The 111,967-nt window shown below is 72.0% G+C and carries 103 protein-coding genes, 1 tRNA gene, 5 pseudogenes and 1 riboswitch (1 of these 110 running past the window's edge); of the genes and pseudogenes, 59 read left to right on the top strand and 50 right to left on the bottom strand.

Annotated features, from left to right (window positions below; genetic code table 11):
- The 5 genes in view from ACFZDC_RS20385 to ACFZDC_RS20365 are tightly spaced (each overlapping or abutting the next) and all read right to left on the bottom strand, a layout consistent with a single transcriptional unit that may run on beyond the window.
- Positions 1-963: the 5' portion of an FAD-dependent monooxygenase gene (locus ACFZDC_RS20385; RefSeq protein WP_391325627.1), read on the bottom strand. It extends 450 nt beyond the left edge of the window; 963 of the gene's 1,413 nt are visible here — the first part of the coding sequence; the start codon lies at positions 961-963; the stop codon falls past the left edge of the window.
- Complete coding sequence (locus ACFZDC_RS20380; RefSeq protein ID WP_391325666.1) at positions 956-2,455, bottom strand: MAB_1171c family putative transporter; 1,500 nt, start codon at positions 2,453-2,455, stop codon at positions 956-958. Before ACFZDC_RS20380 ends, ACFZDC_RS20385 begins: the two co-directional genes overlap by 8 nt.
- Entirely contained in the window at positions 2,455-3,054 is a 600-nt protein-coding gene (locus ACFZDC_RS20375) for a hypothetical protein (protein WP_391325625.1), read from the bottom strand. Before ACFZDC_RS20375 ends, ACFZDC_RS20380 begins: the two co-directional genes overlap by 1 nt.
- Positions 3,051-3,200 (bottom strand): hypothetical protein, encoded by a 150-nt coding sequence (locus tag ACFZDC_RS20370; RefSeq protein ID WP_391325623.1) that lies wholly within the window; start codon positions 3,198-3,200, stop codon positions 3,051-3,053. Before ACFZDC_RS20370 ends, ACFZDC_RS20375 begins: the two co-directional genes overlap by 4 nt.
- Complete coding sequence (locus ACFZDC_RS20365) at positions 3,193-3,822, bottom strand: XRE family transcriptional regulator (RefSeq protein ID WP_391325622.1); 630 nt, start codon at positions 3,820-3,822, stop codon at positions 3,193-3,195. The genes ACFZDC_RS20370 and ACFZDC_RS20365 overlap by 8 nt, the downstream gene beginning before the upstream one ends.
- 249 nt (positions 3,823-4,071) lie before the next feature.
- Here ACFZDC_RS20365 and ACFZDC_RS20360 point away from each other — a divergent pair, with 249 nt between their 5' ends.
- The 7 genes from ACFZDC_RS20360 (at position 4,072) to ACFZDC_RS20330 (ending at position 11,977) form a co-directional block, all read left to right on the top strand.
- On the top strand, positions 4,072-5,115 hold the full coding sequence (locus ACFZDC_RS20360) for a hypothetical protein (RefSeq protein WP_391325620.1): 1,044 nt from the start codon (positions 4,072-4,074) through the stop codon (positions 5,113-5,115).
- Positions 5,116-5,327: 212 nt separating this feature from the next.
- Positions 5,328-5,456, top strand: a riboswitch (cobalamin riboswitch).
- 113 nt (positions 5,457-5,569) lie between these two features.
- On the top strand, positions 5,570-6,808 hold the full coding sequence (locus tag ACFZDC_RS20355; RefSeq protein ID WP_391325618.1) for a prenyltransferase/squalene oxidase repeat-containing protein: 1,239 nt from the start codon (positions 5,570-5,572) through the stop codon (positions 6,806-6,808).
- Positions 6,805-7,458 (top strand): SCO2322 family protein, encoded by a 654-nt coding sequence (locus ACFZDC_RS20350; protein ID WP_391325616.1) that lies wholly within the window; start codon positions 6,805-6,807, stop codon positions 7,456-7,458. Before ACFZDC_RS20355 ends, ACFZDC_RS20350 begins: the two co-directional genes overlap by 4 nt.
- Positions 7,451-8,578, top strand: coding sequence for a CbiQ family ECF transporter T component (locus ACFZDC_RS20345; RefSeq protein ID WP_391325614.1), 1,128 nt, complete (start codon positions 7,451-7,453; stop codon positions 8,576-8,578). Before ACFZDC_RS20350 ends, ACFZDC_RS20345 begins: the two co-directional genes overlap by 8 nt.
- Entirely contained in the window at positions 8,575-10,257 is a 1,683-nt protein-coding gene (locus ACFZDC_RS20340) for an ATP-binding cassette domain-containing protein (protein ID WP_391325612.1), read from the top strand. The genes ACFZDC_RS20345 and ACFZDC_RS20340 overlap by 4 nt, the downstream gene beginning before the upstream one ends.
- Complete coding sequence (locus ACFZDC_RS20335) at positions 10,254-11,228, top strand: ECF transporter S component (protein WP_391325610.1); 975 nt, start codon at positions 10,254-10,256, stop codon at positions 11,226-11,228. The genes ACFZDC_RS20340 and ACFZDC_RS20335 overlap by 4 nt, the downstream gene beginning before the upstream one ends.
- 335 nt (positions 11,229-11,563) lie before the next feature.
- Entirely contained in the window at positions 11,564-11,977 is a 414-nt protein-coding gene (locus tag ACFZDC_RS20330; RefSeq protein ID WP_391325608.1) for a transglycosylase SLT domain-containing protein, read from the top strand.
- A gap of 506 nt (positions 11,978-12,483) precedes the next feature.
- On the opposite strand, the gene ACFZDC_RS20325 is transcribed toward ACFZDC_RS20330, so the two are convergent.
- On the bottom strand, positions 12,484-13,719 hold the full coding sequence (locus ACFZDC_RS20325) for a cytochrome P450 (protein WP_391325606.1): 1,236 nt from the start codon (positions 13,717-13,719) through the stop codon (positions 12,484-12,486).
- A 270-nt stretch (positions 13,720-13,989) separates the two neighbouring features.
- Between ACFZDC_RS20325 and ACFZDC_RS20320 the strand changes: the two genes are divergently transcribed.
- Entirely contained in the window at positions 13,990-15,159 is a 1,170-nt protein-coding gene (locus ACFZDC_RS20320) for a steroid 3-ketoacyl-CoA thiolase (RefSeq protein ID WP_391325604.1), read from the top strand.
- Positions 15,160-15,407: 248 nt separating this feature from the next.
- Here the strand turns inward: ACFZDC_RS20320 and ACFZDC_RS20315 are convergent.
- Positions 15,408-16,208, bottom strand: a pseudogene (locus ACFZDC_RS20315) (glycosyltransferase family 87 protein); the annotation flags it as partial.
- Positions 16,209-16,639: 431 nt separating this feature from the next.
- On the opposite strand from ACFZDC_RS20315, the gene proP reads away from it, so the two are divergent.
- Together proP and ACFZDC_RS20305 are read left to right on the top strand one after the other, a co-directional pair.
- A complete protein-coding gene (gene proP, locus ACFZDC_RS20310) occupies positions 16,640-17,983 on the top strand; it encodes a glycine betaine/L-proline transporter ProP (protein ID WP_391325664.1) in 1,344 nt (447 codons plus the stop codon).
- Positions 17,984-18,378: 395 nt separating this feature from the next.
- The gene (locus ACFZDC_RS20305) at positions 18,379-19,050 is read left to right on the top strand and encodes a class I SAM-dependent methyltransferase (protein WP_391325602.1); all 672 of its coding nucleotides are present in this window, start codon (positions 18,379-18,381) and stop codon (positions 19,048-19,050) included.
- Between the two features lie 17 nt (positions 19,051-19,067).
- Here the strand turns inward: ACFZDC_RS20305 and ACFZDC_RS20300 are convergent, their stop codons facing one another.
- Positions 19,068-19,460 carry a hypothetical protein gene (locus ACFZDC_RS20300; RefSeq protein WP_391325601.1) on the bottom strand — a complete coding sequence of 131 codons (393 nt, stop codon included), beginning with the start codon at positions 19,458-19,460 and terminating at the stop codon, positions 19,068-19,070.
- 116 nt (positions 19,461-19,576) lie between these two features.
- Here ACFZDC_RS20300 and ACFZDC_RS20295 point away from each other — a divergent pair, with 116 nt between their 5' ends.
- Complete coding sequence (locus ACFZDC_RS20295; RefSeq protein WP_391325599.1) at positions 19,577-20,008, top strand: DnaJ family domain-containing protein; 432 nt, start codon at positions 19,577-19,579, stop codon at positions 20,006-20,008.
- 107 nt (positions 20,009-20,115) lie between these two features.
- Here the strand turns inward: ACFZDC_RS20295 and ACFZDC_RS20290 are convergent, their stop codons facing one another.
- The 3 genes from ACFZDC_RS20290 to ACFZDC_RS20280 all read right to left on the bottom strand — a co-directional run bounded on the left by ACFZDC_RS20290 (position 20,116) and on the right by ACFZDC_RS20280 (position 22,733).
- Complete coding sequence (locus ACFZDC_RS20290; protein ID WP_391325597.1) at positions 20,116-21,054, bottom strand: hypothetical protein; 939 nt, start codon at positions 21,052-21,054, stop codon at positions 20,116-20,118.
- Positions 21,055-21,057: 3 nt separating this feature from the next.
- Positions 21,058-21,735 carry a hypothetical protein gene (locus ACFZDC_RS20285; RefSeq protein WP_391325595.1) on the bottom strand — a complete coding sequence of 226 codons (678 nt, stop codon included), beginning with the start codon at positions 21,733-21,735 and terminating at the stop codon, positions 21,058-21,060.
- Positions 21,736-21,839: 104 nt separating this feature from the next.
- Entirely contained in the window at positions 21,840-22,733 is an 894-nt protein-coding gene (locus tag ACFZDC_RS20280; RefSeq protein WP_391325593.1) for an HTH domain-containing protein, read from the bottom strand.
- Positions 22,734-22,917: 184 nt separating this feature from the next.
- Here ACFZDC_RS20280 and ACFZDC_RS20275 point away from each other — a divergent pair, with 184 nt between their 5' ends.
- Positions 22,918-23,436, top strand: a complete 519-nt coding sequence (locus ACFZDC_RS20275; protein ID WP_391325591.1) for a GNAT family N-acetyltransferase — start codon at positions 22,918-22,920, stop codon at positions 23,434-23,436.
- Here ACFZDC_RS20275 and ACFZDC_RS20270 read toward each other — a convergent pair.
- Positions 23,420-25,456 (bottom strand): DHA2 family efflux MFS transporter permease subunit, encoded by a 2,037-nt coding sequence (locus tag ACFZDC_RS20270; RefSeq protein ID WP_391325589.1) that lies wholly within the window; start codon positions 25,454-25,456, stop codon positions 23,420-23,422. The genes ACFZDC_RS20275 and ACFZDC_RS20270 overlap by 17 nt on opposite strands.
- A 163-nt stretch (positions 25,457-25,619) precedes the next feature.
- Here ACFZDC_RS20270 and ACFZDC_RS20265 point away from each other — a divergent pair, with 163 nt between their 5' ends.
- On the top strand, positions 25,620-26,555 hold the full coding sequence (locus ACFZDC_RS20265; RefSeq protein ID WP_391325587.1) for a peptidoglycan-binding protein: 936 nt from the start codon (positions 25,620-25,622) through the stop codon (positions 26,553-26,555).
- Positions 26,556-26,766: 211 nt separating this feature from the next.
- Here the strand turns inward: ACFZDC_RS20265 and ACFZDC_RS20260 are convergent, their stop codons facing one another.
- Positions 26,767-27,423, bottom strand: a complete 657-nt coding sequence (locus ACFZDC_RS20260; protein ID WP_391325585.1) for an HAD-IA family hydrolase — start codon at positions 27,421-27,423, stop codon at positions 26,767-26,769.
- A 169-nt stretch (positions 27,424-27,592) separates the two neighbouring features.
- Complete coding sequence (locus ACFZDC_RS20255) at positions 27,593-28,180, bottom strand: TMEM165/GDT1 family protein (RefSeq protein ID WP_391325582.1); 588 nt, start codon at positions 28,178-28,180, stop codon at positions 27,593-27,595.
- A gap of 375 nt (positions 28,181-28,555) precedes the next feature.
- Between ACFZDC_RS20255 and ACFZDC_RS20250 the strand changes: the two genes are divergently transcribed.
- The gene (locus ACFZDC_RS20250; protein WP_391325580.1) at positions 28,556-29,209 is read left to right on the top strand and encodes a DUF1524 domain-containing protein; all 654 of its coding nucleotides are present in this window, start codon (positions 28,556-28,558) and stop codon (positions 29,207-29,209) included.
- A 72-nt stretch (positions 29,210-29,281) separates the two neighbouring features.
- On the opposite strand, the gene ACFZDC_RS20245 is transcribed toward ACFZDC_RS20250, so the two are convergent.
- The 5 genes from ACFZDC_RS20245 to ACFZDC_RS20225 all read right to left on the bottom strand — a co-directional run bounded on the left by ACFZDC_RS20245 (position 29,282) and on the right by ACFZDC_RS20225 (position 32,920).
- On the bottom strand, positions 29,282-29,893 hold the full coding sequence (locus tag ACFZDC_RS20245; RefSeq protein WP_391325578.1) for a VTT domain-containing protein: 612 nt from the start codon (positions 29,891-29,893) through the stop codon (positions 29,282-29,284).
- A 168-nt stretch (positions 29,894-30,061) separates the two neighbouring features.
- Complete coding sequence (locus tag ACFZDC_RS20240; RefSeq protein WP_391325576.1) at positions 30,062-30,517, bottom strand: DoxX family membrane protein; 456 nt, start codon at positions 30,515-30,517, stop codon at positions 30,062-30,064.
- Positions 30,518-31,049: 532 nt separating this feature from the next.
- On the bottom strand, positions 31,050-31,643 hold the full coding sequence (locus ACFZDC_RS20235) for a GNAT family N-acetyltransferase (protein ID WP_391325575.1): 594 nt from the start codon (positions 31,641-31,643) through the stop codon (positions 31,050-31,052).
- On the bottom strand, positions 31,640-32,584 hold the full coding sequence (locus tag ACFZDC_RS20230; RefSeq protein ID WP_391325573.1) for a MerR family transcriptional regulator: 945 nt from the start codon (positions 32,582-32,584) through the stop codon (positions 31,640-31,642). The genes ACFZDC_RS20235 and ACFZDC_RS20230 overlap by 4 nt, the downstream gene beginning before the upstream one ends.
- 105 nt (positions 32,585-32,689) lie before the next feature.
- Positions 32,690-32,920, bottom strand: a complete 231-nt coding sequence (locus ACFZDC_RS20225; RefSeq protein WP_391325571.1) for a DUF2277 family protein — start codon at positions 32,918-32,920, stop codon at positions 32,690-32,692.
- 92 nt (positions 32,921-33,012) lie between these two features.
- Here ACFZDC_RS20225 and ACFZDC_RS20220 point away from each other — a divergent pair, with 92 nt between their 5' ends.
- The gene (locus tag ACFZDC_RS20220; RefSeq protein WP_391325569.1) at positions 33,013-33,912 is read left to right on the top strand and encodes a 2-dehydropantoate 2-reductase; all 900 of its coding nucleotides are present in this window, start codon (positions 33,013-33,015) and stop codon (positions 33,910-33,912) included.
- 13 nt (positions 33,913-33,925) lie between these two features.
- Here the strand turns inward: ACFZDC_RS20220 and ACFZDC_RS20215 are convergent, their stop codons facing one another.
- Positions 33,926-34,297, bottom strand: a complete 372-nt coding sequence (locus ACFZDC_RS20215; protein ID WP_391325567.1) for a hypothetical protein — start codon at positions 34,295-34,297, stop codon at positions 33,926-33,928.
- Between the two features lie 88 nt (positions 34,298-34,385).
- On the opposite strand from ACFZDC_RS20215, the gene ACFZDC_RS20210 reads away from it, so the two are divergent.
- On the top strand, positions 34,386-34,838 hold the full coding sequence (locus ACFZDC_RS20210; RefSeq protein WP_391325565.1) for a MarR family transcriptional regulator: 453 nt from the start codon (positions 34,386-34,388) through the stop codon (positions 34,836-34,838).
- Between the two features lie 143 nt (positions 34,839-34,981).
- On the opposite strand, the gene ACFZDC_RS20205 is transcribed toward ACFZDC_RS20210, so the two are convergent.
- Complete coding sequence (locus tag ACFZDC_RS20205; protein ID WP_391325563.1) at positions 34,982-35,224, bottom strand: hypothetical protein; 243 nt, start codon at positions 35,222-35,224, stop codon at positions 34,982-34,984.
- Between the two features lie 127 nt (positions 35,225-35,351).
- Positions 35,352-35,423: transfer RNA gene (locus ACFZDC_RS20200), tRNA-Val, on the bottom strand.
- Between the two features lie 192 nt (positions 35,424-35,615).
- Between ACFZDC_RS20200 and ACFZDC_RS20195 the strand changes: the two genes are divergently transcribed.
- The 4 genes from ACFZDC_RS20195 (at position 35,616) to ACFZDC_RS20180 (ending at position 38,821) form a co-directional block, all read left to right on the top strand.
- The gene (locus ACFZDC_RS20195; protein WP_391325561.1) at positions 35,616-36,386 is read left to right on the top strand and encodes a hypothetical protein; all 771 of its coding nucleotides are present in this window, start codon (positions 35,616-35,618) and stop codon (positions 36,384-36,386) included.
- A gap of 74 nt (positions 36,387-36,460) precedes the next feature.
- The gene (locus tag ACFZDC_RS20190; RefSeq protein WP_391325559.1) at positions 36,461-37,858 is read left to right on the top strand and encodes a hypothetical protein; all 1,398 of its coding nucleotides are present in this window, start codon (positions 36,461-36,463) and stop codon (positions 37,856-37,858) included.
- A 97-nt stretch (positions 37,859-37,955) separates the two neighbouring features.
- Positions 37,956-38,558 carry a DUF4383 domain-containing protein gene (locus ACFZDC_RS20185; protein ID WP_391325558.1) on the top strand — a complete coding sequence of 201 codons (603 nt, stop codon included), beginning with the start codon at positions 37,956-37,958 and terminating at the stop codon, positions 38,556-38,558.
- Between the two features lie 35 nt (positions 38,559-38,593).
- Positions 38,594-38,821, top strand: coding sequence for an FmdB family zinc ribbon protein (locus ACFZDC_RS20180; protein WP_391325556.1), 228 nt, complete (start codon positions 38,594-38,596; stop codon positions 38,819-38,821).
- Between the two features lie 283 nt (positions 38,822-39,104).
- Here ACFZDC_RS20180 and ACFZDC_RS20175 read toward each other — a convergent pair whose 3' ends face one another.
- Genes ACFZDC_RS20175 through ACFZDC_RS20165 form a run of 3 tightly spaced genes read right to left on the bottom strand, consistent with a single transcriptional unit; the run spans position 39,105 to position 43,593 of the window.
- Entirely contained in the window at positions 39,105-39,935 is an 831-nt protein-coding gene (locus ACFZDC_RS20175) for an HAD family hydrolase (RefSeq protein WP_391325554.1), read from the bottom strand.
- Entirely contained in the window at positions 39,935-42,382 is a 2,448-nt protein-coding gene (locus ACFZDC_RS20170; RefSeq protein WP_391325552.1) for a phosphoribosyltransferase domain-containing protein, read from the bottom strand. Before ACFZDC_RS20170 ends, ACFZDC_RS20175 begins: the two co-directional genes overlap by 1 nt.
- 44 nt (positions 42,383-42,426) lie before the next feature.
- Positions 42,427-43,593, bottom strand: a complete 1,167-nt coding sequence (locus ACFZDC_RS20165; RefSeq protein ID WP_391325550.1) for an HpcH/HpaI aldolase/citrate lyase family protein — start codon at positions 43,591-43,593, stop codon at positions 42,427-42,429.
- Between the two features lie 174 nt (positions 43,594-43,767).
- Here ACFZDC_RS20165 and ACFZDC_RS20160 point away from each other — a divergent pair, with 174 nt between their 5' ends.
- A complete protein-coding gene (locus ACFZDC_RS20160; protein WP_391325548.1) occupies positions 43,768-44,568 on the top strand; it encodes a TerD family protein in 801 nt (266 codons plus the stop codon).
- 3 nt (positions 44,569-44,571) lie between these two features.
- Here ACFZDC_RS20160 and ACFZDC_RS20155 read toward each other — a convergent pair whose 3' ends face one another.
- The 6 genes from ACFZDC_RS20155 to ACFZDC_RS20130 all read right to left on the bottom strand — a co-directional run bounded on the left by ACFZDC_RS20155 (position 44,572) and on the right by ACFZDC_RS20130 (position 49,217).
- A complete protein-coding gene (locus ACFZDC_RS20155; RefSeq protein ID WP_391325546.1) occupies positions 44,572-45,309 on the bottom strand; it encodes a Tellurium resistance in 738 nt (245 codons plus the stop codon).
- Positions 45,310-45,457: 148 nt separating this feature from the next.
- On the bottom strand, positions 45,458-46,597 hold the full coding sequence (locus ACFZDC_RS20150) for a DUF475 domain-containing protein (RefSeq protein ID WP_391325544.1): 1,140 nt from the start codon (positions 46,595-46,597) through the stop codon (positions 45,458-45,460).
- A 181-nt stretch (positions 46,598-46,778) separates the two neighbouring features.
- Positions 46,779-47,357 carry a TerD family protein gene (locus ACFZDC_RS20145; RefSeq protein ID WP_391325542.1) on the bottom strand — a complete coding sequence of 193 codons (579 nt, stop codon included), beginning with the start codon at positions 47,355-47,357 and terminating at the stop codon, positions 46,779-46,781.
- Between the two features lie 99 nt (positions 47,358-47,456).
- Positions 47,457-48,032, bottom strand: coding sequence for a TerD family protein (locus tag ACFZDC_RS20140; RefSeq protein ID WP_391325540.1), 576 nt, complete (start codon positions 48,030-48,032; stop codon positions 47,457-47,459).
- 139 nt (positions 48,033-48,171) lie between these two features.
- Positions 48,172-48,630 (bottom strand): redoxin domain-containing protein, encoded by a 459-nt coding sequence (locus ACFZDC_RS20135; protein WP_391325662.1) that lies wholly within the window; start codon positions 48,628-48,630, stop codon positions 48,172-48,174.
- A 146-nt stretch (positions 48,631-48,776) separates the two neighbouring features.
- On the bottom strand, positions 48,777-49,217 hold the full coding sequence (locus tag ACFZDC_RS20130; RefSeq protein ID WP_391325539.1) for a DUF3052 family protein: 441 nt from the start codon (positions 49,215-49,217) through the stop codon (positions 48,777-48,779).
- A 416-nt stretch (positions 49,218-49,633) separates the two neighbouring features.
- On the opposite strand from ACFZDC_RS20130, the gene aceE reads away from it, so the two are divergent.
- The gene (aceE, locus tag ACFZDC_RS20125) at positions 49,634-52,381 is read left to right on the top strand and encodes a pyruvate dehydrogenase (acetyl-transferring), homodimeric type (RefSeq protein WP_391325537.1); all 2,748 of its coding nucleotides are present in this window, start codon (positions 49,634-49,636) and stop codon (positions 52,379-52,381) included.
- Between the two features lie 70 nt (positions 52,382-52,451).
- Positions 52,452-53,195 (top strand): ion channel, encoded by a 744-nt coding sequence (locus tag ACFZDC_RS20120; RefSeq protein ID WP_391325535.1) that lies wholly within the window; start codon positions 52,452-52,454, stop codon positions 53,193-53,195.
- Positions 53,196-53,267: 72 nt separating this feature from the next.
- On the opposite strand, the gene ACFZDC_RS20115 is transcribed toward ACFZDC_RS20120, so the two are convergent.
- On the bottom strand, positions 53,268-53,573 hold the full coding sequence (locus ACFZDC_RS20115) for a small hydrophobic protein (protein WP_391325660.1): 306 nt from the start codon (positions 53,571-53,573) through the stop codon (positions 53,268-53,270).
- Positions 53,574-53,809: 236 nt separating this feature from the next.
- Positions 53,810-55,429: a DHA2 family efflux MFS transporter permease subunit gene (locus tag ACFZDC_RS20110; protein ID WP_391325533.1), complete on the bottom strand. Its 1,620-nt coding sequence runs from the start codon at positions 55,427-55,429 to the stop codon at positions 53,810-53,812.
- A 66-nt stretch (positions 55,430-55,495) separates the two neighbouring features.
- Between ACFZDC_RS20110 and ACFZDC_RS20105 the strand changes: the two genes are divergently transcribed.
- From ACFZDC_RS20105 to ACFZDC_RS20095, 3 genes are all read left to right on the top strand, one after another.
- Entirely contained in the window at positions 55,496-56,122 is a 627-nt protein-coding gene (locus ACFZDC_RS20105; RefSeq protein ID WP_391325531.1) for a TetR family transcriptional regulator, read from the top strand.
- 92 nt (positions 56,123-56,214) lie between these two features.
- Complete coding sequence (locus tag ACFZDC_RS20100; RefSeq protein WP_391325529.1) at positions 56,215-57,432, top strand: alpha/beta hydrolase; 1,218 nt, start codon at positions 56,215-56,217, stop codon at positions 57,430-57,432.
- A gap of 66 nt (positions 57,433-57,498) precedes the next feature.
- On the top strand, positions 57,499-58,350 hold the full coding sequence (locus ACFZDC_RS20095) for a DUF4429 domain-containing protein (protein ID WP_391325527.1): 852 nt from the start codon (positions 57,499-57,501) through the stop codon (positions 58,348-58,350).
- Positions 58,351-58,354: 4 nt separating this feature from the next.
- Here the strand turns inward: ACFZDC_RS20095 and ACFZDC_RS20090 are convergent, their stop codons facing one another.
- Positions 58,355-58,810, bottom strand: coding sequence for a MerR family transcriptional regulator (locus ACFZDC_RS20090; protein WP_391325525.1), 456 nt, complete (start codon positions 58,808-58,810; stop codon positions 58,355-58,357).
- A gap of 140 nt (positions 58,811-58,950) precedes the next feature.
- Between ACFZDC_RS20090 and ACFZDC_RS20085 the strand changes: the two are divergent.
- Both ACFZDC_RS20085 and ACFZDC_RS20080 read left to right on the top strand, forming a co-directional pair.
- Positions 58,951-59,384: pseudogene (locus tag ACFZDC_RS20085) on the top strand (GNAT family N-acetyltransferase).
- A gap of 21 nt (positions 59,385-59,405) precedes the next feature.
- Complete coding sequence (locus ACFZDC_RS20080; RefSeq protein ID WP_391325523.1) at positions 59,406-60,227, top strand: serine hydrolase; 822 nt, start codon at positions 59,406-59,408, stop codon at positions 60,225-60,227.
- 19 nt (positions 60,228-60,246) lie between these two features.
- On the opposite strand, the gene ACFZDC_RS20075 is transcribed toward ACFZDC_RS20080, so the two are convergent.
- The gene (locus tag ACFZDC_RS20075; RefSeq protein WP_391325658.1) at positions 60,247-60,900 is read right to left on the bottom strand and encodes a pirin family protein; all 654 of its coding nucleotides are present in this window, start codon (positions 60,898-60,900) and stop codon (positions 60,247-60,249) included.
- A gap of 145 nt (positions 60,901-61,045) precedes the next feature.
- On the opposite strand from ACFZDC_RS20075, the gene ACFZDC_RS20070 reads away from it, so the two are divergent.
- From ACFZDC_RS20070 to fabF, 5 genes are all read left to right on the top strand, one after another.
- Positions 61,046-62,251: a helix-turn-helix domain-containing protein gene (locus ACFZDC_RS20070; RefSeq protein ID WP_391325521.1), complete on the top strand. Its 1,206-nt coding sequence runs from the start codon at positions 61,046-61,048 to the stop codon at positions 62,249-62,251.
- A gap of 89 nt (positions 62,252-62,340) precedes the next feature.
- Entirely contained in the window at positions 62,341-63,291 is a 951-nt protein-coding gene (locus ACFZDC_RS20065) for an acyltransferase domain-containing protein (RefSeq protein ID WP_391325519.1), read from the top strand.
- Between the two features lie 10 nt (positions 63,292-63,301).
- A complete protein-coding gene (locus tag ACFZDC_RS20060; protein WP_391325517.1) occupies positions 63,302-64,333 on the top strand; it encodes a beta-ketoacyl-ACP synthase 3 in 1,032 nt (343 codons plus the stop codon).
- A gap of 80 nt (positions 64,334-64,413) precedes the next feature.
- Positions 64,414-64,662, top strand: a complete 249-nt coding sequence (locus ACFZDC_RS20055) for an acyl carrier protein (protein WP_018545314.1) — start codon at positions 64,414-64,416, stop codon at positions 64,660-64,662.
- A gap of 86 nt (positions 64,663-64,748) precedes the next feature.
- A complete protein-coding gene (gene fabF / locus ACFZDC_RS20050; protein ID WP_391325515.1) occupies positions 64,749-66,011 on the top strand; it encodes a beta-ketoacyl-ACP synthase II in 1,263 nt (420 codons plus the stop codon).
- A gap of 56 nt (positions 66,012-66,067) precedes the next feature.
- On the opposite strand, the gene ACFZDC_RS20045 is transcribed toward fabF, so the two are convergent.
- Positions 66,068-66,562 (bottom strand): DUF3145 family protein, encoded by a 495-nt coding sequence (locus ACFZDC_RS20045; RefSeq protein ID WP_391325513.1) that lies wholly within the window; start codon positions 66,560-66,562, stop codon positions 66,068-66,070.
- Between the two features lie 256 nt (positions 66,563-66,818).
- Between ACFZDC_RS20045 and ACFZDC_RS20040 the strand changes: the two genes are divergently transcribed.
- Together ACFZDC_RS20040 and ACFZDC_RS20035 are read left to right on the top strand one after the other, a co-directional pair.
- Entirely contained in the window at positions 66,819-67,721 is a 903-nt protein-coding gene (locus tag ACFZDC_RS20040; RefSeq protein WP_391325511.1) for an SGNH/GDSL hydrolase family protein, read from the top strand.
- A 15-nt stretch (positions 67,722-67,736) separates the two neighbouring features.
- Positions 67,737-68,708 carry a galactose-1-epimerase gene (locus ACFZDC_RS20035; RefSeq protein ID WP_391325510.1) on the top strand — a complete coding sequence of 324 codons (972 nt, stop codon included), beginning with the start codon at positions 67,737-67,739 and terminating at the stop codon, positions 68,706-68,708.
- Between the two features lie 69 nt (positions 68,709-68,777).
- Here the strand turns inward: ACFZDC_RS20035 and ACFZDC_RS20030 are convergent, their stop codons facing one another.
- Positions 68,778-71,216, bottom strand: a complete 2,439-nt coding sequence (locus ACFZDC_RS20030; RefSeq protein WP_391325508.1) for a glycoside hydrolase family 3 C-terminal domain-containing protein — start codon at positions 71,214-71,216, stop codon at positions 68,778-68,780.
- A gap of 105 nt (positions 71,217-71,321) precedes the next feature.
- Between ACFZDC_RS20030 and ACFZDC_RS20025 the strand changes: the two genes are divergently transcribed.
- Complete coding sequence (locus ACFZDC_RS20025) at positions 71,322-71,903, top strand: TetR family transcriptional regulator (RefSeq protein WP_391325506.1); 582 nt, start codon at positions 71,322-71,324, stop codon at positions 71,901-71,903.
- Positions 71,904-71,973: 70 nt separating this feature from the next.
- Here the strand turns inward: ACFZDC_RS20025 and ACFZDC_RS20020 are convergent, their stop codons facing one another.
- Positions 71,974-72,222, bottom strand: coding sequence for a DUF2568 domain-containing protein (locus tag ACFZDC_RS20020; RefSeq protein ID WP_391325504.1), 249 nt, complete (start codon positions 72,220-72,222; stop codon positions 71,974-71,976).
- Between the two features lie 81 nt (positions 72,223-72,303).
- Here ACFZDC_RS20020 and ACFZDC_RS20015 point away from each other — a divergent pair, with 81 nt between their 5' ends.
- Complete coding sequence (locus ACFZDC_RS20015) at positions 72,304-73,590, top strand: pyroglutamyl peptidase (RefSeq protein WP_391325503.1); 1,287 nt, start codon at positions 72,304-72,306, stop codon at positions 73,588-73,590.
- On the opposite strand, the gene ACFZDC_RS20010 is transcribed toward ACFZDC_RS20015, so the two are convergent.
- Together ACFZDC_RS20010 and ACFZDC_RS20005 are read right to left on the bottom strand one after the other, a co-directional pair.
- The gene (locus ACFZDC_RS20010) at positions 73,580-74,371 is read right to left on the bottom strand and encodes an EI24 domain-containing protein (protein ID WP_391325501.1); all 792 of its coding nucleotides are present in this window, start codon (positions 74,369-74,371) and stop codon (positions 73,580-73,582) included. The genes ACFZDC_RS20015 and ACFZDC_RS20010 overlap by 11 nt on opposite strands.
- Before the next feature lie 23 nt (positions 74,372-74,394).
- The gene (locus ACFZDC_RS20005; RefSeq protein WP_391325499.1) at positions 74,395-74,829 is read right to left on the bottom strand and encodes a MarR family transcriptional regulator; all 435 of its coding nucleotides are present in this window, start codon (positions 74,827-74,829) and stop codon (positions 74,395-74,397) included.
- 87 nt (positions 74,830-74,916) lie between these two features.
- Between ACFZDC_RS20005 and ACFZDC_RS20000 the strand changes: the two genes are divergently transcribed.
- Together ACFZDC_RS20000 and ACFZDC_RS19995 are read left to right on the top strand one after the other, a co-directional pair.
- Positions 74,917-75,915: a zinc-binding dehydrogenase gene (locus ACFZDC_RS20000; protein WP_391325497.1), complete on the top strand. Its 999-nt coding sequence runs from the start codon at positions 74,917-74,919 to the stop codon at positions 75,913-75,915.
- 97 nt (positions 75,916-76,012) lie between these two features.
- Positions 76,013-76,433: pseudogene (locus tag ACFZDC_RS19995) on the top strand (organic hydroperoxide resistance protein).
- Positions 76,434-76,527: 94 nt separating this feature from the next.
- Here the strand turns inward: ACFZDC_RS19995 and ACFZDC_RS19990 are convergent.
- Both ACFZDC_RS19990 and ACFZDC_RS19985 read right to left on the bottom strand, forming a co-directional pair.
- Entirely contained in the window at positions 76,528-77,685 is a 1,158-nt protein-coding gene (locus ACFZDC_RS19990) for a serine hydrolase (protein ID WP_391325495.1), read from the bottom strand.
- Between the two features lie 167 nt (positions 77,686-77,852).
- The gene (locus ACFZDC_RS19985; RefSeq protein WP_391325494.1) at positions 77,853-78,899 is read right to left on the bottom strand and encodes a hypothetical protein; all 1,047 of its coding nucleotides are present in this window, start codon (positions 78,897-78,899) and stop codon (positions 77,853-77,855) included.
- 201 nt (positions 78,900-79,100) lie between these two features.
- On the opposite strand from ACFZDC_RS19985, the gene ACFZDC_RS19980 reads away from it, so the two are divergent.
- From ACFZDC_RS19980 to ACFZDC_RS19945, 8 genes are all read left to right on the top strand, one after another.
- Positions 79,101-80,258, top strand: coding sequence for an enolase C-terminal domain-like protein (locus tag ACFZDC_RS19980; RefSeq protein WP_391325492.1), 1,158 nt, complete (start codon positions 79,101-79,103; stop codon positions 80,256-80,258).
- The gene (locus ACFZDC_RS19975) at positions 80,255-81,268 is read left to right on the top strand and encodes an alcohol dehydrogenase catalytic domain-containing protein (RefSeq protein WP_391325491.1); all 1,014 of its coding nucleotides are present in this window, start codon (positions 80,255-80,257) and stop codon (positions 81,266-81,268) included. Before ACFZDC_RS19980 ends, ACFZDC_RS19975 begins: the two co-directional genes overlap by 4 nt.
- Positions 81,269-81,408: 140 nt before the next feature.
- On the top strand, positions 81,409-82,377 hold the full coding sequence (locus ACFZDC_RS19970; protein ID WP_391325489.1) for a hypothetical protein: 969 nt from the start codon (positions 81,409-81,411) through the stop codon (positions 82,375-82,377).
- 61 nt (positions 82,378-82,438) lie between these two features.
- A complete protein-coding gene (chvE, locus tag ACFZDC_RS19965) occupies positions 82,439-83,548 on the top strand; it encodes a multiple monosaccharide ABC transporter substrate-binding protein (RefSeq protein ID WP_391325487.1) in 1,110 nt (369 codons plus the stop codon).
- Positions 83,549-83,591: 43 nt separating this feature from the next.
- Positions 83,592-85,142 carry a multiple monosaccharide ABC transporter ATP-binding protein gene (gene mmsA, locus ACFZDC_RS19960; protein WP_391325485.1) on the top strand — a complete coding sequence of 517 codons (1,551 nt, stop codon included), beginning with the start codon at positions 83,592-83,594 and terminating at the stop codon, positions 85,140-85,142.
- A complete protein-coding gene (mmsB, locus tag ACFZDC_RS19955) occupies positions 85,139-86,383 on the top strand; it encodes a multiple monosaccharide ABC transporter permease (protein WP_391325483.1) in 1,245 nt (414 codons plus the stop codon). Before mmsA ends, mmsB begins: the two co-directional genes overlap by 4 nt.
- Before the next feature lie 55 nt (positions 86,384-86,438).
- Entirely contained in the window at positions 86,439-87,593 is a 1,155-nt protein-coding gene (locus ACFZDC_RS19950) for a galactose-1-epimerase (RefSeq protein WP_391325482.1), read from the top strand.
- 103 nt (positions 87,594-87,696) lie between these two features.
- Positions 87,697-89,379 carry an aminotransferase class I/II-fold pyridoxal phosphate-dependent enzyme gene (locus ACFZDC_RS19945; RefSeq protein ID WP_391325480.1) on the top strand — a complete coding sequence of 561 codons (1,683 nt, stop codon included), beginning with the start codon at positions 87,697-87,699 and terminating at the stop codon, positions 89,377-89,379.
- Positions 89,380-89,990: 611 nt separating this feature from the next.
- Here the strand turns inward: ACFZDC_RS19945 and ACFZDC_RS19940 are convergent.
- The gene (locus ACFZDC_RS19940; RefSeq protein WP_391325478.1) at positions 89,991-91,076 is read right to left on the bottom strand and encodes a DUF2855 family protein; all 1,086 of its coding nucleotides are present in this window, start codon (positions 91,074-91,076) and stop codon (positions 89,991-89,993) included.
- 127 nt (positions 91,077-91,203) lie between these two features.
- Here ACFZDC_RS19940 and ACFZDC_RS19935 point away from each other — a divergent pair, with 127 nt between their 5' ends.
- The gene (locus tag ACFZDC_RS19935; protein ID WP_391325476.1) at positions 91,204-91,785 is read left to right on the top strand and encodes a TetR family transcriptional regulator; all 582 of its coding nucleotides are present in this window, start codon (positions 91,204-91,206) and stop codon (positions 91,783-91,785) included.
- A gap of 62 nt (positions 91,786-91,847) precedes the next feature.
- A pseudogene (locus tag ACFZDC_RS19930) lies at positions 91,848-92,186 on the top strand (acyl-CoA dehydrogenase family protein).
- 139 nt (positions 92,187-92,325) lie between these two features.
- On the opposite strand, the gene ACFZDC_RS19925 reads toward ACFZDC_RS19930, so the two are convergent.
- Together ACFZDC_RS19925 and ACFZDC_RS19920 are read right to left on the bottom strand one after the other, a co-directional pair.
- Positions 92,326-92,976, bottom strand: a complete 651-nt coding sequence (locus tag ACFZDC_RS19925; protein ID WP_391325474.1) for a DUF4360 domain-containing protein — start codon at positions 92,974-92,976, stop codon at positions 92,326-92,328.
- A 164-nt stretch (positions 92,977-93,140) separates the two neighbouring features.
- A complete protein-coding gene (locus tag ACFZDC_RS19920) occupies positions 93,141-93,599 on the bottom strand; it encodes an Rrf2 family transcriptional regulator (protein ID WP_391325472.1) in 459 nt (152 codons plus the stop codon).
- A gap of 75 nt (positions 93,600-93,674) precedes the next feature.
- Here ACFZDC_RS19920 and ACFZDC_RS19915 point away from each other — a divergent pair, with 75 nt between their 5' ends.
- Positions 93,675-96,644 carry a beta-galactosidase gene (locus ACFZDC_RS19915; RefSeq protein ID WP_391325470.1) on the top strand — a complete coding sequence of 990 codons (2,970 nt, stop codon included), beginning with the start codon at positions 93,675-93,677 and terminating at the stop codon, positions 96,642-96,644.
- A gap of 9 nt (positions 96,645-96,653) precedes the next feature.
- On the opposite strand, the pseudogene ACFZDC_RS19910 reads toward ACFZDC_RS19915, so the two are convergent.
- Positions 96,654-97,051: pseudogene (locus tag ACFZDC_RS19910) on the bottom strand (alpha-L-arabinofuranosidase C-terminal domain-containing protein); the annotation flags it as partial.
- Positions 97,052-97,247: 196 nt separating this feature from the next.
- On the opposite strand from ACFZDC_RS19910, the gene ACFZDC_RS19905 reads away from it, so the two are divergent.
- Genes ACFZDC_RS19905 through ACFZDC_RS19895 form a run of 3 tightly spaced genes read left to right on the top strand, consistent with a single transcriptional unit; the run spans position 97,248 to position 100,466 of the window.
- Positions 97,248-97,853, top strand: coding sequence for a toxin-antitoxin system, toxin component family protein (locus ACFZDC_RS19905; protein WP_391325468.1), 606 nt, complete (start codon positions 97,248-97,250; stop codon positions 97,851-97,853).
- Positions 97,850-99,079, top strand: coding sequence for an MAB_1171c family putative transporter (locus tag ACFZDC_RS19900; RefSeq protein WP_391325466.1), 1,230 nt, complete (start codon positions 97,850-97,852; stop codon positions 99,077-99,079). Before ACFZDC_RS19905 ends, ACFZDC_RS19900 begins: the two co-directional genes overlap by 4 nt.
- Positions 99,072-100,466: an FAD-dependent monooxygenase gene (locus ACFZDC_RS19895; RefSeq protein WP_391325464.1), complete on the top strand. Its 1,395-nt coding sequence runs from the start codon at positions 99,072-99,074 to the stop codon at positions 100,464-100,466. Before ACFZDC_RS19900 ends, ACFZDC_RS19895 begins: the two co-directional genes overlap by 8 nt.
- Before the next feature lie 155 nt (positions 100,467-100,621).
- Here ACFZDC_RS19895 and ACFZDC_RS19890 read toward each other — a convergent pair whose 3' ends face one another.
- Positions 100,622-101,467: an SMP-30/gluconolactonase/LRE family protein gene (locus ACFZDC_RS19890; protein WP_391325462.1), complete on the bottom strand. Its 846-nt coding sequence runs from the start codon at positions 101,465-101,467 to the stop codon at positions 100,622-100,624.
- Positions 101,464-102,237, bottom strand: coding sequence for an IclR family transcriptional regulator C-terminal domain-containing protein (locus tag ACFZDC_RS19885; RefSeq protein WP_391325460.1), 774 nt, complete (start codon positions 102,235-102,237; stop codon positions 101,464-101,466). The genes ACFZDC_RS19890 and ACFZDC_RS19885 overlap by 4 nt, the downstream gene beginning before the upstream one ends.
- Before the next feature lie 129 nt (positions 102,238-102,366).
- Here ACFZDC_RS19885 and ACFZDC_RS19880 point away from each other — a divergent pair, with 129 nt between their 5' ends.
- Entirely contained in the window at positions 102,367-102,924 is a 558-nt protein-coding gene (locus tag ACFZDC_RS19880; protein ID WP_391325458.1) for a hypothetical protein, read from the top strand.
- A gap of 170 nt (positions 102,925-103,094) precedes the next feature.
- Here ACFZDC_RS19880 and ACFZDC_RS19875 read toward each other — a convergent pair whose 3' ends face one another.
- Entirely contained in the window at positions 103,095-104,024 is a 930-nt protein-coding gene (locus ACFZDC_RS19875; RefSeq protein ID WP_391325456.1) for a RimK family alpha-L-glutamate ligase, read from the bottom strand.
- Between the two features lie 81 nt (positions 104,025-104,105).
- Here ACFZDC_RS19875 and ACFZDC_RS19870 point away from each other — a divergent pair, with 81 nt between their 5' ends.
- The 3 genes from ACFZDC_RS19870 to ACFZDC_RS19860 are packed head-to-tail and all read left to right on the top strand — an operon-like array spanning position 104,106 to position 107,157.
- Positions 104,106-104,324: a hypothetical protein gene (locus tag ACFZDC_RS19870; RefSeq protein WP_391325454.1), complete on the top strand. Its 219-nt coding sequence runs from the start codon at positions 104,106-104,108 to the stop codon at positions 104,322-104,324.
- A gap of 39 nt (positions 104,325-104,363) precedes the next feature.
- Positions 104,364-105,812 carry an AMP-binding protein gene (locus ACFZDC_RS19865; RefSeq protein ID WP_391325452.1) on the top strand — a complete coding sequence of 483 codons (1,449 nt, stop codon included), beginning with the start codon at positions 104,364-104,366 and terminating at the stop codon, positions 105,810-105,812.
- Positions 105,805-107,157 carry a carboxyl transferase domain-containing protein gene (locus tag ACFZDC_RS19860; RefSeq protein ID WP_391325450.1) on the top strand — a complete coding sequence of 451 codons (1,353 nt, stop codon included), beginning with the start codon at positions 105,805-105,807 and terminating at the stop codon, positions 107,155-107,157. Before ACFZDC_RS19865 ends, ACFZDC_RS19860 begins: the two co-directional genes overlap by 8 nt.
- 1 nt (position 107,158) lies before the next feature.
- On the opposite strand, the gene ACFZDC_RS19855 is transcribed toward ACFZDC_RS19860, so the two are convergent.
- Positions 107,159-110,776 carry a S8 family serine peptidase gene (locus tag ACFZDC_RS19855; RefSeq protein ID WP_391325448.1) on the bottom strand — a complete coding sequence of 1,206 codons (3,618 nt, stop codon included), beginning with the start codon at positions 110,774-110,776 and terminating at the stop codon, positions 107,159-107,161.
- Positions 110,777-111,002: 226 nt separating this feature from the next.
- Between ACFZDC_RS19855 and ACFZDC_RS19850 the strand changes: the two genes are divergently transcribed.
- Complete coding sequence (locus tag ACFZDC_RS19850) at positions 111,003-111,347, top strand: CU044_2847 family protein (RefSeq protein ID WP_391325446.1); 345 nt, start codon at positions 111,003-111,005, stop codon at positions 111,345-111,347.
- A complete protein-coding gene (locus ACFZDC_RS19845) occupies positions 111,344-111,478 on the top strand; it encodes a hypothetical protein (RefSeq protein ID WP_391325444.1) in 135 nt (44 codons plus the stop codon). The genes ACFZDC_RS19850 and ACFZDC_RS19845 overlap by 4 nt, the downstream gene beginning before the upstream one ends.
- Positions 111,479-111,967: the final 489 nt, after the last annotated feature.

The raw sequence follows: 111,967 nt of genomic DNA, 5'->3' as shown, positions 1-111,967 counted from the left end.
GACCGCGAAGCCGTCCGGCCAGGTCTCGGCGCTCTCGTAGTAGCGGCGGCGGTTGGCCGTGCTGCGGGTGGTGACCGGGTCGGTGAGCGGTTTGGCCGTGACGATGAGACGGCCAATGATCGGGTCCTTGAGGCCGGTGAGCGCGAAGTGCTCGAACTCCTGCGGGTCGGCGGTGGGTTGGCCGCCCCTGGTGCCGGACAGCGTGACCAGCCAGCGGTCGTCCTCGATCGGTACGACGACTCCGCCCCGGCCGGGCGCGTCGCGCGGGTCCGCCTGGACGTTCACGACCGGGTAGCGCAGGGCGGTCGTACCGTCGGGAGCGGCGTAGACACGGCTGGCGTAGGCGACGCCCGCGTCGACGACGCGTTCCTCGACAGGGGCGTGGCCCAGCTCCTGCAGCCACTTGTGCGCCTGGGAGGCGCGGCCGCTCGCGTCGATCACCAAGTCGGCGTACAGGGTGCTTGGTCGGCCGCCGGACGTGGAGGGCACCCGGATCCCCGTCACCCGCCCCTTGTCTCCGGCGAGGCCCGCCACCCTGGTGCCGTCGAGCAGCGTGATGCGGCGCCGGCCGAGGACGTCGGCCCGGATCACCGCGTCCAGCAGATCCCGGCTGCACACGATCATGTGGTGCCGTGAGTCGGTGAACCGCCGGAACCACGGTCCGGAGGGCGCCTTGCTCACCAGGTCCGTCATCACGTCGATGAGCCCGGCGCCGTTGCCGACCAACTCCCCGGTGATGCCCGGCAACAGTTCCTCCAGTGCGGCCACCCCGCCGGACCACAGCAGGTGGGCGTGGCGGGCCTGGGGCAGCCCCTTGCGCGGCTCGGGGCCCTCCGGCAGCCGGTCGGCCTCCACGATCGTGACCTCGTGGAAGCGGCTGGCGAGCACGGAGGCGGCGAGCATGCCGGCCGTACTGCCGCCGATGACGATCGCGGTACGGCGGGCGGTGGGTATGTCAGGCATGTGAGGTGAGACCTTCTGTGGCGACCGCCTCCCGGCGGAACGTTTCGACAACCGACGAGTGAAACCGCAGGGCATGCGCGATGCACTCCAGCTCACTGTCGGGGACATCGGTGGGGCGCCCGGCCCGAACGAAGGGGGCGGGCTCGGCCGGACGAAGCTGAACAGGGGCGGGCGAGGCCGAACTGGAGGAGACGGGCTCGGCAGGGCTGAAAGACACGGATACGGCCGGCCTGGAGGAGGCAGGGCCGCCAGGCCTGGACGGGGTGGGCTCGGCAGGCCTGGACGGGGTGGGCCCGCCAGGGCTGGACGGGGTGGGCCCGCCAGGGCTGAAAGACACGGGTACGGCCAGTCTGGAGGAGGCAGCACCCTCAGGCATGGAAGGCCCGTCGGCGGGGCTGGGGTCGAGGCGCGCTTCTCCCCCCGGTGTCCGCTCGTCTCCGGCCTCCGGCGAGCGCAGTGCGTCCGCTGCGACCAGGATGTCCACCGCACCCGCGATGCCGCGGGCGGCGGACTCGGGGTAGCCGGCCGCTGTCGCCGCCTGCCGCGTTCGCTCGCGGCGGGATGCGCTGCGGTGCGGGGCCAGTTTGAGCAGGCCGTCGTTGATGGTGGCCCGGCGCAGTTCCAGGCGGAGGGCGGCCCCGCTGACCCGGCCGGTCGCCGGGGCGGCCGGGGCGGTGACGGTCAGCATGGCCTGCCACAGGGGCTTGAGGCGCCGGTGGGTGCGGACCAGGCGCCGGCGCTCCTCGGCGACCGGGCCCGCCTGCCCGGCGATGAAGCCCACGGCGACCAGTCCCGCCTCGGCGATGGCGAACGGCGGGGCGACGTACGTAGACAGCCAGTCCCAGTCACGTCCGCTCCAGCGCGCACCGATCGCGGCGAGCTTGGCGATGTCGAAGATGAGCCCGAGCGCGTACGCGACCTGGAGGAAGACCACGGCCCGGCGCAGCCAGGTGTCCTCGACCTCCTTGAACCAGGCCCACAGGATGCCCGCCGCGACCAGCGCGGAGACCATGTGCGCGACGAGGTACAGCAGCGCGAACTCGCGCATCCAGGGCGTGTTGGCGTAATAGGTGTCGAGGTCCCGCAGCCGCTCCACATGGTGGTCGCCGAGCAGGAAGGTCGTCCACAGGCCGAGGATGATGGCGGCGTAGACCATCCAGACCGTACGGGTGCGCCGGCGGCGGACCGCCGATGGGGCTTCGCGCCAGGTGATGATCAGCCACAGGCAGGCCCCGCAGTAGGCGGTGAGCAGCGAATACACCCACAGCCCGGCGAAGTTGGGGACGCCGGCGATCTCGTTGATGCGGTGCAGACTGGCCGGCGGCAGCGAGGCGAAGACGACGGCGCCGATCCCGAGCAGCAGGGCGGTGGCCCGGAGGATCGGGTCCTGCCAGGCCCGCCGCAGCAGCGGCAGCTTGATCACGAAGGCCACCGCGAGCAGCGCGGCCGGAACGGCGTAGGCGGTGAACGAACCCGCCAGGTCCCAGCGCATCACGGCCCGCCGATGTTGCCCAGCGAGGACGACAGCCGGCCGGTGAGGGTGTCCTGGGTGGTACGCCCGGCCGCCGCGCCCGGGCCGACGACCCTGGAGAACTTCGCCGCCAGCCGCAGCCCGCACTCCTCGGCCTCCCACTCCGCCTCGGCCGCCGCGGCAGCGGGCGACCGGGTGGCCATGGCGACCACCTGGTCCCAGGGGATGTCCTCCTCGGCCTGGGACAGCAGCCGGCGCGCCGCCGCGGGCATGCCGGCCGGGTAGTGCACGTCCAGCGTCTGGTAGTGGATGTGGCCGATCTCGTGCCCCGCGATGACGAACTGGTGCTCGTCCGGCGCCCGCTCCTCGACCACGACGATGTACTCCTCGTCCATGGCGAAGGTGACCCCGGAGACGTCCAGGCCGGGTGGGAAGGCGACGAACTTCAGGCGGATCGGGCGGTCCAGCTGCGGGCTGAGCGTGGCGCAGACCGCGTGCAGGAACGCCTTCGGCCCGGTGGGCGGGGTCAGCGTCCGGGCGGTGTCGCGGACGAGCCGGTCGAGGAACCGCTTCGGCGAACTTGTCGTTCTGCGGGACTTCGGCGATCTGTCGGGGCTCATGCGTCGTCCTTGCGGTCGTCGTCCTTGCGGTCGTCGTCCTTGCGGTCGAGTTCGGCGGGCGTTGGGCGACCATAGGACCAGGAAGGCCGGAAGGGCATGTTCCCGCAAGGAAAACGATCGTTTACGGCCAGCACCGGCTCAGGCACGCCCGGCACCCCTCAAGGCGGCGGTCCCCTTCGCCTCCCCCGAACTCCCCGCCCGCTCCGAAGTGATGATCATCTCCGCCAGGTCGGCGAGCGTGGCCAGCTGACGGGGGTTCATCTGCGGGGCGCGCGCGGCCAGCCTGACCAGCCCGCTCTCCCGCAGCCGCAGCAGCGGGTCCGCCTCCGCCTCCAGGCTCTGCACCACCGGCTGCAGCGCCTCGTGCAGCGCCTCCTGTTCGTCGGCGGTGAAGAAGCCCGCCGACAGGCCGAAGAACCTGCGCAGCCGGTCGGTGTGTTCGAGGCCCGGCATACCGCTCTTGCGCCACTCGCTCAACCACTGCCGGCTGGTTCCGGCGATCCTGGCCAGTTCGTCAAGCGAGTACCGCTTGCCGTCGGGCCGCCGCCGGGTCTCCCGGATGAAGTCCAGCCGCTGCCGTACCCGTTGGGCGAGACAGGCCTCCGGTGCCCGGCCGCCCGAGAGCAGTTCGACGACCACGCCGACGGGGATGCCGGTGCGGTGGGAGAGCCCGGCCACGTCCAGGACCTCCGACAGCCGGCCGGGCCGGCCGGTCAGCTCTCCGAGCCGGTCCAGCACGTCGGCCAGCGGGGCGTAGGCGTCACTCACCGAGGTCCCCCCTGGGCACGTCGTCCGTTCCGTGGCTGAGCTGACGCGAGGCTACCGGGTCACCCGTGCGCCGACCAGACATGACAACGCCGACTGCGGAAATAGGCAGCAATCGTTGACAGTTGAGGGTGTGTCGGGTGAGGATCAGGGCACGGAGAGCAAGATCGACCCGCCTCGGGTGCTGCCTATGGGGGAGCAGCATCCGGGGCGTTCCTCTGTCCGCCTTCTCCCCACGAAGGTGAGGCTCCGATGCCGCAGTCCGTTCTTCTCCTCGGAACCGGCCGCCGTGCCGCGTACGACGAGTACCCGCTGGCGCGGATCGCGGCGGCCCACCCGGTGGTGCTGGTCGGCACCGCCCCGCCCGCCTGGGCGCGCCCCTACCTGGCCGGTCATCTGGTGGCCGACCCCGGTCGGGAGGCGGCCGCCGTGGCGGTCGCGCGCTACGCGGCACGACACCGGGTCCGCGGGGTACTGACCTGGGCCGGCGAGCACCTGACCGGCGTCGCACGGCTCGCCGCACGGCTGGCGTTACCCGGCATCCCGTACGAGACGGCCGCGGCCTGCACCGACCCGGCCGCGTTGTCGGCACTCCTCGCCCGCCACAAGATCCTCCCGGCCGGCCGGGAGGACACGGAGGGGCCGCTGGTCTCCGCCGAGGCCGTCGTCCTGGACGACGAGGTCCGCATCGCCGCGCTCACCCGTACGACGCCGGGCCCGCCGCCCGCCCGGCAGCCGCTGCGGCACTCCGTGCACGCCCACGACGGGTTGCTGCACAACCCGTTCCTGCGGCACACGGTGGAGCGGACCGTGCGCGCGCTCGGCCTCGCCCACACCGTCGTCCACATCGGCCTGCGGCTCACCGCCCGTGGCCCGCTCGTCACGGACGTCGTCCCGCACCTGCCCGGCGACCTGATCCCGCTGCTGGTCGAACGGGCCACCGGCGTCGACCTCGTGCGAGCCGCCGCCGCCCTGGCCACCGGCGGGCTCCCGGACGTGACTCCGACCCGGCAGCGGGCGGCCGCGATCCAGTTCGCCTATCCGGCTGCGACGGGCCGGCTGACCCACCTGCATCTGGACCCGGCGGCCACGTACGAGCCGTGCGCCGAGCGCATGGTCCTCACCCGGCGGCCCGGCGACCCGGTCACGGCGGCCGGCCACGCAGGGCCGGCCGACCGGCTCGCGCACTGGGTGGCGGAGGGCGAGGACCCGGCAGAGTGCGAGCACGCCCTGCGCGGGATGGCCCACTACTTGAGCGCGGCCGTCGTCCCGACGTCTTGGCCGCACGCGGCCTAGGCATGCTGAGCACAAGCGCCTTTGCGATACCGCCCCGCACCAGCGGGGGCGTTGCCCCACCGCCCTTAAAAACTCCTCCGGTTGTCCACGGCCCGGCGGGGCCGGCACCACGTGGTCGGGACGCGGATCGAGGTGCGGCGCACGCGCCGCCGTGGGCGTGACCCCGGTCACCGCCCCCGTGTGCCCACAGCCACCCCTCGGCCCGCTGACGGCGGCCGGTAAAGTGGCGGGGTCGTCATCACACCTGTACGGGGGGAAGCCGGTGCAATTCCGGCGCTGACCCGCAACCGTGAACCGTCCCGCGGACGGTGAGCCGGACCGCTCCGGACGGGACGTTGACCGGCTCGCGTGCGCGGCGGCCCGTCGCGCACGGCACCGTCGAGGTTTACGGAGCCGAGCCGCCCGGGGTGGTCCCGTGCGCTGCCGGTTCCCGCAGGAGAGGCAGTCGCCGACCATGAACGTCCGCCGCAGTGCCGCGGCTCTCGCCGCCATAGGCGTGCTGGCCGCAGCCGCGCCCGCCACGGCCGCCGGCCCGTCCCCGTCCCCGTCCCCGAAGGTGACCCTTCCGTCCGGCCTGTTCGGCAAGGCGGACCCGACGTACGACGGTGTCTGGCGCCAGTCGCTGGCGCTGCTCGCGCAGCGGACGCTCGGCTACCGTCCCGCCGCGTCGGCCGTCAACTGGCTGGCGGGGCAGCAGTGCGACAACGGAGGTTTCGCCGCGTTCCGGGCCGACACCGCCAAGCCCTGTGCGGGCAAGGGCGGCGCCCAGCCCGACACCAACAGCACGGCCGCCGCCGTCCAGGCCCTGCAGGCGCTCGGCGGGCACGGCGGTGAGGTCCGCAGGGCCCTGGTCTGGCTGACGACGGTCCAGAACAAGGACGGCGGCTGGGGCTACTCGCCGGGCGGCCCGAGCGACACCAACTCCACCAGCGTCGTCATCGGCGCCTTCGCCTCGGTCGGCCAGGACCCGGCCCGGGTGCACACCGGGAGCAAGACCCCGTACGACCTGCTGGCCAAGTGGTCCCTGCCCTGCGACGACGACGGGGCTGGAGCCCTCCCCTACCAGCCGGACAAGAAGGGCAAGCTGTTCGCCAACGCGGACGCGACGGCGGCCGCGGTGCTCGGCGCGCTCGGCAAGGGTTTCGTGACCAGGGCCGGGAAGGCTCCCGAGCAGGGCTCCAGCTGCACGAACTCCGACAAGCAGCTCACCCCGGCAGAGGTGGCGAACAACGCCTCGTCCTACCTGGCCAACGCCCTGACCCCCGCCGGATACCTGAAGTCGACCCTGCCCGGCGCCGAGGACCAGCCCGACTACGGCAACACCGCGGACACGGTCGTCGCACTCGCCGCGGACGGCTGGACCGCACAGGCGAAGAAGCCGTACGGCTGGCTGGAGAAGAACGCGGCCAAGTGGGCGCGGGAGAGCGGCCCGGCCGCCTGTGCCCAGCTGATCCTCGCCGCGCACGCGGTGGGCGCCGAGCCGCGGGACTTCGGCGGTACGGACCTGGTGCGGGCGCTCAACGCGACCGGCCCGGCCCCGAAGTCGGCCGCCCGCGCCGAGGAACCCGGCAACCATGACGAGCACGACTCGGGCACCCGCGTCTGGTGGATCGTCGGCGTCGGCATCGTCGCCGGCATCGGCATCGGCATCGGCTTCCTGCTCAGCGGCCGCCGTAAGCAGCGGCAGCCGTGACCGCCGTCCGCCGTGCCGTGGCCCTGCCGGTCGCCGCGCTCGTCCTCGTGGCCGGTGCCGCCCAGGCGCACGCCGCCGGTTACCGCTACTGGTCGTTCTGGGAACGGGACGGCGGCCACTGGACGTACGCCACCGAAGGGCCGTCGACGGCCCGCCCGGACGACGGGGCCGTCCAGGGCTTCCGTTTCGCGGTGAGCGTGGACTCCGCGGACGCGAGCCGGCCGCGCGGCGCGGCGGACTTCGCCGGGATCTGCGCGGGGACACCCGCGAAGCCGGGCGTGAAACGCGTGGCACTCGTCCTCGACTTCGGCACGGCCGCTGACGCCCCGTCCGGTGAGACCCCGCCCGCCCGCCGCACGGCCTGCGCCCGCGTCTCCCCGGACGCGACGACGGCCGAGGCGCTGGCCGCCGTCGCCAAGCCCCTGCGCTACGACACCAATGCCCTGCTGTGCGCGATCGCCGGGTATCCCGGGAAGGGGTGCGGGGAGCAGGTGTCGAGCCAGCAGAGCGGGGGCACGGCAGCGAAGGAGAAGCAGGCCGGGAAGGAGTCGGACGGCGGCCCTGCCCTGGGGCTGCCGATCGGAGTGGGAGTGGTCGCCCTGCTGGCGGGAGCGGCGGTGTGGCAGGCCCGGCGGCGCGGGAATGCGTAGCGGGCGCGGGCGGGCGCAGTCCACCCCCGCCCGGCACCAGCGGCACGCCCCCCTCCATCCCGGCGCCTGGTGGCTCTGGTCCCTGGGGCTGGGCACGGCGGCGACCCGCACCACCAACCCCCTCCTGCTCGCCCTCCTCATGGCCGCGGCGGGCTATGTGGTGGCCACCCACCGCTCGCCGTCCCCCTGGGCGCGCTCCTACACCGCCTTCGCGAAACTCGCCGCCGCCGTGCTCCTCATCCGTCTCGCCTTCACGGTCGCCCTCGGCTCCCCGGTCCCCGGCACCCACGTCCTGCTCACCCTCCCCGAAGTCCCGCTTCCCGACTGGGTGCAGGGCATCCGCCTCGGCGGCGCGGTCACCGCGGAGGCCCTGCTCTTCGCCGGCTACAACGGTCTCAAGCTCGCCGCACTCCTCATCTGCGTCGGCGCCGCCAACGCCCTGGCCAGTCCGGCCCGCCTGCTCAAGTCCCTGCCCGGTGCCCTGTACGAGACGGGCGTGGCCGTGGTCGTCGCGCTCACCTTCGCACCGCACCTCGTCGCCGACGTCCAGCGTCTGCGCGCCGCCCGCCGGCTGCGCGGCCGCCCGGACCGGGGTGTACGGGGCCTGCTGCAGGTCGGACTGCCCGTCCTGGAGGGTGCGCTGGAGCGCTCGGTCGCCCTCGCCGCCGCGATGGACGCCCGCGGCTACGGCCGTACCGCCGACGTGCCGGCCCCCGTGCGCCGTACGACGACCGCGCTCACCCTCGGCGGACTGCTCGGCGTGTGCGCGGGAACGTACGGACTGCTCACCGCCGAGGGCGGCACCTACGGGCTGCCGGTGCTGCTCGCCGGGGTCGCCGCCGCGCTCGCGGGCCTGCGGCTGGGCGGCCGCCGCTCCCCGCGCACCCGGTACCGCCCGGAGCCGTGGGGGGTGTCCGCGTGGCTGGTCGCGGGCTCGGGTGCCGCGGTCGCCGCGTTGCTCACGCTCGCCTCCGTGAGCGATCCGGACGCGCTGCACCCCGGGGTCGTACCCCTGGTCGCGCCCACCCTGCCCCTGTGGCCGGCCGCGGCCCTCCTGCCGGCCCTGCTGCCCGCCTTCGTCGTACCCAGGAAATCCCCGAACCCCGAGGAGCCGTCGTGATCCGCTTCGAGGAGGTCGGCGTCGTCTACGAGGGCGCGGCCGAACCGGCTGTGCAGGGCGTGGACTTCGAGGTGCCCGAGGGTGAACTGGCGCTGCTGGTGGGTCCTTCCGGGGTGGGCAAGTCGACCGTGCTGGGCGCGGTCAGCGGGCTGGTCCCGCACTTCACCGGCGGCACCCTGCGCGGCCGGGTCACGGTGGCCGGCCGGGACACCCGTACTCACAAGCCGCGCGAACTCGCCGACGTGGTCGGCACGGTGGGCCAGGATCCGCTCGCCCACTTCGTGACGGACACGGTGGAGGAGGAACTCGCGTACGGCATGGAATCGTTGGGGCTCGCCCCGGAGGTGATGCGGCGCCGGGTGGAGGAGACCCTGGACCTGCTGGGCCTGGCCGATCTGCGCGACCGTCCGATCGCCACGCTCTCCGGCGGACAGCGGCAGCGGGTCGCGATCGGGTCGGTCCTCACCCCGCACCCTGAGGTGCTGGTGCTGGACGAGCCGACCTCGGCACTCGACCCGGCCGCGGCGGAGGAGGTCCTGGCCGTCCTGCAGCGCCTGGTCCACGACCTCGGTACGACGGTCCTGCTGGCCGAGCACCGCCTGGAGCGCGTGATCCAGTACGCCGACCGGGTCGTCCTGCTGCCGGCCCCCGGCGCGGCCCCGCTCCACGGCGACCCGGCCGAGCTGATGGCCGTCTCCCCGGTGTACCCGCCGGTGGTGGACCTGGGCCGCCTGGCCGGCTGGAGCCCGCTGCCGCTGACGGTCCGGGACGCCCGCCGGCGCGCCGGTGAGCTGCGGGAACGGCTGACCGTGGGCGCCCCGCCGCCAGGCCCGGCCCCCGCCCCCGCTCCTGCTGTGCACCGCGCCCCCGTACCGTCCCCGCGCCGCCGCCCGTTCAGGCGGTCTGCCCCCGACCCCGCCGCTCCCGCGCAGGTCGCCGAAGTCCGCTCCCTGGCCGTCCGGCGGGGCCGGATCACCGCCCTGCGGCACGTGGAGTTGACCGTGGCGCCCGGCGAGACGGTCGCGCTGATGGGCCGTAACGGCGCCGGGAAGTCCACGCTGCTCGGCTCCCTGGTCGGGCTGGTGGAGCCCACCGCTGGCACGGTCCGCGTCTGCGGTGCCGTACCGCACCGCACCGCGCCCCGCGACCTCGTGCGCCGGGTGGGTCTCGTGCCCCAGGAGCCGCGCGACCTGCTGTACGCGGACACGGTGGCCGCCGAGTGCACGGCCGCCGACCGGGACGCGGGTGTCGAGCCCGGCACCTGCCGGGCCCTGGTGTCCGAGTTGCTGCCGGACATCACGGACGCCACCCACCCGCGTGACCTCTCGGAGGGGCAGCGGCTGGCGCTCGCCCTGGCGGTCGTCCTGACCGCCCGTCCGCCCCTGCTCCTGCTCGACGAGCCGACGCGCGGTCTGGACTACGCGGCCAAGGCCCGCCTGGTCACGGTGCTGCGCGCGCTGGCCGCTGAGGGGCACGCGATCGTGCTGGCCACGCATGACGTGGAGCTGGCGGCCGAGATCGCGCACCGGGTGGTGCTGCTCGCCGACGGCGAGGTGATCGCGGACGGCCCGACGGCGGAGATCGTGGTCTCGTCCCCGTCCTTCGCCCCGCAGGTCACCAAGATCCTTGCCCCGCAGCGCTGGCTGACGGTGGCCGAGGTCCGAAAGGCCCTGGCATGACGACTCCGCCCGCCCCACACCGGGACCGCACCGGCCTCGCCGGCCCCACCGACCCTGCCGGGGCCGGCCGTCCCGGCCCCCCTCGCGCAGCCGGGCCCTCCGTCCCCGCGGGCCGCCCCCGTCACCCCGCCCCCGCTGCCCGCCCCGCCCCCGCTGCCCGCCCCGTCCGCGCCGTCCGCCTCGGCCCGCGCTCCCTGGCCGCCCTCGGCCTGGTCAGCGCGGTCGGCGTGGTCGCCTTCGGCTGGCCCTTCCTCGCCCCGCCCACCTCGCGGCTCAGCGCGCACGCCGAGGACGCGCCGTGGCTGTTCGCGGGCCTGCTGGTGCTGCTGGTCGCGGTCGTGGCGGCGACGATCTCCGAGTCCGGTCTCGGTCCGAAGGCCGTCGCCATGCTGGGCGTGCTGGCCGCGACCGGGGCGGCGCTGCGCCCGATCGGCGCGGGCACCGCCGGGATCGAGCCGATGTTCTTCCTCATGGTGCTCAGCGGGCGGGTGCTCGGTCCCGGCTTCGGCTTCGTGCTCGGCTCGGTGACGATGTTCGCGTCCGCGCTGCTCACGGGCGGGGTCGGCCCGTGGATGCCGTTCCAGATGCTGGCGATGGGCTGGTTCACCCTGGGCGCCGGGCTCCTGCCGGGCCGCTCCCGCCTGCGCGGCCGGGGGGAACTCCTGCTCCTGGCCGTCTACGGCTTCCTCGCGGCCTTCGCCTACGGCACGGTCATGAATCTGGCCGGCTGGCCCTTCATGGGCGCCCTGACCTCGAACATCGCCTTCGACCCGCACGCGACGGTCCCGGCCAACCTGGTCCGGTTCGCCGCCTACTGCCTGGCCACCTCCATGGGCTGGGACCTGGGCCGGGCCGTCTGCACGGTCGTCCTGACCCTCGTTCTCGGCCCGGCGCTGCTGCGCGCGCTCCGCCGGGCCACCCGACGGGCCGCTTTCGAGACCGCGGTCACATTCGACGCACCCGCTGGGTGAGCACTTGTATCCAGCCTGTCAGACCGCCGGTGAACCACCCCACATGACGCACGTCACCTACGACCGAGGGCCGTAGGTGTATATGTCCGATACATCATCTCATGCACCCCTTCTGACCTGCACAGTGAGAGCCACGCCACACGAACGATATTTACCGTCAATCCGGCCACAACTAGTAAAAGGGGTCATTGCGGACGCGTTTCGAGCCTGTTTCTCTGGACGACGTCGCCAGGCGCTACGAGCCCGAACGGGTCCGGGCGCCGACGTATGCGGCCACCACATGACGTGGGGCTCGGATACGGGCGATCCCCTGTTCCCGACGTAAGAGGTTCTCCGTGTCCGTCTCCTTCATCCGCCGCATCGCCTCCCCGAAGAAGGCCCTCACCGCCGCCGCCCTGGCTGCCGCCACCGCCGGCATGGCACTGACCGCGGCGCCCGCCCAGGCCGCCACCACCTCGGCCTCCTCCGCTCAGGCGATCGCGCACAAGATGATCCCGGACGCCGCGCAGTACAACGCTTTCAGCAAGATCGTCGAGCATGAGAGTGGCTGGAACCCCTCCGCCACCAACAGCTCCTCCGGCGCCTACGGCCTGGTCCAGGCCCTGCCCGGTGCGAAGATGGCCTCGGCCGGTTCCGACTGGAAGACCAACCCGGCCACCCAGATCAAGTGGGGTCTGGACTACATGAACTCCCGCTACGGCAGCCCGGCCAAGGCCTGGAGCTTCTGGCAGGCCAACGGCTGGTACTGAGCCACCCGGTTCCACCCCCTGCCCCACCTCCAGGCCCCACCCAGGGCCTGCCCCGGGCCGCCCCGCTGCCGAACCAGCGCGCGATGCCGGCCAGGGCCGCCCGGTACGACCCTCGGTGGTCGACGGGCCCCCATACAACAGCCGCACCCTCGCCCCCGCCGGGCGAGGGTGCGCGCGCATGTCCGGCCGTTGCCGAGGGGCACGTCGGTGTCGTCGTCCCCGCCGTACCGCCCCCCGGCACGGGCGTCTGCGGCGGTGGCCTTCGCCCGGCCGGACACGAGCCGCTCCCCCGCCGCACGGCCCCGGTGATCGCGATGTCCGGGGTGGGAGCGATACGGCAACGGCCGCGGGGCGCGACCCGATCGCGCCGTCCTCGTCACGGCGCGGGAGCGGGCGGCGCGGCACGGGGCCTCGGGGGAGGCAGGAACCGGGCATAGGGACGGGGTGTTCCTGCCTCCCTCGGGGTGGGCCGGCGGTGCCGGGAGCCGTCGGCCCCGATCGGTGGATCAGGCCGTGGTGACCTGAAGTTCCTTGACGCCGTTGATCCAGGCCGAGCGCAGCCGGCGGGGGGTGTCGGCCAGGCGGAGGGACGGCATGGCGTCCGCCAGGGCGTTGAAGATCAGGTCGATTTCCAGCACCGCGAGGGACTTGCCGAGGCAGTAGTGGGGGCCTCCGCCGCCGAAGCCGAGGTGCGGGTTGGGATCGCGGGTGATGTCGAAGTCGTCGGGTGCGCCGAAGACCTCCGGGTCGTGGTTGGCGGAGGCGTAGAAGAGGCCCACCCGGTCGCCCTTCCTGATCCGCACCCCGCCGAGTTCCGTGTCCTGGACCGCCGTGCGCTGGAAGGAGTTGACCGGGGTGGCCCAGCGGACTATCTCCTCGGCCGTGGTCGCCGGGCGCTCGCGCTTGAAGAGGTCCCACTGGTCGGGGTGGGTGAGGAAGGCGTGCATGCCGTGGGTGATGGCGTTGCGGGTCGTCTCGTTGCCCGCCACCGCCAGCATCAGCACGAAGAAGCCGAACTCGTCGGAGTTCAGGTTGCCCTCGTCCTCCGCCGCCACCAGCGTCGTCACGATGTCGTGGGCCGGGCACTGCTTGCGCTCGGCGGCCATGTTCATCGCGTAGGCGAGGATCTCGGTGGCCGACTGCGCGCCGACCTCCTCGGTGATCGCGTACTCGGGGTCGTCGTAGGCGATCATCTTGTTGGACCAGTCGAAGATCTTGGAACGGTCCTCCTGCGGCACGCCGATCAGCTCGGCGATGGCCTGCAGGGGAAGCTCGCAGGCGACCTCGGTGACGAAGTCGAAGGGGCCGGAGCGGGCGCGGGCGACCGCGACGATCGCCTCGGCGCGGGAGCGCAGGCGGTCCTCCAGGGCCCGGATGGAGCGGGGCGTGAAGCCGCGCTGCACGATCTGGCGGACCCGGGTGTGTTCGGGCGGGTCCATGTTCAGCAGGATCAGCCGCTGGGCGTCGATCGCGTCGCGTTCGATGTGCTCATTGAAGCGGATGATCGCGGTGTTGAGGTACGAGGAGAAGATCTCCGGGTGCGTGGAGACGTACTTGACGTCCGCGTGCCGGGTCACGGCCCAGTAGCCGTCGTCGGCGAAGCCCGCCAGGCCGCGCGGCTGCGGGATCCAGCGGACCGGCTCGGTGCGGCGCAGCTCGGCGAACTCCGGGAGGGGCACGCGGTGGTGCAGCAGGTCGGGGTCGGTGAAGTCGAACCCGTCGGGCAGCGCTGGGCAGTGCATCGGCGGCTCCCGTCGTTCGTTCTGACGGCCCATCAGGCGTACGGCTGCCGTGAAGGTAGTAACGGGTTCTAGAAGTCGCAAGACATGCGGCGGCCCCAATTGCGTGTGCAGTTCGTGCAGATCACGACTTCGGGGGCTGCACGACTCTTGCGGCAGTGGACACGATGTCAGCAGACTTCACCCAGAAATAGTACGCGTTCTAGTTCTGCGTGGCGGGCGGGCCGGGTCGCCCCCGCGCCGCGCGGGCGACCGAGGAGAGGACGCACCCCCATGGCCGCGGAACCCGTGATCGTCGAAGCCGTACGCACCCCGATCGGCAAGCGCGGCGGCGCGCTCGCCCATCTGCACCCCGCCTATCTGCTGGGCGAGACCTACCGTGAACTCCTCGGCCGCACCGGCATCCCCGCCGACGCGGTCGAGCAGATCGTCGGCGGCACGGTGACCCATGCCGGCGAGCAGTCCATGAACCCCGCGCGCACGGCCTGGCTGACCATGGGGCTGCCGTACGAGACGGCGGCGACGACCGTCGACTGCCAGTGCGGCTCCTCCCAGCAGGCCTCGCACATGGTGGCCAACATGGTCGCAGCGGGCGTGATCGACGTCGGGATCAGCTGCGGGGTCGAGGCGATGTCCCGGGTGCCGTTGGGCTCGGGCTCGAAGCACGGCCCCGGCAAGCCCTTCCCGGACGAGTGGAACATCGACCTCCCCAACCAGTTCGAGGCGGCCGAGCGGATCGCCCGGCACCGCGGCCTGACCCGCGAGAACGTGGACGCGCTGGGCCTGCGCTCGCAGGAGCGGGCGGCGCACGCCTGGGCTGAGGAGCGCTTCAAGCGGGAGACCTTCGCCGTGCAGGTGCCCACCACCGAGGAGGAGCAGCACGCCGGGCAGGGCATGTGGCGCCTCGTGGACAGGGACGAGGGGCTGCGCGACACGTCGATGGAGGCGCTGGCGGGGCTGAAGCCGGTGATGCCGACCGCCGTCCACACGGCCGGGAACTCCTCGCAGATCTCCGACGGCGCGGCGGCGATCATGTGGGCGTCGAAGCGGATGGCTCGCGCGCTGAAGCTGAGGCCGCGGGCGCGGATCGTCGCCCAGGCCCTCGTCGGCGCCGACCCCCACTTCCACCTCGACGGGCCGATCGACGCGACCAGGGCCGTACTCGGCAAGGCAGGCATGTCCCTGAAGGACATCGACCTCGTCGAGATCAACGAGGCTTTCGCTTCCGTGGTGTTGAGCTGGGCTCAGGTCTTCGAGCAGGACCTGGAGAAGGTCAACGTGAACGGCGGTGCGATCGCCCTGGGCCACCCGGTCGGGGCGACGGGGGCGCGTCTGATCACCACCGCCCTGCATGAACTGGAGCGCGCCGACCAGGAGTTCGCGCTGATCACGATGTGCGCGGGTGGCGGGCTGGCCACCGGGACGATTATTCAGCGGCTGTAGACGTCAGGTACGGGAAGGCGGCGAACGCGGCGGGGCCGACCGTGAGGACGGGCCCGCCGGGTTCGTGCGGCCGCGTTGTCCACGACCGCGGCCGCCTGGGGCAGGGAAGGCGAGTGGACCCGCCTCACCCTGCCGGTGCCAGGCGACTACCGGCTCAGCCCGTCACATCGGCTGCCTTGGCGCAGTCACTGCTGACCTGCCCTGACCGGATTCCCCCGGGCCCGCTCCGTACCGTCCACCCCGAGCGCCGGCCGGGTGGCCCAGGCGGAGAGCAGGGTGCCGTGCAGGGACTGGTTGGCGAGGGCGTCGGCCTTGCCGCCGAGGCCGACGCCGGCCATGTGGTGCATCCAGTAGGTGTACGAGTCGTGCGGCATCGCGGCCCGGGCGAGCGCGGGGCAGGCGGCGGAGGTGGCGGCCGTGGTGAGGGCGGCCCGGCGGCGGCCGGTGCACCACAGCAGCGGGGCGAACAGCAGGACGGTCGCTGGAGGGCGGCGGCCAGACCTATGGACAGGCCGCTCTCGCGTTGCCCGCGCGCGATGAAGCAGCCGAGCAGCACCAGCAGGACCGGGATGATGCTGGTCTGGCCGAGCCACAGGGTGGTGCGGACCGGCAGCGACAGCATGAGCAGGCTGATCGCGACCGGCGCGGCCGGCAGGGAGGTGCGGCGGCTGACCGGCCGGGGCAGCGCCCGGGCGGCGACCAGGCCGAGGGCGACGACCAGCAGCAGGGTGCCGAAGGCCCAGCCCCAGCCGAGGGCCTGCTCGGCGGATCTGGTGAGCGGCTTGAGGACCAGGCCGGCGAAGGGGGTGCCGGTGACCCTCGTGGAGTCGTACAGCGAGCCGTTGACGTGCAGGACGCCGTGGGTGCCGACCCAGGTCTCCGGGTCGGTGGGGCGTTCGCCGCTCGGGGGTGAGGACGGCGGCCACCTGCCGTACGGCGAGTATCGCCGCCACCGCGCACAGACCGAGCCGGGTCGCGCGCAGACGCGCTCCCGCCGCGGCTGATCCGAAGGCATCCGCTGGTCGCCCGCCGTGCTCCACGTTCGACACGCCTCGTCGGCCTCCCGCCCCGTTCGTCCCGGGCGTCATGCCCTGCGGGTTCTCTCCGCGAGCCCCGAGCCCTATGAGGCTCGCGGAGGGAACGCGGAGAGGGCGCAGGCGACCCCCGCTCTACCTGACATCCATGCCCTATTTATCCATTTGGCGATAGTTCGACAAGGGTGCGGTTGCCTCCCGGGGGCGCGAGAAGGGTCACAGTGAAGGGCTGGAATACCCGCTCGGAAGTGGGCAGACGTACCTGCGTACGCACCATTTAGCTGCACTATGCATCGACGTGTATACAGGACGCAATCCGCCGAAGTCGCCCTATCGTCGCTTTTGAGCCCGTCGTACGTCACCCCTGCCGTCCGGGCCGCGCCCCTGTCCCCATCGAAAGGTAGGCGAGCCCCGTTTTGGCGACCGCCGCAGCCGTCTCCTCGTCCCTGAAGATCCCCAGGGCCCACAGCGCCTCCGACGTCACCGTCACCGACCCCGCCCTCGTCAAACGCGCCGTGAAGGCGGCCGCGCTGGGCAACGCGATGGAGTGGTTCGACTTCGGTGTCTACAGCTACATCGCGGTCACCCTGGGCAAGGTCTTCTTCCCCTCCGGCAACCCGACCGCACAGCTGCTCTCCACGTTCGGTGCCTTCGCCGCGGCCTTCCTGGTCCGCCCGCTCGGCGGCATGGTCTTCGGTCCGCTGGGCGACCGCGTGGGCCGCCAGAAGGTCCTCGCCGTCACCATGATCATGATGGCGGTGGGCACCTTCGCGATCGGCCTGATCCCGTCGTACGCGACGATCGGTGTCGGAGCGCCGCTGCTCCTGCTGGCCGCCCGGCTGGTGCAGGGCTTCTCCACCGGCGGCGAGTACGCGGGCGCCTCGACGTTCATCGCCGAGTACGCGCCGGACAAGAAGCGCGGCTTCTTCGGCAGCTGGCTGGAGTTCGGCACGCTGGCCGGGTACATCGGCGGCGCGGGCCTCGTCACCCTGATGACGGCGCTGCTCTCCTCGGACGACCTGGTCTCCTGGGGCTGGCGCATCCCGTTCCTGATCGCGGGCCCGATGGGCATCATCGGCCTCTACCTGCGGATGCGCCTGGAGGAGACCCCGGTGTTCGCCGCGGAGGTGGAGAAGGCGGAGGCTGCCCGGCCGAAGGTGCCGCTGCGCGCGATGGTCGCGGGCCAGTGGAAGGCACTGCTGCTGTGCATGGGCCTGGTGCTGGTCTTCAACGTCACCGACTACATGCTGCTGTCGTACATGCCGAGCTACCTCACCAGTGAGCTGAAGTACGACGAGACGCACGGGCTGCTGGTCGTGCTCGGTGTGATGGCGCTGATGATGATCGTCCAGCCGTTCGCCGGCGCCCTGACCGACCGCGTCGGCCGCCGTCCGGTGATCGCCGCGGGCTGTGCGGGCTTCCTGTTCCTGTCCGTCCCGGCGCTGCTGCTGATCCGCCAGGGCAGTCTGGTGGCCGTGGCGCTCGGCATGGGTGCGCTGGGTCTGCTGCTGGTCTGCTTCACGGCGGCCATGCCGGCCGCGCTGCCCGCGCTCTTCCCGACCCGGGTCCGCTACGGCTCCCTGTCGATCGGCTTCAACGTGTCGGTGTCCCTGTTCGGCGGTACGACGCCGCTGGTGGTGACGGCGCTGATCGGGGCGACCGGGAACATGATGATGCCCGCCTACTACATGATGGCCGCGGCGGTCGTGGGCGGGTTCGCGGTGTGGCGGATGGCCGAGTCCGCCGGGCGGCCGCTGCCGGGTTCCGCCCCGGCAGTGGAGCAGCGGTAGGTCGCCGTAGGGCTGCGGACCGTCCCGGGGCGCGGGCGCGCGGAGCCGGTCCCGCCCGCGATACGGCCCACGGCCCGTGGGAGCGCGCGGCGCCCGCGTGAACAGATCACCCACCGGCCGCCGCCGGCGGGGCGCACGGCGGCCGACACACCGGTCCGGCAGATGATCCACGGACCGGCCGCGCGAGCCGGCCGGGACACCCGCCTGGCCGCTGAGCGCCCGTGGGCGGTCTGCCGCGGGTGGTCACGGCCCTCGCGCCGGCCGCCGTACGACGCTCCCGCAGACCGGTGCCGCCCCCGCGCCCGTTCGGTCCCCGTCGCCGATCCCCCCGTCCGCGCCCCTCAACTGAGACCATGCATGTGGAAGTGCAGACACTCGGGAAAGGCAGCAGGCGCATGAGCGGGTCGCAGCTCTGGGACGACGTCGACTTCTACTTCAGCAGCCATCTGGCACCGGACGACGATGCGCTCCAAGCGGCCCTGCGCGACAGCGAGGCCGCCGGGCTGCCGCACATCAGCGTCACGGCCGCCCAGGGCAAGTTCCTCCAGTTGCTCGCCCAGGTCCAGGGCGCCCGCACCATCCTGGAGATCGGCACGCTCGGCGGTTACAGCACGATCTGGCTGGGCCGCGCCCTGCCCGCCGACGGCAGGCTGATCTCGCTCGAGTACAGCGCCAGGCACGCCGACGTGGCCACCCGCAACATCGCCCGCGCGGGCCTGGACCGGATCGTGGAGGTGCGGGTCGGTCCTGCCCTGGAGTCGCTGCCCAAGCTCGCCGACGAGAACCCGCCCCCCTTCGACCTGGTCTTCATCGACGCCGACAAGGCCAACAACCGGCACTACGTGGAGTGGGCGCTCAGGCTCTCCCGCGCGGGCAGCCTCATCGTCGTGGACAACGTGGTGCGCGGCGGCCGGATCGTCGACACCGACAGCATGGAACCCGACGTCGTCGGCACCCGCGCCGCCATCGAACTGATCGCCTCCCACCCGAGGCTCACCGGCACCGCGGTCCAGACGGTGGGCAGCAAGGGGTACGACGGCTTCGCGCTGGCGCGGGTGCTGGGCTGAGCCCTCCCGGGCCGGGCTCATACCTCGTGGTAGAAGCCCACGTTGACGCTGCGCGGCCCCGTGCGGTCCTGGACGACGATCTCGCCGGAGCCGCCGCGCGGCAGCGCCACGGTCCCGCCGTAGGCCACGGTCTGCGCGTACTCCCCGACGATCAGCCGCACTTCGGCGGACGGCTCGGCCTGCGATCCACGCAGCCAGGACACCTGCCAGCCGCCGTCGGGACCGCACAGGAACTCCAGGTGGACCCGGGAGACGAACAGCCAGTCCTCGGGCGTGACCAGTCGGCACACGGCTCCGTCCCGGCCCACCCGCAGCACGGCGCCCGGTTCGCTGGGCGCGTCGGCCATCGTCATGCCGGCCGTGGCGCCCGCGTCGGCCCCGGAGACGGTGGCCATGGTCAGTTCGAGCACGTGCGTTCCCCCTGAAGAAGCTGGGACGTCGGAAACGTCCTTGTGCGGCGGCCGTTTGCCGCACCGCCGCCGCATGATAAAACGCCCGGCCGGGCCGCGTCCGGCACAATGGGCTCATGACCGAGCGAAAGCCACCGGGTGTGCCGTTCGAGTCCTGGGTCGACAAGCAGATCCGCGACGCACAGAGGCGCGGGGAGTTCGACCGGCTGCCGGGCGCGGGTGAGCCGCTGCCCCCCGGTCTCGACTCCACGTACGACGAACTGTGGTGGGTCAAGCGGAAGATGGCCCGCGAGGGGCTGGCCGTGCTGCCTCCCGCGCTGGCCCTGCGCAAGGAGGCCGAGGACGCGCTCGCGGCGGCCTACGCCGCGCCCTCGGAGCGGATCGTCCGGAAGATCATCACCGACGTCAACGCGAAGATCCGCGACATGATGTTCAAGCCGCCGCCCGGCCCGCCCCTGGGCAAGAAGCCGTACGACGTCGAGGAGGTCGTACGGGAGTGGGGCAGGCTGCGGGCGGCGGCGAAGGACGCGCGGGTCTCGGACGTGTAGGGCCTGTCCGGCGGATCATGCCGGAATCGCGGGGCACGGCACGCCCATCCGTACTCCACGACACCGTTGCCCGGAGCCTGCCCGACCTGCCGGACGGACCCCGGCCCTCACAGGTGCAGCAGCCGCCCGGCCAGCTCCCGGTAGTCCCGCAGGGCCAGCCGCAGCTGCTCGGTGTCGGTCTCGCGGCCGGGGCCGCCCCCCTCGGTGTCCTGCCACGACATGCGCAGAGTGCGACGGCGGCGTGTCACGGCCTCGCTGAACCGCGCGGCGATCTCCTCCAGCTCGCGGTCGGCCTCCTCGACCGCGGCCCGCGGCTCGTCCACGAATCCGGCGGCGGTCTTGCGCAGCAGCGCCTCCCACCGCTCCGCCTCCTCGTGCGGCAGCAGCGGGGACCCCGTGCCCTCCGCACCGCGGCCCGCACCGCCGGGCGCGGCCGGCCAGGTGTCCGTACCCCGGCCCTCCGTCGTGGCCGCCTCCCGTCCGGTGAGCTCACCCGGGGAGGGGGCCCCGAGCCCGTTGTCGGGCATCCGACCGCCCGCCGCCACGTCCTCCCGTCCGGGCCCGGCGGTCGCCGCGGATCCTTCCCCTCGCGCACCCGTGGAGCCGCCCCCGCCGGGCATGTCCGACCCGGCGGACCGTGCGCCCTGCGTCTCCTCCCCCGCCGAACCGGCGCGACCCGTTCCGGTGGCCTGCTCGACCCGTGGATCCGCGGTCAGGCCTTCCGTGCCGGGGGCGGCTGTCCCCGCACGGGGCTCCGCGGCCCCTGCGGGTGAGCGGTCGTCCGCCGTCAGGCCCTCCCGGCCGGGTCCCGTGGTGCCGGGAAGCCGGCCCGCCCGGTCGTCGGGCCGGCGGGTGTCGCGCGGGTCCGCTGCGGAAAGCGGCTCGCCCGCTCCCGGCTCACCGGACAGCCGCTCGCCCGGCACCGGCTCACCGGGGAGCCGCTCGCCGGGCCGCCGCTCGTCCTCCGGCTTCCGTGTGGCGCCGGAGATGTCACCTCCGGCCGGGTACCCCTCGGGGCCCGGTCCGGTTTCCCTGCCCTGGGCCATGGCTCAGCTCTCCTTCGGGTGGCTCTTGGTGAAGGACCACGCGTGGGAACGGGCCGGGGTGCCGCCGGAGCGGTCGCCGCTGCCGACCGTGGCGTCGGCGCGGTGCCGGCCGGCCGTCCTGCCGGTGTCGATCAGGTCGTCGAAGAGGGCGCGCGCCTCCACCAGGGCCGTCCGCAGCTCCTCGGTGCCGGCGCCGGCCTCGCTCGCCCCGCTGCTCGCCCCGGCCCGGGCCACCCGGTGCACCTGCCGGTAGCCCTCGACGTGGTCGGCGTGGTGCACGGACAGCGCGGCGAGCTGCTCCTCGTAGCGTCCGCCGTCCGGGTAGCCGCGGGCGCCGGCGACTTCCGCGAGCAGCCGGTCGGCCTCGGCCACCGCCTCCTCGGGCGCGTCCACGAACCGCTCCTGTACGGCCGTCCAGCGGACCGCGTACCGCTCCCGCTCGTCGGGCTGCAGCGGGCGTTCCCGCAGCGCGCCGTGGCGTTCGACGCGCTCGGTGAGCTCCCGTTCGGCGGCCTTGGTGTCCCCGTCGTGCCGCGCCACGGTCCGCTCGTACTCGGGCCCGAAGCGCCGCTTCAGATCCGGCCCGCCGTGCCGGCCGCGGGCGCGCAGGATCAGGGTGGCCGCGACGAGGACCACGACCGCCGCGATCACGATCAAAGCGATGATCATGCCTGTGGACATGGTTGCCTTCCGGATCGGACCGGCCCCGCTGGCCGGTTCTCCCTTCGGGTGACCCGGAAGGCGGCCCACAAACGGCCCGTCAGTCGGCCAAGCGCGCAGCCCGGTCACCGGCCAGACGGTCGCGATGCGCCCGTCCACGCCTGGAGCAGGTCGATGCCGCTGCTCCGGACCCCGTCCGGCCGCGTCACGTACCAGCAGGAGGCGACCCGGCCCGGTCCGCCGTCCACCGGCGGGGTCCCCTCGACGGCGTACCGCAGCCCGGGCTTCCCGGTGCGGAAGGCCGGGTGGAGGAAAGGATGTGAACGGACACCAGCCTGCGCCCCGTGCGCGACACGCCCCTGTCGGCGATTGCCGGCACGTTCCGGGCTCGCCGAGGGCCCCAGGTCCCAGCCGAGGGTGTCGAGCGCCGCCAGGTCGAGGGCCCGGTCCGGGGCCCGCTCGTCGAGGGCCTCCACCGCGCGGATGCGGTAGGGGCTCGGGCCGCGCGGGGCGTTCCGCAGCCGGCACCAGGCGGTCAGGTACCGGTACTCCTCGCCGCGAGGAAGCCCATCGGTTCGATGTCCCGGGTGGTGACGGCGCCGGCCGCGTCGGCGTACCGCAGGCGCAGCGAGCGCCCCGGCGGCAGCGCCTCCCGCGGCACGGGCGGGCACCACCGGCCCGGCACTGCGCGCGGGCTTCGCGGCCGGTACCAGCAGGTGCACGCGCCGGCTCGGCTCCGCCGCCGCCCGCCGCTCCCGCCCGGGCAGCACGGCCGGCACCTCGTGCAGCGCGCTGCGCGCGCCGGCCGCGAACGGTGTCCCGGTGAGGGCGTGCAGCCCGACGGCCAGGGCGGTCGCCTCGGCCGGGGTAACGGTCAGCGGCGGCAGGGTGCGCTCCCGGTCGAGGACGTACCCGCCGCTGCGGCCCGGCTCGCAGTGGATCGGCACCCCGGACCGCTGCAGCGCCAGGAGGTCCCGCTCGATCGTGCGGACGCTGACCTCGAAGCGACGGGCCGGCACGCGGGCGGTGCGCGGGCGGGGAGCGGCGCGGCGCGCAACTCCTCGACCGGCGTGTGGAGTCGGTCGGTTCGGTGCACGACGGACAGTCTCCGGACATCGCCCGACCCGGGGTGTCGGTTCCGCGGGGGGAGGTCACGCGTATTCCCTTGCCAAGGGTCCGCGACGGCGTCCGAGAATGGCCGGCATGACGTGGACGATCGCTCCGGAGCCGTACGACTCGCCGGCCGCCGCCGCGCTGTGGCGGGCGTACTACACGGAGGTCAGCGACCGCTGGTACCTGCTGCACGAGGGGCACCGCACCGAGCCGGACGAGCTGGAGCGCGCGATCGCCGCCCGGACGGGTGCCGAACTCGCTCCGCCTGCCGGTCAGTTGCTGATCGCCCGGTACGGCGGTGAGCCGGCCGGGTCGGCGGGGGTGCGGCTGCTCGACGCGGACACGGCCGAACTCACCCGGGTGTTCGTGTCCGAGGGGATGCGCGGCCGGGGCGGGGCCGCGCTCCTGGTCGCCGCCGCCGAGGAGGCCGCCCGCGCCCTGGGTGCCGGGCGGCTGGTCCTCGACACCCGCAGCGATCTCGTGGAGGCCCGCGCCCTGTACGCCCGCCTCGGCTACACGGAGACCGCACCCCACAACGACGACCGGTACGCCGAACACTGGTTCCGCAAGGACCTGTTGGGTGCCGGGACCGTCAAGCGGGCCCGGTGACCGCCGCCTCGTGCGGTCGCTCGCGCTCCGAGCCGCACAGCTCGCCGGTGAGGTCCTTCACCAACTGGGTCAGGTCGATCGACCGGCCCGGTTGCCACCAGTCGCCGAGCAGCTCGGCCAGGGACTCCTCGCGGGCCTTGGCGAGCCGTTCGGCGGCCGCGCGCCCGGACTCGGTGAGCGTCAGCTCCAGACCCGCGCGTGCCACCAGGTGCCGCTCCTCGATCTGGCGTTCGGCGGCGAGGACGACCCGCATGGGGAGGTCGGTGCGCTCGGCGAGCACGCCCGGTTCCACCGAGCCGTACCTACGGATGCGCAGCAGCATCCAGCTTGCGGCCGGCAGCAGGTCGTACCCGGCCCGCTCGGTGATGCCGCGGTAGATCTCCCGGCGGCCCTCGCGGGTGCCGAGCACGGACAGCGCGCGGCACACCTCGTCGTAGGAGGAGCGTTCGACCGGGTTGGGCGGGATGGTCTCGGAAGCGTCCGGCGCGGTGACCGATCCGCGCAGCCGGTCCTCCTTCAGGAACCACGCCAGGACGAAGCCGAGGAGGGCGACCGGGGCGGCGTACAGGAACACGTCGGTGATGGCGGACGCGAAGGCGTGCAGGGCCGCCGGGCGCACCGAGGGCGGCAGGGCGGCGATGCCGCGCGGGTCGGCCTTGAGCGTGTCGGCCGTGGCGCCGGGCGGCAGGCGCACCCCGCGCAGGGCGTCGGCGAGCTTGTCGCCGAGGCGGCTCGCGAAGACGGTGCCGAAGATGGCGACGCCGAAGGACGCGCCGATGGAGCGGAAGAAGGTCGCGCCCGAGGTGGCGACGCCCAGGTCCGCGTACGACACCGCGTTCTGCACGATGAGCACGAGGACCTGCATGACCAGGCCGAGGCCCAGGCCGAAGACGAAGAAGTAGACGCTCATCACGGCGGTCGGGCTGTTCTCGTCGAGCCGGTGCAGCAGAAGCAGGCCGATGGCGGTGACGGCGGTGCCCGCGAGCGGGAAGACCTTCCAGCGGCCGGTGCGGCTGACGATCTGTCCGGAGGTGGTCGAGGAGAGCAGCAGGCCGATCACCATCGGCAGCATGTGCACGCCGGACATGGTCGGGGAGACACCGTGCACGACCTGCAGGAAGGTCGGCAGATAGGTCATCGCGCCGAACATGGCGAAGCCGACGATGAAGCTGATGACGGCGGAGAGCGTGAAGGTGCGGATGCGGAAGAGCGCGAGCGGGAGGACGGGTTCGGCGGCCCGGCGCTCGACAGCGACGAAGGCGGCGGCGAGGACGACACCCAGCACGGCGAGCCCGATGATCTGCGGCGAGCCCCAGTTCCACGTCGTACCGCCGAGCGAGGCGACCAGCACCAGGCAGGTGGCGACCGCGGCGATGAGGAAGGTGCCGAGGTAGTCGATGACGTGGTGGGCGACCCGGCGCGGGATCTGCAGGGCGGTGGCGATCACGGCGAGGGCGACGACGCCGACGGGCAGGTTGACGTAGAACACCCAGCGCCAGCTCAGGTGCTCGGTGAGCAGCCCGCCCAGCAGCGGCCCCAGCACACTGGCGGCACCGAACACGGCACCGAACAGGCCCTGGTAGCGACCGCGTTCGCGGGGCGGCACGATGTCGCCGACGATCGCCATCGACAGCACCAGCAGCCCGCCGCCGCCCAGCCCCTGCAGCGCCCGGTAGCCGATCAGCTGGGGCATGTTCTGCGCCATGCCGCACAGCGCGGAGCCGATGAGGAAGACGACGATGGCGGTCTGGAACAGCTTCTTGCGCCCGTACTGGTCGCCGAGCTTGCCCCACAGCGGGGTCGCGGCGGTCGAGGCCAGCAGATAGGCGGTGACCACCCAGGACAGGTGCTCCAGACCGCCCAGGTCGCTGACGATGGTGGGCAGCGCGGTCGACACGATGGTCTGGTCGAGCGCGGCGAGCAGCAGCCCGAGCAGCAGGGCGCCGATCGAGACGAGCACGTTGCCGGAGACGTGCTCGGCCCGCGCGTCCTTGGCCGGGTCGTACGTGTCCAGGGCCATGGAGACCTCCCGGGGCTCGGCTGCACACCTCCCATCGTGGGCGGTGTGACCGTTTATGGCCTGTTGAGTTCCCCGCATGGCCGGTTTGCCGCGTGTTCCGGCACGACCGATGTGGAGGACGCCTGCATAAACTCGGGAGATCCCGAGGGGAGGGGACGAACGCGTGACGGAATCGACGGGCCACACCTGCCCGGAATGCGGGGCGCCGAGGGGGGCGGACAACACCCCGTCCTGCGACTGCGCGCGGCGGGCTTCCGAGGCCCTGCGCGAGGCGCGTACGGCCGAGGCGGCAGCGGCGGAGGACTTCGACCCGCTGCGCATACGGCCCTACGTCGAGGTCGCCGACGCCTCCGAGGACGATGCCGGGGCCCGGACCCGCCCGGTACCGGCCGTCGAGGCCACCCTGCCGATGCGCCCGGTGGCCGGGCCCCACAGCACGGATCTGCGGCTCATCGAGCAGGAGCCGCCGCCCGAGCCCGGCACGGGGGCCGGCGGGGGCCCGGCGGAGGAACCCCGGCACCGTTCCCGCCGTACGGTCCTGCTGTCCGCCGCGGGCGCGGGGGTGGCGGTCGCGGCGGCGGCCGGTTTCGCGAGCGGGCTGTTCTCGTACCACACGCCGTCGCGGGACCGCGCGGCCCAGGAGGTGCGGGAGAGCGTCCCCGAGGTGACGGCGCGGGGCACCTCGTCGGCGCCCGCGCCGCCCGCCCCGACCCGCACGGCCTCGCCGTCCCTCTCCCCGTCGGCCGATCCGAGTCCGTCCCCCAGCACCTCGTCCTCCTCCCCTGTCCCCACGGCATCCCGCAGCGCATCCCGCCCGGCCTCGCCGGCCCCTTCGGCGACGGCCATCGGCACCCCGAACGCGTCGCCCACCGCGGCCCCCGTGCTCCGGCTCGGCAACCAGGGCCCGGAGGTCACGGAACTCCAGCTCCGCCTGAAGCAGTTGAACCTGTACGGCGACCAGGTGACCGGCGTCTTCACCCCTCCCGTGGAGGACGCCGTGCGGAACTACCAGGGGGCCCGGGGAATCCGGGGCGACGATCTCGGCGTGTACGGCCCGGCGACCCGGGCGAGCCTGGAGTCGGAGACGTCGAAGCCTTGAGCCCGTGCATCCGGCCCGGCGCTTTCCGCACGTTCGGCGTTTGCAGCGCGTCCGGCGCTTCCATCGTGTCCGGCGTTTGCAGCGTGTCCGGCGCTTTCATTCGCGGCCGGCGCTTCCAGCGCGTAGGGCGTTTTGAGCATCGCGGCGGGGCCAGCCGGCCGAGGCCTCGGCCGCACCCGGCACGGACCCGACCCGCCACCTGAACCCCGGCTCACCCCAGGTGCAGCCGGATCACCCCGTCCCCCACGGCCTCGACCCGCACCTGCGTGAGATCCCGCACCACGGCATCCGGCCGGTGGAACCCGGCCCGCGGCCCCACCCCGACGACCCTCGCCCCGGCGGCCCGGCCGGCCGCGACACCGGCGCCGGAGTCCTCGAAGACGACGCAGTCCGCCGGTTCGACGCCCAGTTCGGCGGCGCCCTTCAGGAACCCCTCCGGGTCGGGCTTGCTCGCGCCGACCGACTCGGCCGTGATGCGCACCTCGGGCAGCGGCAGTCGGGCGGCGGCCATGCGCGCGGTGGACAGGGCGACGTCGGCGGAGGTGACCAGGGCGTGCGGCAGGCCGTCCAGGGAGGCGAGGAAGGCGGCCGCGCCGGGGACCTCGACCACGCCGTCCAGGTCGGCGGTCTCCTCCGCGAGCAGGCGGGCGTTGTCGGCGAGGTTCTGCTCCATGGGCCGGTCGGGCAGCAGCACCGCCATCGAGGCGTGGCCCTGCCTGCCGTGGACGACCTTCATCACCTCGTCGCCGTCCAGCCCGTGCCGCTCGGCCCAGCGCCGCCAGATGCGCTCGACCACGGCGTCCGAGTTGACGAGGGTGCCGTCCATGTCGAGCAGGAGGGCACGGGCGGTGAGGACGGTGGCCGGCATCGGCAGCTCCAGGGACGAAGAAGGGGACAAGGCGGCCCCGCCCGCCGGTCAGGGAAAACGGGCGGGAGCCACTTTGTTTCCCCACGGTACAAAACTGGGACCCGATCCCGCCACCGCCTGCGCCTGCGCCTGCGCTGCGCCTCCGCCTAAGGCTTCACCGCCGTTCGGCTCAGCCCGCCACGGCTTCGTACAGGCTCCACACACCGAGCGCGAGCATCAGCAGGGCCGCGATCTGCGTGATCAGCCGCAGCGGAACCCGCTTCATCAGGGCCTTTCCGCCGACGATGCCGAGCCCGGCCACCACCCACAGGCCGAGGACCGCGCCGACCCCCACGGAGATCGGGTCGTCGTACCGGGCGGCGAGGTTGGCCGTCATGATCTGGGTGAGGTCACCGAACTCGGCGACGAGGATGAGCATGAAGCCGGTCCCCGCGACCTTCCAGAAGGACTGGTCGGCGGGCTTGCGGATCTCCGCGTCGTCATCGGCCCCGCCCTTCTGCAGCAGCAGCACCGCCGCGCCGCCGAGGAAGAGGACGCCTGTGAGCGCGTGCACGAGCTGCTGGGGCAGCAGGGTCAGCACGCTGCCGGCCGCGACGGCGAGCACGACGTGCAGCAGGAAGGCGGCGGCGACGCCCGCGAAGACGTACGAGGCCCGGTAGCGGGTGCCGAGGACGAGGCCGGCGAGCGCGGTCTTGTCCGGCAGTTCGGCGAGGAAGATGACGCCGAAGACGAGCGCCGTCACGGTGATGCTGATCAAGATTCCTCAATCGGTCGGGGCTGCCCCACCGAGAGTGCTGAACCTCACATGAGACACCTCGGCACGGCAGCGCACTCGGCGCCCGCGCCGTGAGGCGCGGGCGTGCACTGCTTGCCGAAGGTCTCGCTGGGCGGTCCGCACGGGATCCGCCTCCGGGCGCCGGCTCAGGCTGGCTGAGCAGTATGTCGACGGTCCGGCGAAGAGCTACTCCCCTTCTGCGCCGCCCATGGTACGCGAGGGAAAGTTCGCTCGTGAACCTTGTCGTGTCATGCACATGACACTAACTTCTTACCCGGCGCTCACCCCCCGGCAATACGGCGCCGCGAGCATTCCCTCGCTCGCGCTCCAACGCCCCCACCCCACAAGGGAGTTCGCATGACTCGCCCCGCAAAGTTCTACGCGCGTCGACGGCTGAGCATACTCGCAGCCCTCACCGGCCTGATAGCCTCCGCCGCCCTGTTCAACTCCCCGAGCGCCTCCGCCGCCCTCCCCACGCCGGTCAGCGCCGCCACCGCCCGCAGCTATCTCTCCCAGCTCACCGTGGCCACCGAGAACCGCACCGGCTACAACCGCGACCTGTTCCCGACGTGGATCACCATCTCGGGCACCTGCAACACCCGCGAGTACATCCTCAAGCGCGACGGCACGAACGTCGTCACCGACTCCGCCTGCGCGGCCAAGAGCGGCAGTTGGTACTCCCCCTACGACGGCGCCACCTGGACCGCCGCCTCCGACCTCGACATCGACCACCTCGTGCCGCTCGCCGAGGCCTGGGACTCCGGCGCGAGCAAGTGGACCACCGCCCAGCGCCAGGCCTTCGCCAACGACGTCACCCGCCCCCAGCTCCTCGCGGTCACGGACAACGTCAATCAGGCCAAGGGCGACCAGGACCCGGCCACCTGGATCCCGTCCCGCTCCGCGTACGTCTGCACCTACGTCCGCGCCTGGGTCCAGGTGAAGTACTACTACGACCTCTCGGTCGACTCCGCGGAGAAGACCGCGCTGACGAACGACCTGGCGAGCTGCTGATCACCGAGCCCCGTCGCCCTCCTCGACCGCGGTGTGCGCACGGTCGGGGAGGGCGGACCCGTATGCGGACGGCTACGCCGGCCGGCGCCGCACCAGGAGCCCGGCCGCGGCCCCGGCCCCGAACAGAGCCGCCACCGACACCCCCGCGGCCAGCCAGGTGGCGCCCAACCATCGGGCGCCGAAATAGCCGAGGGCCACGCTGTAGGCGGCCCAGGACAGACCGGCCAGCGCGGACCAGGGGAGGAAGTCGCGGACGCGGCGGTGGGCGGCGCCCGCGCAGAACGAGACGACCGAGCGGCCGGCGGGCGCGAAACGGGCCAGGACGACCAGGGCGCCGCCGCCCCGGGACAGGGCCTCGCCGAGACGTTCCTGCGCGGCGGTCAGGCGGCGGGAACGGGCTATCGCGCGGTCCAGGCGCTCACCGCCCCGCCAGGCCAGCCGGTAGGCGACCAGATCGCCGAGGACCGAGGCGGTCGCGGCGGAGAGGGTCAGGGCGAGGATGTCCGGCACGTCGTGCGGCACCTGTCCCGCCGCCGCGCCCGATCCCGCCGCCGCCGCGGTGGCCGCCGTGATGACGAGTACGCCGCTCGGCAGCACCGGCACGAACACGTCGAGCAGCACCGACAGGGCCACCATGGCGTAGATCCATGGGCCGGCGGCCAGTGACCCCAGGCTCTCCCGCACTGCGACTCCCCCGTTGCTCCCCCGATGACAGCCATACAGCGTACGCGGGTGCTGTGACAGGAGGTCCTTGGGGGCACATGTGATCGAAACGGGGTTTTCACTTTCGCGCCCGCACGCGTGACGGCACCGCTGCCCGTGAGGGGAGAGGCGCCGTCGTGCGCGGGTCCGTCAGGCGCTCATCGGAGCCTGATCGGCGGCCGGCTGCCGCGTCGCGGGCGTACGCCGGGTGAGGAGCCGGTCGAGGCCGAAGGCGCCGGACCCGGTGAAGACCAGCAGGAAGAACGACCAGCAGAACAGGACGGGCAGCTCGCCGCCGTTCTGGAGGGGCCACAGGGCGGCCTGCTGGTGGACGTCGAAGTACGCGTACGCCATCGAGCCCGAGGCGATCAGGGCGGCACCGCGGGTACCGAGGCCGAGCAGGACGAGGCCGCCGGCGACCAGCTGGATCACGGCCGCGTACCAGCCGGGCCAGGTACCGGACGGGATCGTGCCGCCGTTGGTGCCCATGGCGCCGCCGAGAACGCCGAAGAGCGAGGCGGCACCGTGCACGGCGAACAGCAGGCCGACGACGATGCGGAAGAGCCCGAGCACGTACGGCTGAGCCGAGGTGAGGCGTGCGGTCATGACGATGGTTCTCCTCTTCGGTGCGGCCGGGCCGTCCGTCCGGCGCGGCCGGACAGAACACGCCCGGCCGATCGTGGGGGTGGGGTACCGAACGAGGAACCCAGGTTAGGTGAACCTAATCAATGCTTGCAAGTTCAACATTTGGCCATCGTTCCGCTTCCGCTCGCGGTTCCGCATCGGCCGCAGCCGCACGTGGGACCGCCCGCGCCGCCACGTCGGCGCCCGAAAACGTGACCGAATCCACTCCCCGAGGGGCGCCCCCTGCGGTCACCCGGTGCACACCCTCCGTCGGCACGCCGACCACCAACCTGTTTGCGTGCAGCACGGCTTGACGGTCGATCAGACAGTGGGGCCGAGGTGTCACGCCCAGCTCTCCGCCTTCGTGACCGCCCACGGTGCGGCCGGCAGCCGCCGCTCCTCGGCAGTCCCGCGAGCAGCGGGTCCGCCGTACCCCGCAGATCGGATTCCGGAAGGCGCGCCTCCATGGGGCGCCTGGCGGCAGACCGCCCACAGGAAAGGAGGGTCCGCACGGTCAGGGGCGGTACTCCCGCACATGCACATGCCCGTCGAGGGGGTGAGCGGGCGGCGCCGCGGGCAGCAACCCGGTCAGCTCGTACCCGCACTTCTGCGCGACACGGCACGACGCCGGATTGTCCACCTGGTGGAGCAACTCGAGCCGGGCCAACCCCTCGCCACCGAAGGCCGCGAACGCCCAGTCGGTCAGCGCCCGCAGCGCCCTCGGTGCCACGCCCCGGCCGCGCGCAGGGGCGGCGGTCCAGTAGCCGACCTCGGCCAAGGAGGCGCCGGGAGCCGCGGCCACCTTCAAAACCGCGTGCCCCAGCAACCGCGACGGCGCGGCGCCGGACTCCACGACGGCGAAGCCGAACCGGCGCCCGGTCTCCCACCCGCGCCGCTGCTCCTGGATCCACCGCACCGCGCCCGCCTCGTCCTCCACGACCGAACGCGTCCAGCGGCGCAGAGCGTCGTCCCGGTACGCCCCGATCAGCGCTGCGGCGTCCCCGGGCTCCCACGGCCGCAGGAGCAGAGCGGGTTCCGAGGCGGTGGCGGCCGCTTCCAGCCGGGTCGTGGGCACACGGTCCGTGCGGTCGCTCGGCGAACCGGTCATGAGGCCGCCCCCGCGCCCAGCGCCCGGACGGCCCAGTCGATCGCGGGCGCCAGGGGTTCCGGGTCGGGCCAGCCGCTGATCCGGGCGAGGAGACGGCCGTACCGGTCCCAGCGGGGATCGGCCGCGGCGGTCAGCCGGTCCGACAGCCAGTCGCGCAGCCCGGCGTCGTCGGCATGGCCGACGGCGCGCGCGCAGGCCGCGGTGAGCCGCGCGACGACGAGCCCGGCCTGCGGCGACTCCGGATCGACCGCTGAGGACACGGCCGCCGCCACGAGGTCGCGGGTGACGGCGACGACGTCCGGGCGCGGCGGTGCCGGGGCGGCGCCGTCGGGCGGTCCGGCCACATGGTCCTCGACCAGCCGCCGCATCCCGGCACGGAAGTCCGGGTCCAGGGACAGTTCCGCCAACTCCACCCACGCCGTGACCTGTTCCTCCGTGGGCCGGTCGGACAGCTCGGGGGTCAGGGAGCGCCGAACGGCGGCGGCAGGGCCCGTACGGTCCGGCCGGCCGTCGAAGACGGAGCCGAGAAAGTCGTCGATGAGCCGCTGCCGTTCCACTTCGGACAGCGTGGCGAGCTGGTGCATGCGTTCCATCTCCTCGAAGGTGGCCCCGCTCCCGGCAGCCGCGAGCAGCACCGCGCGTCGCAGCCGCAGGATGCCGATCTGCGCGTCCAGGGCGGCGGCATGCTCCGCGGCGACCCGGCCGAGCGGGAGGTCCCGGTCCAGGACACGGCGGACCGTGTCGAGGCCGAGGCCCAGGTCGCGCAGGGTCCGTACGAGGGCGAGGCGGGCGACGGCGTCGGGGCCGTAGCGGCGGTGACCGGCGGGGGTGCGGTCGGCCGGCGACACCAGACCGCGATCGGAGTAGAACCGGATCGTCTTGATCGTCAGCCCGGTACGCCGGGCCAGTTCACCGATCGAGTACAGAGTGCCGCCGTCCATCCCCCCACCTTCGCGTCTCCCCCTGCGGGAGACTCAAGCCCCCCGGGCGCCCCACGGGCAGCCGTGGCCGACGACTCGGGCATCGCATCGCCCCCGACAACGCCCCTACCCGGCCTCCCGCACGGACTGCCCCCGCACCTCCAGCCCCCCGAGCAGCTCCGCCGTGGCCTCCGCCACGGCCTCCACGGCCCGATCGAACACCTCGCGGTTGTGGGCGGCGGGCGCCCTGAACCCCGAGACCTTCCGCACGTATTGCAGCGCGGCGGCCCGGATGTCGTCCTCGGTGGCCTCACCGGGCAGAACGGGCGGACGCAACGTCTTGATACTCCGGCACATGCCCCCAGTCTCACGCACCCCGCGCCGCCCTGCGAGGATCACGCCGAAGGCGGCCACCGAACCCCGGGGCCGACCGACGAGAGGAACACCTCATGACGACGAAGCGCACCGTGGCCGTCCTCGGCCCCGGCGGCACCGGCGGCCTCCTCGCCGCCCTGCTGTCCCGCGCCGGGCACCGGGTCGTCTGTCTGGCCCGGGAAGCCACGGCCGACACCCTGCGCAACACCGGAATCCAGGTCCGCAGCCGCCAGTTCGGCGACTTCACCGCACCCGTCGAAGCGGACACCGAGCTGCGCGAACCGGTGGACGCCTGCCTGGTCACCGTCAAGCACACCACCCTGGACACCGCCCTCACCCGTGTCCCGCCCGCCGTCCTCGGCGACGCCCTCGTCGTACCGCTCCTGAACGGCGTCGAGCACCCCGCGGCCCTGCGCGCCCGCTGCCGTCCCGACCGCGTGGCCCCCGGCGTGATCCGAGTGGAGTCGACCCGCGTGACCCCCGGCGTGATCGAACACGGCAGCCCGTTCGTGGAGATCGACCTGGCGGGGGACGGCGTACCCCGCTCCCGCCTAGACTCCCTCGCCGCCGTGCTCACCGCCGCCGGCGCGACCAGCCGCGTCCTCGAGGACGAGGTGGCGGCCCTGTGGGCGAAAATGACCTTCCTCGCGCCCTTCGCCCTGCTCACCACCCGCTACGGCCTCCCCCTCGGCGAAGCCCGCACCCGCCACCGCGAGGAACTGGAGTCCCTGGTCGCCGAGACCACCGCGGTGAGCCGCGCCTGCGGCGCCCCCGCCGACCCGGCCCAGGCCCTGTCCCGGTTCGACGCCTTCCCGCCCTCCGCCAAGTCCTCCATGCAACGCGACGCCGAGGCGGGGCGCCCGCTCGAACTCGACGCCATCGGCGGAGCGTTGCTGCGTGCGGCGGACCGCCACAGCGTACCGGTGCCGGTGACGACCCGCCTGGTGACGGAGCTGCGCGCGGCCGGCCGCTGAAGTCCCCGTCGGCTCAGTGGCTCAGCAGCCACTGGGCCGACAGCAGATGCACCGCGGCGAGCCCGCCCGTGGTGATCAGCATGCCCGTGTTGCGGCGGGCGGCGCCGATCGCGGCGTCGCCCAGCTGCACCAGGCCGCCGACGACCAGCACCGGCCCGAGCGAGCCCCAGGATCCGGCGGCGAGCAGCACCAGCATGACGACGCTGAGCGGGACGGCCCGGACGGCGTAGGCACGGGCGAAGAACACCACGCCCGAGTTGAGGGACTCACCCTCCGCGAGGGCCATGGCCGGCCGTGCCATCCCCACGACGCCGGAAACCCCCGATACGAGGGCGACGAGCGCGTTGAGCAGGCTGATCACCAGATGCGCGGTCGATACGGACATGTCCCCCAGCCTTCCCGAGCAACTCTATTAAGTCATCACAAGAATCATTCTCACTGTGAATGATTAGTCGGAAGCTATCATCCCGGGCATGAGTGACGTCAAGGGCTCCGCAGGACTGCCGGACACCCTGGTGTTCCGGCTCGGCACGCTGGGTGCGGTGGTCGGCGACCGCTTCGCCGAGCGCATAGAGCGCCACGACCTCAAGCCCAAGCACGTGGGGCTGCTCACGGCCCTCGGCCAGGGCTCGTTCGCCTCGCAGCAGGACCTGGCAGGCCGCCTCGGCGTGGCGCCCAGCCTGGTGGTCGCCCTCGCCGACCACCTGGAGACCCTCGGCGCGGTGCGGCGGGTGCGCGACCCACAGGACCGCCGTCGCCAGGTACTCACCCTGACCGATCACGGCCAGGAACTCCTGGCCGCCTGCACGACCGAGGCCCGGGCCCTGGACGCCGAACTGACCGCCCACCTCGGCCAGTCCGAGCGCGAGGCACTGCACGCGGCGCTGGGCAGCCTGGCCGCGCGAGTGGGCCTGCCGGCCGGCTGACGTCAGGCTCCCGGCCCTGAACACCCGTTCGCCTGAACCTCGCAACCGAACTCGCCACCCAAAATCGAACAGGCGTAGCATTGCCGCGTGGCTACGACCTATGAATTCCCCAGTGACCTCCTCGCCGGTCAGGAGGAGCTGCATCAGGTCCGGGCCGAGCTGTCGGCCCTGCTCAAGCGCCTGCCCTGGTCGGTCGAGCCGATGGACGGCTTCAGCGACGACACCGGCTGGCGCAAGGTGGAGCGGCCCGCGTCCCCCGGCTGGACGGCGGACGAGCAGGCCGAGGTGGAGAAGCTGCGGCGCCGGGAGCACGAGTTGGCGGTCTTCGTCAGCTGCCACCGCTTCTGGGCCGAGGTCGCGGCGGCGGAGCGGGTCGAGGCCCGCACGAAGCTGAAACACGCCCACGAGGAAGCGGCTGGGAACGCCGAGACCACACAGAACGCAGGGAACGCAGAGAACGGGAAGTGCCACGAAAAGCCCCCGGCCGCACTCGGCCGGGGGCTTCCTCCCGTGTGGGCGCGGACGGTTTCGAACCGCCGACATCCTGCTTGTAAGGCAGGCGCTCTACCCCTGAGCTACGCACCCGTTTCCCGGACACCACACCCAGGACGAGTCGACAGCCTACATTGCCGGTGGCGGTGCACCGCAAACCCGAACAGCCGGACCCCGGTCCATGCGGGGGTTATCCCTACCTCCGGTCCGGGAGCAGGCCGGATCACCGTCCCTTCGTAGATCCATTACGGTCGTCGCAGACCGATCCCAGGGGGAGTTTTTCGCATGATCCGTACCGTTCCCGTTCGCTCGGCCGCCGTCGGGTTGCTGGTCGGTGTCCTCGTCGGCGGTGCCAGTGGCTGTGGGGCCTCCGCCGGTGACGACGAGCGCCCGGACCACCGGTCCTTCACGCTGCACGGCCGTACCCTCACCGTCGACTCCGACGACTCGGCGCTGGAGATCGTCGCCGTGAAGGGGAAGAGGACGGGGACGGTCGAGGTCACCCGGTGGTTCCAGGGTTCGGTGACCGTGGGCAGCGGACCGAAGGTGAACTGGTCCTTCAAGGACGACCGGCTGGTGCTGCGGGTGCACTGCTCCGGGCTCATCGCCGACTGTTCGGCCCGGCACCGCGTCGAGGTGCCGCGCGGGGTGGGGGTCGAGGTCGTCGACGGGAACGGGAGCGTGCGGGCGCACGGTTTCGCGGATCCGCTCGGCATCCGCACCAGCAACGGTGCCGTGCGCGTCACCGACTGCACGGGACCGCTGGACCTGCGGGCCGACGACGGCTCGGTGCGCGCGGCCGTCTCCTCGCGCCGGGTGCGGGCCGGCGTCAGCAACGGCTCGGTGGACGTCGAACTCGGCGGCGTGCCCGACCTCGTGGACGTCGGCAGCGACAACGGCCCGGTCACCCTCGCGCTGCCCCGCGCCGCCTACCGCGTGAAGGCCGGGTCGGACAACGGGCCGGTGTCGGTGTCCGTGCCCCGGGACGACAGGAGCCCGCACACCGTGTCCGCCCACTCCTCGAACGGAAAGGTCACGGTCCGCACGGCGAACTGACCGGCCCGTGTGTTCGTCCTCAACAGGTGGGAGAATGACACCACCCACGGCGAACCACAGCACGGGAGAGGGATGTGACGGCCACACCGGGCACGCCATCGACGCGGTCGTACCCGCCGTCGACCGTAGGGGCCCGGGGCGGGTCCACGGCTCTGCGTGACACCCTCACCCTGATGGGACTGCCCGTGCTGGCCGTGCTCGCGCTGCCCGCCGCGTTCGCCGGCGGCGGGACCCGGCGCTGGTTCGGTGGGCGGTCGGAGGGCCAGCGGGCCGAGGCGCAGGCCGCGAAGGACGCCGCGGCGGCCGCGTTCTACGAACTCGACACCGCCCAGCGGGACCTCCGGATCTCGGTCGAGACCATCACGGCCGTGGACGACTCCCCCGCCGCGCGGCGGGCGGTGGCCGACTTCCAGGCGCTGGGCGCGCGGATCGACGAGGTCAGTCAGCGGTACATCCAGGCCGTGGACGCCCATGATCTGGACCGGGATGATCTGGAGGCCGCGACGGCCGCCCGGGCGCGCACCGAACTGACCGCGGCCAAGGACGAACTGCTCGGGGTCAAGCAGGAGCTGGACCGTTTCGGCAGTTCGCTGGGGCCGCTGCTCGGCAAGGCCGAGACCCAACTCGCCCGGGTCGCCCCGGCCGTGGAGCGGGCCCGGCAGGCGCTGCTGGGCGCGAGCAACGCGCTGGACGCCGTACGGCACAGGCGCCTGGCGGCCGATGATCTCGCGGCCCGGCTCGCGGCGCTCTCGCCCGAGCTGACCAGGCTGAACCAGGGGGCGGGTCAGCACGGGGTGACGCAGACGCTGGAGCGGGCCGAGCGGGTGCAGCGGGAGGCCGCGGCGATCCGGGCGGAGGCGGAGCGACTGCCGGAGAAGGCGGCCGAGATCGATCACCGGCTGGTGAGTCTGCGGACCCGTGCGCAGGCGCTGACCACCCGGGCGGGGCAGGTCGATCCGGTGCTGAGCGAGCTGCGGCGCAGGTTCGCGGCCGCGTGCTGGCAGGATCTGCAGCAGGTGCCCGCGCAGGCCGCGGAGAACGTACGGCAGGCCGAGCTGAAGCTGCGCGAGGCCCAGGCGGCGCGGGACGCCCAGCGCTGGCCGGACGCCACCTCGCTGCTGTCGACCGTACGGGCGCTGCTGAACACGACGGACGAGGCGGTGTCGGCGGCCGGTGACCGGCTGACCCGGCTCAACGCGGTGCAGAAGGATCCGCAGCAGGAGATCGAGCGTACGCGGTTCGCGATTCGGGACGCCCAGCGGCTGGCGATGACCGGCCGTGCGACCCCGGATCCGCGGCACGCGCGGCCGCTGGACGACGCGGTGGCGCGGCTGGAGCGGGCGGTCGGCACGCTGGAGGGCCGGCACCCGGACTACTGGCACTTCCTGACCGAGACGGAGGCCGTGCGGCAGACGGCGGCCCGGGTGGTGACGCAGATCCGGGAAGAGCGCGGGGGCGCCCCGGGGCACTGAGCCGACCGCCGCTGAGCGTGTGTGTTGGCACTCCGGGCCGGGCGGGCGGATATTGAAGGGGACGGATGGCCTCCGCTAGCGCCCGAGGGAGGCGGATATGGCCACAGCGCACACGCGGACAGAACAGCCCACCCGGCGGCGAATCCGGTTCGACGAACACCTGCCCGTCGACCACCGCCTGAACATGGTCTACCGGATCGGTGCGGGCCTGATCGGCCTGTTCCTGGTCATCTTCGGCATCTTCGGTGTGATCGACCACATCGGGTTCTTCGACACCGGCGGCGACACCGTGGTGGGCCTCAACACCAACGGCACGCTGAGCGTGCTGTCGATCTGCGTGGGGCTGCTGCTCTTCGTGGGCATGGTGATCGGCGGCAACTTCGCGTCCACGCTGAACATGGTGCTGGGCGTGCTGTTCATCCTGAACGGCTTCCTGATGCTCGGCCTGTTGGACACCCCCAACAACTTCCTCGCGTTCAAGATCCAGAACGTGCTGTTCAGCTTTGTCGTCGGAATCGCGCTGATGACCTTCGGCATGTACGGCCGGGTCGGCTCGTCCCTGCCGTACGACAACCCGTACTGGCGGGCCCGGCACCCCGAGGTGGGCGGGCAGGAGAAGCGTGAGCCCGAGGTCGGGATGCCACCGGCCAACCGGGCGCTGAGGAGCACGGAGGAAACGGACCGGCCCGACAGGGAGTGAGCGCGTCCGGTGGGGCCGCCGGTTAACCTGTGCGCATGCCTCGCTACGAGTACCGCTGCCGTACCTGCGGCGACACCTTTGAACTGAGCCGTCCCATGGCGGAGTCCGCCGCCCCGGCCTCATGCCCCGCGGGACATGAGGACACGGTCAAGCTGCTGTCCACGGTGGCCGTGGGCGGCAGCTCGTCCGCCGCACCGGCTCCGGCGCCCCGCGCGGGCGGGGCCGGCGGCGGGGGTTGCTGCGGCGGGGGCTGCTGCGGCTGATCAACGGGTGTGGGCCTACGGCCGTTGGTTACGGCCGTTGGTTTACGGCCGTTGGTTTACGGCCCTAGGCCTTCGGTCGTTGGTCAACACCCGTGGGCCTACGGTCGGCAGTTGCCCACGGGTGTTGACCGACGCCCGTTGGCCCCCGATCGGCAGTGTGCCCTCGGCCGTTTACCCACGGCCGTTTGCCCGCGCTGTTGGCTCACGGGTGTGGACCGCACGCGTGGCGCCAGGTATTGGCCCCCGCGTGATGGCCCACGGACGTTGGCCCCCATGTGTTGGCCTACGGGTGTCGGCCCCCCGAGGCGGACCCGCGTGTCGCCTTCAGGAACTCGCGCACGATCCGCTCTCCGGCCAGCACACCCCGCTCCGGCAGCGCGCTGATCGCCGGTGCGGTCCACTCGCTGTCGGCCAGTTCGCCGTGTCCGGGCCGCCAGCCCCGGTCGGCGGCGAGCAGCAGGTCGGCGTCGAGCAGGGAGTCTCCGGCCGCCAGCGTCAGCTCCGCGCCGGTGCGCCGGGCGACCTCGCGCACGGCGGCGCTCTTGGTGAGCGGCTTGGGGACGGCGTAGATCTTGCGGCCCTGGAGCGAGACGGTCCACCCCCGGATCTCCGCCCATACGGCCAGTTCCTTCACCCAGTCCTCGGACAGCAGCTCGCGTTCGACGACCAGGTAGGCGAAGAGGTCCTCGGCGACCCGGTGCTTACGCACCCAGACGGGGTCTGCGGTCCGCATCAGGTGCTCGCGGATCTCCTCCAGCGGCGCGCACTCATCGGCAAGCCGTGCCAGCACCCCGGCGTGCCAGTCCTCGTCCGTGACGCCGTCGACCAGCAGATGGCCGCCGTTGGCACAGATCGCGTACGCGGGCGGCGGGCCGGGCAGGTTGATGCGCTGGTACTGCTTGCGGGTGCGGGTCGTGGTGGGCACGAAGACGGCGGTGTCGCCGAGGTCGGTCAGCAGCTGGGCCGCGGTCTCGGTCATGTAGGACAGGGGCTTGCTCTCGTGCACCTCGACGCACAGCAGCCGGGGCGCCCGCGCGTCCGGCATGGTCAGCGCGAGGGCCGCCGAGGAGTAGATCAGCGTTCGGTCGAGGTCGCTGGCCACCAGTACCGGCATCAGACGTTCACCGCCTTGCCGTCGGCGCCCGTGGCGCCCCGCGTGTACTTGGGGTGGATCAGCCCGACGCAGGTGTAGGGCAGTTCGCCGACCTCCTCGACCGGCACCCCTCGCTGTTCGGCGAGCAGCCGTACGTGGTCGAGGTCGGCGCCCGCGCCGGCCTTGGCGAGGATCTTCCAGGGCACCCGGCGCAGCAGCACGCGGGTGGTCTCGCCGACGCCCGGCTTGACGAGGTTCACGTCGTGGATGCCGTACTCCTCGCTGATCCGCTCGACGGCCCGCCAGCCCGCCCAGGTGGGGCTGCGGTCCTCGGCCATCAGCTCCTTGACCGCCGCGTCGACGGTGTCGGCGACGTCGGGGAAGCGGGCGGAGACGGCGTCGACGAAGGCCACGGAGACGTCGGCGCCGGCGAGTTCGCGGTAGAACTTCGCGCCGTGGAAGTCGTGCGGGCCGACCAGGTCCGCGCGCAGGACCGTGCGTGAAATCAGCCCGGACACGGTGGAGTTGAGGCAGGCGGACGGGATGAGGAAGTCCTCGCGGGTGCCGTAGGTGCGTACGCAGGAGCCCGGGTCGGCGAGGACGGCGATCTCCGGGTCGAAGCCGGTGATGCCCTCTGTCTCCTCGAACTCCTCGATGGCCTGGGCGAGTTCGCGGCTGATGGCGCCCTTGCCGGTCCATCCGTCGACGAAGACGACGTCCCGGGGGTCGTGGTGGGCGGCGAGCCAGCGCAGCGCGTTGGCGTCGATGCCGCGGCCGCGGACGATCGACACGGCGTAGTGCGGGAGGTCGAGGCCGTGCCGGAACCGGGCCCAGCGGCGCATGAGCACGCCGACGGGGGTGCCCGCGCGGGCCAGGGAGACCAGCACGGGGCGGGGCGACCGCTCGGCGACGACGGTGTCGGTCACGACGCCGACCGCCTGCGCGAGCCGGGCGGCCGAGGCGTCCAGGGCCGCGTGGAACAGCTCCTGGTACTGCTCGCTGGGCTGGTACTCCACCGGGAGCGACTCGGCGTAGTGGGCTCCGCCGCTCTGGATGGCCTCCTCGCGTTCCTCGGTCGGCGCCTCCAGGGCCACGTCCGAGAGGTCCTGCAGCAGCCAGCCGACCTCCTCGGGCGGATACGAGGAGAAGGCGGGGCCGCGGAGGGGCTCGGGCAGCATGACCGGCCTTTCGGGAGAGGAGAGGGGCTCGGGTACGTACGACGGGACGACCGCGAGCAGGACGTGCGGGGTGTGGGCCGCGAGGCGGGCCAGCAGGCCGTCGGGGGCGTGCAGTGCGGGGGTGTCGGCGGCCGAGTCGACGACGGCGACGACGGCGTCGAAACCGGCGCCCGCGACGTTGTAGGCGTAGCGCTCGCCGGGACCGTCGGCCGGGTCGTCGTGGGCGGGAAAGACCAGGCGGGTGCGTATCGCGTAGCCGGGGTCGTCGACCGCGAGGACGGGCGAGCGGGTGGTGGTGGAGAAGCGCACCTCGGCGGGGACCATCTGTTCCAGTTCGCGGGCGATGCGCAGCGGGGCGTACATCAGCTCCTCGAAGCCGAGCACCAGCACCCGCCGGGCGGCGGTGGGCAGCGCCTCGGCGACCCGGGCGGCCATGGCGGGCAGCGCGGTCTCCAGGTGGGCGCGGTGGGCGGGCGTGAAGCCGTGCCGGCCGCCGTCGGGCAGCCCGTGGGGCCAGTGCAGGTCGATCCGGGCGATGCGGCCGTACGGCGGCTCGGGCGCGTCCGGCACGGTCTCGTGCCGCGCGACCAGTTGCCGCCCCTTCTCCAGCACCTCCTCCGGCAGCCGTACGGTCCCGGAGGCGGCCGCGACGAGGTCCACCCGGGCGCCGATCTCGGTGGCGAACCGCTCCAGGCGGGCGGTGTCCTCGGCGGAGCGCATGTCGACCAGGGCGACCACCACGTACCGGCCCCGCGGATAGCGTTCGTGCAGGTCACGAATGGTGTTGAGGATGGTGTTGCCGGTGGAGAACTCGTCATCGACGAGGACCAGCGGGCCGTCGCCGGCCAGCAGGGCGGAGTCCCCGGGGAGCAGCAGGTGGGAGGTGGCGTGGGAGTGGGACTCCTCGAAGCCGCCCGCTGGGGCGACCCCGGCCACCGGGCGACGCGTGGAGTGCAGGTACGGGGCGAGGCCCAGGCCGTCGGCGACCGAGTGGCCGAGGCCGGTGGCGGTCTCCGCGTAGCCGAGGACGACCGCCGAGGCCGCCTGCGTCTCGCCGAGCAGCTCGTGGACCCGGCGGCCCAGGCGGAATCCGTGGCCGTAGACCACGGACGGCGACTGCGGTACGTGCTTGCCGAGCACGTGGGAGACGAGCAGGTGGGCCCGCTTGGGGTTGCGGCGCAGCGCGAGCCCCAACAGGGCCCGCAGCCCGTCGTCTCCCTCGAGTCCGACACCGAGTCGCTCGGCGACCCAGCTGCCGGACCAGACCCCGTCGTTCACTGCGTTCTTCATGCGTTCCTTGGGTTTGCGAAAGGTCGACCGGATGATCCGGCGCGTCAGCCGGGTATTCCGGCGGCGAGCAGCTCCACGAAGCCGACGTCCTCGTTGGCCACGCCGAAGACCTCGGCGCGCAGCAGGGTCCGCTCGGCCCAGGCGCGGTGCGGCTTCACTTCATTCATCTTGTTCGTGTAGGCCGACCGGAGTACACCTCCGCCGCCGCGTTCCGGCCGGAGGATGTCCTGGGCGTCGCTGAACTCCTCGTGGCTGACCACGGACAGCGCGTGCACCGGCAGGACGTGGGAGGGGTGGATGCAGGTCTTGCCGAGCAGGCCGTTGGCCTGGTCCAGGGAGATCTCCCGCAGCAGCCCGTCCATCGCGTGCTCGATGAGCTTCTCGCGCAGCTCGACGGCCTGCATCTCCAGGAAGGGGCTCTGCCGCAGCTGTGGCTTGAACATGCGCTCGGGCACCCGGAAGTACTCCCAGACCGGCCCGGTCACGGTGAACCCGGTGCCGTCGGCCCGGCCGAGCATGTTGACCACGTCGGCGATCACGGAGGCGACGATCTGGACGTCGTAGGCGGTCATGTCGGGGGCCCGGCGCAGCCCGTAGGAGGAGCAGAAGTCGGTGACGCCGAGGCGCAGGGCCAGCACCCGGTCGCGGAACTTGTCGACCGCGCGGGCGATGCCCTCCAGGGTGTCCACGCGGGACTCGCGGTACAGCAGCTCGGGCGACTCCAGGACCGGCATGGCGAACAGCCGGCGGCCGCTTGCGGCCTCGGCGGTGGTGAGGGCCTCCAGGAACGGGATGCCGCGCTTCTCGGTGAACTTGGGCATGACGAACCCGGACAGCAGCCGTACGGAGGCGCCGAGGCGGCGTACGAGGTCGGGGATCTGCTCGGGGACGCGCACCCGGATGAACAGCAGGGGCGGCTCCACCCCCTCGCCGGAGTCGAGGTCGGCGAACTGCCGGACGAGGTTCTCCTCGCCCGCCGCGACGTCCGCGTCGTCGATGGAGTCCTCCAGACACAGCACCATCGAGACCACGCCGTTGCCGGCCTGCTTGACGACGTCGTCGGCGAGCCGCGGCCGGGTTGCCGGGCTGTACAGCGTGGCGCCCAGGGCCGCGGAGAGCAGCGGGGCCGGGGAGTCGGCGCTGAACGCGCACGGCTCCTGGTGGAAGAGGCGCTGTCGCACCTCGGGGGCGATGTGCCCGAAATGACGCATAGGACTCCTCAGTGGCAATCCGAGCCTGTGGATTCGGTAAAGGGTGGCCGGTAATAGTACGTAGGGATCCGTGTCACGGGTTCCCCCCGGGCATGAATTTCCGGTAACTCGCCCGTGTCCGCAGCACCACCCCCCGCATTGTCGTGGCCAGGACCGAGAAGGCAGGATGACGGCATGACGCACGCGATGCTGAAGGGGTCGAACATCCCGGTCGAGGCCACCACGGTGCGCGCCGTGCTGCGCTGGACGCCCGGCCAGGGAGTTCCGGACGTGGACGCCTCGGCGCTGCTGCTGGGTTCCGACGGCCGTGTGCGCTCCGACGAGGACTTCGTCTTCTACAACCAGCCCCGGCACCCCTCGGGCACGGTGTGGCGGCTGGGGAAGAAGCGGATCACCGAGGGGCTCACCGACACGATCCAGTCGGACCTCTCGGGTGTCGAGCCCGGCGTCGGCCGCATCCTGCTGGTGGCCTCCGCGGACGGCGTCCCCTTCGACCGTGTCCCGGCCCTGTGCGTCCTGCTGTACGACGCCTCCGTCGCCGACGGCGAGCCGCTGGCCCACTTCGAGATCAAGCCGGAGACCGGCGCGGAGACCGCCCTGATCTGCGGTGAGCTGTACCGGCGCGGGGAGGGCTGGAAGTTCCGCGCCCTGGGCGAGGGCTACTCGAACGGCCTGAAGGGCCTCGCCACGGACTTCGGTATCTCGGTGGACGAGTCGGAGGCGGAGGAGGAGCTGGGTCAGGCCCCGCCGGAGACCACCTCCCAGCCTCTCCCGCCCGAGCAGCCGACGGCGGTCCCGCCCCAGTCGGCGTACGGCTACCCGCAGCCGACGTCACCGCAGCAGCCCGCGTACGGCTACCCGGAGCCGGCGGGCCGGCCCGCCTACGGTTATCCGCAGCCCCAGCCGGCCCTGACGGCTCCCCTGGACCCGAACTTCCGGCTGCCGCCGCAGGGTCCGCAGTTCATCGGCCGGTAGGGGTCACCGCTCCGCCTTGGACTTGTAACCGCGCCCCCAGGTCAGTCCCCACCCGTACAACCGGTCCAGCTCGCCCTGGAACCCGTACACGAACTTGACCTCACGCCGGACGACCAGCTCCCCCTTGACGTTCTCGATCATCACGACCGCACAGGACCGGGCCTGGGGATGCCGCTCGTCCAGGCCTATCTCGATGCGGGGGCCGTTGCTGGGGTAGAGAGTCACGATCGCGTGCGTGCGGTCGAAGGCGGGTGTCTGGTCGTAGATGTACACGAAGACCAGCAGCCTCCTGATGGCCTCCCGGTGATCCAGGTTGATGTACATCGTCTCGCCCGACCCCGACCCGAACCGGTCGTCGCCACTGAGCTTGATGTACGGCGGTGCGTTGACGTCGCCGAGGTAGCCGCCGAGCGGCTGGACGACCCCCTTCGTGCCGTCGGTCAGCTCGTACAGGCAGCCCAGGTCGAGGTCGACGTTGACCATGCTCTGCCCGTGGCCGAGCACCTCCGGCGGCCTGAGCGCCTTGAAAGGGTGCCGAAAGAGGCTGGTGCGCTGGTTGCCGTCGAAGTCGGAGGTCCGCATCCGCCAGGCCAGGTTGATGCGCAGATGACCGGTGGCCGCGTCCTGCTTGGTGAGGGACACCTGCTGGTGCCGCCTGGTCAGTTCGATCGCGTTGGTCGCCGCGCTGCCGGAGTCGAAGTCGGCGGCCCGTCCGCCTCGCAGCCCGTCGAAGAAGCCCATTCCCGCCCCCGAGTACTCGTCTGTGAACGCCGTTGGGGCGGCCGACCACGTCGGCCGCCCCGAACAGAGCGTTCCTCACCGGACGGGGCGCCACACCCCGTCACGTCCCTGATTCGGCCCGTAGCGGGCTCGAAGGGGATGCCGGAGGTCAGACCCCCGACGAGATCTCGGCCTTCTCGCCCGCGCCCGCCTCGGCCGCCGCGAGAGCGCGGTTGCGGCGGACGGAGGACCAGAAGGACCAGGCGATCAGGACGACGCCGACGAGACCGGTGACGACCTCGTTGATCTCGTACTGGATGGTGACCATGAGGATCACGGCCAGGGCGCCGATCGCGTAATGGGCGCCGTGCTCCAGGTAGACGTAGTCGTCCAGGGTGCCCTGGCGGACCAGGTACACCGTCAGCGAACGGACGTACATCGCGCCGATGCCGAGACCCAGGGCCATCAGAACGATGTCGTTGGTGATGGCGAAGGCGCCGATCACGCCGTCGAAGGAGAAGGACGCGTCCAGGACCTCCAGGTAGAGGAACATGAAGAACGCGGCCTGGCCGGCCAGGACCACCGGCGAGCGCTTCTTTCCGGTGCGGGCGGCCTCTTCCTCCTCCTCGTGCTCGCGCTCCTCCTCTTCCTCCAGCTTGTCCTCGAAGTAGCCGGAGAGACCGCCGACGATCATGTAGGTGATGAGGCCGGCGATGCCGGCGATCAGCACCGTCTGCGCCTTGTCGGCGTGGGCGCCGCCGTGCTGGTGGGCGTGCGTGGCGAAGGTGAAGGAGGTGATGAGCAGAACGATCAGGGAGATGCAGACCGACAGCATGTCGACCTTGCCGAGCTTGGCCAGGGGCCGCTCGATCCAGCGCAGCCACTGGATGTCCCGGTCCTCGAAGATGAAGTCGAGGAAGATCATCAGCAGGAACATTCCGCCGAACGCGGCGATCGCCGGGTGGGCGTCGGTGACCAGTTCCTGGTAGCGGTCCTTGTTGTTGAGTGCGAGGTCGACGGCCTCGATCATGCCCATCTTGGCGCTGATCGCCACGATGACGACGGGGAAGACCAGCCGCATGCCGAAGACGGCGATGAGCACGCCGACCGTGAGGAAGATCTTCTGCCAGAAGGCGTTCATCTTCTTCAGGATTCCGGCGTTGACCACCGCGTTGTCGAACGACAGCGAGATCTCGAGGACGGAGAGGATCGCCACGATGCCGAGGGCCTCCCACCCCCCGTAGAAGACCGCAGCGACCAGACCGACCGCGGTGACCGCGAACGACCAGCCGAAGGTTTTCAAAAGCACTGGCTACCCCATCGTGTTGTGGGGGCACCTCCCAGACCTAGTCTGGGGGAGGGCCTCCCCCGCTCCGTACTCGGCTTTGCTAAATGTTGACCACGAGTCTAGAGGGGGTCCCTGTCGGGAGCAGCGGCGAGGGGGCCTCTATCGCGATGCCGCAGGTCCCGGCCTCACGCCGGCTGCGGACTCAGGAGACGGCGACTCCGAAATCCAGGGCGATGCCCCGCAGCCCCGACGCGTACCCCTGTCCCACGGCACGGAACTTCCACTCGCCCTGGTACCGGTACAGCTCGCCGAAGATCATGGCGGTTTCGGTGCTGGCGTCCTCGCTGAGGTCGTAGCGGGCCAGTTCCTGGCCGTCGGCCTGGTTGACCACGCGGATGAAGGCGTTGGAGACCTGGCCGAAGGTCTGGCCGCGCTCGTCCGCCAGGTGGATCGAGACGGGGAAGACGACCTTCTCGCACTGGAGCGGGACCTTGGCCAGGTCGACCAGGATCGACTCGTCGTCACCCTCGCCCTCACCGGTGAGGTTGTCACCGGTGTGCTCGACCGAGCCGTCGGGGCTCTTGAGCTGGTTGTAGAACACGAACCACTCGTCGCCCAGCACCCGGTTGCCGGCGTCGCACAGCAGGGCGCTGGCGTCCAGGTCGAAGGGGGCGCCAGTGGTGGAGCGCGCGTCCCAGCCGAGCCCGATCATGACGTTGGTGAGGTTCGGTGCGGCCTTGGAGAGGGAGACGTTGCCTCCCTTGGCGAGCGTGACGCCCATGATGCTGGTCCTCCCCTGATGGTGCTTCCCTGGTTGTCCTGCACGTCCGGCGCCGACCGTAAACGGTGCGGCGCCGGACGGATGCGGGGGCCTCGGGCGTCAGACGTTGACGCCGAAGTCCTGCGCGATGCCTCGCAGGCCCGAGGCGTAGCCCTGGCCGATGGCGCGGAACTTCCACTCCGGGCCGTGCCGGTACAGCTCGCCGAAGACCATCGCGGTCTCGGTGGAGGCGTCCTCGCTCAGGTCGTAGCGGGCGATCTCCTGCTGGTTGGCCTGGTTGACGACGCGGATGAACGCGTTGCGGACCTGGCCGAAGGACTGCTGGCGGTTCTCGGCGTCGTAGATCGACACCGGGAAGACGATCTTCTCGACGTCGGCCGGGACGCCTGCCAGGTTGACGTTGATCTGCTCGTCGTCGCCCTCGCCCTCACCGGTGATGTTGTCACCGGTGTGCTCGACGGAGCCGTCGGGGCTCTTGAGGTTGTTGAAGAAGACGAAGTGCTGGTCGCTGGCGACCTTGCCGGAGTTGTTCAGCAGCAGCGCGCTGGCGTCGAGGTCGAAGTCGGTGCCGGTCGTGGTGCGCACGTCCCACCCCAGACCGACGATGACCGCGGTCAGGCCCGGGGCCTCCTTCGTCAGCGATACGTTGCCGCCCTTGCTGAGGCTGACTCCCACGGGTCCTCCATGTGGTGTCCAGGGGCGGGAGCCCCGTCGTGCTTCGGATATGGGATCAACGTGCCGATCCTAGTGACGGGTTCCCGCCCCCCGCAGACCCTGGACTCGAAGAATCACAGGTGTCGGATCACCGGTCGGCTCACAGGGTGTCGAGCGCCTTCATGTAGTCGTTCAGGTCACGTGCGTCCGGCAGGCCGTTGACCACGGTCCACCGCACGACGCCCTCCTTGTCGATGACGAAGGTGCCCCGGACGGCGCATCCCTTGTCCTCGTCGAAGACGCCGTACGCGCGCGAGACGTTGCCGTGCGGCCAGAAGTCGGAGAGCAGCGGGTACTCCAGGCCCTCCTGCTCCGCGAAGACGCGCAGGGTGTGGATGGAGTCGTTGGAGACGGCGAGCAGCTGGGTGTCGCGGTCGGAGAACTTCGGCAGGTTGTCGCGCAGCTCGCACAGCTCGCCGGTGCACACGCCGGTGAAGGCGAAGGGGTAGAAGAGCAGCACCACGTTCTTCTCGCCGCGGAAGTCGGCGAGGTTCACCGTGCGGCCGTGGTTGTCCTTGAGCTCGAAGTCGGGCGCCTTGTCGCCGACCTGGATCGCCATCGTCATGCATCCCTTCGGTGGACTGTTCGGGTGAGAGCAACAGCAACGCTCGATACCACCCTACGCAGCGATCACCGCGGGTTCGGCGCGGGCTTTCGGACGGGCCGGTCGGTCCCGGCCCGTCCGACGCCCCGAGGACGAGGCGGTTACCTCTTGCCGGACTTGGCGGCCTTCGGCGTCGCCAGACGCGAGCCACTCCAGTCCTTGCCGACACTCACGCTCTTGGACGCGGTCAGACCGGCGGTCGTCGCGGCTTCCGAGATGTCGCTCGGCTCCACGTACCCCGCACGGCCGGTCTTCGGCGTGAGGAGCAGGATGGCGCCGCCCTCTTCGATGTACGTGGTGGCATCCACCAGCGCATCCGTGAGGTCGCCGTCGTCGTCACGGAACCACAGCACAACGGCGTCGGCCACGTCGTCGTAGTCCTCATCCATGAGGTCGGCCTCGATGACTGCCTCAATGGCCTCGCGGAGCTCCTGATCGACGTCGTCGTCGTAGCCGATCTCCTGGACCACCTGCCCGGGCTGGAACCCCAGCCTGGCGGCAGGGTTCGTCCGCTCCTCCGCGTGGTCCGCGGTCGCGCTCACGGGTTGCCTCCTGATCATTTCTTGATGAATATCTCAGCCACGCGCGTGCGCGAAGCATTGGCCGTAGTCCACACGGGCGGGACGGATCGCGCAAGTACCCGGCCGTCCAGACCGCCGAAACGGTGACGATCCCGACCGTGTCGCCGCAACTCCTCGCACCGTACCCCGATTCACCATGCCCCACATCACACCGATGTGCCCGCTTTGTGTGGTTCGGAATCATCCGGCGATACGACCCTCGAACAACTTTGCCGAGCCCGTCACCCCCCGGGCGTATCGTTGCGTTTTGACCGGCCCGGCGCCCCGGTTACCCCACGGTAGAGATGACGTACGCCTTCCCGAGGTACACGATGGGGAACGGTGTAAGCACAGAAAAAGCGAACAAAAAAGCGGCCCTCTGACACGTAAGGAACAGCGTGGCTTCCGGATCCGATCGCAACCCGATCATCATTGGCGGCCTTCCGAGTCAGGTTCCTGACTTCGATCCCGAAGAGACCCAGGAGTGGCTCGACTCCCTCGACGCCGCCGTGGACGAGCGCGGCCGGGAGCGGGCCCGCTATCTCATGCTGCGCCTGATCGAGCGGGCCCGCGAGAAGCGCGTGGCCGTGCCCGAGATGCGCAGCACGGACTACGTCAACACGATCCCCACCCGGGCCGAGCCGTTCTTCCCCGGCAACGAGGAGATCGAGCGCAGGATCCTCAACGCGACCCGCTGGAACGCGGCCGTGATGGTCTCCCGCGCGCAGCGCCCCGGTATCGGCGTCGGCGGCCACATCGCGACCTTCGCCTCCTCCGCCTCCCTGTACGACGTGGGCTTCAACCACTTCTTCCGCGGCAAGGACGAGGGCGACGGCGGCGACCAGGTCTTCTTCCAGGGCCACGCCTCCCCCGGCATCTACGCGCGCGCGTACCTGCTCGACCGGCTCACCGAGGACCAGCTGGACGGCTTCCGCCAGGAGAAGTCGAAGTACCCGAACGGCCTCTCCAGCTACCCGCACCCGCGCTCCATGCCGGACTTCTGGGAGTTCCCCACCGTCTCCATGGGCCTCGGCCCGCTCGGCGCGATCTACCAGGCGCGGATGAACCGCTACATGGAGGCGCGCGGCATCGCGGACACCTCCAAGTCGCACGTGTGGGCGTTCCTCGGTGACGGCGAGATGGACGAGCCCGAATCGCTCGGCCAGCTGTCCATCGCGGCGCGCGAGGGCCTGGACAACCTGACCTTCGTCGTCAACTGCAACCTGCAGCGCCTGGACGGCCCGGTGCGCGGCAACGGCAAGATCATCCAAGAGCTGGAGTCGGTCTTCCGGGGCGCCGGCTGGAACGTGATCAAGCTGATCTGGGACCGCAGCTGGGACCCGCTGCTCGCCCAGGACCGCGACGGCGTCCTGGTCAACAGGATGAACACGACCCCGGACGGGCAGTTCCAGACGTACGCCACCGAGTCCGGGGCCTACATCCGCGAGCACTTCTTCGGCGACGACCTGCGGCTGCGCGCGATGGTCGAGAACATGACCGACGACCAGATCCTGCACCTGGGCCGTGGCGGTCACGACCACCGCAAGATCTACGCGGCGTTCAAGGCGGCCAAGGAGCACAAGGGCCAGCCGACGGTCATCCTGGCGAAGACCGTCAAGGGCTGGACGCTGGGCCCGAACTTCGAGGGCCGCAACGCCACGCACCAGATGAAGAAGCTGACGGTAGACGACCTCAAGCGCTTCCGCGACCGGCTGCACCTGCCGATCTCCGACAAGGAGCTGGAGTCCGGCGCGCCGCCGTACTACCACCCGGGCCGGGACACGGAGGAGATCCAGTACATGCACGACATGCGCAAGGCGTGCGGCGGGTACGTCCCGACGCGTGTCGTGCGCTCCGAGCCGCTCGCACTGCCGGACGACAAGACGTACGCGACAGTGAAGAAGGGCTCGGGCCAGCAGTCCATCGCCACGACGATGGCGTTCGTCCGGCTCCTCAAGGACCTCATGCGGGACAAGGAGATCGGCAAGCGGTTCGTGCTGATCGCGCCGGACGAGTACCGCACGTTCGGCATGGACTCCTTCTTCCCGAGCGCGAAGATCTACAACCCGCTCGGCCAGCAGTACGAGGCGGTCGACCGCGACCTGCTGCTCGCGTACAAGGAGTCGCCGACCGGCCAGATGCTGCACGACGGCATCTCGGAGGCGGGCTGCACCGCCTCGCTGATCGCGGCCGGCTCCGCCTACGCCACGCACGGCGAGCCGCTGATCCCGGTGTACGTCTTCTACTCGATGTTCGGTTTCCAGCGCACCGGCGACCAGTTCTGGCAGATGGCCGACCAGCTGGCGCGCGGGTTCGTGCTGGGTGCGACCGCCGGTCGCACGACCCTGACCGGTGAAGGTCTGCAGCACGCGGACGGCCATTCGCAGCTGCTCGCCTCGACGAACCCGGCGTGCGTCGCGTACGACCCGGCCTACGCCTACGAGATCGCGCACATCGTCCAGGACGGCCTGCGCCGGATGTACGGCGGCGACGCCGATCACCCGCACGGCGAGGACGTCTTCTACTACCTCACCGTCTACAACGAGCCCATCCAGCACCCGGCCGAGCCGGCGAACGTGGACGTCGAGGGCATTCTCAAGGGCATCCACAGGCTCAGCGAGGGCACGGGCGGTGCCGTCCCGGCCCAGATCATGGCGTCCGGAGTCGCGGTGCCGTGGGCCCTGGAGGCGCAGAGGATCCTCGCCGAGGAGTGGAACGTCAAGGCCGACGTGTGGTCGGCGACGTCCTGGAACGAGCTGCGCCGCGAGGCCGTGGCCGTGGAGGAGCACAACCTGCTGCACCCGGAGGAGGAGCAGCGGGTGCCGTACGTGACGCAGAAGCTGAGCGGGTCCGAGGGTCCGTTCGTGGCCGTGTCCGACTGGATGCGGTCGGTTCCGGACCAGATCGCGCGGTGGGTGCCCGGGACGTACCAGTCGCTCGGCGCGGACGGCTTCGGCTTCGCCGACACCCGGGGCGCGGCCCGTCGCTTCTTCCACATCGACGCCCAGTCGATCGTGGTGGCGGTGCTGACCGAGCTGGCCAGGGAGGGCAAGGTCGACCGGTCCGTGCTGAAGCAGGCCATCGACCGGTACGAGCTGCTGGACGTCTCGGCGGCGGATCCGGGGGCCGCGGGCGGCGACGCGTAGCGGCTGCCGGGCGGTGTGGGCGGTGGAGCTCGACCCTCCACCGCCCTTACGCTGTCTTTACCATGCGTGCATGGAGCAACACTCGGCGCAGGCGCGGTGGGAGCGGCACACCCAGCGGCCCCTGCTGGCGATGGCCGTGGCCTTCGCCGTCGCGTATGCCGTGCCCATCGTGGACAGTTCCGCGGGGCACTCGCTGACCACCCTGTGCACGGTCGTGGAGTGGCTGGTGTGGGGGGCCTTCGCCGTGGACTACCTCGTACGCCTCGCGCTCGTCCCCCGGCGCAAGGACTTCGTCCGGACGCACTGGCCCGATCTGTGCGCGGTGGTGCTGCCCGTGCTGCAGCCGCTCAGGCTGCTGCGGCTGGTGTCGACGCTGCTGCTGGTGGGACGGCGGGCGCGGATGGCCCCGCAGATCCGGCTGACCACGTATGTCGTGGGGTCGGTGGTCGGACTGCTGATGTTCGGTTCGCTGGCGGTGCTGTCGGTGGAGCGGGACTCGCCGAACGGGAACATCCGGACACTGGGTGACGCGGTGTGGTGGTCGTTCACGACGATGACGACCGTGGGGTACGGCGATCACGCCCCGACGACCGGGCTCGGGCGGATGATCGCGGTCGGCCTGATGCTCTCGGGGATCGCCCTGCTCGGCGTCGTCACCGCGAACATCGCCGCCTGGTTCATCTCCCGGTTCGAGAAGGACGATGTGGAGGAGCGGCGGCAGACGGAGGCGATCGCTTCGCTGGCCGAGGAGGTGCGGCTGCTGCGGGCGGAGGTGGCCCGGCTGGCCGGGGACCGGGAACAGCAGCGCAGTTGAGCGAGTCACCCCGGCGACACGACTGCCCGCGGCCACCGCGCTGTGAGCGCGAGCCGCGGGCAGGTGTACCGGTTACAGGATGCCGTGACCCCAAGCAGCCGCACCCGCCAGGGCGATGATGGCCAGGACGGTGTCGATGGCGCCCAGGACCAGGGCCACCAGGGCCGGGATGCTGTGGTCGGAGGACCACTTGCGGCCCATGGACTGCCAGCCGCAGAACATCGCGACCGGGCCGAGGACGATGCCCAGTGCGAAGAAGCCGGCCACAGCACAGATCGTGCCGATGATTCCGAGCGTCGCACGGTCCGGCCCGGTCCGTTGCCACGTCCGGCCACGTGACCGGGGGTACCCGCGCGTGCCGTGCCCGAAGCCTGCCATCATCAACTCCTTGGTGGTCATGGACAGTTCGGCTTCACGGTGCGGGTACCCCGGTTTCGCGTGGGCAGACCTGCGCGCGCTGCCCCCCTCCAGCAGCGCGCGCCGCGGCCCGTACCTCCCATGTCCTGCGGAGGACTTGACCCACTGTGACCTGCGGCGCGCGCCGAGGGCGAGGGATCTTTAACCGAGTCACCCTGATGGGCGAAATCCGCCGGGAACAGGCATGAGGGCCGGGGTCAGATGTGACCGAGTCCCGCACCCGCCTCCGCGTTCGCGCCCCGCCTGGTGAGGAGCGCGACGAGGACCGCCACCGCCGCCACACCCGCCGCGACGAGGGAGGCGAGGCTCATGCCGGAGATGAAGGTGTCGTGGGCGACGGCAGTGATCTTGGCGACGATCGGCTCCGGGGTGCCCTTGGCGACGGGGGCCACGCCGACCTGAACGGCCTCGGAGGCCTTGTCCAGCTGTTCCGGAGTCAGCTTCGGCAGCCCGGCACCGGTCCAGTTGCCCTGCAGGTCGCTGTCGACCCTGGAGGCCATCACGGCACCCAGCACCGCCGTGCCGAGGCTGCCGCCGATCTGCATGGCCGCCTGCTGCAGGCCACCCGCCACCCCGGACAGCTCCATGGGCGCGTTGCCGACGATGACCTCGGTGGCGCCGACCATGACCGGCGCGAGGCCGAGACCGAGGAGGGCGAACCAGACGGACATCACACCGCTGCCGGTGTCGGCCTCCAGCGTCGACATGCCGTACATGGCGATCGCGGTCGCGGCCATGCCGCCGGCCAGCGGCATGCGCGGGCCGAGCTTGGTGATCGCGGCGCCCGCCAGCGGGGAGCCGACGATCATCATGCCGGTGAGGGGCAGCAGGTGCAGACCGGCGTCGATGGGGCTCATGCCGTGGACGTTCTGGAGGTAGAACGTCACGAAGAACAGGCCGCCCATGAAGGCGATCGCCATCAGGACCATCAGGACGACGCCCGCGGACAGAGGGACCGAGCGGAACAGGCCCAGCGGGATCAGCGGTTCCGCGACCTTCGCCTCCCAGAGGGCGAAGAGGACGAAGAGCAGCACCGAGGCGCCGATGAAGCCCCAGGTCCTGCCGTCGCCCCAGCCCCAGTCAGGGGCCTTGATGAGCGCCCACACCAGGCAGAACATCGCGCCGGAGAGCAGGCCGATGCCGAGGACGTCGAAGGAACGCGGGGCGTTCTCGGCGCGGTGGTCCAGCAGGATCAACAGGCCCAGGACGAGCGCGACGAGGCCCACCGGCACGTTGACGAAGAACACCGACTGCCAGTTGACGCGCTCGACCAGGACACCGCCGAGGATCGGACCGCCCGCGGTGGAGGCGCCGATCACCATGCCCCAGATACCGATCGCCATGTTGAGCTTCCCGGCCGGGAAGGTGGCCCGCAGCAGGCCGAGCGCGGCCGGCATCAGCAGGGCGCCGAACAGGCCCTGGAAGACGCGGAAGGTGACGACCGCGGCGATGCTGTGGGAGAGGCCGATGGCGCCCGAGGCGGCGGCGAAGCCGGTCACGCCGATGAGGAAGGTCTGCCGGTGGCCGAAGCGGTCACCGAGCTTGCCCGCGGTGATCAGGGAGACCGCGAGGGCGAGGAAGTAGGCGTTGGTGATCCACTGCACGTCCGAGAAGCTCGCGTGCAGATCCTTCGCGATGGCCGGGTTGGCGATCGCCACGATGGTGCCGTCGAGGGCCACCATCATGACGCCTACGGCGACGGTGATGAGGGTGAGCCACGGATGGCCGCGCAGCCCCGTAGCCGGGGTCGGCTCCGACGGGACCGTGGCTGCCCTGTCCCCCGGCCCCGTGGCGTCGACGGTGGTCTGACGAGTCATGCGTTCGAGGCTAGTGACAGCCACTGACATTTGACAAACCAATTCACAAGTCGGTAACTGACACCTATGGAAACTCTGCGTGAGCGCAAGAAGCAGCGCACTCGGGACGCGCTGCTGCGCTCCGCCCTCGAACTGTTCACGACCCAGGGATACGAGCGCACGACCGTCGACGAGATCGCCCAGGCCGTCGACGTCTCGCAGCGCACCTTCTTCCGCTACTTCGCCGGCAAGGAGGACGTGGCCTTCAGCGTGCAGGAGATGACGGAGGCGCACTTCGTGGCGGCGGTGCGGGCGCGTCCGGCGCACGAGGCGCCGATGGAGGCGCTGCGGCAGGCGGTCCTCGAGGGCTGGGACGCGATCCGGGAGACCGTCGAGTCGGCCGTACCGGTCGAGCTGTACCTGCGCATGTACCGGACGATCGAGTCGACGCCCGCTCTGCTCGCCGCCCATCTGCGGCGCTCGGCGGCCACGGAGGAGACCATCGCGCGGCTGCTCGCCGAACGGGAGGGTGTCGACGTGGACGCCGATCCGCGGCCGCGGCTGGCGGTGGCCGTCTTCGGCGGGGTGATGAGGGTCACCGAACGGCAGTGGACCACGGGCGACGACTTCAGCCTCGCGGCGATCCGCGAACTCACCGCGTCCCACCTCGACCAGGTCGGATCCGCGCTCACCGGGAACTGGCGTACCACATGAGGCCCTTGCGGGATCGTTCGACGCTTGCCGAAACGTGATCCCTGTCACTCGGTTACCGCGAGACCCTCTCGTTCTCCTAGTGTGTCCTCCCAGTGACTTCCTTCGAAACCTCCCCGCAATTCAACGTCTGGCGTGCACTGCTCGCGCTGGCCGTGGTGTTCGTGATGCTCGCGACCACCGGCTGGACCGCCCTGCGCAGCCACCGGGAGTCGGGCGCCCTGCAGGCCTCGCTCGCCAAGTGGGAGCACGGCAGCATCGACGGCCTCCACCTGCCGGACCCCGAGTCCGCCCCCGGGCGGCTCACCCGCTTCTTCGCCTCGCTCACCCCGCACGAGCGCGACCACCTCGCCCATCGCTATCCCCTGGCGGTCGGCAACATGAACGGCGCGCCGGTCTCGCTGCGCTACCGCGCCAACCACATCGCGCTGGCGCAGGCGCGCAAGGTCGAGAAGAAGCGCATGCACGACGGCCGGCTCAGCACGGCCGGCCAGCAGGACGCGGGCCTTCGTATGCACCGCTACGAGGCGCTGATGAGTGCCGGCCGGCAGATCCTCGCCTTCGACCCCGAGGGTTCGGGCCGGGTCGCCGAGGTGTTCGGCAGTCTCGGCCGGGCCGAGCGGATCTCCGTCGTCGTCCCCGGCGTCGACACCGACCTGCTCACCTTCCAGAAGACGTACCGCAGCTACAGCGCCCCGGTCGGCATGGCCAAGGCCCTGTACGCGGCCGAGCGTGAACAGAGCCCCTCGACGCGTACGGCCGTGATCGCCTGGGCCGACTACACCTCGCCGGACGGCCTCGGTGTGGACGCGGCCACCGGTCTGCGTGCCGAGGAGGGCGCCGTACGCCTGAACGCGCTGCTGCGTGCCCTGCCCGGCCGGGCACCGGTGTCGATGTTCTGCCACAGCTACGGCTCGGTGGTCTGCGGGGTCGCCGCGCACGGCATGCCCCGCCGGGTGACCGACCTGGCGGTGGCCGCGAGCCCCGGCATGCGCGTGGCCAAGGTCTCCCACCTGGGCACCTCGGCCCGGGTGTGGGCGATGCGGGACGCCACCGACTGGGTGCAGGACGTGCCGTACCTGGAGCTCGGCGGCCTCGGACACGGCGCCGACCCGGTGTCCTCGGCGTTCGGGGCGCGGGTGCTGTCGGCCCGGGACGCGCAGGGTCACGCGGGCTATTTCCAGCCGGACACGGACAGCCTGCGCAACCTCGCCGAGGTGGGAGTGGGCGCGTACGACGAGGTGACGTGCGCCCGCGAGAACGACGCCTGCCGGGCCGGTCTGCCCGGCACGACGACGGCCGGACGCGCGTAGAAACAGCAGGAAGTGCGGTCTGCGCGGGTGGCGACGGAGGAGCACGTGCCGCATACGATGAGCCGCATGGGTGACGTACTGGCGGGTTTTCATGCCGTCTGGGAGTTCGAGTCCGACTCCGTGCTCATCCGTTACGAACGGGGGATTCGGACACCGAAGCTGTTCCAGGCGCTGGGCGAACGGCGGATCCCGCTGTCCGCGCTCGAGGGGGTGACCCTCACCCCGGGCAAGCGCGGCACCGTCGCGCTGCGGCTGCGGCCGCGTCCAGGCGCCGATCCGCTGATGGAGGCGGCCGCCGGGCAGCTGCGCGAGGGATCCGACCCGTACCGGCTGGTGCTGCCGGCCGAGCGGGAGACTCTCGCCGAGTACTACGCCGACGAGTTGAAGGCGCTGCTGACCGAGTCCGGGACCGCCGACCGCTACCTGGTGGCCGCGCCCGAGGGACCGCTGCAGTTCAAGGCGTACGACGGGAAGGCGTCCTTCGACGGGACGACCGTACAGTTCCGGTGGTCGTGGACGGGGGCTTCCTCGGCGAAGTGGAAGGCCGGGGACCAGAGTTACCCGGTCGCCGACCTCAGCGGGGTGGAGTGGCGGTCTCCGGAGGTCTTCGAGGGGCATCTACGGCTCGTGCGGCGTGACTCCGCCGGTTCCCCGGGCTCGGTGCAGCCCGACCAGGATCCGGCCGCCGTGATCTTCGGGCTGGGGTACGGGCCGGTGCACGAGTCGTTGCCGTTCGCGGCGGCCGTCCTGGCCGCGGTGCGGACCCGGGGGACGGCACCGGCGGTGCCGGCCCTGTCGCGGCGGGATCCCGCGGACATCGCCGAGAGGATCCGTCACCTCGGGGAGCTGCACCGGGCCGGGCTGGTCACCGACGAGGAGTATTCCTCCAAGAAGGCGGAACTGCTGGCCGAGCTGTAGCGCGCTACCGCCCCCGCGCGTAGAAGCTGATCTTCCTGTCCAGGACTGCGAGGGTGTCGTGCAGTTCCGCGATGCGGGTCAGGACGTCCCGGCGAGTGGACTCGAGCAACTCCTGCCGTTCCGCGTAGGTGCCGTCGCCCTCCCTCACCAGCTCCGCGTAGCGGACCATGTCCGCCACCGGCATGCCGGTCAGGCGCAGCTTGGTCACGAAGTCCAGCCAGTCCAGGTCGCGGTTGCTGTAGCGGCGCTGGCCGGTGTGGGAGCGGTCCACGTGCGGCATCAGGCCGATCCGCTCGTACCAGCGCAGCGTGTGCGCGGTCAGGCCGGTGAAGGCGACGACCTCGCTGATCGTGTAGCCGTCCTGGCCCTCGGGGCGGGGATGGCGCCGGGGTGGGGCGGAGCAGATGTCGGCGGGGGTGGCTTGCTCGGTGTCCGCTGGCGTGGTCTGCATCACCGTCATGCTCCCCACGCTATGGCCTTCGAGTGCACTCCAAGCAAGCGGAAACCAGTAAGAAATCCCCAGAACTGGCCCGTGCACCTTCGTTGGCGTGCGGGCCATGAGTCTCGTAACGCCGGGCCGAGCCCGAGGACGCCGCGGAAGTGCTGCGGCTGCGCCAGGTCGTGATCGACTCTCCGTTCGAGAAGGAGGGGGGTGGCCCGACCGACCGGCACGCCGAGTCCCTGCCGACGCTGCGCAAGCGGCTCGTCGAGAAGGACGGGGACTTCGCGGCGTTCGTGGCCGATCACCCGCAGCGGCCGGGGGCACTGGCCGCGCTCGTGGCGGGCACGGTGGAGTACCGCATCGGCAAGGCCGGCAATCCGCTCGGGCACGTCGGCCGCGTCTTCGGTGCGGCGACCGACCCGGAGGCGCGACACCGTGGGTGCGCGGGCGTGCAGGGAACGGCTGCTGGACCGGTTCCGGGAGCGGGGCGCCGGGCACGTGCCGCTGAACGCCTCCCCCCGAGGCGGAGCCCCGGTACTCGTCCCTCGGCTTCGCGCGTGATCCCGGCCCCTCGATGCGCCTGCTGCTCTGAGCCGGCACTAGGCTCGCCGGCATGTCGTTGCAGAGCCTGGCGCTGATCGAGAACTGGCCCGTCCCCACCGCCGCGGCGGGTGTCGTACGGGCGGACGGGACCGTCCTCGGGACCCATGGGCCCGTCGGGCACCGCTTTCCACTGGCCTCGGTGACCAAGCCGTTGGCCGCGTACGCGGCGCTCGTCGCGTACGAGGAGGGTGCCGTCGAGCTGGACGAGCCGGCCGGGCCGCCCGGCTCGACCGTCCGTCATCTGCTCGCGCACACCTCCGGGCTGGCCTTCGACGAGCACCGGGTGACGGCCCCCGCCGGGGAGCGGCGGCTGTACTCCAACGCCGGGTTCGAGCAGCTCGGGGACCACATCGCCAAGGCGACGGACATTCCGTTCGCCGAGTATCTGCGGCAGGCGGTGCTGCGGCCGCTGGGGATGACGGCGACCTCCCTGGCGGGCTCCCCCGCGAAGGACGGCGTGTCGACGGTGGAGGACCTGCTGCGGTTCGCGGCGGAGGTGCAGGCACCGCGGCTGCTGGATCCGCGGACCGTGGCGGAGGCGATGAGCGTGCAGTACCCGGGGACCAAGGGGGTGCTGCCGGGATACGGCCACCAGAACCCGAACGACTGGGGGCTGGGCTTCGAGATCCGGGACGCCAAGTCGCCGCACTGGACGGGGAGTTCCTCCTCGCCCCGCACCTTCGGGCACTTCGGGCAGTCCGGTACGTTCCTGTGGGTCGACCCGGACGCCGGGGTGGCCGGAGTCGCGCTGACGGACCGGGCCTTCGGGCCCTGGGCGATCGAGGCGTGGCCGGTGTTCACCGACGCCGTGCTGGCGGAGGTGCGGGGCTGACCCCGGGCCGCGGCGGGCGCTACGGCGCCATCTCCCACAGCAGCAGTTCCGTCGCCGTGATCCCGACCGCCGCCAGGCCCTCCTCCCCGGTGATCCGCGCCGAGTCCCCCGGCCCGAGCCGCTCCTCACCCAGGCGGACCTCCCCCCGGACCACGTGCACGTACACCTGTGGGGCGTCCGGCACCGCCGTCCGCTCGCCGGGGGCCAGGCGTCGTACGTGGAGCATCGCGCCCGCGCCCGGAACCGCATACGGGGTGGAGTCCGCGATGCCCGGGATGATCTCGTAGGACGGGTCCCCGCCCGGCTCCAGGGGCGCCAGCCACATCTGGATGAAGGTCAAGGGCCGGTCCGTGTCGTTGCGTTCCACGTGCCGGACGCCCGCCGCGGCGCCGAGGTGCTGGACGTCTCCTGGGCGGACCCTGGTCTCGTGGCCGGTGGAGTCGCGGTGGGTCAGCTCGCCCTCGACCACCCAGGTCACGATCTCCGTGTGGCTGTGCGGGTGCTCGTCGAAGCCGGCGCCGGGGGCGAGCCGCTCCTCGTTGCAGGCGATCACCGCCCCGAAGCGCAGGTTGTCGGGGTCGTAGTGCGGGCCGAAGGAGAAGGCGTGGCGGGTGTCGATCCCGGCCTCCGGATCCCCTCCGCGATAGCGCTCCGCAGCGCGCCGTACGTCCATCACGGGCACCACCGTAGACGGCACCGCGGACCGCACCGCGGACCGCACCGCGGACCGCACCGCGGACCCGCCGCGGATCTTGGGCGTACCCCAGCCATGACCCCGGCGGCGCACGCTCCCGTCCCGATAAGGCAGTCTTGTCCCCGTGCCCGAACCCGAATCCCGTCACAGCGAACCCGCAGCACACGCCGTCCACCCGCACTCCGCGACCCTGAAGCGGCTGGAGAAGTCCTCCGGGAGCCTCGCCGCGCAGGCCATCGCACGCATGGACGAGACCCTGCCGTGGTACCGGGCCATGCCGCCGGAGAACCGTTCCTGGATCGGGCTCGTGGCCCAGGCCGGCATCGCGGCGTTCACCGAGTGGTTCCGGCGCCCGGACGCGCCCCAGGCGATCTCCACGGACGTCTTCGGAACGGCCCCCCGTGAGCTGACCCGGGCCATCACGCTGCGGCAGACCGTGGAGATGGTGCGGACCACCATCGAGGTGATGGAGTCCGCCATCGACGAGGTCGCGGCGCCCGGTGACGAGAGCGTGCTGCGGGAGGCCCTGCTCGTGTACGCACGGGAGATCGCTTTCGCCACCGCCCAGGTGTACGCGCAGGCCGCCGAGGCACGCGGTGCCTGGGACGCGCGGCTGGAGTCGCTGGTCGTCAACGCCGTGCTCAGCGGGGAGGCCGACGAGGGCGCCGTCAGCCGGGCCGCCGCGCTCGGGTGGAACTCGCCGGAGCATGTGTGCGTCGTGCTCGGGACCGCCCCCGACGGGGACAGCGAGCTGACCGTCGAGGCCATCCGGCGGGCCGCGCGGCACGCCAAGCTGCAGGTGCTCACCGGGGTGCTCGGCGACCGGCTCGTCGTCATCGCGGGCGGCAGCCCCAATCCGCTCGCCGTCGCCAAGTCGCTGATCGGTCCGTACGCCGCGGGACCGGTGGTCGCCGGGCCCGTCGTATCCGATCTGCTGGCCGCGACCCGGTCCGCGCAGGCCGCCGCGGCCGGGCTGAAGGCGTGTTCCGCCTGGCAGGACGCGCCGCGGCCGGTGCTGGCGGACGATCTGCTGCCGGAGCGTGCGATCGCGGGCGATCCGGGCGCGTGCGAGCAGTTGGTGGAGGAGATCTACAGACCGCTGGAGGAGGCGGGCTCGGCGCTCCTGGAAACCCTGAGTGTCTACCTGGAGCAGGCGAGCAGCCTGGAGGGCGCGGCCAGGATGCTCTTCGTTCACCCGAACACCGTGCGCTACCGGCTCCGACGTGTGACAGACGTCACCGGTTGGTCGCCTTCGGATGTACGATCCGCGTTCACACTGCGGATCGCGCTGATCCTGGGGCGTCTGGCCGATGGAGACGCCCAACCCTAGGTTTTTGTCGGGGGCCCACAAAAGGCCCTCGTGTTCTTCGTCCCTGTCCCCACGGGCGGCCGTGGCCGTCCCCAAGAGAGAGTGTGAGAGTGCTCGTACTCGTCGCTCCCGGCCAGGGCGCCCAGACGCCCGGCTTCCTGACTCCCTGGCTCGACCTTTCCGGTGCCGCCGACCGTGTCGCCGCGTGGTCGGACGCCATCGGACTCGACCTGGTCCACTACGGAACCCGGGCCGACGCGGACGCCATCCGCGACACCGCGGTGGCCCAGCCGCTGCTGGTCGCCGCCGGGATCCTGTCCGCCGCGGCACTCGGTACGTACTCCCTCGCCGCTGACGCGGCGGCCTCCGAGCTCGCTCCGGACGCGGTCGCCGGCCACAGCGTGGGGGAGATCACTGCTGCCGCCTTCGCGGGCGTCCTGGGCGACACCGCCGCGCTGGGCCTCGTCCGCAAGCGGGGTCTGGCCATGGCCGACGCCGCCGCGATCACCGCGACCGGCATGTCGGCGCTGCTCGGTGGCGACCCCGAGGTCTCCGTCGCGCACCTCGAGAAGCTGGGCCTGACCCCGGCGAACATCAACGGCGCGGGCCAGGTCGTCGCCGCGGGCACGCTGGAGCAGCTCGCCGCGCTGAACGAGGACATGCCCGAGGGCGTCCGCAAGGTCGTCCCGCTGAAGGTGGCCGGCGCCTTCCACACCCGCCACATGGCGCCCGCCGTCGAGACGCTGGCCAAGGCCGCCGCGGAGCTGTCGCCCGCCGACCCGAAGGTGACCTACGTCTCCAACAAGGACGGCCGGGCCGTCGCCGGCGGCGCTGAGGTGCTGGAGCGGCTGGTCGGCCAGGTCGCCAACCCGGTGCGCTGGGACCTGTGCATGGAGACGTTCAAGGAGCTGGGCGTCACGGCGCTCATCGAGGTGTGCCCGGGCGGCACGCTGACCGGCCTGGCCAAGCGGGCCCTGCCCGGCGTGAAGACGCTGGCCCTGAAGACCCCCGACGACCTCGACGCGGCCCGCGAGCTCATCATCGAGCACGCAGGTGCCTAAGGAGCCGTACATGGCGAAGATCAAGCCCAGCAAGGGCGCCCCGTACGCGCGCATCCTCGGCGTCGGCGGCTACCGGCCGACCCGTGTCGTGCCCAACGAGGTGATCCTGGAGAAGATCGACTCGTCCGACGAGTGGATCCGTTCGCGCTCCGGCATCGAGACCCGGCACTGGGCGGGCCCCGAGGAGACGGTCGCCGCGATGGCCATCGAGGCCTCCGGCAAGGCGATCGCCAACGCGGGCATCGACGCCGAGCAGATCGGCGCCGTGGTCGTCTCGACCGTCTCGCACTTCAGCCAGACCCCGGCCGTCGCCACGGAGATCGCCGACAAGCTGGGCACCGACAAGGCCGCCGCCTTCGACATCTCGGCGGGTTGCGCGGGCTTCGGCTACGGCCTCACGCTCGCCAAGGGCATGGTGGTGGAAGGTTCCGCCGCCTACGTGCTCGTCATCGGCGTGGAGCGGCTCAGCGACCTGACCGACCTGGAGGACCGGGCCACGGCCTTCCTGTTCGGTGACGGCGCCGGTGCGGTCGTGGTCGGCCCCTCGCAGGAACCGGCGATCGGCCCGACCGTCTGGGGCTCGGAGGGCGACAAGTCCGAGACCATCAAGCAGACCGTCTCCTGGGACCGGTTCAGGATCGGCGACCTCGCCGAACTGCCCGTCGACAGCGAGGGCAACGTCAAGTTCCCCGCGATCACGCAGGAGGGCCAGGCGGTGTTCCGCTGGGCCGTGTTCGAGATGGCGAAGGTCGCCCAGCAGGCGCTGGACGCGGCCGGGATCAGCCCGGACGACCTGGACGTCTTCATCCCGCACCAGGCCAACGTGCGGATCATCGACTCGATGGTGAAGACACTGAAACTGCCGGAGCACGTCACGGTCGCCCGTGACATCCGCACCACCGGCAACACGTCGGCCGCCTCGATTCCGCTCGCGATGGAGCGGCTCCTGGCGACCGGCGAGGCGAAGAGCGGCGACACCGCGCTCGTCATCGGATTCGGGGCGGGTCTCGTCTACGCCGCCACGGTCGTTACCCTCCCCTAGGCACTCCGTGCCGGATCATGCGATCCGGCAGGGGACAACTGCCACAAACCGTCTGGAATATCGAAGAAGGAGCGCCTGACATGGCCGCCACTCAGGAAGAGATCGTCGCCGGTCTCGCCGAGATCGTGAACGAGATCGCCGGGATCCCCACCGAGGACGTCCAGCTGGACAAGTCCTTCACCGACGACCTGGACGTCGACTCGCTGTCCATGGTCGAGGTCGTCGTCGCCGCCGAGGAGCGCTTCGACGTGAAGATCCCGGACGAGGACGTCAAGAACCTCAAGACCGTCGGTGACGCCACCGACTACATCCTCAAGCACCAGGCCTGATCCACCCCTTAGGCCGTCAGGCTGCAAGGCCCCGCCACCCGGCGGTGGCGCCGTCGAATCCCGCATCCGTTGGAGAAAGAATTCCCGTGAGCCCGACCAATCGCACCGTGGTCGTCACCGGTATCGGCGCAACCACACCGCTGGGTGGCGACGCAGCCTCGTTCTGGGAGGCCCTCGTCGCCGGCAAGTCCGGTGTCGGCCTCCTCGAGCAGGAGTGGGCGGCCGAACTGCCGGTCCGCATCGCCGCGCAGATCGCCGTCGAGCCGGGCGAGATCATTCCCCGGCCGCAGGCCCGCAAGCTGGACCGGTCCGCGCAGTTCGCGCTGATCGCCGCTCAGGAGGCCTGGAAGGACGCCGGTTTCACCGCCAAGGCCGGTGAGGACGCGTCCGTGAACCCCGACCGTCTGGGTGCGGTCATCGCCTCCGGCATCGGCGGTGTGACGACGCTCCTGGACCAGTACGACGTGCTCAAGGAGAAGGGCGTACGCCGCGTCTCCCCGCACACCGTGCCCATGCTGATGCCCAACTCGCCGGCGGCCAACGTCGGTATCGAGCTGGGTGCCCGCGCCGGTGTGCACACCCCGGTCTCGGCCTGCGCCTCGGGCGCGGAGGCCATCGGGTACGCGATCGAGATGATCCGCACCGGGCGTGCGGACGTGGTCGTGGCCGGTGGTACCGAGGCCGCCATCCACCCGCTGCCGATCGCCGCGTTCGGCAACATGATGGCGATGTCCAAGAACAACGACGACCCGCAGGGCGCGTCCCGTCCCTACGACTCCGGTCGTGACGGCTTCGTGCTCGGCGAGGGCGCCGGTGTGATCGTCCTGGAGTCCGAGGAGCACGCGAAGGCCCGCGGTGCCCGGATCTACGCCGAGGCGATCGGCCAGGGCATCTCCGCCGACGGCCACCACATCACGCAGCCGGAGCCGTCCGGCAACGGCATCGCGCACGCGCTGCAGAACCTGCTCGACCAGACGGATCTGAAGCCGGCCGAGATCGTGCACGTGAACGCGCACGCCACGTCGACCCCGCAGGGTGACGTCGCCGAGATCAAGGCCCTGCGCAAGGTCTTCGGTGACGACGTCGATCACATGGCCATCTCCGCGACGAAGTCGATGACCGGTCACCTGCTCGGTGGCGCCGGTGGTATCGAGACCGTCGCGTCGATCCTGGCGCTGGTGAAGCGTACGGCTCCGCCGACCATCAACGTGGAGAACCTCGACCCGGAGGTGAACGCGGACGTGGTCGTCGGTGAGGCGCGGACTCTCCCCGAGGGTCGTGTCGCCGCCCTGAACGACTCGTTCGGGTTCGGCGGACACAACGTGGTGCTGGCGTTCCGGTCCATCTGAGAACGTGTGAAGGGCCCCCACCGGCTGGTGGGGGCCCTTCTTCGTACGGGCTCCGCTCAGACCACCTGGTGCAGCCAACGCACCGGAGCTCCCTCTCCCGCGTAGCGGAACGGCTCCAGCTCGTCGTCCCACGGCTTGCCCAACAGCTTGGACAGCTCGGCCTCCAGGTCGGTCTCGCCCCGCTGGCTGCGGAGCAGTGCGGCGCGCAGGCGGTCCTCGGGGATGAGGATGTCGCCGTGGATGCCGGTGACCGCGTGGAAGATGCCGAGCTCGGGGGTGCAGCTGTAGCGCTCGCCCTCGGCGGTGGGGCAGGGCTCGGCGGTGACCTCGAAGCGCAGGAGGTGCCAGCCGCGCAGCGCGGAGGCGAGCTTGGAGGCCGTTCCGATCTCTCCCTGCCAGGAGAACTCCGAGCGCCAGGTGCCGGGAGCCGCGGGCTGCCGGATCCAGTCGAGGCTGACGCGCGCGCCGAGCACCCCTGCGACGGCCCACTCGACGTGCGGGCACAGCGCGCGCGGCGCGGAGTGCACGTACAGAACTCCACGTGTCGTCACCGGAACCTCCGGGCAGAGCGGGACATCTTGCGGACTGGCTGGGCGGCAGTGGCACGACGGCCGCGTTGATGGCGAGGCTACCTTGCGGGGGCGCAAGGAGTGTGACGTACCGTCGGTCCCGGTGCCAGGAAACTCCCGCCATTCACCCAGGGGGACGCTTGTACGGGGGTGCGCCGTTCCAAGGTCCCCGGCCGGGAACCCTCGCGCGTTGTTATGGGAGGAAGCACTGCACCGTCGAGCGAGGGGAACCCCAGGGATGCGGAAGCGAAGGCACCGTGCGCGGGCCGCCCTCGCCGTCGTGGTGACGGCCGTGCTGGCGACGGCCGGGTGTGACGCCTTCGGTGGAGGCGGCGCCGACGGCACGAAGGATTCCGGGACGAGCGCGTCCCGTCCCTCGGCCAGACCCACGCCGGTGTGGAACCGCAGTCCGGACTCGATCGCCGCGGTCGGCGACTCGATCACCCGCGGATTCGACGCGTGCGCGGTGCTCTCCGACTGCCCCGAGGTGTCGTGGGCGACGGGCAGCGACGCCAAGGTCGACAGCCTGGCGGTGCGGCTGCTGGGCGTGCGGGGGGCGGCGGAGCGCAGCTGGAACTACGCGGTGACCGGCGCCCGTATGTCGGACCTGCCGGAGCAGATGGCCCACGCGGCCGCTCGCGATCCCCAGCTGGTGACGGTGATGATCGGCGCGAACGACGCGTGCCGGTCGTCGGCGTCGGCGATGACACCGGTGGCCGACTTCCGCGCGGGCTTCGAGGAGTCCCTGGCCACCCTGCGCGCGGCGCTGCCGAAGACGCAGGTGTACGTGGCGAGCGTGCCGAACCTGAAGCGGCTGTGGTCCCAGGGCCGGACGAACCCGCTGGGCAAGCAGGTGTGGAAGCTGGGCCTGTGCCCGTCGATGCTGGGCGGTGCCGACGACCTGACCCGTGCGGCCGTGGTGCGGCGGGAGACGGTACAGCGGCGGGTGGAGGACTACAACAAGGTGCTGAAGGACGTCTGCGCCAAGGACCGCCACTGCCGCTTCGACCGGAACGCGGTCTTCGACTACCGCTTCGACACCGAGCAGCTCAGCCCCTGGGACTGGTTCCACCCGAGCCGGAACGGGCAGGCCCGACTCGCCGAGATCGCCTTCCGCACGGTGACCGCGGTGAAGCCGTGACCTAGGGTTTCCCACATGAGCGAACTCTTCGGCACACTTTCCGACGGCACGCCGGTGCACCGCTGGACGCTGGAGCGGGCCGGGCTGCGGGTGCGTGTGCTGTCGTACGGCGGGATCGTTCAGTCGGCCGAGATCCCGGACCGGGACGGACGCACGGCGGACGTGGTGCTGGGGTTCCCCGGGCTCGACGGCTATCTGGAGCACCCGGAGCCGTATCTCGGGGCTCTGGTCGGCCGGTACGCCAACCGCATCGCGGGCGCCCGCTTCCCGCTGGACGGCCGCACCCACGCGCTGGCGCCGAACGACGGGCCCCACACCCTGCACGGCGGCGAGCGCGGCTTCGACAAGCGGGTGTGGGACGCCGAGCCGGTCGAGCACGGTGTGCGCCTGACCCGGGTGAGCCCGCACGGCGAGGAGGGGTTCCCGGGCCGGCTGGAGGTGACGGCCACGTACACGCTGGAGGCGTCCGGTGCGCTGCGGATCGTCTACGAGGCCGTGACGGACGCGCCGACCGTCGTCAACCTCACCAACCACACGTACTGGAACCTGAGCGGTGCCGGCAACGCGGGCGGCCACGAGCTGCGGCTGGCCGCCTCCCGGTACACCCCGGTCGACCCGGGCCTGATCCCCACCGGGGTCCTTCAGGACGTGCTCGGCTCCCGCCTCGACTTCCGTACGGACCGCAAGGTCGGCTCCGGCTACGACCACAACTTCGTTCTGGACAAGGGCGTGACAAGGACGGCGGAGGAGGTCGCCGAGCTGTACGACCCGGCGTCCGGGCGAGTGCTCACGGTGGCCACCACGGAGCCGGGTCTCCAGCTCTACACCGCCGACCATCTGAGCGACCCCTTCGCCCCCGGCGACGGCATCGCCCTGGAGACCCAGCACTTCCCGGACTCCCCCAACCGCCCGGACTTCCCGAGCACCGAGCTGCGGCCGGGCCAGGTGTTCCGGTCCGAGACGGTGTACGGCTTCTCGGTGCGCTGACGGTGTGACGAGCCCCGGTCCGGGGGTCAGGTCCCGGACCGGGGCTGTTCGTGGGGGACTTGTCCCGGATCAGACGTTAATCGGCGCGGTCAGCCTGCGGTCCGCGATCGAGCGGCCGGCGGCGATCTCGTACGAACCCTTCACATACACCCATGACTTCGCCGTCTCGTCCCAGATCTCGAAGGCGCGGCGGGGCAGCTCGACGGTCACCTCGACGCTCTCGCCGGGCCCGGCCGCGGCGCCCGCGAACCCGGCCAGCCGGTGCGCCGGGCGCTCGGCACCGGGCTCGGCCGGGGACAGGTAGACCTGTACGACCTCCCGGCCCGGCCGCTCGCCGGTGTTGCGGACGCGGATGCGCGCGGTGGTGCCGTCGACCTCCAGGGACTCGTAGGTCCAGTCGGTGTAGCTCAGGCCGTGTCCGAAGGGGTACGACGGGGTGCGGCCGGCCTTCTCCCAGGCGGCGTAGCCGATGAACACACCCTCGGTGTAGGGAAGCTCGCCGTCCACGGGGACGACCTGGGTGACGGGGGCGTCGGTGAGGGACCCCCAGGTGGTCGGAAGCCGGCCGCCGGGCTCGTGGGCGCCGGTCAGGACGTCGGCGAGGGCCGCGCCGCCCTCCTGGCCGGGGAACCAGGTCAGCAGCACGGCGGCGACCTCCTCCCGCCACGGCAGCTCGACCGGGGAGCCGGAGTTGACGACCACCACGGTGTTGGGGTTGGCGGCGGCGACGGCGCGGACCAGGTCGTCCTGGCGGCCGGGCAGCTTCAGGTCCGTGCGGTCGAAGCCCTCGGACTCGACGCGGTCGGTGGTGGCGACCACGACGACGGCCGTGTCGGCGCCGCGGGCGGTCTCGACGGCCTCGGCGATCAGCTCGTCGGGGTCGCGCTGCGGGGCGGAGTGGGCGAGGGCGAAGGTGACGGCCTTCATGGGGATGTTCTCGGGGAGCCGGACGACGTGGGTGAGGGAGACGTCGACGGTGCCGCCCGCCGTCAGTTCGGCCTGCGCGCGGGGGACGGGGGCGGCGAAGAAGGCCTCGAAGGGGCCGTCCTGGTCGGGGCGCTGGACGTCGTCGTAGTACGTCGTCCCGTCGACGGTGAGCGTGAACGCGCCCATGCCCCTGATGCCGAAGCTGTGCGGGCCGGACTCGCGCGGGGTGAAGGTGCCGGTCAGCTCGACGGTGTTCAGGGCGTCGTGGGTGACACCCTCGGGCAGGTCGGAACCCATCCACTGGATGTGCCCGCTGGGCGCTGAACCGGTGCCGAGGACGTTTCCGTCGGCGTCGCGGCAGATGGCGCGGAGGGTGAAGCCCTGGTCGGCGACGGCGAGTTCGGTGGCCGGGTCGGCACCGACGGCGTAGCTGAGGGTGCCCTCGGGGAGGGCGGCGGTGAGGCCGTCGAGCGGGGAGACGATCCGGGCCGGGAAGACGGTGGCGGAGCCGCCGCCGAGGACTCGGGCGTCGCGGGCGGCGGCGCCGATCAGGGCCACGGAGCCGGGCTTCAGCGGGAGGGCGCCGCGCTCGTTGCGGACGAGGACGAAGGAGCGGCGGGCGATCTCGTGGGCCAGGGCCGCGCCGTCGACCGGCGCGGGCGGCTCGGCGACGGCCGGTTCGGCGCCGTCCAGGATGCCGACGCGGGCCGCGAGGCGCAGCACCCGGCGTACGGCGGCGTCGAGGGTGGCCTCGGCGACCCGGCCGTCCCGGACGGCCTGGGCGAGGGGCGCGCCGTACACGGTCTCGGGGCCGGGCATGGCGACGTCGAGGCCGCCGTTGATGGCGCCCACGGTGTCGCGGGCGGCCGTCCAGTCGGAGACGTTGCATCCGTCGAAGCCCCATGCGCCGCGCAGGACCTCGTTGACCAGGTGGTGGTGCTCGGTCATCGTCGTGCCGTTGACCGTGTTGTAGGCGGTCATGATTCCCCAGGGGCGGGCGTTCGTCACGATCGCCTCGAAGGGGGCCAGGTACAGCTCGTGCAGGGCGCGTTCGCAGACGAGGTTGTTCACGGTGAGGCGGTCGGTCTCGGCGTCGTTGGCGACGAAGTGCTTGACGGTGGTGCCGACCCCGCCGGACTGGACGCCGGTGACGTAGCCGGAGCCGATCACGCCCGTCAGGTGGGGGTCCTCGCTGTAGGCCTCGAAGTGGCGGCCGCCGAGCGGGGAGCGGTGCAGGTTGACGGTGGGGGCGAGCAGGACGTGGACGCCCTTGCGGCGGGCCTCCTGGGCGAGCAGCACGCCCGCGCGGCGGGCCAGTCCGGGGTCCCAGGTGGCGGCGAGCGCGGTCGGCGACGGCAGGGCGACGGAGGGGTCGTCGGCGGTCCAGCGCACGCCCCGGACGCCGATCGGGCCGTCGGACATGACCAGGGACCGCAGGCCTATCTCCGGCAGGGCGGGCAGGGTCCACGTGTCCTGGCCGCCCAGCAGCCGCGCCTTGGCGTCGAGATCGAGCCGCCCGAGTGCCGCCTCCACGACCGCCTCGCGGACCTCGTCCGCGCGCGCCCTGTCCGTCTCCGCCACGGCGGTACCTCCTCGCTGAAGTCCCTATGGGTGCCTCTCATCCTGCATCCAGCACCTGTAGGGCGGTAGGTTTTGTTATCTTGCCGTTATATTCGGCTCGGAGTGGTGTCGTACGGTGACGTCATGAACGCGAGGGTCAGGAGCGAGGAGCGGCGCGCGGAGATCGTCGGGGCGGCCCTGGAGGTGATCGCCGAGCGCGGTTACCGGGGCGCGAGCCTGGCCGCGGTGGCCGAGCGGGTCGGGCTGACCCAGCAGGGGCTGCTGCACTACTTCCCGACGAAGGACGCCCTGCTGGTGGCCGTGCTCCAGGAGCGGGACCGGTGGGACGCGGTGCCGGACACGCGGTGGCGGGTGGACCTGCTGGCCTCGCTGGTCGAGTACAACGCGATGCGCCCGGCCATCATCCAGACCTTCTCGGCGCTGCTCGGCGAGAGCGTGACGGAGGGGCACCCGGCGCGGGCCTACTTCACCGAGCGCTACGCCCGGGTCCGCGAGAGCATGGCGGCGGTCCTGCGCGCCGAGTACGGCGACCGGCTGCCCAACGGCCTCACTCCGGAGCGCACCGCCCCGCTGCTCGTCGCGGTGATGGACGGCCTGCAGTACCAGTGGCTGCTGGACCCGGAGTCGGTCGACATGCCGGGCGCGTTCCGGGACTTCCTGCGGCTGCTGGGCGAGCCGGCGGAGTGAGCGTCACCGGTTCCAGGCGCAGGCCAGGGACTTGCTGACCGCGCACACCAGCGCGAGTGCGAGCGCCCAGTCATGGGCTCCCGCCGCGTACAGGGCGGCGACGCCGGTCCCGAACCGGAGCACTCCGAAGGCGAAGCGGGCGGCGGCCCCGGAGCTTGAACCTCGCCCGCGGGGAGCCGAACAGGCCCCACAGCCAGTCGAGGACGCCCGGAGCGACGACGACCGCCGGCCGGCCCTGGGTGCCGAGGCGGGTGTACCCCCAGTAGGAGACGGCCGCCAGGGCGCCGAGTTCGATGAGGAAGATGACGCCGAGATTCACGGCCTTGGCTGTCTTCCCGCGGGGAAGTATCACCTCTCGAACGGCACTTCCACCACGTGCGACGGAAGGACCCGAACTCCCGTGACCTCGCTGCGCATACGCACCGCCGTCCTCGGCATGGCCCTGCTGGCCGGCCTGTCGGCCCCCACGACGTCGGCCACCGCCGGTACGGCCCCTTCCCCCACCGCCGAGGAGCAACGGCTCGACAGGGCCGTACCGCGGGAGATCCTCGAACGCTCCGGATTCGACGACGTGGCACCGCAGTTCGCGCGCGCACTGGAGCAGGCCCACTCCTACGCGCAGGCCCACCGCATCGTCGTACGCGAGGGGTCGGCGCTGTGGCGGCGGGCCGTGGAGCGGGCGCAGGGGCGGGGACCGGCCGGCGGCGACCTGAGCCGTGACGACGATCGGCCGCTGTACTGGGCCCGGTTGGGCATGACCAGAAAAGTGCGCACCTGGGAACCGGAGTTCGCTCTCCCGGACGGCCGACGCGACGCCCTGCTCGACCAGTTGGAGCGCACGTCCCGTGGCCAGACCGACATCCGCTATCCGCGCAAGCCGCACCTCAGGCGCATCCTGCTCACCGGCTTCGACCCCTTCACGCTCGACCGTGACATCCGTATCTCCAACCCCTCCGGGGCGAGCGCGCTGGCGCTGGACGGCACGGTGATCGAGACGGCGAAGGGGCCGGCCCGTGTGGAGACGGCCGTGTTCCCGGTCCGCTGGGCGGACTTCACCGGCGACACCTCCCCGGCATTCGGTTCCGCGGGAGGGACGGTGGAGCGGACCCTGCGGCCGTACCTGCCGAAGGTCGACCTGTTCGCGACCGTGAGCCAGGGCCGGGTCGGGCGCTTCGACATCGAGCGCACCAACGGGGCCTGGCGGGGCGGCTTCCCCGACAACGACAACGTCTCCCGCACCGGGACCATTCCGGTCGGCGACCCGGCCTCGCAGCCCCAGTGGACGACGACGACCCTGCCGTACGCGGCCGTCACGGCCGCGGACACGGGCCGGTTCCCCGTGTACGACCACACCGAGGTGACCGAGATCCCGGCTGGGGGAGGCGCCGATCCCGTCGTCCGGCCCGACGGGCCGACCCCCGGCTCGACGGCCCGTGCGGGGGGCGGCGGAGACTACCTCTCCAACGAGATCGCCTACCGCGCCACTCTGCTCCGGGACCGCCTGGGCCTGCACGACACCCTGCCGGGCGGCCATGTGCACACACCCGTGCTGCAGTTCGGCGCGGGCAACACCGACCCGGGGACGGGGACGGTGACCGACCCGGAGTTCGTTCACAACCGGCTGGACATCATCGCGCAGGTGCGGTCGATCGTGACGGTGGCGGCCGAGGCCACGTTCAGTAAGTGACCTGCTCGCCGTCCTCGGACGCCTCCTCCGGCGCGCTCTCCTCGCCCAGCAGCTCACGGGCGAGGAGGGTGGCGCCCGCGACCGCGCCCGGCATCAGGAACACCGCGACGAACGGGACCAGGAAGGCCAGGCCGAGGGGCGTGCCGAAGCCCCACACCAGGGCCTTGCGGGAGCGGAGCAGGCCGAGGCGGGCGCGGAGGTCGACGCCGCGGCGCTGGAGGGCGACGGCGGTCAGTTCCTCGGTGAGGAAGAACCCGGTGACGAAGAAGCCGATCACCGGGACGACCGTCTGGCCCACGACCGGCAGGAAGCCGAGGGCGAAGAGCAGGACGCCCCACACGCAGGCCCGGACCAGGATCCGCAGGCTGTCGCGGGCCGAGATCCACAGCTCGCGCCACAGGGGCAGGCCCGAGTGGGGTGCCGTGCCGTCGGGCGAGACGTCCTCGTCGACCTTCTCCGACAGGCTCTCGTAGAAGGGCTGGCCGATCAGCAGGGTGACGGCCGTGAAGGTGAGGACGGCCAGCAGCAGGCCGAGGGCGAAGAGGACGGCCGTGAGGAAACCGCGGAACAGGCCCTGCCACGGACTGGACCAGTCGTTCGCGAACGGGGTCGCCCAGGCCACCCCGTCCTCGCCCCACACCGCGAGCGCGACCAGCGCCGCCGCGTACAGGACCAGCGTGATCAGACCGGGCAGCAGCCCGAACCCGAACTGCTTCCCGTGCCGGCCGACCCAACGCTGGCCTTTGAGGAGATGACCGAACCCCGCCCCCAGATCGCGCATGACGTGGACTTTACCGTCGGCCCTCAGGCGTCGAGCATCCGCCGCAGCAGATCGCGCAGCACCAGCCGCTCCTCGTCGGACAGTCCCGCCAGCGGCTCGCGGGCGAAGCGCAGGCCGTCCCGCAGCTCACGGGCCACGCGGCGGCCCTCGTCCGTGGCGGCGGCCACCTTCACCCGGCGGTCGGCGGGGTCGGGGCGGCGCTCGACCAGGCCCCGTGACTCCAGGCGGTCCACGATCCCGGTGACGTTCGAGGGCTCGCACTTCAGCCGCTGCGCGAGCTTGCGCATCGGCAGCGGGTCGAGCGACAGCAGACCGAGCAGCTTCGCCTGGGCGCCGGTCAGGGCGTGCCCGGCGGCGGCCTCCTCGTAGTCCGCGTGGTAGCGGCCCACCACCTCGCCGATGAGCTCGACGACCTCCATGGTCAGGTCGTCCGTACGGGTCTTCTGGGGCGCGGCCATGACCTCAGGATACCTCGTTACTTGACAACATGAAATATTCAGATGCACGGTTGTTTCATCTACTGAAGTAAATGGAAGGGTCCTGTCATGATCAACCGCGAGTGGCACCTGCTGAGCCGTCCCGTCGGCTGGCCGAAGCCCGAGGACTTCGCCCTGGTCGAGGCGCCCGTCCCGACCCCCGGCGAGGGCCAGGTCCTGGTGCGGAACAAGTACCTCTCCGTGGACCCGTACATGCGCGGCCGGATGAGTGCCGCCAAGTCGTACGCCGCCCCGTTCGAGCTGGGCAAGGTCATGCAGGGCGGCGCGGTCGGCGAGGTCGTCGCCTCCAACGCCGAGGGCATCGCGGTCGGCGACCACGTACTGCACTTCTTCGGCTGGCGCGAGTACGCGGCCCTGGACGCCCAGCACGCCGTCAAGGTCGACCCCGCGGCCGCGCCGCTGTCGACGTACCTCGGCGTCCTCGGCATGACCGGTCTGACCGCCTACGCCGGCCTGCTGCGCACCGCCGCCTTCAAGGAGGGCGACATCGTCTTCGTGTCCGGCGCGGCGGGCGCCGTGGGCAGCCAGGTCGGGCAGATCGCCAAGCTCAAGGGCGCCTCACGGGTCATCGGCTCGGCCGGTTCGGACGAGAAGGTCAAGCTGCTGCTGGAGGAGTACGGCTTCGACGCCGCCTTCAACTACAAGAACGGCCCGGTGGGCGAGCAGCTGCGCGAGGCCGCTCCCGACGGCATCGACGTGTACTTCGACAACGTCGGCGGCGACCACCTGGAGGCGGCCATCGGCTCGCTCAACCAGGGCGGCCGGATCGCGGTCTGCGGCATGATCTCCGTGTACAACAACACCGAGCCGGCCCCCGGCCCGAGGAACCTCGCCCGTCTGATCCAGACCCGCGGCCGCATCGAGGGCTTCCTGGTCGGCGACCACTACGACCTGCAGCCGCAGTTCGTCCAGGAGGTCGGCCCCTGGGTCGCCTCGGGGGCGCTGAAGTACCGCGAGACGGTCGTCGAGGGCATCGAGAACAACCTGGAGGCGTTCCTCGGGGTCCTGCGCGGTGACAACACCGGGAAGATGATCGTCAAGCTCTGACCCTGGGCCGCACTTTCCGGCATTCGGTAACTTCTTTTCGAAGTCCGTCGTCGATCGTGGGCGCGAGTCGCGGCGGACCGAGGAGGAAGACACCCGCATGCCCCTTCAGCAGTCCGACGTCCTGTACACGGCTGTCGCCACCGCGGAGAACGGCCGCGACGGCCGTGTCGCCACCGACGACGGCAGGCTCGACGTCGTCGTGAACCCGCCCAAGGAGATGGGCGGCACCGGCTCCGGCACCAATCCCCGAGCAGTTGTTCGCCGCCGGGTACAGCGCCTGCTTCCAGGGCGCGCTCGGGGTGGTCGCCCGGCAGGCGGGCGCCGACGTCTCCGGCTCGACCGTCACCGCGAAGGTCGGGATCGGCAGGAACGAGGACGGCTTCGGGATCATCGTGGAGATCTCCGCGAACATCCCGGACGTCGACGAGCCGAGCGCACGCGAGCTGATCGAGAAGGCGCACCAGGTGTGCCCGTACTCGAAGGCGACGCGGGGCAACATCACCGTGACGTTGGTCTGACGACCGTCGTTGCGTACAACGGCAGCCGCATCCCTGGACGTGGGGTGCGGCTGCTGTGCTGCCGGAGGCGTCTGCGCGGTACGGCTCCGTGCCCTCAGAGCGCCAGCGCCGCGCGGTGCACGGCCCGTGCGAGCCGGTCGTTCTCCGGTGCCGCCCCGCCCGGAAAGGCGAACCGGCGTCGCGTGTAGCCGTAGGCGAGGCCGCTGCGCGGGTCGGCGAAGGCCTGGGAGCCGGCTGCGCCGCTGTGGCCGATCGTGCCGGCGCCGAGGAAGGGGTGCCAGGCGTCGGCCGTGGCCTGGAAGCCGAGGCCGTACGACCTGTGGGCGCGGGCCACCAGGTCGTACCCGACGGAGTGCAGCCGGCCGAACTCCGCGACCGTGTCCTCCTTCAGCAGCGGAGCCTTGCCGTCGACCTCGCAGATGATCGCCGCGTACATGCCGGCCAGACCGCGCGCCGAGCCGACGCCGCCCACCGATGCCGGGCCCTTGGCGCGGACGGTGCGCTCGTTCGGCAGGGCCGCCAGGTCGGTCGGCTCGGGGGCGTGCCGGTTGTAGGCGATCGAGGCGAGGGTGTGCGGGCCGCTCGGCACCGCGTCGAGCGCGGCCTGCTGGTCGGGGGTCGGCAGCATCGGCTGAGTGGTGCGGAAGCGGGGCTCTCGGGACAGGGGCAGGCCTAGGTGGAAGTCCAGGGCGTAGGGGGCGCGGACCCGCTCCTCGTACACTTCCTGGATCGTACGGCCCGTCGCGCGCCGGACGACCTCGCCGGTGAGCGCGCCGATCACCAGGGCGTGGCAGCCGAAGGCCGTGCCCGGCCGCCAGAACGGCCCCTGATCGGCGAGGCGTTCGGCCAGTGCCCGGTCGTCGGCCAGTTCCGCCGCGCTGAAGCCGGTGTCCGTGCCGACCAGCCCGGCGCGGTGCGCGAGCAGGTCGCGCAGGGTCAGCGCGCCCTTGCCCTCCACGCTGAACTCCGGCCAGTAGTAGGTGACTTTGCGGTCCAGCTCCAGCGTGCCGTCCTGCACGAGCAGGGCCACGACGAGGTGCGCGGCACCCTGGGTGGACGAGAACACGCCGTACAGCGAGTCCCCGTCGGCGCCCTCGCCCGCCCACAGGTCGACGACCCGCCGGCCGTGCACATAGGCGCACAACTGACCCTCGTAGTCGTCCCGTTCCTCGGCGACGAAGGCGGCGAACTCCTCGCGCACCGCTTCGAAGCCCTCGGCGACCGTGCCGTGCACGGCGATCCCCTGCGTCATCCGCTCTCCTCGACTGAGCCGCTGCTCGCTGCTCCCCCGGTGCACAACGCCCGTTCCGCCGTCGGGCGTTCCCGAGATCGTGTACGGCGAGACATACCTTTCCGACTCAACCGGCTCGGGGGCGGGTTGGTGTCACCGATGCCCCGGATGGCCGATGGCACAGGGGCTTACGTGCACCACCACAGGAAGCGGTTGCACGTCCTGGTCGGCGACGGCTGCGGTGTCGGATCGGACGTCGTCGGGTCGGATGTCGGGGTGGACGCCGGCCGGGACGGTGCGGGGCCGGCCGGCGCCGAGGCCGTCGCGCCCCCCGCGCCCGTCGTGGCCGACTGCTGCGCCTTGTCCGTGGCGGACGGGGACTTGGAGGACTTGCCCTTCGGGGACTTGGAGGCGGAGACCGAGGCCGACGCGTCCGGGGAGGCGGAGGCGTGCGGGTTGCCCGTGGTGCCCGACGTGCCGTCGAGGGGGGCTGCCGTCCGGTGCGGGGACGAGGAGGCGCCGCCGTCCACCGACGCGTCCCCGGACGCCGCCGGGTTGTCGCTGGAGAAGGGGGAGAAGGGGGCGTCCGTGCCGAGTTCGGCGAGGCTGAGACCGCCCGCCGCCAGCACGAAGCCCGCGGCGACCAACACGGTACGACGCCGGCGGCGCCGGTGCGCGGCCGCCTTGCGGTCACGCCGGCTGGCGTCCGAGGAGACAGGGCCGCCCCCGGCCTCACCGGCGCCGGTGGCTCCCCCACGACCCCGGCCGCGCGCCTGACGCCGGGCGGCGCGGCCTCCGGGCTCGTCCGCGCTGCCGCGGTCGTCCCGGCTTTCGCGACCCTCCTGGTCGGCGTAGTCGGCGGGGTCTGCGCGGTCGGCGTAGTCGGCCGGGTCTGCGTGGTCGGCGTAGTCGGCGGGGTCTGCGTGGTCGCCCGGGTCGGGATCCGCGTCACCGCCCGCCGCCTCGGAGGCGTGGAACTCGGCGGTCGCCTCCGCGGCCGTGTACCCCTCGGAAGGTCCGCCGGGGTGGAAGGAACCGTGCTCGGGAAGTCCGGCGTACGGCCGAGCGGGTGTTTCCGCGAAGGTTTGCTGACCGTACGGTCCCGCCCCCGTGCCCGTGTGTCCGTGCGCGAGGGCGGCGTCCGCGCGCACGGAGACAGACTGCGCCGGCGCGCCGCACCCCGGGCAGGCCAGGGCGCCGTTGAGGTGCCGTTGGCACGGGTGGCAGAAGTCCATGACGCCGGAAGACTAGATTCCCCGTCGGTCACGTTCCTAGGCGCCCCTGTGAAGGTTTCGTGCGGGACCGGAAAGATTCTCGAAATTCTTGTCGAAACTGTTACCTGTTCGCCCCATTGACACCCCCACCGCCCCATCCTTACTGTCACGCCAGCATTTCGAACGTGTGACGAAATCTCGAACAGCTGAGGGGCAACTGCCGTGCGCATCACCGGAATCAGCACACACGTGGTCGGGACGCCGTGGCGCAACCTGACCTACGTCCAGGTGCACACCGACGAGGGGATCACCGGAGTCGGCGAGACCCGGATGCTCGGTCACACCGACGCGCTGATCGGATACCTGCGGGAGGCCGAGGCCAACCACATTCTCGGATCGGACCCGTTCGCGGTCGAGGACCTCGTGCGCCGCATGAAGTACGGCGACTACGGGCGGGCCGGCGAGATCGTGATGTCCGGCATCGCGGTCGTGGAGATGGCGTGCTGGGACATCAAGGGCAAGGCCCTCGGCGTGCCGGTGTGGCAGTTGCTCGGCGGCAAGGTGACGGACAGGGTCAAGGCGTACGCCAACGGGTGGTACACGACCGAGCGGACCCCGGAGGCGTACCACAAGGCCGCGCAGGGGGTCGTCGAGCGTGGCTACAAGGCCCTGAAGATCGACCCCTTCGGCACCGGGCACTTCGAGCTGGACCACGACCAGACCCTGTACGCCGTCTCCCTCATCGAGGCCGTACGCGACGCCATCGGGCCCGACGCCGAGCTGATGCTGGAGATGCACGGCCGCTTCTCCCCCGCCACGGCCGTCCGCCTCGCCAAGGAGATGGCTCCCTACAAGCCGGCCTGGCTGGAGGAGCCGGTGCCGCCGGAGAACCTCAAGGCGCTGGAGAAGGTCGCTGCCAAGGTGGACATCCCGGTCGCCACCGGTGAACGGATCCACGACCGCATCGAGTTCCGCGAGCTGTTCGAGAACCAGGCGGCCGACATCCTCCAGCCCGACGTGGGTCACATCGGCGGCATCTGGGAGACGCGCAAGCTCGCGGCCACCGCCGAGACCCACTACATGCTGGTCGCCCCGCACAACGTGGGCGGTTCGGTGCTGACGGCGGCGAGTCTCCAAGTCGGCTTCACCTCACCGAACTTCAAGATCCTGGAGCACTTCAACGACTTCGCCGACGCGGAGATCAAGAAGGTCGTCAAGGGTGCGCCCGAGGTCGTCGACGGGTACTTCCACCTCTCCGACAGGGCCGGCCTCGGTGTCGAGCTGGACACCGACGCCGCCGCCGAGTTCCCGCAGCAGCAGGCCCGGTTCGACCTGTGGGCCGAGGGCTGGGAGCAGCGCAAGCCGAAGGGCACCAAGTGACCTCCCCAGGTTCCCAGGTCCTGATCGAGGCGCCGGGCGTCCACCGGGTCGAGGACCACACGCCCCGGGATCCCGGGCCCGGCGAGGCACTGGTCGCCGTGCACGCGGTCGGCATCTGCGGCAGCGACCGCGAGGTGTACCAGGGCAACCGGCCCGAGGGATACGTGCGTTACCCGCTCACGCCCGGCCACGAGTGGTCGGGGACCGTGCGGGCCGTGGGCGCCGGGGTGCCTTCGACGCTCGTCGGGCGCAAGGTGGTCGGCGAGGGCTTCCGCAACTGCCAGGTGTGCGACCGCTGTCACGCGGGCGAGACCACGCTGTGCACGGCCGGGTACGAGGAGACCGGGTTCACCCAGCCGGGTGCCATGGCCACCACGCTCACCCTTCCCGCCCGGCTGCTGCACCCGCTGCCGGACGACGCCGACCTCACGGCCGCCGCCCTGCTGGAGCCGGCCGCCTGCGTCGCGGCCGCCGCGCTCAAGGCGGCCGCCCGGCCCGGCCGGCGGGTCGCGGTGGTCGGCACGGGGACGCTCGGGATGTTCGCCGTGCAGTTCCTGAAGGCCGTCTCGCCGGTGGAGCTGCTCGTGGTGGGCACGCGGAACGACCGGGAGGCGCTGTCCCGGCGGTTCGGCGCCACCGACTTCCGGCTCAGGGACCAGGAGCTGCCCGACGACTTCGACGTCGTGATCGAGACCGCCGGGTCCGCGTCCGCCGCGCGCACCGCCGCCTCGCTCCTCAGGCGCGGCGGACGGCTGGTGCTGACCGGTATCCCGGCGCCGGGCGCGGACGGGCTCGACCCGACCGAGCTCGTCGTACGGCAGCTGGAGGTGCACACGGTCTTCGGGGCGCCGCCGGACGCCTGGGCGCACGCCGTGCGGGTGTTCGGCGCCGGGCTGCTGGATCCGCTGCCCCTGGTCACGCACGAGCTGCCGCTGACCGAGTTCCCGCGGGCCATCGAGCTGGCGGGAGCCGGGGATCCGAAGGTGGGCAAGGTGCTGCTCCGCCCCTGACCGTACGCCGGTGGGGGCGTGACCTGACGGCGCTCCGACCGGCGTACACCGAGGCCGATTTTTTTCAGCCGCATCACCAAGGCCTTTCCCCACCCAGAGCCGCGAACCTTGTCCGAGATATCGAACGCGAAGGACAGCTTGTGACCCACGCTTCCGCCCCGGCAGTCCGCAGGCCCGGCGAGCAGGCGCTTGCCGCGCTCGGCCTGGACCCGCCCGCCCTCGACCCCGCCGACGCATCCGCCCACGGCTTCCCGGGCGGCGGCCGCTGGCGCACCGAGATCCCCTCGTGCGAGGGCCCCGAAGCGCTGGCGGTCGTGCTCAAGGAGGCCTCCCGCCTCGACGTGCCGATCCACCGGATCAGCCAGGGCAGCGGCGTGTGGATGCTCACCGACGCCGAGATCACCGAGATGGTCGAGGCGACCGGCGCGCGCGACATCGAGCTGTGCCTGTTCACCGGCCCGCGCGGCACATGGGACATCGGCGGCTCGGTGCGCTCCGACTCGCGGGGGGCCGGACTGCGCGCCCGCGGCCACGACGCCGTCGCCGGCTGTGTGGAAGACGCCGTACGAGCCACCGAGCTGGGTGTCAAGTGCCTGCTGGTCGCCGACGAGGGCGTGCTGTGGACCCTGCACCGGGCGCGCGAGGCGGGGATCATCCCGGCCGACACCACGCTGAAGGTCTCGGCGCTGATCGGTCCGGTCAACCCTGCCTCGTACGCCGTCTTCGAGCGGCTCGGCGCCGACTCGATCAACGTTCCCAGCGATCTGACGCTGGAGCACCTCACCGAGATCCGCCGGGTGTCCGGCGCCCCCATGGACATGTACATCGAGGCCCCCGACGACCTCGGCGGCTATGTGCGGATGTACGAGGTCGCCGAGCTGATCCGGCGCGGCGCACCGCTCTACCTGAAGTTCGGCCTGTCCAAGGCTCCCGGCATCTACCCGTGGGGCACCCATCTGCGGGACGTGACCCTGGACACCGCCCGGGAGCGGGTGCGGCGCGGCCGCCTCGCCCTGGACCTGCTCGCCCGGCACGGCGCGGACGGCGACATGGCGCCGCTCGGCTCCCGGCTGCCCGGACCGCTCCACCGCTTCCCCACCGGCGCCTGACGGGATGCCGGGGGCAACCCCGCAATGACTCTCAACGACGAGAAGAACAAGGACTGATCACATGCCCAAGCGCAGAGCCGCTCTCGCCGCGATAGCCGGAGCCGCCTCCCTCGCCCTCACCCTGTCCGCCTGCGGCCAGAGCGGCGAGGGCGGCAGCAAGGAGAAGACGGGCAGCACCCAGGGCGGCACCATCGGCATCGCGATGCCGACCAAGTCCTCCGAGCGGTGGATCAACGACGGCAACAACGTCGTCAAGGACCTCGAGGCCAAGGGCTACAAGACGAAGCTGGTCTACGGCGAGGACGACCCCCAGCAGCAGGTCTCGCAGATCGAGAACCTGATCACGCAGGGCGTCAAGGGCCTGATCATCGCGGCGATCGACAACAAGTCCCTCGACCACGTGCTCCAGGAGGCCGCGGACGCCGACATCCCCGTCATCTCCTACGACCGCCTGATCCTCGGCACCAAGAACGTCGACTACTACGCCTCGTTCGACAACGAGAAGGTCGGCAGGCTCCAGGGCACGTACATCGTGCACAAGCTGGGCCTGGACAGCGGCAGGAAGGGCCCGTTCAACATCGAGCTGTTCGCCGGATCCAACGACGACAACAACACCCGGTACTTCTTCAACGGCGCGATGAGCGTGCTCCAGCCGTACATCGACAAGAAGCAGCTGGTCGTCCGGTCCGGCCAGACCGCGCTCAACAAGGTCGTTACGCTGCGCTGGGATGGCGCCACCGCCCAACGGCGCATGGACGACATCCTCACCTCCTCCTACAAGAGCGAGAAGGTCGACGCCGTCCTCTCGCCCTACGACGGCATCTCCATCGGCATCCTGTCCTCGCTGAAGTCGGACGGCTACGGCTCCAAGAGCAAGCCGCTGCCGGTGATCACCGGTCAGGACGCCGAGCTCGCCTCCGTGAAGTCGATCATCGCCGGTGAGCAGACGCAGACGATCTACAAGGACCTCCGCAAGCTCGCCGAGGTCGCCTCGACGATGGTGGACGACGTCCTCAAGGGCGAGAAGCCTGCGGTCAACGACACGAAGTCGTACGACAACGGCACCAAGGTCGTCCCCGCCTACCTGTTGCAGCCGGTGAGCGTCGACCGGACCAACTACGAGGACGTGCTGGTCAAGGGCGGTTACTACACCGACGCCCAGCTCAAGTAATCCCGCTGACCGACCGACCCCACACTGATTGGAAGGCACGACCATGGCGGGACCCGTCCTGGAAATGCGCTCGATCGTCAAGACCTTTCCCGGTGTCAAAGCGCTCTCGGACGTCACACTGTCGGTACGACAGGGCGAGGTCCACGCCATCTGCGGTGAGAACGGCGCCGGGAAGTCCACCTTGATGAAGGTGCTCTCCGGCGTCCATCCGCACGGCAGTTACGAGGGCGAGATCCTCTTCGAGTCGGAGCCCTGCCAGTTCAAGGACATCCGGGCGAGTGAGCAGCGCGGCATCGTCATCATCCACCAGGAGCTGGCGCTGGTGCCGTACCTGTCCATCGCGGAGAACATCTTCCTCGGCAACGAGCACGCCGCGCGCGGATTCATCAACTGGAACAACACCCTCAAGCACGCCACCGAACTGCTGCGCCGGGTCGGTCTGTCCGACCACCCGGAGACCCGCGTCGCCGACATCGGCGTGGGCAAGCAGCAGCTCGTGGAGATCGCGAAGGCGCTGTCGAAGAAGGTGAAGCTGCTCATCCTCGACGAGCCGACAGCGGCTCTGAACGACGAGGACAGCGGCAAACTCCTCGACCTCATTCTGGAGTTGAAGAACCAGGGCATCACCTCGATCATCATCTCCCACAAGCTCAACGAGATCCGCCGGGTCGCCGACTCGGTGACGATCATCCGCGACGGGCGCTCCATCGAGACGCTCGACGTGAAGGCCGAGGAGACGACCGAGGACCGGATCATCAGCGGCATGGTCGGCCGCGACCTCGACCACCGCTTCCCGGAGCGCACTCCGCACCAGCCGGAGGAGGGCGCGGCCCCGGCCCTGGAGATCCGCGACTGGACCGTGCACCACCCGATCGACCAGCAGCGCAAGGTGGTCGACGACGTGTCGATCCAGGTGCGGCGCGGGGAGATCGTCGGCATCGCGGGCCTCATGGGCGCCGGCCGCACGGAACTCGCCATGAGCGTCTTCGGGCGGACCTACGGCCGGTACGCGGGCGGCACGGTCTTGAAGGACGGCAAGGAGATCCGTACCAAGACCGTGCCGGAGGCGATCGGGCACGGCATCGCGTACGTCACCGAGGACCGCAAGCAGTACGGCCTCAACCTCATCGACACCATCAACCGCAACATCTCGCTGACCTCCCTGCACAAAGTGGCCAAGCGTGGCGTGGTCGACGAGCACGAGGAGCGGCAGGTCGCCGAGCGGTTCCGCGAGTCCATGAACATCAAGGCGCCGACCGTCTTCGAGCCGGTGGGCAAGCTCTCCGGCGGCAACCAGCAGAAGGTCGTCCTCAGCAAGTGGATCTTCGCGGGTCCGGACGTGCTGATCCTGGACGAGCCGACCCGCGGTATCGACGTCGGCGCCAAGCTCGAGATCTACACGGTCATCGACCAGCTGGCGGCCGAGGGCAGGGCCGTCGTCCTCATCTCCTCCGAGCTGCCGGAGCTGCTCGGCATGTGCGACCGCATCTACACGATGGCCGCGGGGCGGCTGACCGGCGAGTTCTCCCGGGCCGAGGCCTCGCAGGAATCGCTGATGCGCCAGATGACGAAGGACAAAGAGGTAACCGGATGAGCACGGATGTGACCGCCAGGACGCCGGCCCCGGCGCCGCCCGGGAAGAGCGGCGACTCGGCCTCCGGCGGCCTGTTGCGGCTGATGCTGGACGGCCTGCGCAACAACATGCGGCAGTACGGCATGCTGATCGCGCTCGGCCTGATCGTCCTGCTGTTCGCGGTGTGGACCAACGGAGACCTGCTGCTGCCCCGCAACGTCTCCAACCTGGTCCTGCAGAACAGCCACATCCTGATCCTCGCGATCGGCATGATGCTGGTGATCATCGCGGGCCACATCGACCTGTCGGTCGGCTCGCTGACGGCGTTCATCGGCGCGTTCGCGGCCGTACTGACGGTGCAACACGGTGTGTCCTGGCCCGTCGCCGTGATGCTGTGCCTGCTGGTGGGCGCGGTGGCGGGCGCGGTGCAAGGGTTCATGATCGCCTACTTCGGCATACCCTCGTTCATCGTCACCCTCGCCGGGATGCTGATCTTCCGCGGACTGACGGAGATCTTCCTGCAGGGGCAGACCCTCGGCCCGTTCCCGGACGGCCTGCAGAAGATGGGCAACGGCTTCCTGCCCGAGGTCGGCCCGAGCACCAACTACCACAACATCACGCTGCTGCTGGGCCTCACCCTGATCGTCTTCTCGGTCCTTCAGGAGGTCCGCGACCGCAGGCGCCAGCAGGAGTTCTCGCTGGACGTGCTGCCCAGGAACCTCTTCCTGCTCAAGCTGGTCGCCATCACGGCCGCGATCCTCGTCGTGACGATGCTGCTCGCCAGCTACAAGGGCGCCCCGACCGTGCTGCTCATCCTCGGCGCGCTGGTGGTCGGTTACGGCTACGTCATGCGCAACGCCGTCTTCGGCCGTCACATCTACGCGATCGGCGGCAACCTGCCGGCGGCCAAGCTGTCCGGCGTCAAGGACAAGAAGGTCACCTTCTCCGTCTTCCTGAACATGGGCGTGCTCGCGGCCCTGGCGGGTCTCGTCGTCGCCGCCCGCCTGAACGCGGCCTCGCCCAAGGCGGGCCTGAACTTCGAGCTCGAGGCCATCGCCTCCTCGTTCATCGGTGGCGCGTCCATGAGCGGCGGTGTCGGCACCGTCTTCGGCGCGATCATCGGTGGTCTCGTCCTCGGCGTGCTGAACAACGGCATGAACCTCCTCAGCGTCGGCACCGACTGGCAGCAGGTCATCAAGGGCCTCGCCCTGCTGGTGGCGGTCGGATTCGACGTGTGGAACAAGCGCAAGTCCGGTTCGTAAGTCAGCTCGGGCCCCGCCGGAAACGGCGGGGCCCCTCCCCTTGCAGGAGCCACAAGTGGAACTGAACAGACGTACGGTCATCGCAGGAGCCGCGGCCGCGGGCATCGCCGCGACCACCCTCGGCACGGGCACGGCACAGGCAGCCTCCGGAGGCGGGAAGCCGGTGAAGGAACTGTTCGGCAAGCTCGCCGACGGCACGAAGGTCTACCGCTGGTCGCTGGAGAACGGCGGCACACGGCTGAAGGTCCTCAGCTGGGGCGGCGTCGTCCAGTCCCTGGAGATCCCGGACCGGCACGGGCGCCACGCCAACGTCTCCCTGGGCTTCGACACCATCGACGACTACGTGGCGAAGACCCCGTACTTCGGCGCCCTCATCGGCCGCTACGGCAACCGCATCGCCAAGGGCCTGTTCACCCTGGACGGCACGTCCTACCAGCTGTCCGTCAACGACGGCGGGAACAGCCTGCACGGCGGCACCCAGGGCTTCGACAAGCACGTCTGGGACGTCGAACCCTTCGCCAAGGGCTCCGACGTCGGCCTGCACCTGCACTACACCAGCATCGACGGCGAGATGGGCTACCCGGGCACGCTGAAGGCGAAGGTGACGTACACCCTCACCCAGCACGGCGAGTGGCGTATCGACTACGAGGCCACCACCGACAAGGCGACCGTCGTCAACCTCACCAGCCACGTCTACTGGAACCTGGCCGGCGAGGGCAGCGGCACGATCGAGGACCACGAGCTCCGCATCGCCGCCTCCCGCTACACCCCGACCGACTCGGGCCTGATCCCCACCGGCGAACTGGCCACGGTCGCGGGCTCCCCCTTCGACTTCCGGCACGCCAAGCCGATCGGGCGGGACATCCGGGCCGGCCACGAGCAGCAGGTGCAGGCCAAGGGCTACGACCACAACTGGGCGCTGGACAAGGGCATCACCGCGAAGCCCGAGCACGTCGCCACGCTGCGCGACCCGCGCTCCGGCCGCACCCTGAAGATCGCCACCGACCAGCCGGGCCTGCAGTTCTACTCCGGCAACTTCCTCGACGGCACCCTGACCGGCACCGGCGGCCGCACCTACCGCCAGGGCGACGCGCTGTGCCTGGAGACCCAGCACTTCCCGGACTCGCCGAACCACGCGAACTTCCCGTCGACCGTGCTGCGGCCCGGGCAGACATACCGGACGACGACCATCCACTCGTTCGGGGCGTGAAGCGGCTCACAGCGCAGGTGAGTTGAACGCCACTGCTGCCCCCTCCGTATCCATGGGTGGCCCGTGCCCCCCCCGCACGGGCCACCCTTCGACGGAGGTTCCCTTGCCTGACAACGTCACCTCGTTGTTCCGCAACACCGCCGCGCACAGCCCTTCGATGGCGGCGCTGACGCGGGAGAGCGACGGGTCGGGCCCGGTGGACTTCTGCATCCCGTGCAATCCGTACTTCCCGACCCCCGCCATGTTCGAGGAGATGGGGACCCGGCTGCGCGAGATCATCACGTACTACCCGAGCAGCGCCGACACCATCACGGCGGAGCTGTGCAGCCTGCTCCAGCTGCCCCCGCAGTGCGTGGCGATGGGCAACGGCTCGACGGAACTGATCACCTGGATCGACCACCTGCTGGTCCGCGAGTCCCTGGCCGTCCCCGTCCCCACCTTCGGCCGCTGGACCGACCAGCCGATGGAGACCGGCAAGCGGGTCGACATGTTCCCGTTGCAGGAGGCGAACGGCTTCGCGCTGGACCCCGCCCAGTACGCCGAGTTCATCCGGGCCAGGGGCACCCGGGTGGCGGTGATCTGCAACCCCAACAACCCGGACGGCGGCTATCTGCGCAAGCAGTCCGTGGTGCAGTTCATGGACGCGATGGCGGACCTGGACCTCGTGGTCGTCGACGAGTCCTTCCTGGAGTTCGCCGACGCGGAGGCGGAACCGAGTGTCGTCCAGGAGGCGATGCTCCGGCCGAACGTCGTGGTGCTGCGCAGCCTGGGCAAGAACTTCGGCCTGCACGGCATACGCTTCGGGTATCTGGTCGCCAACCCGGCGCTCGCGGGCAAGGTCCGCTCGATGCTGCCGAAGTGGAACCTCAACTCGTTCGCCGAGCACGTCGTGTTCATGCTGCGGGAACACGGCTCGGAGTACGCGCAGAGCCTGATGCAGGTGCGCCGCGACCGCCTGGAGATGGCGAGCCAGCTCTCCGCACTCCCCGGCCTCACCGTCTACCCCTCCCAGGGCAACTTCCTCTTCGTGCGCCTCCCCGTCGGCGCCGAGGGCACGGTGGTCCGGGACCGGATGCTCACCGAGCACCGGATCCTGGTCCGCGAGTGCGGCAACAAGATCGGATCCTCCAGCCGCTTCCTGAGACTCGTGGTGCGCCCCCAGGTCGACGTGCGTCGCCTGGTGTCCGGCCTGGAACAGGTGCTCTACGGGTCCAGGAGGGGAGCCGCCGTACCCGAGCCGGGCACCGGGACCAGCTACAGCTCGGGTACGGCGGCAGTCGACCGGCTGGTGAGCGAGACCAACGGGGCCGGAATACAAGGGCTGGCGGCGCAGGCCGTCGGCGCCGGCCCCGCTCCGGCCGTCGGCACCGGCATGCCGCTCCCCGCCGCCACGCCGATGGGCGGCGGGATGCCGATGCCGGCGGCAGCCCAGGCGGTGCCGACGCAGCAGCCGATGGCACCGGCCCCTGCCCCGGTACCGGCCCCCTTCCCCTCACCGGCCCCCTACCCGGCATCGGTACCCGCACCCGCGCCGGCAGCCCCCGCCCCTGCTCCCGTTCCGGCACCTGCCCCCGCTCCGGCCCCCGTCCCCGTCCCGGCGGCCGCCGTGACCGGTCCCACCCCGCCCGGTGTCCCGGCCCGCGGGGGCCTCACGGCGGCCCAGGTGCGCGGCATGACGGCCCCGGCCACCCCGGTCCCCGCCACCGGCCTGTCCCCCGCCCCGGCCACCGGCTGGCCCAATGCCCAGAGCTGGCCGAACGCGGCGGGGATGGGGCAGGCGGGCTAGGGGGCGGGTGACCTACGACGAAGATCTTTCGCCCTGCCACTACGTCAAAGAGTCGATCCCGGCAGGAGTGAGCGCGGTCGATGTGCACTCGCCGGAATGTGGGGATGGTGGCCGCCCAGCGGGACCTGTTGCGGCCGACCGAGGTGCTCGCGGCCGGAGCGGCCCGTGCCGGAGTCGGCGATGCCCGGTCAGCTGCCGCTGTTCGTCATGCGCCGCCGACTGACCGATACGACGGTCAGCGCGCTGGTCGGAAGGTCGGTCGACGGCTGGGGGCAGGCCCGCCCGGTCCTGGTGGCGATGGCGGCGGAGCGCAAGCTGTTCCGTATATCGGGACCCGGCCGAGACCAGTTGAGGGCGGCACATGGGGACTGTCCCCGGCACCGCCGGTGCCGATCACCACCTTGCCCCCGAGTGCGGCGCCGTCCGTCTGCCCTCCCCGAAGGGCCCCGGTGGCGGTCATGCCGGCTCCAGCACGAGCGTGCCGGCGTTCTCGCCGCGGAAGACGTCTGCCGCGTCCCGGCGAGGGTGGATGACCGGCACGGGCGACCTTTCGAGGGAGGGGCGCGGGCGGCCGTGCGCAACGGGCCGCACGTTGAGCGCAACGGCCATCGCTACGGGGTGATGATGTGGCCGGTGCGCGGCGAGGTCCGCCCCGACTGGACCTCGTGCCAGACCTCCTGGAGGCTCTGCGGGCCGTCGCTGTGCACGATGTCGACCCACCCTTCGGTGACGGGCAGGAACTCCCTCCACGCCTCGGCGAAACGGCGGTCCAGCCCTTCCCGCCCCCAGTCGCCGATGCGCTTGCGCATCTGGTCGGGAGCGAAGAACATGCCCGGCCCCGTCTCCGCGAGAGTGCCGGCGGGCGCGGGTTCCTGGTTGGTGATGCCGACGACCACCTGGTGCACCAGGGAGTCGCCGAGGTGGGCGCCCAGCCGGGCGGACAGCTGCTCGTCGCCCGCGAAGTCGGCGTACAGCGTCTGCGTGCGCGGGAGCCGGGAGACGTCCTCGTAGGTCAGCACCCGGTCGTAGCAGCCGAGGCCCTCGGTGAAGGCGAGGTTGCGCGGCGAGGTCAGGCCGACCACCTCGCACCCCTGCCCTTGGAGCAGGTGGGCGGCGCCGTAGGCCGTCTTGCTCGAGGCGGACGACAGGACGATGGTCTTCGCGCCCAGCCAGGCGTTGTCGACGAGCCAGTCGGCCAGCATGAACGAGGTCCAGAACAGCGGGCGGTACAGAACGTGAAGGTCCTCCCGGGCGGCCTCGTAGGCAAGGTCGCCGGTCGTGAGGGCGTAGGCGTTGTAGGGCCGGGGCAGTGTCCGGCGATGGGGGCCGGCCTCGCGGAAGCCGCGTTCGTCCACCCGGTCGGGGCGGACCAGCAGGTGGCTCGCGGACGGGAAATAGCCGTAGTAACGACTGCCGGTCTCGATGCCGTCGACCCGGGAGGCGACGACGTCGGCGAAGCCCCAGAGGGGGACGATGCCCCAGCCGGCCCGGGGCGCGGGGAAGAACTCCCAGTAGCGGAACGAGTCGCCGAGCGCGGCGTAGGTGACGTTGTTGGCGGTCAGGCCGACCCGGTCGACGCGCAGCAGCGCCTCGCCGTCCCGCACTTGCGGGACGGGGGCGTCGGCCAGCTCCGAGGTGGACAGGTCGTCACGGCGGACGAGCAGATTCCAGCCGGTGGCAGAGGTGGTGATGTCCATGCCCGGAACGTACTTGAATCCGGATTCGGATTCAATACTGGTCTAGGATGCGCACATGCCCTTCCCTGACCCCGGATCCGAACAGCCCGCACCGCCCCAGCCGGCCGGGACGCGTACGCGACGCGGCATGCGCACCCGTGACGCCCTGGTGTCCGCGGCCCGGCGGATCTTCGAGCGGGACGGCTATCTGGACGCCCGCATCGTCGACATCGCAGCCGAGGCGAAAGTGGCCACCGGCAGCTTCTACACGCACTTCGCATCCAAGGACGACGTGTTCGCCGCCGTCCTCGCACGGCTGCAGGACGAGATGCTGCACGCGGGAGTCAGCGACGGTGGCGACGGCGGCCACAAGGACCTGTGGCGGGGGGTCGAGGATGCCAACCGCGCCTACCTGGAGTCCTATCGCCGCAACGCCGCCCTGATGGCCGCCATGGAACAGGCCGCCGCCGTCGACCCCCAGTTCCTGCGGCTGCGGCTGGAACGGTCGCGTGTGTTCATCGACCGCAGTGCCGCCGCCATAGCCCGCCTCCAGCAGTCGGGCCTCGCCGACCCGGAGCTGGACCCGGACATCACCGCGCGGGCCCTGAGCGCGATGGTCAGCCGCCTGGCGTACGTGACCTTCGCCCTGGGCGAATCCGTACCCTTCGACACGCTGGTCGGGACCGTCACCCGGCTCTGGACGAACGCGCTGCGCATGCCGCGGGACTGAGCCCGCCCGGGCGCGCCCTGTGATCCGCGTCATGGCGAGGCCGTGAGGACCGGCGGTTGACGGTGGCGCCGCGCCCCCGCAAGGTTGACCGCCGGAAGTACAACAAGTTCCCGCTCGCCGAACTGGTGACGCAGCTGGAGGTGACTCAGGCATTCGTCGACGAGGCGGTCATGGCGCACAATGACGGCGAACTGACCGCGGTGGACGCGGCGAAGGCCAAGTGGTGGTCCGCGCAGGTGCAGAACGACGTGCTCGACGCCTGCGTCCAACTGCACGGCGGCTACGGCTTCATGAACGAGTACGGGGTGGCACGGGCCTGACGCGACGCCCGGGTCACCAAGATCTGGGCCGGCTCCGACGAGATCATGAAGGAACTCATCGGCCGCGACCTCGGTCTGTGACCCCACCACTTGCGCAAGGCCAAGGAAGGCCCGTCGCTCGCCCTCTGCCCACCGCCTGGTCGGCTCTCCTGGGCATGAGTGGTGCGTCGGCCCCGGCGCCGGGAGCAGATGCACCACTCACACCCACCGCCTGACCCGCCTACTTGCGGGGGCACTCCTTCCACGCCAGGTGGTACACCGTGCTGATGTCCCCGTCGGTCGAGTCCATCGTCATGAAGCTGACCTTGCCGGGGTTCGCGGTGCCCGCGTTCACCCGCAGCTCGGTGTTGATGTTGAAGTTGCGCAGGACTCCGCAGGGCGCCCAGACCAGTTGCGCCCAGTCGGTGCTGTCGGTGGCCTGCCAGTCGTCGTTGTAGGGGCCGGAGAACGGGTGGGTCTTCGCCGCCGTGTTGGAGGAGCCCTGGAAGTAGTACGACGCCTTCTGCGTGCCGGTCGCGCCCTGCTGGAGCGCGAGGAAGCCCCGGTAGTCCGCGCTGGCGACCGCGTAGGTGAAGCCCTGCGGGACGTGTACGACCAGGTTGAGCTGGCAGTTCTTGCGGAAGGCCGTCGGGTCGGAGTTGCCGCCGGCCTGGGCGAGGTAGTCGCTGTAGGTCACCGTGAAGGCCGTGTTGTCCGGGGAGACGGCCACGGCGGCCGTGCCCGCGGGACAGCCCGAGCCGTTCACCGTGGCGACATCGATCACGATCTTGTCCGGGGGCGGGTCGTCGAAGACGGGAGAGGAGCTGGAAGCCGGTATCGCGGTGGTGAGCAGAGCGGCTACGGCACCGCTCAGCAGGAGTCCACCAGCCATGGTTTCTCCAGGTTGTCGAGTGGGGGGTTCAGCCTCCGGTCCGTCCGTTCAACGTTGAAGAATCTGTGTGGAACCTGTGAAGGCGGGGGAGGTGTGGGGAATCGTAGGAACCCCCGCTCCACCCCGGGAGGGCGAACTCCGGCCATTCACAACGGGGTTTTCACTCAGGGGTTCTCCCACGCCGTCGGCTCCGCCGCCAGTGCCCGTACCGGCTCGGGCAGTGCGTCCGCCGCGAGGTCGGCGAGGGTGACGCCCTCCAGGATGCGGCGGACATTGGCGCGCAGGGCGATCCAGAGCGGCAGGAGCGGCTGGGCCGTCCCCGTGTAGGCGAGGCCCGTCGGGCGTTCCCCCCGGACCGACACGATCGGGCCGTCCACCGCCCGGATGACGTCCGCCACGGTGATCGCGGCCGCGGCCCGGGCCAGCCGGTAGCCGCCACCCCCGCCGCGCCGGCTGTCGACGACTCCGGCACGTCGGAGGTCGCCCAGGATGCCTTCCAGGAACTTGTGCGGAATGTCCTGGACAGCGGCGATTTCCTCTGTCTTCACCGGGCCGTCACCCTGCCGTACGGCCAGCTCCAGCACCGCCCGTACCGCGTAATCCGCCCGCGCCGAGATCCTCATGGGTCCATTGTGGGGCGTATCTCCATGGAGAATGGCTGGACCGCGCCCCCGTAAGATCGCCCGGGAGGATCCACCTTGGCGCTCAGCAGACGTACCTTCAGTGCCCTGGCCGGCTCGACCGCGCTCGGCTTCGCCCTGGGCGGCAGCGGCGGCCCCGGGGCACCTTCGGCGTACGCGGCACGCAGCGTGCCGACCGGTCCGGCGCCCGCTCCGCCGAGCGCCGACGGCGAGCGCCACACCATCGGCTACGACGACTACTCGCTGCTGGTGGACGGCAGGCGGCTGGTCGTGTGGTCCGGCGAGATGCACCCCTTCCGGCTGCCGAGCCCGTCCCTGTGGCGGGACGTGCTGCAGAAGATGCGGGCGCACGGCTACAACGCCGTGAGCATCTACGTGTCCTGGAACTACCACTCCCCCGCACCCGGCCGGTACGACTTCTCCGGCGTCCGGGATCTCGACCTGTTCCTGCGCACGGCCGCCGAGACCGGCCTGTACGTCATCCTGCGGCCCGGCCCGTACATCAACGCCGAGATCGACGGCGGCGGCTTCCCGGGCTGGCTGACGGTGACGAAGGGAACGGCCCGTACCGCCGATCCGACCTATCTGGCGCACGTCGACGAGTGGCTGACCGAGGTGAACCGGATCGCCCGCCGGCACCTGTTCACCCAGGGCAAGGGCACGATCCTGCTCTACCAGATCGAGAACGAGTACGACGCCCACGTCACGGAGCCGACCGGCCGGGACTACATGTCCCATCTGTACAAGAAGGTCCGGAACGACGGGATCGACGTTCCCCTCTTCCACAACGACAAGGGGCGCAACGGCCACTGGGTGCCGGGATCCTTCGACACCGGTGGGGAGAAGGGCGGCTGGCTGTACGGCTTCGACGGGTATCCGTCGCCGTCCCAGACCCCGCCGGACTGGGGCCGCTTCGGGCCCGGTGGGCCGACGGGCGGGGCCACCGCCTCGCCGCGCACACCCGGGTTCGTGCCGGAGTTCGGGGGTGGCTGGTTCGATCCGTGGGGCGGGTCCTGGTTCGACGGCAAGGGGTACGCCGAGTCGCGGCGCACCCGGGACGCGGCCTACGAGCGCCGTTTCCACCTCACCAACCTGGCCAACGGGATCACCCTGCACAACGTGTACATGACGTTCGGCGGGACGTCGTGGGGGTGGCTGCCGGCGCCCGTCGTCTACACCTCGTACGACTACGGTGCGGCGATCGACGAGGGGCGCAACGTCACCGACAAGATCGCCCCGATGCACCAGCTCGGGCACCTGCTGCAGCGCGTGCCCGACTTCGCCCGGCTGGACAGGGCGGCGGACGTCACGGCCGAGGGGCTGAAGGTCTACCACCTGACCAACCCGGACACCGGCACCCATGTGTACGTGGCCCGCAACGACGGCACCGAGCCGGTCACCACCGACCTGCCGACCGCCGCCGGGCACCTGCGGATCACCGTGCCCGCGCGCGACGCCCGCATGCTGACCACCGGACTCCGCCTCGGCAAGCGGACGCTGAAGTACTCCACCGCGCAGCCCATGATGTACCTGACGGCCGGGCGGCTGGAGATCGCCGTGTTCTCGGGGCGCCGGGACGACATGGCGGACCTGGTCCTGAAGTGCCCGGTGGAGCCGTACGTCACCCGGCTCGACCCTGAGGCCGCCTGGGCGTACGACAGCAACGAGCTGCACGTCAACGCGCCCCTCGGCCAGGGCGGCCTCACCCGCGTCCTGGTCGAGAAGGGTGAGAGCGAGACCCCGCTGCTGCTGCTCTTCGCCGACGACGCCACCGCCGTGCGCGTGTTCCCGTACGACACCCCGTCCGGCACCCTGCTGGTGTACGGCCCGGCGCTGCTGCGCCACGCCGAACTGCGCGGCTCCGAGGTTCACTTGACCGGTGACGTGACCGGGGAGACCAGCGTCGAGGTGTGGGGGCCGCGCGGGATGACGAGCCTGGTGTGGAACGGGCGGAAGGTGCCGACCCGGGTCACCGTGTCCGGAAGCCTGATGACCACCGGACTGCTGCCCTCCGTGCCGCAGGTGCGGCTGCCCGCGCTGGGCGGCTGGCGCATGCGGACGGAGAACCCGGAAGCGGGACCGAACTTCAACGACTCCTCGTGGAAGGCGGCCGACCGGACGTCGTCGTACAGCGTCACTCCGGTTCCCCGGGACCAGCCCGTGCTGTTCGCCGACGACTACGGATTCCACTACGGAGACGTCTGGTACCGGGGCACGTTCACCGACTCCTCCGCCATCGAGGAGGTCTCGCTCGCCTACACCACCGGCACCCAGGGCCTGCTGATGGCGTGGCTGGACGGGCAGCCGCTGGGCGCCCACCGGATGCCCGTGCCGGACAGGAACACCACGGTCCGCAAGGGCAGCTGGGACGCCACGGCCGTCTTCCCGGTGGACGAGCGGCTGCGCTCGCCCGGCCGGCACGTGCTGTCGGTCCTGGTCCGGCGCATGCAGCACGACCAGGACGGCAAGGCGCTGGACACCCACAAGGTGGCGCGCGGGCTGACCGCCGCCCTCTTCAAGGGTGCCTCGCCGAAGGTGACGTGGCGGATCCAGGGCGAGGCGGCACCGGACCCGGTGCGCGGGCCGCTGAACAACGGCGGCCTGTACGGCGAGCGGCAGGGCTGGCACCTGCCCGGCTTCCCCGACCGGGACTGGGAGGCGGTGACCTTCCCGCGGGCCGAGCGGCGCCAGGGTGTGACCTGGTACCGGACGACCTTCCGGCTGTCCGTGCCGGCCGACATCGACGCCTCGGTCGGCCTGACCCTGGAGGACGACCCCTACCGGGCCTACCGGGCGCAGATCTTCCTCAACGGCTGGAACATGGGCCAGTACATCAACAACGTCGGCCCGCAGCACACCTTCGTCCTGCCGAACGGCATCCTGCGCACCCGGGGCACCAACACCCTCGCGCTGGCGGTCCTTTCGGAGCTCACCACGCTGTCCGGGCCGGGGAAGGTCCAGCTGACCCTGCTGGGCCGGGCGGCCGGAGGAGTACCGGTGACCCCGGTGCCCTCCCCCGGCCACTGAGCCGGCGTCCTACGCCGGCCTGATCACGTTCCAGGACAGCGGCTCCAGTACCGCGGTGAGGGTGCCGTCCTCCACGGCGGTGCCCTCGACCGGGTGCGGAGTGACCCGCTCGGGGTCGTCCAGGGTGTGCGGGCATCGGGGTCGGCGTCCGCCAGGGCGCTGTGCTCCGTGACGGCCGTCAGGCCGAGCCCGTTGAGGGCGACTTCGAGCGGCAGCGACTCGGTGCGGCTGCGGTTGACGGCGCAGACGGTGACCGTGCCGTCCTGCGCATGGACGGCGGTGGCGTGCAGCAGGTCCGTCCCGCCGTACTTCTTCGTGTCGTACGTCGGCGAGTCCACCCGGACGTCGAGGACCTCACCGCGGCCGTACCGGGAGGTCCGCGCGAACGGGTGGAACGTCGTCTGCCGTCAGGCCCGGCTCGGAGTCGGACAACGCCCGTAACTTCGAACGGAACCGTGGATTCGAAGCGCTTGCGCGTCCATGGGCCGGGCAGAGCTCATAGGTGGTTAGCCCTTGAACAACGGTCGTTGGATCGCATGACGCGAACACATCCAGGCGCGTACGCTCGGACGAGCCGCACACCGGCGGTGAGAAGGGGGAACGATGACCATCGCGGGCGCGCGAGAGCGGGCGGCACGGCTGGCCGCACGGCTGCGCGGCTCCCGTCCGGGCTCGGCGATGCGTTCCCTGGCCGCCGACCTCGCCGCCGCCGTCCGCGCACGGCCGCAGGCGCCGGACGGCGTACGGGACCTGTGCCGGGCGCTGTGCGAGGAGATGAGCGCACGGCGGGCCGGGCGGCCGGTGGAGCTGCGCTTCGAGCGCTTCCCGGACGAGATCGAGGTCACCGGCCTGTGGGTGGAGTTCCAGGACTTCGACCTGGTCATCGTGGAGGAGCGCGCCGAGGCCGTGCAGCAACTGGTCATCCTCGGGCACGAGTTGTGGCATCTGCACGCCGGGCACCGGCACCACCACCTGGCCGGGGCGGCGGCGGCCCGCGCGTTCGCCGGCGAGCCCCGCCGGCGGGACATGGTGCTGACGGTGGCCGCCCGCAACGGCTCCCGGGCGGCGGACGAGGCCGAGGCCGACGACTTCGGCCACCGCCTCGCCACCCTGTTCCGGCCCTGTCTCGACGGCACCGGACCCGGCACACCCCTCGACCCCGTCCAACGCTCACTCGGCTATCGCGGACGCCGAGGAGCCGCTCGGTGACCCTGCTGGCGCTCGACCCGTCGGACTTCCTCAGCGAGTTCTACATCTCCTTCTGGATCCCCACCGCCGTGCTCACCGCGGCCCTGGTGATCAAGCTGCCCACGATCATCCGGCTGTGGCGGGACCCGCTGCTGCGCGCGGTCGGCGGGCTGCTGCTGCTCGCCTGCGCGGTGTTCGTGTTCTGCACGCCCTCCACGATCGCCGCCGTCAACCGGCTCACCGGCGTGCCCAACGTCTCGGCGCCCTGGTGCTATTCGCTGATCACCGCGTTCTGCGGATCCTGCCTGCTGCTGATCATCACCTGGCGCAACGGCCTGTCGGACCGCTCGGCCGCCACCCGCCGCGCGATGCGGTGGGTGATCTCGGTCTACTCCGGGGTGGTCGTCGCGCTGTGGGTGCTGTTCCTGCTCGCCGACGCGCCCGAGGAGCGGCTGCGGGACCTGGACACGTACTACGCCACCACCCCGTTCATGCGCGAGGAGATCCTGCTCTACCTCGTCGCGCACGCCGCGGCCTGCCTGATCACCTCCAAGCTGATCTGGAACTGGGTGCGCACCGAGGGCCTGGACGCCTGGCTGCGCTGGGGGCTGAAGCTGCTCGGCGCCGGCTATGTGCTGAACCTGATCTTCGACGCGTCCAAACTGATCGCGGTCGCCGCGCGCTGGTGCGGGCAGAACCTGGACTGGCTGAGCACCCACCTCGCCCCGCCCATCGCCGCGCTGTCCGCCATCCTGATCGCGGTCGGCTTCATCCTTCCGCACGCCGGCCAGTACCTGCACGCCCGCTGGCGGGTCCGGCTCGCCCACCGCGAACTGCGGCCGCTGTACCAGCTGATGTGGTCCACGAGCGGGGAGGGCGTGCCGTTCGTGCTGCGGGCCACGCCCGAGCTGCGGCTGACCCGGCGCGAGACGTTCATCCGGGACGTGCTGCTGCCGCTGGCCCGGCACATCGACACCGGTCTGGGCAGGCGGTCGTACGACGCCGCGCTCGGCCTCGGGCATCCGCCGGAGCGGGCGCGGGCGCTGGCGGCCGCGGTGAGCATCCTCGACGCGATCGAGGCGAGGAACCGTGGCCCGGAGCCGCCCGAGGCCGCCGCCGGCCCCGACACCACGAGCCTGCTCCAGGAGATCGGGGCCGTCTCCCGAGCCCTGCGCCGTCCCGACGACATCGAGGCGGTCCGCGCGCGTGCGGCCGCCCCAGCAGAGAGCGTTGCCGTACATGAGTGAACGCAAGCCCGCCGCCGTCGTGCTCGGCGGCTCCCTCGCCGGCCTGCTCGCGGCCCGCGCCCTGGCCTCGACGGGCGCCCGGGTGACCGTCGTCGAGCGGGACGCGCTGCCCACGGGGCCCGAGCCGCGTCAGGGGCTGCCGCAGGCCCGGCACGTGCACCAGCTGTGGTCGGGTGGGGCGCGGGCGCTGGAGCAGCTGCTGCCCGGGGCGATCGGGCGGCTGCGGGCGGCCGGGGTGAGCCGGGTGCCGATGACCACGGACATGGTGGCGCTGTCGCCGCACGGCTGGTACCGGCGGTGGGCCGAGTCGGCGTTCATGCTGCCGGCCAGCCGGGACCTGCTGGACTGGGTGGTACGGCAACTGGTGCTGGCCGAGGGGGACATCGAGCTGGTGCAGCGGGCCGAGGCGGTCGGTCTCGCGGGTACGCGCGCGACGGTGACCGGGGTACGGATCCGGCCCCACGACGACATCGAGCGCACCCTGGCGGCCGACCTGGTCGTGGACGCCACGGGCCGCGGCTCCCGGGCCCCCCACTGGCTGACCGAACTGGGCCTGCCCGGGCCGGAGCGGCGCGAGGTCGCCTCGGGCCTGGTGTACGCCAGCCGGCTGTTCCGGGCGCCGGAGCAGGCGCGGGAGGGGTTCCCGGTCGTCAACATCGAGCCCGATCCGCGGGGCGCGGGGACCGGGCGCGGGGGTGTGCTGATGCCGGTGGAGGACGGCAAGTGGATGGTCACGCTGTTCGGCGGCAGAAACGACGGACTGCCGGCCACGGCCGCCGACTTCACCCGGTACGCGTGCGAGGAGCTGCGTCACCCGCTCATCGGGGAGCTGCTGGCGAACGCGGAGCCGCTGACGGAGGTGGCCGTCACCCGGACCACCGCGAACCGCCGCTACTTCTACGAGACGATGCCGGTGTGGCCGGAGAACTTCGCGGTCCTCGGGGACGCCGTGTGCGCGCTGAACCCGGTGTACGGCCACGGGATGGCCGTCTCGGCCCAATCCGCCCTGGCTCTGCGGGATGTGATCCGCCGTCGCGGACTCGGCTCCCCGGGCCTGTCCCGGCGGGTCCAGCAGGCGGTGGGTCGGACGGTCCGGGCGGCCTGGGACCTCGCGATCGGGGCGGACGTCTTCTACCCCGGCGCCACCAAGACGGGCCCCACCCTGCGGGACCGCCTGCTGTCCGCCTACCTCGGCCGCCTGCTGCGCACCGCCACGGGCAACGGCCGCATCGCCCGCAGGGTCACCGACGTGACGGCCCTGGAGCGGGGGGCGCAGGCGCTGCTGGCACCGAGCGTGGTGCTCGCTGCCGCGGTGGGGCCGTTGAAGCCCGCGCTCAGTGCTCCGCCGCTGACGGTGGAGGAGCGGAAGGCTGCGGGGGTGCTGTAGGCGGGGGTCGGCCGTCGCGGGCGAGGTCGCGGTGCGTGGGGACCGGCTCCGGCTGCGGGTGCGTGGGGGCCGGTCGCGCAGTTCCCCGCGCCCCCCGGGGGAACTGCGGCGCCGTCGGCCGGAGGGCACCCCATCCGCCGCAGCCACGGCATCGCTCAGCCCGAGAACGCCGGTTGCGGCAGTCCCTTCCCCGCGCCCGGGACCACCAGCACCGAGCCCGACAGGGGATGCGGGGCCGGCAGCCCCGTGCGGGCCGTCGTGACGTACAGGTCGGTCAGGTCCGGGCCGCCGAACGCGCAGGCCGTCGTACGCGGGGTGGGCAGGGAGATCACCCGGTCCAGCTCGCCGGACGGCGTGTAGCGGCGGACCGCTCCCCCGTCCCACAGGGCCACCCACACGCAGCCCTCCGCGTCGACCGTCAGGCCGTCCGGGAAGCCCGCGCCCTCCTCGATCTCCGTCAGCCGGCGGCGGTTGCGGACGACCCCGCCGTCGTGGTCGAAGACGTCCACCCGCCGGGTCGGCGTGTCGGCGTAGTACATCAGGCTGCCGTCCGGGCTCCAGCCGGTGCCGTTGCTGACCGTGACATCGGAGAGGATCGTTCGCACGTCTCCGTCGCCGGTCAGACGGGACAGCGTGCCGCCCCCCGTCGCCTCGTCGTAGCGCATCGTGCCCGCCCAGAGGGATCCGTCGGGGGCGACGGCCGCGTCGTTGGCGCGGCGCCCGGGGACGGGCTCGTGGTGCAGCCAGCGGAAGGTGTCGTCGGGATCGAGCAGGCCGACGCCGTCCCTCAGGTTCAGCACCAGGCCGCCGCCCGCACGGGGCTTGGCCGCGCCGACGTGCTGCTCGGTGGTACGGGCCGTACGACGCCCCGACGAGGGGTCGTAGGTGTGTACGCGCATGCCCAGGATGTCCAGCCAGACGAGGCGGCCCGTCGCCGGGTCCCAGGTCGGCCCCTCGCCGAGCGCCGCCTGCGCGCGCACGGCGACCTCGTAGGCCGTCATGCCACGCTCCGGTGGCCCAGTCGCTCCGACAGCTCCGCCGCACCCTTCGCTGCCAGTTGCTCCAGCTCCGCCCGGCGCTCGTCGCTCCACCGGATCATGGGGACCGAGATGGACAGGGCGGCGACCACGTGCCCGGCCCGGTCGTGCACCGGGGCGGCCACGCAGGACACGTCCGGGTTGGACTCACGGCTCTCCAACGCGATGCCCCGCTGCCTGATCCCGGCCAGGGCCTCGCGCAGCGCGGCGGGATCGGTGATGCTGTTCGGGGTCATGGCGGTCAGCTCGGCGCCGTCCGGTATCCGCGCCGCCAGCTCCTGCTCCGGCAGCGAGGCCAGCAGCATCTTGCCGACGGAGGTGCAGTGCGCGGGGAGGCGGCGGCCCGCGGCCGAGACCATGCGCACCGCGTGCGTGGAGTCGACCTTGGCGATGTAGATGACGTCGGTGCCCTCGAGGATGGCCACGTGAACCGTCTCGTCGCAGGTCTCCGCCACCGAGCGGGCCACCTGCTGCCCCTCGGCCGCGAGGTCGAGCTGCTCGGCGTAGCGGCTGCCGAGCTGGTACGGCCGTACGCCGAGCCGGTACCGTCCGGGCTCTCCCGGCACGGGCACGATGTACGAGCGTGCGGCGAGCGTGGTGACCAGCTCATGCACGGTGGTGCGCGGCAGCTGCAGCTTGCGCACGATGTCGGGGGCGGAGAGCGTCCCGTCCCCGTCGAGGAACAGCTCAAGAATGTCCAGAGCTCGGGTCACGGCAGGCACGAGGCGTCCCACGTCCGGCCCCTCCCTTGGGTCTCAGCGCCTGTGTTCGAGATTTCAACAGACGATCGGCATGGCGAACAAAGGCTAGTCATCGAAGGTTGCGCGGGCAATGGGCCGGAGCGAGCCGGGCACCATCAGTGCATGCATCTCGACTTCCAGCTGGTGCTGCTGCGCCGCATGGCCGACCACAATCCGGGCCTGGTCGAGGACGCCCGGCGCGAACTGGGCGCGTCGATCGCTGACATGCGGGAGGCCAACAAGCGCTGGCAGGCGATGGTCCGGTCCCCGAGGTCGCGGTCCGCCGCCGCCCGCTACCGGTCGGTCCTCGGCGAGCCCGCGGCCGTCGTCCGGCGCCGCCTCGGGGACGTCGACTGCGAGGCCCGGCAGTGGGCGCTGCCCCTGTGGCCCGAGCTGCGCTTCGAGGTGCTGGTCTCCCCCGACGGCGCGGTCTGGAACGAGTGGCTGGTGCGGGCGCCGGGTGCGCCGGCCCCGGTCCTGCGCACCCTGGAGGACCTCACCCCGTGGTCGTGCACGGTGGACGAGGCCGCCCGTGCCTTCGCCCCCGCCCGCCCGCTGGAGGGCACGGCGCCCACCCGCTGGGGGCTGGCCCTCACCGCCCCCGACCGGGACGGGGCACGGCACGAGGTGGTCGCCGAGTTCACCTGGGGGCTGCTGCAGCGCACGGCGGTCCGCACCTGAACCGCCCGGCCGTCTCAGGCGTCGAAGCCGGCGCCCTGGCCTGCTTCTCCCAGGTGGTGACGTCCTCGCGGACCTGGTCGCGCCCTGGCCTGGCGCCGCGAGGACGAGGGACGGCCACTGGTCCGGGCGTACGCCGAGGCCTGCCGGGCCACGGCCGGGGGCGGGACGTTCTAGTCCCGTCCGGCCGCCTGGTCCGGTGCGGCCGCATGGTCCCCTCCGGCCGCCTGGTCCCGTGCGGCCGCCGCCAGGATCGCCTCCGTCACGCGCGGGAGCGAGTCCGGGTGCAGAAACAGGAACAGGTTCGGCTCCACCAGCTCCAGCTCCATCACCCTGGGCCGTCCGTCCTCGCCGTCGACCAGGTCCACCCGCGCGTACAGCAGCCCGGCCGCGCCGGGTACGGCCGCCAACGCCCGCTCGGCCACGGCCAGTTCGGCATCCGTCGGCTGCCAGGGCTCCAGGTCGGGATGGGCGACCTTGTCGGCGTCGTAGGGGGTGCCGGGCGCGAGCACGGCGCCCTTGCGGCTGGCGTGCAGCAGACGGCCGCCGAAGAACTGCAGCGCCCGCTCCCCGCTGACGTCGATGCCCCGCACGTAGGGCTGCACCATCGCGGTGAACCCCTCCGCATGCATCCGCGCCAGCTGCCGTACGGCCGTCTCGTGCTCGGCGGGCGTGTAGCGGGCGGCGAACCGGGCGCCCGCGCCGGAGGTCGGCTTGATCACGTACTCGTGGTCGGTGGGCAGGCCGACGGGCTCGCCCGGAGCGAGGTAGCGGGTGGGGACGGTGGGCACACCGGCCGCCGCGAGATCGCCGAGGTAGCGCTTGTCGGTGTTCCAGCGCACGATCCCGGCCGGATTGGCGATGCGGGTGGCCTTGCCGACCCGCTCCACCCACGCCCCGAACTCCTCGGCACGCCAGCTGTAGTCCCAGGTCGAGCGGATGACGACGAGGTCGTAGCCGCCCCAGTCGGCGTCCGGGTCGTCCCAGTGCCGCGCCTCGGCCTCGGCCCCCGCCTCCCGCAGCGCCCGCACCAGCACCGGCAGGTCGCCGTCCTTGCTCGGCTCGGTGCCGGGGTCGTAGGTGGCGAGGGCGATACGGGGCACGTCGGGCTCCCTGTCGTACGACGGTTCGATCACCGGGAGGCTAACAAGCACCCAGGGAACCGGGACAGCCCGCAGGGGAAGGTGTCCGGGGACGCACCGGCCGACGTCGAGAAGCTGCTGGTGCGCGGCGGGACGGTCGCCGTCGACGACTTCACCCCGGGGACCGGCTGGCCGCCGGTGCACGAGGGTGCGGCCGACCGGGCCCGGCTGCACTGGCTCGGGCATCCGGCGCTGCGGTCGGCCGAACTGCGGCTGGCAGCGGACCTGAGCACGGTCGTCGGAACGCGGCGGCTGGTGTAGGAAGGTGCTGAAGTCCCCGACCCCAAGGAGTGTCGCCGCGTGTCCTCCCTCTTCCCCGCCCTGGCGGACGGCCCGGGCGAGCGGGTCGCCCTGCGGTTCGGCGAACGGTCGTTGACGTACGGCGCACTCGCGGGTGCCGCGGGTGCGCTCGCCGGGCGGATCCGCGGAGCCGGCCGGGTCGCCGTGTGGGCGACGCCGGAGCTGGAGACCGCCGTCGCCGTGACGGGCGCGCTGCTCGCCGCGGTGGCCGCGGTGCCGCTGAACCCGAAGTCGGGCGAGAAGGAACTGGCGCACATCGTCTCCGACAGCGCGCCGGACCTGGTCCTGGCCGCTCCCGGCGCGGAGCTCCCCTCCGCGCTCGGCCACGTGGCCCGGCTCGACGTGGACGCCTCCGCCACCGGCGGCGTCCCCGAGGAGCGGGCCGGTGACGCCGACCCGGCGCTGATCGTCTACACCTCCGGCACCACCGGGCCGCCCAAGGGGGCGGTCGTCCCGCGCCGGGCCCTCGCCGCGACCCTGGACGCGCTCGCCGACGCCTGGCAGTGGACCGGCGAGGACGTGCTGGTACACGGGCTGCCCCTGTTCCATGTGCACGGGCTCGTACTGGGCGTGCTCGGCCCGCTGCGGCGCGGCGGTTCGGTGCGGCACCTGGGGCGGTTCAGCACCGAGGGGGTGGCCCGGGAGCTGAACGACGGCGCGACCATGCTGTTCGGGGTGCCGACGATGTACCACCGCATCGCCGAGGCGCTCCCGGACGACCCGGAGCTGGCCAAGGCCCTCGCCCGGGCCCGGCTGCTGGTCTCCGGCTCGGCGGCGCTGCCCGTGCACGACCACGAGCGGATCCTGGCCGCGACCGGTCGGCGGGTGATCGAGCGGTACGGCATGACGGAGACGCTGATGAACACCAGCGTGCGGGCCGACGGCGAGGCCCGGGCCGGGACGGTCGGGGTGCCGCTGCCGGGCGTCGAGCTGCGGCTGGTGGAGGAGGACGGCACCGAGGTGGCCGGGTACGACGGCGAGACCGTCGGCGAGATCCAGGTGCGCGGCCCGAATCTGTTCACCGAGTACCTGAACCGGCCCGAGGCGACCGCCGCCGCGTTCACCGCCGACGGCTGGTTCCGCACCGGCGACGTGGCGGTGCGCGAGCGCGACGGGTATGTCCGCATCGTGGGGCGCAAGGCCACCGACCTGATCAAGAGCGGCGGTTACAAGATCGGGGCGGGCGAGATCGAGAACGCGCTGCTGGAGCATCCGGGGGTGCGGGAGGCCGCGGTCACCGGGGAGCCTGACGCGGACCTGGGCGAGCGGATCGTGGCGTGGATCGTCCCGGCCGACCCGGGAACTCCGCCGTCCGCGGAGGAACTGGCCGAGCACGTCGCCCGGCGGCTGGCCCCGCACAAGCGGCCGCGCGTGGTCCACCACCTGGACGCGCTGCCCCGCAACGACATGGGGAAGATCATGAAGCGGGCGCTGGTGGCCGATGCCTGAGCGGCTGTCGGCACGAGAGGTCCTGGCGCTGGTCGCGGACGAGGAGACCTTCGAGGAACTCCCCGACCCGGCACGTGACGCGAAGGTGAACGGCCCGCTCGGCTGGCAGGGTTACGACGCCTCGCGCGCCCGCGCCGCCGAGCGCACCGGTGAGAAGGAGTCCGTCGTCTGCGGCACCGCGAGCGTCGGGGGCACCCGGGCCGTGCTGATCGCGTTCGAGTTCGGCTTCCTCGGTGGCTCCCTGGGCGAGCGCACCGGCGACCGTCTGCAGGCGGCGTACCGGCACGCCCGGGCCCACCGGCTCCCGGTGGTGCCGTTGGTCGCGACCGGCGGCAGCCGGATGCAGGAGGGCATGCTCGCGCTGACCCAACTCCAGCGCGTGGCCCGTGAGTCGGCGCTCACCCGCGAGGCGGGGCTGCCGCAGATCGCGGTCCTGCGGGATCCGACGACCGGCGGTGGCTGGGCCACCCTGGGCGCCGGAGCCGATGTGATCCTGGCGCTCCCGGGCGCCCAGGTGGGTTTCGCGGGTTCCCGGGTGCGGCCACGGGACGCGGATCCGTCCGCCTACACGGCCGAGGCGCAGGTGGCGGCGGGGTCGGCGGACGCGGTGGTACGGCCCGAGGAACTGCGCAGCACGCTGGGGAGGTGGCTGCGGCTGCTCACCACCCCGGCGCGGGAGGCTCCCGCACCGCGGGCCCTTGGCTCCGCCGCCCTCCCCGCCACCGGCTGGGAGGCCGTCCGCCGTGCCCGCGCCCCCGAACGCCCGCACGCGCAGGACTACTTGGACGCCTACTTCACCCACAGGGTCTCCCTCAGCGGCGACCGCTGCGGCGGTACGGACCCCGACGGCATGCTGTGCGGCTTCGGTGAGCGGGGCGGCGGCACCGTGGCGTACGCGGCGCAGACCGGGGCGGCGACCCGGCCCGCCGGGTATCGCACTGCGGCCCGGCTGATCCGGCTCGCCGACCGGCTCGACATCCCGGTGCTGACGCTGGTGGACACGCCGGGTGCGGCCAATGACGCCGAGGCGGAGCAGCAGGGGGCCGGGGCCGCGATCGCCGAGGTGTTCGGGGCGGTGGCCTCCGCGCGGGTGCCGATCACCACGCTCGTCGTCGGCGAGGGCGGCTCCGGCGGGGCGCTGGCGCTGGCCGCGCCGGGCAGCACCTGGGCCACTCCGGACAGTTACTTCTCGGTGATCGCGCCGGAACTGGCCGCGGCCATACTCAAGCGCCCGCCGCAGGAGGTGGAGGAGACCGCGGGGCAGCTGCGCATCCGGCCGCAGGACCTGGTGGACCTGGGGGTGGTCCGGGGCGTCGTCGAGGCCGGGGACCACCCCCGCTCCTGAACTACTCCACGCCCACCGCCCGGATGATCTCCTGGGTCACCGAGCCGCCCTTGTCGTCGTGGGCCGAGGCCCGCAGGGAGACGCGGGCGGCGTCGCGCGGCACGGTCAGCGTGCCGTGCCAGGAGGCACCCCGGCCGACGGTCAGCGGGACCTTCCGCCAGGTCGCCCCGTCGTCGTACGACACCTCGAGCCGCCCGCCGCCGAGGATGCCGGTGCCGGCCGCGTTCGCCACGTACTCGACGCCGAGCCCGACCGGTGTCCGCTGCCCGCCGCGCACCTCGCCGGCGAGGTCGGTGTCGAGGTCGAAGGCGAGGTTGATCAGGGGCAGGCAGGTCCAGCGGTCCTCCGGGGTGGCCGCCGACCGGAAGGTCCACTCGGTGTGGCCCCTGGTGGCGGGCTGCCAGCGGCCGGCGTCCAGGGCGGTGTCGGTGACCACCTTGTAGGTGTGCTCGTCGGCGGGGGCGTCCCGGACCTGGACGCCGGAGCCGGTGCGCCGGTCGACCGGCGCACCGTCCAGGTAGACGGCGGTGGTCTGGCTCATCCCGCTGCCCTCGCTCCACACGTCCCCGAAGCCGGTGTGGTCGGGCCCGGAGTCGCCCCAGCCGGGGGTGTTCAACTGGATCTCGTTCCCGGCCCGTTGCTGCCCCCAGCCGAGGCCGGTGTCGAGCCAGGGGTGCCACACGGGACGGAACCAGTTCAGCTCGGGCCGGGTTCCGCCGGCGTAGCGCACCAGTCCGCTGCGTTCCTCGAGCGCGCCGTCGCGGGCGGTGACGGACTCGTGCCACAGCTGGCCCGGACCGGTGGACACGTAGTCGGTGCGTTCGGCGGGCAGGTCGACGCGCTCCTGGAAGCCGAGGCCGATCGGGAAGGTCCCGGTGATCGAGTACCGGAACTCACCGCCGTTCACCGGCTCGGCGGCATGGAACTTCACGTGCGCGGCGGCGAGTTGCCGTCCCGAGGGGGCGTAGGTGAGGTCCCGGTCCGGGATCGCGCCCGGGTGGCCCTCGGACAGGTCGTACACGTAGGGCGAGTTGCGGGTGCCGGTCATGTCGGCCTGTCCGGCCGACCGCAGCCGTGCCGCGTCCGCCCGGCTCACCGTGGCGATCTGCAGGGGCCGTTCGGCGTTGTCGTCCGTGCCCCACCAGGCCATCAGCCGGCCGGGCGCGTCGTCCGTCACGAACAGCGCCCTGGCGCCCGCGTCCTGGGCGGCCTGGGCCAGGGCGGCCGGGTCGGCGCCGTCGGCGAGGCGCGCGAGCACCGCCTTGCCGGACACCCCGGTGAACGGCCCGTCGCCGACGTCGACCAGCGGCAGCTTCGTCCGTCCCTCGATCAGTGTGCCGCCCGCCTGTACGGTCGCCTCGCCGATCCCCTTGACCGCCAGCAGCGGCTTGGCCAGCCGCCACACGGTCCGGTACTCGAAATTGCCCTGCGTGACCTTCGGGGTGGGCGCGGCGAAGACGCTGTCGTAGGCCAGGGGTACCTGGACCGCGCCGAACAGGTCGGCGCCGTTCGCCGTCCGGTCGTACTCCATGAGGAGTTGACGCGTCTCGGTGCGCCGGTCGACGTCGGCCTTGATCTCCCGCAACGTCCTTCCGTCCAGGGTGACGTCCCGGTCGCGGTCGAGGGTGATCCCGGGGGCGGCGAGGAAGCCGAGGCCGAGCGAGTCGGCGCCGTGGCTGCCGCGCACGTCGAGGAAGGAGGCCACGCTGTAGGTGCCGGGCCGCAGGCGCAGCTTCAGGGTGCCGGAGTCGCCGACGTGCGCCGGCTGGGCGTCCTCGCCCGCGGCGAGCAGCTGCACGGCGAGGTCGGCGGCGGTGGGCGCTCCGTCGCGGTCCAGGACGCGGACCGTGAGCGTGTACCGCTCCCCCTCCTTGACCAGCCCGAACACGGTGTGTGCGAGCGGGGTGCCGTCCGGCCCCGAGGCCACGATCTGCCCGCTGCTCTCGCCGACCGGCGCCTTCGATCCGTCGCCGGTGACGGTGGTGGCCGCGGTGCCGTGCGCGGGGACGGTGAGGGCGGAGTCGGCGAGGGTGGCCACACCGTCCGGGCCGCCCTGGACGGCGAGCTTCAGCCGCACGTCGCTGTCGGACGAGTTGGTGTAGGTGAGGGTCCGTGTGACGGGCTTGTCGGCCTCGTACGGCCGGCTGTGGAAGCCGAGGTCGGCGCTGCCGGTGGCGGTGACCTCCGCCTCGACCGCGTCGGGAACGCTGACTCTCCCGGCTCCCAGCAGGTAGGCGGAGGCGTCGAGTTGCTTCGAGCTGGACATCAGCGCGTCCTTCAGCTGCGCGCCGCTCCAGCCGGGGTGGGCCTGGGCGAGCAGGGCGGCCGCTCCGGCGACGTGCGGGGTCGCCATGGACGTACCGCTCAGGGAGGTGTAGTAGCCGCTGCCGGGGACGAGCTGGGAGCGGGCGGCGAGGATGTCGACGCCGGGCGCGGAGATGTCCGGCTTCAGGGCGTTGTCGCCGTAGCGGGGTCCGGCGCTGGTGAAGTAGGCCGCCTGGTCGCCCGAGTCCACGGCGCCGACGGTGAGGGCCGCGTCGGCGCCGGCGGGCGAGCCGATGGAGGACGGGGTGCCGGTGTTGCCGGCCGCGACGACGAAGAGGGCGCCGGTCTCCTTCGAGAGGGTGTTCACCGCCTGGGCCATCGGGTCGGTTCCGTCACTGGGCTCGGTCGAGCCCAGGCTCATGGAGATCACCCGGGCGTGCACGTCCCGCGCCGCCCACTCCATGCCCGCGATGATCTGGGACTCGCTGCCCGAACCCTGGTCGCTGAGGACCTTGCCGACCGCGAGGGTGGCGCCGGGCGCGACCCCCTGTTCCCTGCCGTCGGAGGCGGCACCGCTGCCGCCGACGGTGGAGGTGACGTGCGTGCCGTGCCCGTTGCGGTCGGCGATCTCCTGCCCGTCGACGAAGCTCCTGGTGGCACCGACCCGGTCCTTCAGGTCGGGGTGGCTCGGGTCGACGCCGGTGTCGAGGACGGCGACCGTGACGCCCTTGCCGGTCAGCCCCGCGTCCCAGGCGGCCCGCGTGCCGATCTGGGCGTTGCTGTCGGCCATGTCGGCCTCGACCCGCCCGTCGAGCCAGACCTTGCCGACGCTTCCGTTTCGGGTGAAGGACCGCCAGAAGGCGCGTCCCCGGTCCGCGTCGACGGCGGCGCCACGCAGGCTCGGCAGTGTCCGGGTGCGCTCGGCGCCGGCCGGGGTGGCGGCGCGGGCGCCCTTGCCGTAGGTCACGATCAGCGGGAGCGTGTCGGCCTTGGCGTCCGTCAGCCCCTGCCGGATCAGCCCGCTCACGTCGAACAGCCGCCGGTCCAGGGTGCCGGCCCGCAGATACGGCAGCGCCTCGTCCGGTACGACGGTGATGTCGCCGTCGCTCATCTGCGTCCGCACCGCGCCGGTGGCCCCGGTGGGCCGCCGCACGGTGACCGTCTTCCTCCCGTGGGCGAGGTCGGTGACGGTGACCCTGTCGCCGGTGACGAGGGTGACGGTGGTCCCGGCGCCCGGGGTGTGCCGGTCCGCGGTGACGGCCGTCTTCGCGACCGCCGGGCCCGTCGGCGACAGGGCGATCACAAGCCCGGCCGACAGCAGGGCCGCACCACGTCCGCCTGGTCTTCTCCTCATGCACGCCTCTTCTCGTCCGGGGATGTCCGTCCTGGTGCGCGGAGTGCTGGGATGAGTGTCATGTGCCGCCTGTCGCCCGGGAGTTGACCGGTCCTGGCGGAAAGGTGCCCTGGCGGCTTCCCATCAACGCGGCACCAGCACCAGGCTGGAAGGGCGGACAGCTCCACTCCCCTTCCGCAACAATGGAGTTGGTCGTGGATCAAGAGCACGGGGGGCGGACAGCGTCATGAACAAGCTGATGGAGTTCACCACGGAGGACGGCGCCGTCGTCGTGGTGGAGGCCGCGGACGGCGCGAGCGGGACCCGGCTCGTCTCGCGCGGCGAGGGCGGCCCCGCGGCCCAGGCGGCCAGTACCTTCGAGGGCGCGCTGGGCGGAGTGCGCGCGGCGGCCCACTCCGCCCTGCGCGTGTTCCGGGACGGCAACCTGCGTCCCGACTCGGTGGAGCTGGAGTTCGGTGTGAAGCTCAGCGCTGAGGCCGGGGCGGTCATCGCCAAGGGGGCGGCGGAGGGGCAGCTGGTCGTCCGGCTGAGCTGGGCGTCGACGGCGTCGGAGCCCACGCCCCCGTCATGAGCGGCGCGGCCTGGCACGCCCGGATCGAGTACGGGGGCGCGGTGGCCGGCGCGGGTTTCCTCGTCACCCGCCGCACGGTGCCGACCTGCGCCCACGTCGTCCGGGACAGCGGCCTGTCACCGGGACCGTGAGCTTCCCCAGCCGGCCCGGCCTGGACGGGCTGCCCGCGGCCGTGGCCGTGCCCGGCGGCTGGGCGGGCGGCGCCACCGACCCCGCGACCTCGCCGTCCTCGAACTGGACCACGACGCGCCCCTGGCCCCGGCCAGGTTCGCGCCGCCCGGGGCGGAGCAGGGCAGCCCCTCCCTGGTCGCGTACGGCTTCCCCGAGCGTTGCGACGAGGGTGTCCTCGCCCGCTACCGCGCCGTGTCCCGGACGCTGATCGCCGACCAGCGGGTGCAGCTGGAGGCCGCCCCGGCGCACGGGCAGCCGCCGGCGCGGTTTCAGCGGGGCGGCGCCCTGCCCGACGACCGGGTGGTCGGCCCGGCCCCTACCGTGCCGTGTCCCGGACGCTGATCGCCCACCAGTGGGTGCAGCTGGAGGCCGCCCCGGCGCACGGGCAGCCGCCGGCGCGGTTTCAGCGGGGCGGCGCCCTGCCCGACGACCGGGTGGTCGGCCCGGCC

Source organism: Streptomyces sp. NPDC007905 (genome assembly GCF_042959345.1).
GTDB lineage: Bacteria > Actinomycetota > Actinomycetes > Streptomycetales > Streptomycetaceae > Streptomyces.
Note: the sequence above shows the minus strand (reverse complement) of the source record. Positions and strands in the feature narration are given on the sequence as shown.

Excerpts from the sequence above, each read along its gene's own strand:
- ACFZDC_RS19940 (WP_391325478.1), bottom strand. The coding sequence starts at position 91,076 with ATGGACATCACCACCTCTGCCACCGGCTGGAATCTGCTCGTCCGCCGT.
- chvE (WP_391325487.1), top strand. The coding sequence starts at position 82,439 with ATGCCCAAGCGCAGAGCCGCTCTCGCCGCGATAGCCGGAGCCGCCTCC.
- ACFZDC_RS20305 (WP_391325602.1), top strand. The coding sequence starts at position 18,379 with ATGAGCGGGTCGCAGCTCTGGGACGACGTCGACTTCTACTTCAGCAGC.
- ACFZDC_RS20180 (WP_391325556.1), top strand. The coding sequence starts at position 38,594 with ATGCCTCGCTACGAGTACCGCTGCCGTACCTGCGGCGACACCTTTGAA.
- ACFZDC_RS19990 (WP_391325495.1), bottom strand. The coding sequence starts at position 77,685 with ATGACGCAGGGGATCGCCGTGCACGGCACGGTCGCCGAGGGCTTCGAA.
- ACFZDC_RS19985 (WP_391325494.1), bottom strand. The coding sequence starts at position 78,899 with ATGGACTTCTGCCACCCGTGCCAACGGCACCTCAACGGCGCCCTGGCC.
- ACFZDC_RS20290 (WP_391325597.1), bottom strand. The coding sequence starts at position 21,054 with ATGGCCCAGGGCAGGGAAACCGGACCGGGCCCCGAGGGGTACCCGGCC.
- ACFZDC_RS20060 (WP_391325517.1), top strand. The coding sequence starts at position 63,302 with ATGGCGAAGATCAAGCCCAGCAAGGGCGCCCCGTACGCGCGCATCCTC.
- ACFZDC_RS20135 (WP_391325662.1), bottom strand. The coding sequence starts at position 48,630 with ATGGCGATCCAGGTCGGCGACAAGGCGCCCGACTTCGAGCTCAAGGAC.
- ACFZDC_RS19860 (WP_391325450.1), top strand. The coding sequence starts at position 105,805 with ATGCCTGAGCGGCTGTCGGCACGAGAGGTCCTGGCGCTGGTCGCGGAC.
- ACFZDC_RS20080 (WP_391325523.1), top strand. The coding sequence starts at position 59,406 with ATGTCGTTGCAGAGCCTGGCGCTGATCGAGAACTGGCCCGTCCCCACC.
- ACFZDC_RS20120 (WP_391325535.1), top strand. The coding sequence starts at position 52,452 with ATGGAGCAACACTCGGCGCAGGCGCGGTGGGAGCGGCACACCCAGCGG.
- ACFZDC_RS20105 (WP_391325531.1), top strand. The coding sequence starts at position 55,496 with ATGGAAACTCTGCGTGAGCGCAAGAAGCAGCGCACTCGGGACGCGCTG.
- ACFZDC_RS20275 (WP_391325591.1), top strand. The coding sequence starts at position 22,918 with ATGACGTGGACGATCGCTCCGGAGCCGTACGACTCGCCGGCCGCCGCC.
- ACFZDC_RS20185 (WP_391325558.1), top strand. The coding sequence starts at position 37,956 with ATGGCCACAGCGCACACGCGGACAGAACAGCCCACCCGGCGGCGAATC.
- ACFZDC_RS19880 (WP_391325458.1), top strand. The coding sequence starts at position 102,367 with ATGCATCTCGACTTCCAGCTGGTGCTGCTGCGCCGCATGGCCGACCAC.
- ACFZDC_RS20260 (WP_391325585.1), bottom strand. The coding sequence starts at position 27,423 with ATGCCGGCCACCGTCCTCACCGCCCGTGCCCTCCTGCTCGACATGGAC.
- ACFZDC_RS20075 (WP_391325658.1), bottom strand. The coding sequence starts at position 60,900 with ATGGACGTACGGCGCGCTGCGGAGCGCTATCGCGGAGGGGATCCGGAG.
- ACFZDC_RS20235 (WP_391325575.1), bottom strand. The coding sequence starts at position 31,643 with ATGACCGGTTCGCCGAGCGACCGCACGGACCGTGTGCCCACGACCCGG.
- ACFZDC_RS20035 (WP_391325510.1), top strand. The coding sequence starts at position 67,737 with ATGAGCGAACTCTTCGGCACACTTTCCGACGGCACGCCGGTGCACCGC.
- ACFZDC_RS19920 (WP_391325472.1), bottom strand. The coding sequence starts at position 93,599 with ATGAGGATCTCGGCGCGGGCGGATTACGCGGTACGGGCGGTGCTGGAG.
- ACFZDC_RS20355 (WP_391325618.1), top strand. The coding sequence starts at position 5,570 with ATGAACGTCCGCCGCAGTGCCGCGGCTCTCGCCGCCATAGGCGTGCTG.
- ACFZDC_RS20095 (WP_391325527.1), top strand. The coding sequence starts at position 57,499 with ATGGGTGACGTACTGGCGGGTTTTCATGCCGTCTGGGAGTTCGAGTCC.
- ACFZDC_RS20210 (WP_391325565.1), top strand. The coding sequence starts at position 34,386 with ATGAGTGACGTCAAGGGCTCCGCAGGACTGCCGGACACCCTGGTGTTC.
- ACFZDC_RS20160 (WP_391325548.1), top strand. The coding sequence starts at position 43,768 with ATGACGCACGCGATGCTGAAGGGGTCGAACATCCCGGTCGAGGCCACC.
- ACFZDC_RS19890 (WP_391325462.1), bottom strand. The coding sequence starts at position 101,467 with ATGACGGCCTACGAGGTCGCCGTGCGCGCGCAGGCGGCGCTCGGCGAG.
- ACFZDC_RS20375 (WP_391325625.1), bottom strand. The coding sequence starts at position 3,054 with ATGAGCCCCGACAGATCGCCGAAGTCCCGCAGAACGACAAGTTCGCCG.
- ACFZDC_RS20380 (WP_391325666.1), bottom strand. The coding sequence starts at position 2,455 with ATGCGCTGGGACCTGGCGGGTTCGTTCACCGCCTACGCCGTTCCGGCC.
- ACFZDC_RS20175 (WP_391325554.1), bottom strand. The coding sequence starts at position 39,935 with ATGCCGGTACTGGTGGCCAGCGACCTCGACCGAACGCTGATCTACTCC.
- ACFZDC_RS20155 (WP_391325546.1), bottom strand. The coding sequence starts at position 45,309 with ATGGGCTTCTTCGACGGGCTGCGAGGCGGACGGGCCGCCGACTTCGAC.
- ACFZDC_RS20115 (WP_391325660.1), bottom strand. The coding sequence starts at position 53,573 with ATGGCAGGCTTCGGGCACGGCACGCGCGGGTACCCCCGGTCACGTGGC.
- ACFZDC_RS20215 (WP_391325567.1), bottom strand. The coding sequence starts at position 34,297 with ATGTCCGTATCGACCGCGCATCTGGTGATCAGCCTGCTCAACGCGCTC.
- ACFZDC_RS20230 (WP_391325573.1), bottom strand. The coding sequence starts at position 32,584 with ATGGACGGCGGCACTCTGTACTCGATCGGTGAACTGGCCCGGCGTACC.
- ACFZDC_RS19845 (WP_391325444.1), top strand. The coding sequence starts at position 111,344 with ATGAGCGGCGCGGCCTGGCACGCCCGGATCGAGTACGGGGGCGCGGTG.
- ACFZDC_RS20295 (WP_391325599.1), top strand. The coding sequence starts at position 19,577 with ATGACCGAGCGAAAGCCACCGGGTGTGCCGTTCGAGTCCTGGGTCGAC.
- ACFZDC_RS20165 (WP_391325550.1), bottom strand. The coding sequence starts at position 43,593 with ATGCGTCATTTCGGGCACATCGCCCCCGAGGTGCGACAGCGCCTCTTC.
- ACFZDC_RS20240 (WP_391325576.1), bottom strand. The coding sequence starts at position 30,517 with ATGACCGCACGCCTCACCTCGGCTCAGCCGTACGTGCTCGGGCTCTTC.
- ACFZDC_RS20090 (WP_391325525.1), bottom strand. The coding sequence starts at position 58,810 with ATGACGGTGATGCAGACCACGCCAGCGGACACCGAGCAAGCCACCCCC.
- ACFZDC_RS20000 (WP_391325497.1), top strand. The coding sequence starts at position 74,917 with ATGATCAACCGCGAGTGGCACCTGCTGAGCCGTCCCGTCGGCTGGCCG.
- ACFZDC_RS20110 (WP_391325533.1), bottom strand. The coding sequence starts at position 55,429 with ATGACTCGTCAGACCACCGTCGACGCCACGGGGCCGGGGGACAGGGCA.
- ACFZDC_RS20225 (WP_391325571.1), bottom strand. The coding sequence starts at position 32,920 with ATGTGCCGGAGTATCAAGACGTTGCGTCCGCCCGTTCTGCCCGGTGAG.
- ACFZDC_RS20145 (WP_391325542.1), bottom strand. The coding sequence starts at position 47,357 with ATGGGCGTCACGCTCGCCAAGGGAGGCAACGTCTCCCTCTCCAAGGCC.
- ACFZDC_RS20285 (WP_391325595.1), bottom strand. The coding sequence starts at position 21,735 with ATGTCCACAGGCATGATCATCGCTTTGATCGTGATCGCGGCGGTCGTG.
- ACFZDC_RS20250 (WP_391325580.1), top strand. The coding sequence starts at position 28,556 with ATGACTCGCCCCGCAAAGTTCTACGCGCGTCGACGGCTGAGCATACTC.
- mmsB (WP_391325483.1), top strand. The coding sequence starts at position 85,139 with ATGAGCACGGATGTGACCGCCAGGACGCCGGCCCCGGCGCCGCCCGGG.
- ACFZDC_RS20320 (WP_391325604.1), top strand. The coding sequence starts at position 13,990 with ATGGCCGCGGAACCCGTGATCGTCGAAGCCGTACGCACCCCGATCGGC.
- ACFZDC_RS20195 (WP_391325561.1), top strand. The coding sequence starts at position 35,616 with ATGATCCGTACCGTTCCCGTTCGCTCGGCCGCCGTCGGGTTGCTGGTC.
- ACFZDC_RS20220 (WP_391325569.1), top strand. The coding sequence starts at position 33,013 with ATGACGACGAAGCGCACCGTGGCCGTCCTCGGCCCCGGCGGCACCGGC.
- ACFZDC_RS20325 (WP_391325606.1), bottom strand. The coding sequence starts at position 13,719 with ATGCACTGCCCAGCGCTGCCCGACGGGTTCGACTTCACCGACCCCGAC.
- ACFZDC_RS19850 (WP_391325446.1), top strand. The coding sequence starts at position 111,003 with ATGAACAAGCTGATGGAGTTCACCACGGAGGACGGCGCCGTCGTCGTG.
- ACFZDC_RS20055 (WP_018545314.1), top strand. The coding sequence starts at position 64,414 with ATGGCCGCCACTCAGGAAGAGATCGTCGCCGGTCTCGCCGAGATCGTG.
- ACFZDC_RS19935 (WP_391325476.1), top strand. The coding sequence starts at position 91,204 with ATGCGCACCCGTGACGCCCTGGTGTCCGCGGCCCGGCGGATCTTCGAG.
- ACFZDC_RS19905 (WP_391325468.1), top strand. The coding sequence starts at position 97,248 with ATGACCATCGCGGGCGCGCGAGAGCGGGCGGCACGGCTGGCCGCACGG.
- ACFZDC_RS20360 (WP_391325620.1), top strand. The coding sequence starts at position 4,072 with ATGCCGCAGTCCGTTCTTCTCCTCGGAACCGGCCGCCGTGCCGCGTAC.
- ACFZDC_RS20005 (WP_391325499.1), bottom strand. The coding sequence starts at position 74,829 with ATGGCCGCGCCCCAGAAGACCCGTACGGACGACCTGACCATGGAGGTC.
- ACFZDC_RS19925 (WP_391325474.1), bottom strand. The coding sequence starts at position 92,976 with ATGGCTGGTGGACTCCTGCTGAGCGGTGCCGTAGCCGCTCTGCTCACC.
- ACFZDC_RS20170 (WP_391325552.1), bottom strand. The coding sequence starts at position 42,382 with ATGAAGAACGCAGTGAACGACGGGGTCTGGTCCGGCAGCTGGGTCGCC.
- ACFZDC_RS20270 (WP_391325589.1), bottom strand. The coding sequence starts at position 25,456 with ATGGCCCTGGACACGTACGACCCGGCCAAGGACGCGCGGGCCGAGCAC.
- ACFZDC_RS20345 (WP_391325614.1), top strand. The coding sequence starts at position 7,451 with ATGCGTAGCGGGCGCGGGCGGGCGCAGTCCACCCCCGCCCGGCACCAG.
- ACFZDC_RS20010 (WP_391325501.1), bottom strand. The coding sequence starts at position 74,371 with ATGCGCGATCTGGGGGCGGGGTTCGGTCATCTCCTCAAAGGCCAGCGT.
- ACFZDC_RS20335 (WP_391325610.1), top strand. The coding sequence starts at position 10,254 with ATGACGACTCCGCCCGCCCCACACCGGGACCGCACCGGCCTCGCCGGC.
- ACFZDC_RS19855 (WP_391325448.1), bottom strand. The coding sequence starts at position 110,776 with ATGAGGAGAAGACCAGGCGGACGTGGTGCGGCCCTGCTGTCGGCCGGG.
- ACFZDC_RS19895 (WP_391325464.1), top strand. The coding sequence starts at position 99,072 with ATGAGTGAACGCAAGCCCGCCGCCGTCGTGCTCGGCGGCTCCCTCGCC.
- ACFZDC_RS20040 (WP_391325511.1), top strand. The coding sequence starts at position 66,819 with ATGCGGAAGCGAAGGCACCGTGCGCGGGCCGCCCTCGCCGTCGTGGTG.
- mmsA (WP_391325485.1), top strand. The coding sequence starts at position 83,592 with ATGGCGGGACCCGTCCTGGAAATGCGCTCGATCGTCAAGACCTTTCCC.